Below are 112,488 nucleotides of genomic sequence, written 5' to 3'. Positions count from 1 at the left end.
CGCCTCGCGGGTTTCGCGCAGGAACAGCAGCAGCGCCAGCATCAGCAATCCAATCGCGAGCATGAATGTTATCGCGGCCGCCGCGTTCAGCCCGGCATGGGCGAAGCCCTCGATGAACAGCAGCGCGACCGTCAGGCCAATCGAAAGCGCCGAAGATACCAGCAAGCGCATGGCCCGGCCGATGATGAGGATGCGGTTGTTGCTCATGCGAATCTCGCGGACCACCAGATCGTGCGCCTCACCCTCGGTCTCGGTAAACAGGCCTTGCAGGACGCGTGCGCGATCGACCACCCGCCCCAGCCGGGTCGACAGAATGTTCATGATATTGCCGATGGCGACCAGCACGAACACCGGCGCCAGCGCCAGCTGGATCGTCTGGACGATCATCGCATCGCTCTCCACCGTAGGCATCGTTGACCCTTTCCGATCCGGGCGCCTTACTGGTTGGCAGCCCCGCTAAGTTTGCCGACCTTTTGCGCTCCAGCCATGGTGGTAACGAGCACCTCGTCGCCGTCAACGACAATGGCTACGTCCTCCAGTCCGATGGCGCTGACACGCGGCCCGTCGGTGTCAACCAGCACCCGTTTGCAATCGACCAGCTCGGCCTGACCGCGCACGCAGTTGCCTTGGTCATCGCCCGCGCGGGCGTCGCGCAGGGCCTGCCAGTTGCCGATGTCGGACCAGCCCATCGAGACGGGCACCATAGCGGCGCGCAGGGTGTTCTCCATCACGGCATAGTCGATCGAGTCGCCCTCGATCGCGGCGAACGGCTCGGCCGCCGGATAGAACTCATCGCCGCGCGTCTCACCCGCCTCTACTGCAGCGCGCACGGCCTCGGCCATCTCCGGACGATGGGCCGCCAGCTCGGCCAGGAAGGCGTCGGCACGGAAGGCGAAAATGCCGCCGTTCCAGCTGTAGTTGCCATCGGCGAGGAACGAGATGGCCGTTTCCAGGTCAGGCTTCTCGACGAACCGCTCGACCTTGTAGCCTCTTTCGAGCGCAGCGCCCTTACGAATATAGCCGAAGCCGGTTTCGGGAGCGGTGGCGGCGATGCCGAAGGCGACCATATGTCCTTGCTCGGCCAGCGCGGCGGCATCTTTCACAGCACGGTGGAAGGCGGCAACATCGGCAATGTAATGATCGCTCGGGCAAACGAGCATTACTGCGTCAGGGCGCGGCATCGACTGCGCTGCGAGCGCAATGGCCGGGGCCGTGTTCTTCGCCGCAGGCTCGACAATCGTCATGCCGGTGCAAATCGGGGCGAGCTGCGCGCGCACATGGGCAAGGTGCGCTTCGCCTGTCACCACGGTTGGACTGGCAAAAACCGCCGGATCGATCGTGCGGCGAAGGGTAGCCTCGAACAGCGTCTGTTCGCCGACCAGGGGCACAAACGGCTTGGGTAGCGGCTTTCGGCTGCGCGGCCACAGGCGGGTGCCGCTGCCTCCGCACAGGATAACGGGGTAAATCAGGCTCAGCTCCATTCGTTATGCACTCGCAACAGGCCCCGCCTTTACAGCAATCGACTAACGGCGAAAGAAGTCCTGTCGCCAGCCATAGCGGGCAGGCACAGGATTGCCATTCGCATCGGTAGCCGGATTGAAGCGTATCCGCTCAATCACCAGCGAACAGACCAGCGCGTTGGTAGCAGGATCGGGGCCAGGCGCGACAACCGAGCAGTTACTGGCCCGGCCATCGACCCCAACGGTGAAGGCGACGGTCACCGAAGTGCCATCGCGCACATTGCGGCCACCTTCGGGGACGGGAAAGTCGCGCGCCGAGTTGATCGCGCCTGACTTATAGCTTGGGCCGGTGACGACGCCGCCACCCTGCCCGCGTCCCGATCCGCCTGCGCCGGTGCCTTCGCCTTCACCACCCGCACCAGTTCCGGCGCCCTGATCGCGCGCTCCCGAGCTGTCGGCATTTCCGGTCGAGGCGGCGCGAGGCGCGGGATCGGGTCGCGGCAGCGGCGCGCTCGGCGCCACGACTTCGCGCGGCGTTGCCCTCTCGCCCTCTTCGCCTGCAGCCCCTGCGTCTGGTTCCGGCGTAGCGACCTCAGGCGGGGGCGTAGGTTCGGGCTCCTCGTAGGTCGAGACGGTCACGGTCACCAGCGAGGTGGCCCGCTGCACCACTGCGGCCGTGAAGTTGGGCGCGAACAGCTGGGCAAGACCGATCAGCGCCAGCACATGAGCCACGGTCAACACCGCTATCAGCTTCCAGTTCAGCCGTTTCGCCGGACGGGGCTCGCTGCCGATCAAAGCCCGTCTCTCCATCCTTGCGCAATTGCCTTCGCGCAGCCGTGCCCCACGCGCGACCAGCCGAGGAACGACTTCCGTCCCGCCCCGTTAATTTTATATAACTGAATGAAATCGAAAGGATTATTCATGTTTGAGAAGCTGCGCATCAAGGAACATATGGAAGTTGCTGACGCCAAGGGCCAGCACATCGGCACGGTCGACGAGGTCGAGGACGAGCGCATCAAGATGACGCGGACTGACAGCGAAGACAACATGCATCACTATCTTCCGCTCGACGCGGTGGACAAGATCGATGACAACCGCGTCTATCTCAAGGAAGGCACGCGCATTCCGGTTGGGCTCGACGCCTAACGAACGGCGCGCAGTGCGCCTGCATCACAAAAAGGCCCGGCAGACCAAGCGTCTACCGGGCCTTTTGCGTTTTCATAGACAGAACAGTCAGTCGTTCCAGTTGTAGCGGTCGGGTACGTGCTCGGCGTCCATCCCGTAGCTGCGGGCCTTGGGATCGAACAGCATGTCTTCGTTCCAGGCCGCGTGCATGGCCTTCAACTCGGCGAAGACATCGGGCAGACGGTGCTTGAGATTGCCGCGCTCGCGCGGATCTTCGATCACGTCGAACAAGAACTCGTTGGGGCCGATCTTCAGATACTTGTAGTCGCCGAGCCGAACGGCCTTCTGGTCCTTGCTCCAATAGCGCCAATAAAGCGGACGATCAGGCGGCACCGCCCCCATGAGCGCAGGGGTCAGGTCCATGCCGTCGAACGGACGGTTGGGCGCAGGCGCCCCGCCCGCAGCGGCGAGGAAGGTCGGCAGCACGTCCATCGACATCACCGGCACGTCCGAGGTCGAGCCGGGGGCAGCAAGGCCCGGCCAGCGCACGATGAACGGCACGCGGATGCCGCCTTCGAGCAGCTCTGTCTTCATGCCCGAGAACGGCCAGGTGTCGCTGAAGCGCTCGCCGCCGTTGTCGCTGGTAAAGACCACCACCGTGTTGTCATCCATGCCCAGCTCATAAAGCCGCGCCATGATGCGGCCGATGTTGGCATCCATGCTGGTGACCATGTCGGCATAGGTCTCCATGGTGCCGCCATCGTAGTGCATGATGTTGAGGTTGTCGCCGCCATCGGGGCCCTTGGCGTCGAGCCGAGCGCTTTCAGCTCGGCCGGCGGCGTTGTCGCCTTCCCACGGCCAGTGCGGCGCGGTGAAGTGGAGGCTTAGCAGCCACGGCTTATCGTCCTGCGCGCGCGCTTCGAGGTACTCGATCGAGCGGTCGGCCAGTAGGTCGGTGTAATAGCCGTGCTCCTCGATGCGAACATCGCCATCCCATAGGTCTTCCTGCCCTGCGACCTTGTGCGTGAAATAGTCGACCCCGCCGCCCCGGTTGCCCCAGAACTCGTCGTAACCGCTTTGCAGCGGGCCATATTTCGGCAACAGCCCCATGTGCCACTTGCCCACCAGCGCAGTGTGATAGCCCTGCTGCCTGAGCAGCGACGGCAAGGTCGGCTCGCTCGGTTCGAGGCCGAGTTCGGGGTTCGACAGCGGTTCTTCCAGCCCCACCGGCAGGCGATACTGATACCGCCCGGTAATCAGGCCGACGCGGGTCGATGAGCAAACCGCCGAATTGGCATAGCCGTGCATGAACTGCATGCCTTGCGCGGCAAGGCTGTCTATCGCCGTAGTCTCGTATTCACGCCGTCCGTAGCACGAGGCATCGGCCCAGCCGAAATCGTCGGCCATGATGAACAGGAAGTTGGGCTTGCGCCCGGTGCCAAGGCCAAGCGCAGGAGAGGCCGCCGCCAGCATTCCGGTGCCCGCGGCCCCGGCGAGCGCCTGTCGCCTTGTGAAGTTTCCGATTGTCTTGCTGCCAGTCATCGAATTGTACCTCTTCTTGCCGTCCTGTCGTGTGGCCGGACCCCGCGCCCGGGGTAGGATGCGCGGAGCCCGGCCTGTATATGCCTGACTTTGCAGGCAGCTGTTTACATCCGCAACTTCACGCCCACCGTATAGCGCCGGCCGAGCAGATCGTAGACGGCGGCGTTATGCTGCGTGGCATAGCCGGTGAAGGCACTGAACGAGGGCGTGATCGGCGGCCCGGCATCGCCGAGGTTGGTAATGTTTCCGAACACCTCCATCTCGGCGCCGCCGAGAGCGAACTCGTAACCCAGCCTGAGGTCGAGATAGGTCACCGGGCTCACCCGGTTGTTCTCGATGGTGACGCCCTCGGTCTGCGTCACGTCCTGAATGCCGCTGCCGATATGGCGCGCCTGAAACAGCGCCGAGAGCCCGCCGTTGCGGTAGGTGAGCGAAGCGGTGGCGCGGAAATCGGCATAGGGGAAGTAGACCTGATCCCCCTGCCGCGCGCCGGTCTGCCCGGCGCGGTCGATATAGTTGCCGTTGGCGTCCGTTTCCGACCGTTCGAGCAGCCAGGAACTGAACAGGCGCACGCCGATATCCTCGTCCCCCCCGAACAGGGTCAACGGCGCCCGGTAGTTGCCCTCGAAATCGAGCCCGCGCACTGCGGCCTCGGCCACGTTCACGAATACATCGCCCACCAGTGCGATCGTGTTGTCAGTCGGGTCCAGCGTGATGAGGTCGCAGAACTGCTGCACGTTGTTCACGAAGCAGTTGTCGACCACCTGCTGGTTGCCGACCTGCCCGATCGCGCCCGAAATCGAAACATCGTAGTAATCGACCGAAAGTGCTAGGCCGGGCACGAAGTCCGGCGTGAACACGGCGCCCACGGTGAAGGTGTCGGCCTCTTCGGGACGCACGGCCGGATTGCCGCCCGAGAACCGCGTTACGGTGCAAATCTCCGGCCCGTCGGTTGCGGGTACGTCAGCCCCGGCCTGATCGCAGTTCTGGGTGAAACCGGCGCGCGGATCGGTGATGGTGGCCGTGCCGCCGGTCTTGTCGAAACGCTCCGACAGGTTGCCTGCACGCACGTCGCGCGAATAGGTGCCGCGCAGGCGCAGGGTGTCGAAGAAGCCCAGTTCGATGCCGCCCTTGTAGGCCCAGACGCTGCCCGACCCCGAATAGTTGGCCCAGCGGCCCGCGACATTGGCATTGGCGGTGAACCCATCGCTATCCACCAACGGCATCAGCAGTTCGCCAAAGGCCTCCCACACCCGCGACGAGCCCTTGATGTTGGAGACCTTCGAATATTGCACGCCCACGGTATTGCCGCAGTCCGGCGCGCTGACCCCGCGCAGGCCCGGAGCCTCTCCATTGCAGAGCACAGGATGGCCGGTTTCGTGGTTGGACGAGGGATTGGTCACATCCTGCACCAGTTGCAGCACCGATTCCTCGCGGAACGAGCCGCCGAAGGCCCCCGCGAGCGGCCCGGCCCACAGGTCCACAATGTCGCCCGAGGCCGAAATCTCGGCATAGTGCTGCTCGAAGGTGGTCGTGTTCACCTTCGCATCGTCGGTGGTGTAGCTGTAGGTCCGGCCGCTGGCGAAACCGTCGTCGGCGAAGAACAGATCGGTGGTGATCTGCTGGCCCGGCTCGAAGCTGGTGACATAGTCGACCGCCGCAGCGCTGGCATTGCCGCGCCCGAACAGGTTGATCGGCTCGCAACCGGGAAAGGCATCGCCGAACAGCGAGGTGCGACACACGATATTGCCGCTCCCGTCATCCACCGCATCGACTGCCGCGAAGATCCGGTCCACCCGCAAGCCTCGCTGCTTCCAGCGCCGCTCGGAATGGCCATACTGGTAGAAGGTGCCGACATCCCAGCCGTCGAACAGGCCACCGGTTGCAAGCTCCATGTCGAGGCCAATGGTGGCGATATGCTGTGTGATGCGATCGTTCAGCGAGGAATTGCCGATATCCTCGAGGCTGCCCATCCGGCGCAGAGTGAAGCTCTGGATATCGTTATCGATCATCGTCTGGCGCAGGTCGTCGGGCAGGAAGGCGTTATCCTGAAAGATCGTCAGCGCGGTGGGCGTGCCGCCGAAGCTGCCGCGCGGGGTGTTGTATTGCTGCACCTCGGTTCGCCCGTGGATGTACTGGGCAAACACCTTGATTCTGTCGGTCAGCTCGTAATCGCCATAGGCGAAGACCGAATAGCGTTCGAGATCGGGATAGAGGCTGATCACTTCGCCGGCGAGATCGTCGAGCGCCGGATTGCCCGCAGTGCGCGCAGGGGGAATGCCATAGCCCGCCTGGCTAACGGTGCCCGGCTCGAAGGGGGCGACATTGCCATTCCGGTCAAAGGCCAGACCGTTGATCGCGGTGCCAGGCGCGAAGATGCGCCCGTCGAAGCTGGCGTTGGCCGAAACCGTCCCCGGCACGAAGCGATAGGGCGCCGCCTCCGATCCGGCTCCGAATGTGCCATAGCCCTGATACCAGTCGCGCCCTTCGTAGCTGAACACGCCCTCCTGATTGAAATACTCGCCGCTGACCTGAAAGTGGCCGCGTCCGCCCGAAAAGTCGGTGCCGTAGGCGCCCGACAGCTGATAGTTCTCGCCGTCGCTGCGGTCGGTCATGCCGCCCGTTATTTCCATCTTGATGCCGGTGAAGTCGGTATCGAGGATGAAGTTGACCACGCCTGCCACCGCGTCCGAGCCATAGGCCGCCGAAGCGCCGCCGGTAACGGTCTCGACCGACTGGATCATGGACTCAGGGAACAGATTGATGTCGACCCCGCCAAAAGCGCTGGCCGCGGGCATCCGACGCCCGTCGAGCAGCGTCAGCGTGCGGTTCACGCCCAGCCCGCGCAGGTTCAGCGCGCCATAGCCCGAGCGGGTGAAGAAGTTGCCCGAATTGGGCGTTTCGCTGCCCGCAAACTGGGGAAGCTGCGTCACACCAGTCACCAGCGGACCGGGCGACAAGGCCTCGATCGCATCGGCCTGCACCACGGTGACGGGCACCGGGGCCTGCATCCCGTCGCTGGCAATGCGCGAGCCGGTCACCACGATGCGGTCGTCCGGCGCCTCGCCGCTTTCGCCGTCCTGTGCCAAGGCCCCGCCCTGCGGCATCAGCAAAGCGAGCGCGCTCACGCCGGTGGCCCACAAGGTGCTGCGATGCACCGGCGACTGCTTGCGCAAATATCCCATGTACTCTCTCCCATTGTATTTTTTTGAGGACGTAAGGCGCAGCGCAGCGGTCGGGCAACGCATCGCAAAGTGATCATGGGATATTGCCTTCAGGTTATGTCCAGGGCACAATTTGATAATGCCTGCCCTGCCTTTCACGCTGCGCCAGCTCGAAGTTTTCGCACATCTCGCCGCGAGCGGCAGCTTCCGTGCGACGGCAGATGGGCTGGGTATTTCGCAGGCATCGGTGAGCAACCAGATCAAGACGCTGGAGGAGCAACTCGGCCGCCGGTTGCTCGATCGCAAACCCGGCCAGCGCCCGATTCTCACCGCCGATGGGCAGGCTTTCCACGACGACCTGAAAGCCTTCGACGCTGCTGCGCTAGCCCTTGCCACCCATCGCCGCAGCGGCACGCCCGAGGCCGAGCCGGTGCGGTATCGTCTGCTCGTCGGCCAAGGCAATTTCGACAATTATGTGCGCCCCAAGCTCGACGGATTCCTCGCCGAGCATCCGATGATCGACCTTGAATTCGACACCCAGCCACCCTCCCCGGGTGTGGCCGGAACTATCCAGAACGGACACTACGACTTCGCGCTGATCAACCGCCGTTGCGACCTGCCGCAAGAGCCCCACCTTGAAAAGGTGGCGCGCGTTCGCGGCGGCATCTTCGGCCATAGGAAGCTGGTCGAAAACGAGGCGCTGCCCCTCGATCCGGCTCGCATCAGCGCCCTGCCATTTCTGCTGCCGCCAGCCGGCGGCAAGTACGAGCGCGAGGTGCTCGTGACGCTGGCCGAACACGGCGTGCGCCCCAGCCGGATCGTGGGCCACACGCAATATTACGACGTGATGGCCGCTATGCTCGAACGCGGCGTGGCAGTGGCATCGCTGACCGATGCGATCATGCCTCCCGCCACGCGAGAGAATGTCATCCTGCTGCTTCCGTTGATCGACTGGGATCTGGAATTCTATCGCAGGTCAGGCCTCGGCAATCCCTCGGCGGACCTGGTGGAGGCATTTCTCAAATCCTGCATGCTCGACAATCCCGATTATCCGGCGCTGCGCATCTATGGCCGTGGCGCGAACCAACAAAGATCATGAGCGATTGAGGAAGACTACATTCGGTGATACCGGCAGACCATGAGCTACTGTGATACATGCCTGGTACGAAACAGCGCCATTTGTGCGGCGCTCGATTCGAACGAAATCGAGGCGCTCAACTCGATTGGCCGGCGTCGCCATCTCGAGCCGGGCGAATCGCTGGTCTGGGAAGGCGACCAGTCGGTACTGGTAGCCAATGTCATCGAGGGCATGCTCAAACTGACCACCGGCACGGAAGACGGTCGCGAACAGATCGTCGGCGTTGTCTATCCTGCGGACTTCATCGGGCGGCCCTTCGGTGCCACCACCAGCCATTCGATCACCGCGCTAACCTCGGCACACGTCTGCGTTTTCGGGCGCGCCGATTTCGATCGCTTCGCCGCCGAACATCCGGCGCTTGAACACAAGTTGCTGACCCGCACTCTTGAAGAGCTGGACCGCACCCGCAAGTGGATGCTGCTGCTTTCGCGCAAGACGGCGGAAGAAAAGGTTGCCACTTTCCTGCTCGAAATGGCGGAACGTCTTGCAAATACTGCTTGCGAGCATAGCGACGGCAAGAACTCGGCGGGGCATTTTGAACTGCCCTTCACGCGGCAGCAGATCGGGGACATCCTCGGCCTCACCATCGAAACGGTAAGCCGCCAGATGACCCAGTTGCGCCGTGACGGGATCATCGACCTGCCGACCCGGCGAGAGGTGACAATCCGCGACCACGGCGCGCTTGAGGCAATTGCGGGTTAGAAAAGCCTGTCCGGCCTCCCAACCCGCAATTGCATTCCGTTAGAAACGGAAGCCCACACCGGCACTGAGCACCCAGGGATCGAGCTTGTGCTGGGTCTGCAGCAATTCGGTGCCCGAGGCATCGTAAAAGTGCGCATTCGGCTTAACGAAGTAGCGCTTGGCGTCGAGCGACAGCAGGAAGCTCTCGGTTAGCGGAACGTCGATGCCTGCCTGCAAAGCCAGGCCGAACGTATCGTCGAGGTTTGCGTCGGTCGCGCCCAGCGCCGAGATGGCTCCGGCGCCCACTTCGTCCTTGATGAACAGGAAGTAGGTCGGGCCAGCACCGACATAGGGGCGAATGCCGCCGGCCGCGCCGAGGTGATACTTGAGGGTGAAGGTGGCCGGGATGATGTGGATCTTGTCGACGAGGTTACCCCCGGCAAGCGCGGCGGGCGCAGTGGCGTCGACGTGGTGCGCGGTGACGCAGCAGATCGTCTCCACCGAGATGTTGGGCGAGAAGAAATACTCGACAGCCACGGTGGGCACGAAATTGTCGTTCGCCTCGGTCTGCACGCCGAGCCCGTCGACGGTCGTTGCCAGCGTGCCCCCTTCGATCGAATCGATCTCGCCATTGGGCAGAACCGCCGTGCCGAGAACCTTGACCTCGATCGTGCCAGCGTCCTGAGCGGCAGCCGGAGTAGCGAGAGCTGCGGCGAATGCGGCGATCGCAGCCGCGCCGAGATAGGCAGTTTTTTTCATCGGTCTTTCTTTCCGTTGCTGCGCCGCGGCGATCACCCTGTGTGATCGGGAACGAACCGCGGTACGAGGGGCCAGATGCCCGGCAACCGGTGCCCCATCCTTGCCCACGGTCAAATTTGCGCTGGATCAACGCGCAAAGAGCAAAAACCGCCCAATTCCAAGCTCGCATACCCCCAAATAATCAGAGGTTTGAGCGCGCTACGGTGACTTTCAACGAGGCTTTCGAGCGGTTTTCCGAGCAATACCTGCCCGCCGGTGCCCCTGCGGCGCTGATGCATCAACTGCGCACCCTCGCCAGCCTCCACAGCCTGCCGCGACGCCACATGACCACACTCGATGTCGCGCGCGACCACCTCGTCTTCATCGTCAGCGGACCGACCAAGCTGGTCGCGCTCGATGCTGGCGGAAATGATCAGATCATTGCCTTCCAGTTCGGCGGCGATTGCCTCACCCTGCCGCGCAAAGGGCTGCACACCTTTCGGCTGGTGGCGATACGCGCGGCCAGCCTGCTGGTGTTCGAGGCTGAGGCACTGCGCGCGCTGGAACAGCGCGCGCCGGTGCTGAACGCAATTCTCGCGCGGTGTTCGCTGGCCGCGCTCCAGCGCACCCGCGCCAACCTCGTCGCCATGGGGCGCCGCAGCGCAACCGAGCGAGTCGCCAGCTTCCTTCTCTCCATGCGCGAAATCGAGCAGGTGGCGCAGGGGGACGGCCGCACATTGACGCTTGAAATGACACGCAAGGAAATCGCCGATAGCCTCGGTCTCACCGTTGAAACAGTGAGTCGGCAATTCTCCAAGTTGCGCGAGCTCGGCCTCATCGCCACCCCCTCGCGCACGCAGGTACGCCTCAGCGATCCGGCCCGGCTCGCAGCTCAGGCAGGGGCTTTCGCACCAGCCGCCTGATCAATTTTCGTTTCTTGCGTTCGATCAAAGTAACACCGTAGACCCCCTCCTACGGCGCTAACAGTTCCAACACGGAGAAGACTATGCACGCGGAAGCAGCACTGGGCCGGTCGCTAGCCGGTTTCGGCCTGATCGTCCTCGCCCTCGTCGTCGCCGCCTTTGCCAAGGACGCGGGTTTTGCCGCGCACGCGGTAATTGTCGGCATCGCAGGGTTGGCAATTGCCATCAGCGGAGCGACGAGCTTCGACCCCGTCGGGGCGGCGCGCAAGGCGCTCAGGATGCCCGAGCTTTCGTCACACTATGACGATGACCCGGTGCGCTGGGGTGTCATCGCAACGATGTTCTGGGGCATGGCAGGGTTCGCCGCAGGCCTGTTCATCGCGCTGCAACTCGCCTTCCCCGTGCTCAATCTCGAGCCTTACCTCAACTTCGGACGGTTGCGCCCGCTGCACACCAGCGCAGTGATCTTTGCGTTCGGGGGCAATGCGCTGATCGCAACGAGCTTCTATGTCGTCCAGCGCACCTGCCGTGCGCGACTCGCGCTGCCCGGCGTCGCGCGCTTCGTGTTCTGGGGCTACCAGCTGTTCATCGTGCTTGCCGCCACCGGCTATCTGCTGGGTGTCACGCAGAGCCGCGAATATGCCGAACCCGAATGGTACGTCGACCTGTGGCTGACCATCGTGTGGGTCGCCTATGCCGCCGTGTTCATCGGCACGATCCTGAAGCGTAACGAGCCACACATCTACGTTGCCAACTGGTTCTACCTCGCCTTCATCATCACCATTGCGATGCTGCACATCGTCAACAACCTGGCGATGCCGGTCAGCCTGCTCGGCGCCAAGAGCTACAGCGCCTTTGCCGGCGTCCAGGATGCGCTGACGCAGTGGTGGTACGGCCACAACGCCGTGGGCTTCTTCCTCACCGCGGGCTTCCTCGCGATGATGTACTACTTCGTGCCCAAGCAGGCCGAACGCCCGGTCTACAGCTATCGCCTGTCGATCATCCACTTCTGGTCGCTGATCTTCCTCTACATCTGGGCCGGCCCGCACCACCTGCACTACACCGCGCTGCCCGACTGGGCGCAGACGCTCGGCATGGTGTTCTCGGTGATGCTGTGGATGCCCAGCTGGGGCGGCATGATCAACGGCCTGATGACGCTGAACGGCGCCTGGGACAAGATCCGCACCGATCCGATCATCCGCATGATGGTGATGGCGCTGGCCTTCTACGGCATGAGCACCTTCGAAGGCCCGATGCTGTCGATCAAGGCGGTCAACTCGCTCAGCCACTACACCGACTGGACCATCGGCCACGTGCACTCGGGTGCGCTCGGCTGGAACGGCATGATCACCTTTGCCTGCATGTACTACCTCGTCCCGCGCCTGTGGAAGCGTGAGCGGATGTATTCGCTGCGCCTCATCAACACGCACTTCTGGCTCTCCACCATCGGCATCGTGTTCTACGCGGCCTCGATGTGGGTGGCCGGCGTGATGCAGGGCCTGATGTGGCGCGAATATGGTGCCGACGGCTACCTCGTCTGGGCCTTTGCCGACACGGTGGACGCGATGTTCCCGATGTACGTGGCCCGTGCCTTCGGCGGCCTGCTCTACATCTCGGGCGCAGTCATCATGACCTACAACGTCTGGATGACGATTGCGGGCAAGCTGCGCGACGAGAAGCCGATGACCGACGCGGCCTACGATCCCGAGGCTGATCGTCCGATCGCCAACTCCCCCTCCACCGTTCCGGCTGAATAGGAGCGAGCCCAATGTCTCTCGCAGAGCGTCACAAGAAACTCGAGCGCAACATCACCCTTTTGGGCGTGGGTGTGCTCGTCACCGTCGCCATCGGCGGCCTGGTCGAGATCGCCCCGCTGTTCTGGATCGATAACACGATCGAGGAAGTGGAGGGGATGCGTCCTTACACCCCGCTCGAACAGGCCGGGCGCGACATCTACATCCGTGAAGGATGCTATGTCTGCCACAGCCAGATGATCCGCCCCTTCCGCGACGAGGTGGAGCGCTATGGCCACTACAGCCTGGCGGCGGAATCGATGTACGACCATCCGTTCCAGTGGGGCTCCAAGCGCACCGGGCCGGATCTCGCCCGGGTGGGCGGCCGCTATTCAGATGAATGGCACGTCCAGCACCTTACCAACCCGCAGGCGGTGGTGCCCGAAAGCGTGATGCCGCAATATGGCTTCCTCGCGACGACCGATCTCGCGATCGGCGATCCCGAGGCCACGCTGAAGGCGCTCACCCGTGTCGGCGTGCCCTATTCGGAAGACGACATCGCCAAGGCGAGCCAGGATATCCTCGCGCAGGGCAACCCGAACCTCGATCCGGGCGACCTCGCAGAGCGCTATCCCAAGGCGCAGATTCGCGACTTCGACGGCAACCCGAACCGGCTGACCGAGATGGATGCGCTGGTTGCCTATCTGCAGATGCTCGGCACGCTGGTCGATGTGAACAGTGCCGCCGCACAGGAAGAGCTGGCCGAGGAGAAGGGGCGATGACCTTCTACGAACAGCTGCGCCACTTTGCCGACAGCTACTTCCTCGTCTTCATGTTCCTCGTGTTCCTGGTCTTATGCCTGTGGCCGTTCCGGCCCGGCGCCAGCAAACATGTAGAGGACGCCCGCAACTCCATTTTCAAGGAAGATCACGATGGCTGATAAGCGTATCGACGAGCCCACGGGCACCGAATTCGTCGGCCACGAATGGGACGGCATCGAAGAGCTCGACACGCCCATGCCGCGCTGGTGGGTCTATACCTTCTATGCCACCATCGTCTGGGCGATCGGCTTTGTTATCGCCTACCCGGCGATCCCCGGCCTCAAGCAGGCCAGCGAAGGCCTGCTTGGCTGGTCCAGCCGCGGGCAGCTGGCCGAGGAAATGGAGGCTGCCGATCAGGCCCGCCTGTCGGTGCGTGAAGCGCTGGCGGTGATGCCGATCGAGCGCCTGCCCGCCGATCCTGATCTGATGTCGCAGGCCGTCTCCGGCGGCTCGGCAGCGTTCAAGGTCAATTGCGTGCAGTGCCACGGTTCGGGCGCGGCAGGCAGCCAGACGCTCGGCTATGCCAACCTCAACGACGACGACTGGCTGTGGGGCGGCGACCTCAAGGCGATCGAATACACGATCACCAACGGCATCCGCCAGCCCGACCACCCCGGCAGCCGCGTCGGCGCCATGCCCGCCTTTGCCGGGGCATTCAGCAGCGAACAGCTCAATGATCTGACGAACCATGTCCTGTCGCTGAGCGGCAAGGCCGAGAGCAATGCAGCCGGAGCGCAGATTTTCTCCGAGAACTGCGCGCTGTGCCATGGCCCTACCGGCGAAGGGAACCGCACGCTCGGCGCGCCGCGCCTGAACGACGCGATCTGGCTGCGCGGCGGCACCCGTGAGGATATCATCGCGCAGGTCACCAACCCCAAGCTCGGCGCCATGCCCGCATGGGACGAGCGGCTTGATCCGGTGACGATCAAGATGCTGGCGGCATACGTCCACTCGCTGGGCGGTGGCGAGGACACCCCCTCGCCCACCGCTCCCGATGAAACGGAAACCGCCCCCCCTGAACAGGAAGCACAAACCCCGGCCCAATAGAGGGCCGGAAAAAGGCAAGGTCGATGAATAGCCCAGCCCCCGTCCAGAGCCGCCCGCCGCAACCGGCAAAGCAGCTCTACGAGCAGACCAAGACGGTCCACAACAAGCGGGTCGACGGACCTTTCCGCCGGTTCAAGTGGGCTATCATGGTCATCACCCTCGGGATCTATTACATCACCCCGTGGATCCGCTGGGACCGCGGCCCCTATGCGCCCGATCAGGCAGTGCTGATCGACCTTGCCCACCGCCGCTTCTACATGTTCGGCATCGAGATCTGGCCCCACGAATTCTACTTCGTGGCCGGGCTCCTCATCATGGCGGGGATCGGGCTGTTCCTTGTTACCAGCGCGGTGGGCCGGGCCTGGTGTGGCTATTCGTGCCCGCAGACAGTCTGGACCGACCTGTTCCAGCATATCGACCGCTTCATCGACGGCGACCGCAACGCGCGCATGCGGCTCGACAAGGCGCCGTGGGGGGCCAAGAAGATCGCCCGCCGCGTGCTCAAGTGGGCGATCTATCTGGTGATCGCGTTCTGGACCGGCGGTGCATGGATCATGTACTTCGCCGACGCGCCCACGCTGGTGCGCGAGTTCTGGGCGGGCGAGGCAGCGCCTGCCGCCTATATCACCGTGGCCGTACTCACGCTCACTACCTTCGTGCTCGGCGGGTTCATGCGCGAGCAGGTGTGCATCTACATGTGCCCCTGGCCGCGCATCCAGACCGCGCTGATGGATGAGAAGAGCCTGCTGGTCACCTACAAGGACTGGCGCGGCGAAAAGCGCGGCAGCCTCAAGAAGGCCGAAAAGAACCCGGAAGTTTATGGCGATTGCATCGATTGTAACCTCTGTGTGGCCGTCTGTCCGACCGGATGGGACATCCGCAAGGGGGCGGATATCTCGTGCATCACTTGCGGGCTGTGCATCGATGCTTGCGACAAGGTGATGAAGGATGTGGGTCGTCCGCGCGGCCTGATCGACTATGCAACGCTCGAAGACTGCGAGGCCGAGCGGGCAGGCGCACCGGCCCGCTCGCCGATGCAGGCCATCCTGCGCCTGCGCACGCTGATTTACTTCGGCATCTGGGCTTCGATCGGGTTTGCCCTGCTGTTCGCGCTGGGCACGCGCAGCCACACCGACCTCTCCGTCTCGCCCGACCGCAACCCGCCCTTCATGCTGCTGAGCGATGGTTCGATCCGCAATGCCTACACCTTGCGGCTGCGCAACATGGAAAGCCGCCCGCGCGAGATGCGCGTCGCCATCGACGACCTGCCCGGCGCGGTCATGTGGAGCGACACCATCGCCGCAGAAAATGCCGCCCCGGCGCAGACCTTCACCGTGCCCGCCGACCAGACGCTGACCGTGCGTGCCTATGTCTCCGCCCCGGCGGACACCCTGCCGGGCGACTTCGCCTTCACCCTTACCTCGCTTGACGAACAGGGCGAAAGCGACCGTACCGAAACCAGCTTCAACGCCCCAGGAGCCGAATGATGACGCAACGAGCGACCCGCAAGTTCACCGGCTGGCACATGACCGGCATCCTCGTGGCCTTCTTCGGCACGGTGATGGCAGTGAACTTCACCATGGCCGGTTTTGCCCTCTCCACCTTCGGCGGCATTCAGGTTGAAAACTCCTATGTCGCGAGCCAGAACTTCAACGATTGGCTCGATGCGGCGGCAGAACAGGAAAAGCTCGGCTGGGACGTGACGCTGGAGCAGGCCAGCGGCGGCAAGCTGCGCGTGGTGGCCGAAGGCCCCGGCGAAGACCTCAGCATCGTGGCCCACGCGCGCCATCCGGTCGGCCGCAAGCCTGACAGCAGCCTTACCTTCACCCGTCAGGCTGATGGCAGCTTCCTTTCCGATCAGTCGCTCGAAAGCGCGCGCTGGATCGTTCGGCTCGAACTGGCCGACGGCGACAAGGTCTGGAAACGCGAGGACCGTTTGTGAGCACATTGCGCCAGCAAGCCCCCACGCCAGAGGAGCGCGACACCGTGCTCGCGGTGCCGGGCATGCATTGTGCTGGCTGCATGAGCAAGGTCGAGCGAAAGCTGGGCGCCCTGCCCGGCGTCGAGACAGCGCGCGTGAACCTGTCGGCGCGGATGGTAACGGTCCGCCACGAACAAGGCCTGACCGTGCGCTCGCTGGTCGAGGCGCTGGAAGACATCGGCTTCGAGGCGCAGGACCGCACCGACAAGGCGTTCGAGCGCGTCTCCGCCGTGCGCCCGCTGCTGGCCCCGCTGGCGGTGGCGGGCTTTGCGGCGATGAACGTGATGCTGCTCTCGGTCAGTGTCTGGTCTGGCGCCGAGGGCACCACGCGCGAGATGTTTCACTGGCTCTCGGCGTTGATCGCGGTGCCCGCCATTGCCTTTGCCGGGCGGCCCTTCTTCGCTTCGGCATGGAAGGCGCTGCGCAAGTGGCAAACCAACATGGACGTGCCGATCAGCCTCGGCGTGCTCATTGCCACCGGCCTCAGCCTCTACGAGACCGCGACCCACGGCGAACACGCCTGGTTCGACGGCGCGCTGATGCTGCTGACCTTCCTGCTCGCCGGGCGCGTGCTCGATGCGATGATGCGCGACCGTGCGCGGGCCGGGGTCGATGCCCTGCTCAGCCAGGCGGCGCAGGGCGCGCTGGTGGTGGCCGACAACGGAACGACGCATTGGCACGCTGCGGGCGATCTTTCCCCCGGCATGACCATGCGCGTGGCGAGCGGCGAACGCCTCGCCGCCGATGGCACGATTCTCAAAGGGAACAGCCAGTTCGACCAGTCACTGCTGACCGGCGAAAGCGAGCCCTTCGCGCATGGCGAGGGCGACAAGGTGCTGGCGGGCACCCTCAACCTCGGCTCTCCGGTGGACGTGCGCGTGTCGCAGGTCGGGCACGACACTACGCTCGCCGAAATCGCGCGGCTGATGGAAGCGAGCACGCAGAACCGCAGCCGCTATGTCCGTATCGCCGACCGCGCCGCACGGCTCTATGCCCCGGCGGTGCACTCGCTGGCGGCGCTGACCGTGATCGGCTGGCTGATCGCAGGCGCGAGCGTTTATCAGGCGCTGGTGATTGGCGTGGCCGTGCTGATCATCACCTGCCCCTGTGCGCTCGGCCTCGCAGTGCCGGTGGCGCAGGTGGTCGCCTCGGGAGCGCTGATGCGCGCCGGGATCATGGTCAAGGACGGCAGCGCGCTTGAACGGCTCGCCGGGATCGACCGCGCGCTGCTCGACAAGACGGGCACGCTCACGCTGGGGCGCCCGGTGCCCGAAGCCGTCTCGCTCGATGCGCTGAGCGATGACGATGCTTCGGTGGCTCTCGCGCTCGCCTCGCACAGCCGTCACCCGATGTCGCGCGCCTTGCAGGGCGCATTAAGCCAGCGCGGGATTGTCCCCGCCCCCCTCGAAACGGTTACCGAGCGCGCGGGTGAAGGTGTGTTTGCCAAGTGTCGCGGGGTCGACGTAGCCTTGCGGCGGCCCGAAAGCGCTGGCACCAGCGCGGTGGCGCTCGTGATCGGCGATGCGCCGGTGCGCCTCCTGCCCTTCTCCGACCAGCTCCGCCCCGAGACCAGCGAAGCGCTCGCCCGGCTTGCGGCGAGCGGCGTCACCGCTTCGATCCTGTCGGGTGACCGGGTCGAAGCCGTGGGCGAAGTGGCCCGCAGCACCGGCCTCACCGGCATTGGCGGCGCCCTGCCCGCCGGCAAGCAGGAGATGGTCGCCCGCCTGCGCGATGCCGGGCACAAAGTGCTGATGGTGGGCGACGGCCTCAACGACGGGCCCGCCCTGGCCGCAGCCGATGCCTCGATGGCGCCCGGTTCGGCCAGCGACGTCGGCCTTCAGGCGGCCGACTTCGTGTTCGTTCAGGATTCGTTGCTCGCCCTGCCCCGTGCTCTCGCCACCGCGCGCAAGACGATGGCCGTGGTGCGGCAGAACTTCACCTTGGCCATCGTCTACAACGTGATCGCCGTGCCGCTTGCCATTGCCGGGCTGGTAACGCCGCTGATCGCCGCGCTGGCGATGTCGGGCAGTTCGCTGTTGGTGGTCGCCAACTCGCTGCGCCTCGCAAGGGCGGCGAAATGACCGGACTCTTGTTCCTCATTCCTGTAGCGTTGTTGCTGGGCCTGTTGGGGCTGGCGGCCTTCTTCTGGGCGCTCAGGAACGGCCAGTTCTCCGATCCGGAAGGCGATGCGGCGCGCATTCTGTCCGACGATGACGACGAACCTCTGGAGGATCGCAAGTGAGCCATCTTGCCGAAGCTTTCGCGATGATCGCCATGCTCCCGGCGCTGGCCAATGCGCCCGTGCCGCGTAGCGGAGAGTCAGGCCCGATCGTGCTGTCGCTGTGCCAGGGCGGACAGTTCGCCATCGACACCGGCAAGGGTGCGCCCTTGCCGCAAGGCGTGTCGCCGTGCTGCGCCAAAGGCTGCCGTTCCGAAAAGCGCCGCGGGAAACTTGATCGGACGCAATGAAACGGTGCCGCAGCGACGGCATTACGCTTCGCATGTGGCCCTATCATCCCCAACTGCTCGCTACGCCGGTGCCCCGTTACACCAGCTTCCCCACCGCTGCCGAATTCACAGAATCGGTCGGCACGCAGGACTATCTCGACGCGCTGCGCGGCGCGACCGGCGATGTATCGCTCTACGTACACATTCCGTTTTGCGAGAAGATCTGCTGGTACTGCGGTTGCAACACTGCCGCAGCCAACCGCGCCTCGCGGCTTGATAGCTATCTCGATGCACTGCACCGCGAGATCGAACTGGTCGCAGCCCAACTGCCCGCCTCGGCGCGCATTCGCCGGATCGCCTTTGGCGGCGGTAGCCCCAATGCGCTCGCTCCGGTCGACTTCTTGCGCCTGTTCGACCAGCTGACTTTGAGCTTCCCCCTGCACGATCCGCTGGTGTCGATAGAGCTCGACCCGCGCACCTTCGATGCCACTTGGGCGCAGGTGCTCAGCGGCGTGGGCGCGCACCATGCCAGCCTCGGCGTACAGACCTTCTCCGACCACCTGCAGGAAGCCATCGGCCGCATCCAGCCGCTGGAATTGATCGACAAGGCGGTGAAGCTGCTGCGCGATGCGGGTGTCACCTCGCTCAACATGGATCTGATGTACGGCCTGCCCGGTCAGACCGAGGACGATCTGACTAGCTCGCTCGACCTCGCGATCGAGCATGGTGCCGATCGCATCGCGCTGTTCGGCTATGCCCACGTGCCGCACCTGATCGCGCGCCAGAAGCGCATCGACGGCTCGAAACTGCCCGATCAGGAAGCGCGTTTCCGCATGGCTGCGCTGGGGTATGACCGGCTGATTGCGGCGGGCTACCAGCAGGTCGGCTTCGATCACTTTGCGCTGCCGGGCGATCCGCTGGCGCAGGCGGCGACGCGCCTGCAACTTCACCGCAACTTCCAGGGCTATACGGAGGACAATGCGCCGATCCTGGTCGGGCTGGGAGCCTCGGCCATCAGCAGCTTTCCGAGCCTGCTGGTGCAGAACGAGAAGAACTCGGGCCGCTATCGCATGGCACTGTCGCAAGGGCACCTGACTGCCGAGCGCGGCATCGTGCGCAGCGTGGAAGACCGGCGGCGCGGGGCGATTATCTCCGAGCTACTGTGCCATGGCCGCGCCCGCTGCGACCGCACGGCGCTCGACGATGCCTACCCCCGGCTGAAGCCGTTCCTCGAAGCAGGCCTTGCCACGATCGAGAATTCGATGCTGGTGATCGGCAGCCACGCCCTGCCGTACTCGCGCAGCATTGCCGCAGCCTTCGATCCCTATCGGCAGGAAAGTGCAAGGCGGTTCAGTTCGGCGGTTTAGCGCCGTCCCGCCCCTCCCCTCAACGTCGCCCCGGACTTGATCCGGGGTGACGAATTGAGCTTGGGTCGCACAAAAATGGGGCGGCGTATCAATGGCGCGCCGCCCCAGTTTGGGAGAGTTCGTTGGTCCGCCCGATCAGGCGGCAAGCTTGCCCGCGTCGGCCCAGTTTCCGTGCAGGCCCTGGCGCAACCGGATCGGCAGTTTGGCGCGCGCAATCGGCCCCTTGGCCACGTCGCAGGCATCGAACACGCACAGGTCCGAATAGTTGCGGACATGGTCGTCGACCAAGGCCACCAGCCAGCCATCGCCTTCGGGCGCATCGGCCGAGCGCGGCACGAAGCACGGCTCCTGCAACGAGCCGTCCGGCCCGCACCACCAGCTTTCTTCCTCACCGGTCTTGGTGTTGAAATGGGTGAGCGTGTTGATCACCCCGGCGAACGGTCCGGGAGGGCCGTTGTAGGGCTTTTCGAGATCGTAGGTGATCATCCAGCCATGGGTGTAGTCCTTGCCCGCCATACGATCATCGATGCGCGGGAATTCACCCGGCGCCTTGCCCAGCGGCGTGATGCTTTCGACCACATCCTCGTTGCTGCCGAGATCGACGGTGATGCGCACCAGCTCGGTCATGGCCAGCTCGGGGTCGAACGGCGCGCCGTCCTTGTCGGGGAAGAACGGCAGGCTGCCGATCTTCGAGGCCGGCGTGTCGAGGTGAACCTTGGTCCCTTCGGCAAAGGCGTTCATCACGTGGCACGAGCACAGCCCCGCCTCATGCTTGAACCAGCGCATGTCCGAGCCATCGCTGTCGCGCCGCATCACGCCGAGCCAGGTCGGCAGCGAGCGGTCATAGTAAAAGTGCGGACGATCCTGCTCGAGCACGCTCGGATCCGAGCTGTAGGGCGAGACGGGGATCACGATGTAGTCGCCCGCAATCGCGAAGTCGTGCAGCATCGTGTAGTAAGGCACTTCGAACTCGGCGCGGGTGACGACGTTGCCCTCCTCGTCGATCTCGTAATAGTGCGCATCGCGCTGGAGATCGCCGTGCGACGCGTAGGAGATGTTGCAGAGGTTGCCCGTCTCCGGGTCGATCTTGGGATGAGCGCCGAAGGTGCGCAGCTTGAGCTGGCCATCCCAGTCGGTGTAGCCGTCGGTTTCGAGGCTCGCCTTGTCCATCACCAGACAGGGGCTGTCTTCCTTCATCGCCAGCAGTTCCTTGCCGTGGATAAGGACATTGGTGTTGGCGGTGCCGCGGTGCTGGCCGATTACGCTCGGATCGTCAGTGCGCGGGTTGCGGTAAGACCCGAACAGCGCCTTGCCCGCCGCATTTTCGAGCTTCCACTTATCGGTCTTGGCATAGCGCTGCTTCATCGAGACGCGGCCATCGTGGAAGCGGAACATGGTCACCATGCCATCGCCGTTGAAGAACTGGTCGCCGCCGCCGGCCTTGGGCGCGAACTGCGGATCGGGATGGACGCGGTAGAACGCGCCTTCCATCTCGGCGGGAATTTCGCCCTCGATCTCGATATCGGCAATGTCGCCTTCCATGCGCACGAGGCGCAGAACGTCCTGATACAAGCCTTCTTGTGGGAAATGAACCATCGCGCCTCTCCTTGGCCGTTTGCTTTTAATAACGTTCGTTACAATAGGCAGACAATCCAGGCCCGCCTTGACTTCGATCAAACCGCCGCAATTCGCACGGCCTTGAACGCGAGAGGCCGGACAAGATCCCTGTCTTGTCCGGCCTCCATGTGCGGTTCAGCCTTTTGTGGGGGGAGGGTTAGGCGTGAACCTTGTCGCTGTTCTCCAGCAGGACGGTCGCGGCAGCCGTGTTGCTGATCGGAATGTGATAGTTGCTGGCCAGCTCGCGCACCGAGCCGCACATGGCCCCGCGCGCCGCGATCCAGTTGAGGATCTCCACGCCCTGGCTGCCCGCCAGTTCGACGATATCGAGCGTGTCGTGCTGCAACAGCGCTTCAGGATCGGGTGCGAGGTTGCGCAGGCAGAACTTGTCGTAGTCGACGTTGATATGCCCGGCGCGGCCACCCTCGAGCTGGTGCGACAAGCCGCCCGTGCCGAAGATCACCACCTTCTCGTCGCCCTCCCAGCTTTCGATTGCGCGGCCCACGGCCTGACCGAGGTTATAGCAACGCCTGGGGCTCGGCAGCGGGTGCTGCACGGTGTTGATCGCAATCGGGATCAGCTTGAGCGGGAAGGCTTCCTTGCCCGGCCAGCACAGCTCGAAGGGCACGGCCACGGCATGGTCGACCAGCATCGACTGGCAGGTCACGGGATCGAACTCGCTCGCCACCACCTGCTCGATGATGTGCCACGACAAATCCTGATGCCCTTCGAAAGGCCGCTGGAACGCGATGCCCCAGCCTTCGTCTTCGTGACGATATTCTGCCGCCGCGCCGATGGCGAAGGTCGGCATCTTGTCGAGGAAGAAGTTCAGCCCGTGGTCGTTGTAGAACACCACCGCGACATCGGGCTTTTCCTCGGCCAGCCACTGGTGGACCGGATCGAAACCGTCGAAGAAGGGTTTCCAGTAAGGGTCCTGCTGAAGGCCCTTGGCGATCGCGCCGCCAATGCCGGGGACGTGGCTGGTGAAAATGCCACCTGCGATCCTGCTCATGCTGCTTTCTCCGTGAGGAAGTTGCGGGTTTCGGTCAGCCCATGGGCGAGGAGGGCCGCCTTGAAGTCCTCAAGCTCCATGCCTGTCTGCAGTGCGCCGAGATCCTGCACGTTAAGGCCCAGGATACCGGCCAGCTTCGCGAGGTAATAAACGTTTCCACCAGCTTCGAGCATGGCGAGGATATCACGCTTGCGCACGGCCTCGCGCTGTTCTTCGGTAAGGTTGAAGCGCTCCATCACGCCCTCTTCATCCCTTACGAATTCGTCGCGCATTTCGGCGCTGTTGAAGGCATAGCACATGGCGTTGAGCGCATAGCCCGAGCGCGCCTGTTCGCCATCGAACACGGGCGTGCCGGGAATCGTGCGCTTGCCCTGAGTGGTCTTGCTGGTGGGAAGCATGGTTGATCTCTCCGCAGTGGGTCGTGGCAGCGTAACTGCACCCATCGCAGACGACCTTCCTTGTCCTGCATCAAACATACGAAATCATCGCATATGTGAAATTTTCAGAGCATTGAGAGTTTCGACTGACCTCGCCGCATGGCAATTTGGCGCACCGCGCCGCGTATGGCGTGCAACCGACACGATCACCACAAGTTTTCGTTTTGAGATGGTGAGCCCTGCTGGGTTCGAACCAGCGACCTACTGATTAAAAGTCAGTTGCTCTACCGACTGAGCTAAGGGCCCGTCACCGGGCGAGGCGCGAATGGCCTGCGGCGCGTCACCTAGGCAGCGGGCGGCGGCGGGTCAAGCGTCCATGCAACTGTCTGAGTGTCAATCCGGTCACAGGGTCGCGCCAGTCGCCTGCAATCTCGGCCGCCGGGCCGAGCACGAAGTCACGTTCGCGAAACAACGGATGCGGTATTGCCAGATCGGGCCGGGCAAAAATTCCGCCTGACCACAGCACGATATCGAGATCGAGCGGGCGCGCGCGCCAGCGCTGCCCGCGCCGCACCCGGCCGAACTTGCGCTCGATCTTTTGCAGCTTGCGCAGCAGCTTGGCCGGTTTCATCGCGCAGGCCAACACCAGCGCCCCGTTCACATAGCGCCGCTGCGACGGGCCGACCGGCGCGGTCTCGATCAGGCGCGAGCGAACCACGACCTTGCCAATCTTGTCGTCGATCCGCGCAATCGCGCGCTCCACCACCTGCCGCGGCGCGCCGAAACGATGGTGGCGCTGGTTCGAACCAAGCGCGACGAGATAGAGATGCCTGCTCAAATGTCCTGCGCCATCCGCCCGTAAAGCTCGGGGCGACGGTCGCGGAAGAAGCCCCAGCTCGCGCGGTGTTCGCGCCCCTGCTCCAGGTCGAACGTGGCGACCAGCACACCAGTTTCCTCACGGCCGAATTCGCTCACATAGTCGCCCCATTCGTCGCAGATGAAGCTGTGCCCGTAAAAAGCATTGCCGCTTTCCTGCGAGCCTTCGTGGCCGATACGGTTGGCGGCGATCACGGGCATGCAGTTGCTCACCGCATGACCGATCATCGCGCGGCGCCACATGCGGCTGGTGTCCATCTCGGCGTCCTTGGGTTCGGAGCCGATTGCGGTGGGATAGAACAATGCCTCGGCCCCCAGCAGCGCCAGGCAGCGGGCGGTCTCGGGATACCACTGGTCCCAGCACACGCCGATCCCGATTCGCGCCGTGCCGCCGGTGCAGGGCACGTCCCATACCTTGAAGCCGTCGTTGCCGGGGCGGAAATAGAACTTTTCCTCATAGCCCGGCCCGTCGGGAATGTGGCTCTTGCGGTAGGTGCCCACGATCTCGCCATCGGGGCCGATCATGGCGAGCGTGTTGTAATAGTGGTGCCCGTCGCGCTCGAAGAAACTGGTGGGGATGGCGACGCCCAGTTGCTTGGCAAGCTTACGCATCGCCACCACGCTCGGGTGCTCGGCAGTGGGGCGAGCAAGCGCGAAGAACGCGTCCTTTTCCTCCCGGCAGAAGTAGGCCCCGGAAAACAGCTCGGGCGGCAGGATCACCTGCGCGCCCTTGCCTGCGGCCTGTTCGACCAGATCCGAAACGGCAGCGATATTGGCGGCTTCGTCAGCCAGCCCGAGTTCAAGCTGGAGCGCAGCGACAGTGAGCTTTCTCATGGCTGGCGCGAATACTGGGCCTCGCGCGCGAAGTCCACGAAAACGGCCTCAAGGACGCTTGCGGAAGAGCAAGGTCATGCGGTCGCTTTCCCCGATCGCGGCGCGGCGGGCGCGCTCCTCGCTGCCTTCGGGTGCGCCGCCGAATGAGGGCGGCAGGCTCCAGACACCGCCTTCCCAGTCTGCCGGATCGGCGGGGTTGGCGTTGGCCTCGCTCTTGCCCACGAGCTCGAAACCGTAGGCGGAAAACAGCGCGATCACGTCCTCCTCGCGCTGATAGCCGTTGTCGCCCAGAACGTAGCTCGACGGCGCATCGGCGCTGGCACGGTGCTGGACCACCCCGAGCATCCCATCGTCCTTGAGCAAGGTGCGGGATGCCACCGCGAGGTCGTGAAACCAGCCGAAGCGGCGGATATTATGCATCTCGCGGAAGATCAGCACCCGGTCGACCGTGCCCGCCATCGCGTCGATGGCCTCATCGCCAACATTCGCGCCGAGCACCCTCGCCCCGCTATCGCCTACCCAGCCCTGGGCCTGAGTAGGGAAGCGATTCGCTGTGTCGCGCATTCTGTCAAAGAAACCAGGCCCTCCCTCGGTCCCGACATCGGGATTGAGGCCGATATAGGTGCCCTCCTCACCAAGATAGGGAATCAGCACGCGCGAATACCAACCACCCGAGGGCATGAAATCGACCACACGCATACCCGGCTCGACCTCGAAGAAGGCGAGTGTCTCTGCCGGGTGGCGATACTGATCACGGGCGCGGTCATCAGCGCGAATGTCAGCGGCAAGGACGGCTTCGATGCCGGGGGTGGCGGAAGTCTGGGCCAGCGCGGGGGCGGCGCAGGAAAGGGCAATGGCAGTGGCAAGGAGGGCAGCAGGGCGCATCGTCGTGTCTCCCGAGGAAATGGTCGGGCAAGTCTAGAGCAGGGCCGGAGGATGACAAGAGCGCCTGCGCTTCCCATGTCTGATTGAAAGGAGATTTACGACAATGACCATGCAGGCGATTATCGCAGGCGGCTGTTTCTGGTGCACCGAGGCGGTGTTCAACGATGTGATCGGCGTCAGCCAGGTTGAGAGCGGCTATATCGGAGGGGATGTAGAAGCCCCGACCTACAAGCAGGTCTGCTCAGGGACCACCGGCCATGCCGAAGCCATCCGCGTGACCTTCGACCCTGATGTGGTGACCTTGGCCGAGATCTACGACATGTTCCTGGGCACGCATGACCCGACCCAGCTTAACCGGCAGGGCAACGATGTTGGCACGCAGTACCGCAGCGCGATCTTTCCGCTCGACGACGAACAGCGTGTGGAGGCCGAGGCCGCGGTCGGGCGCTGGAACGCGGCGAACGGCGCAATGGCAGTGACGACCATAGAAGGCCCGGCCACCTGGTATCCGGCGGAGGACTATCATCAGGAATACTGGCAGGGCGAAGGCCAGCGCAATCCCTATTGCCTCGCGGTGATCCCGCCCAAGCTGATGAAGCTGCGCAAAAGCTTTGCGAAATACGTGAAGGACTGACGCCCTCGCTCAGGCAGTAAAGCGGGCGATGAAGAAGCCGTCGAGCCCGCCCTTGTCTGCCAGCATCCCCGGATCGGTGCGCACCCAGCCTTCGGGCGTGGGGGCAAGCCCCACAGGCAGTTCTTCAGCGCGGACGGGATCGGGCGTAAGCTGGCAAGCGGCGGCGATGTCCTCGCCCTCGGCGCGTTCGAGCGAGCAGGTCGCGTAAACCAGCTTCCCATTCGGCACGAGCCAGTTGCCCGCGCGGTCGAGCAACTGGCGCTGCAAGTCGGCCATGGCTTCGATCTGGCGTTCGCCGATGCGGTGGAGCACGTCGGGGTTGCGGCGGCAGGTTCCGGTCGCGGTGCAGGGCGCGTCGAGCAGGATCGCATCGTATTGCGCCTCGGGGTGCCAGCCCATCGCATCGGCCTCGATCACCTCGGCGGCAAGGCCGGTGCGCTCGCAGTTCTGGCGCAGACGCTCCAACCGGCGCGACGAATTGTCGAGCGCCGTGACCCGCCAGCCCATGCTCGCCAGTTGCAACGTCTTGCCACCGGGCGCAGCGCAGAGGTCGAGCACGCGGCGGCCCTCGCCCTTGGCGAGCAGACGCGCGGGGAGCGAAGCCGCAAAATCCTGCACCCACCATGCGCCTTCGGCAAAGCCGGGTAGCTGTTCGACCGAGGTGCCGCGCGGCAACCGCATATGCCGCGGCGCGAGGCTTTCGCCGTCCAGCCCCTCACCCGCGTCGTCGGCACGCAGAGTCAGGTCGAGCGGAGGCGGGACGGCGAGTCCGGCGGCAATAGCCTCGGCCCGCTCGCCCCAGCGCGCTGCGACAGCAGCGGGCAGACTCGGCACGGACGGCAAGGCCGCCTCACCGCGGGTGAGCGTGGCGAACACGCCGTGCGCCAGCCGCTTCGGTCCGCCGTCGAGCAGCGGCAGGCAGGTCGCCACAACCGCATGCGGCGGAGTGTCGAGCCGCAGCCACTGCGCCAGCATCATCCGCAACACCGCGCGCGCCTTGGCATCCTCGGGCAGCGGCTTCTTCGTGGCGCTGTCGATCAGCGCGTCGAGATCGACCAGCCAGCGCAGGCTCTCCGCCGCAATGGCGCGGGCTAGCGCGCGGTCGGCGAAATCAGGGAGGCCGTTGGCCGCGCCGCCCGCCTGCTCCATGGTCTCGCCGCGCCGCAGCACCGCGTCGAGCATCTTCAGCGCCGCCTTGCGCGCGCCATGTCCGGGAATTGTCGCCATTCCCGCGCCCTAGCGGCGCTTGCGCCGCAGCGCCAGTAGGGCCATATCGACAAGCGTTATGGAACGAGCCACCAAACGCCCCAACACCTTCACCAAGCCCGCGCACTGGACCAACGATCCGCTGCCCGCGCCGCAGAAGAGCGCCGACAAGGAAGAGCTGAGCCCGACCCGCTATGGCGACTGGGTGAAAGACGGCATCGCGATAGACTTCTAGTCGCGCGGTTGCTCCGGCGGCTTCTCGTCCGGCTTGCCGAGCCAGCGCGCCCAGTCGATCTTCGTCATCGCCACCAGCCCCGCCAGCAGCACTAGCTGAACCGCAATCGACAGCGGACTGGTGAGCGTTTCCTGAAAGGTCTCGCCGAAGCTGGTATGCTCGGCCACCAGTTGCGCCGATCCGGCATAGAAGCTGTAGGACACCAGCCGCCCAAGGAAAAACGCCCCCACGAACGGAGCGATCCGCACACCGGCGAGCCCAATCGCGCCGAACATCTGCGCCGAGGGCAGCGGCGACACCGCGAAGAACACCAGTGCCAACAGGCCGCTGTGGCGCTTGCCCTCAAAGGCAGCGCGGGCGGCCGCGAGGTTGGCCTTCGTTTTCTCCGACAGGCGCGAGGCGAACAGGCGAAACAGGTGCGCCAGCACATATCGCCCGCTCGATGATGCAAGCGCGGCGGTGAGCACCAAGGCCGGCAGCGGCAATTGCGAGCGCAGCCCGAACAGCAGGATCACCGACCAGGTCGGCGGCCCGAACGCTGGCAGCAGATTGACGGCGAACACCACCAGGAACAGCAGGGCATACTCGTTCACGAAGGCGGCCCAGACCGGCTCAGAGCCATCCCGCCAGTTCGCGGCGCATCAGCGCTTCAAGCATGGCCATGCCCGCCTCGCCCGCGTTGAGGCAACTGAGCGCGGCAAACTGTTCGCCGCCCGCCTCGGTGAATTGCTCGCGCCCGCGGATCGCCAGTTCTTCCAGCGTTTCGAGGCAATCGGCCGAAAACCCCGGCGCGGCGATGGCGAGGCGCTTGGTGCCCTTCTTCGCCTCGTCTTCGAGAACAGTGTCGGTCGCCGGTTCGAGCCACTTGGCTCGGCCGAAGCGGCTCTGGAAGGTCGTGACCATGCGCAGCGAGGGCCGCGCCAGCTTCGCCTCGAGCAGGCGCGCGGTCTTCATGCAGTGGCAGTGATAGGGATCGCCCAGTTCCAGCGTGCGCGCAGGCATGCCGTGGAAGCTCAGCAGCAACACTTCGGGCTGGAAGGCTAGCGCATCGAGCTGCGCGCCCAGATCTTGCGCCAAGGCGGCGATATAGGTCGGGTCGTCGTGGTAGGGCGGCAGCGTACGCAATGAGGGTTGCCAACGCTTTTCCCGCAGCCAGTCCCCAGCCTTGTCCACAACCGTTGCGGTGGTTGCGGCGCAATACTGCGGATAGAGCGGCGCCAGCAGAATACGCTCGCATCCGGCCTGCATCAGCTTTTCAAGCTGGTCGGGAATCGACGGCGCGCCGTAGCGCATCGCCCAATCGACCATCACGCCCTCTCCCAGCCGCTGCTGAAGCCCGCGCGCCTGCTGCGCGGTGATCGCGGCGAGCGGCGAGCCTTCGTCGGTCCAGACCTGGCTGTAGGCATGGGCGCTTTTCTTCGGGCGCGTGTTGAGGATGATTCCGCGCAGGATCGGCTGCCATACCAGCGCAGGGATCTCGATCACCCGGCTGTCGGACAGGAACTCGGCCAGATAGCGCTTTACCGAAGGCGCGTCGGGCGCTTCGGGTGTGCCGAGGTTGACCACCAGAACCCCCACCTTGCCGCTGGTAACGGGGGGATGATCGGCGGGAAGGTTCTGCGGTGTCCAGGTCATGCGAGCGCGGATATAAGCGGAAGTCTGCGCAAACGCAGCCCGGTCGCGGCAAAAAAGGCGTTGGCAACGGCAGGGGCCACGGCCGCGACCCCGATTTCGCCCGGATCGAAGGGCGGCAGGTCGCTGCTGACGAACTCGACCGCGATCTCGGGGCAATCGGCCAGCGTCGGCAGGCCGAGCGCGGCCAAGCGCCCGTGGGTGGGCAGGCCATCGGCATATTCCGTGGCCGAGCCGAGCGCGAGGCTGAGGCCGAAGATCAACCCGCCCTCGATCTGCTGCAAGGCCAGGTCTCGGTTGACCACGCGGCCGATGTCGACGCAGGCGGCGAGGCGGCTTACGCGCACCCCGCCAGCACCGGCGCTGGCCGTGGCGATCACAGCTATCCGTCCGCTGGCAGGGGACGCTTCGCCCAGCCCTGTCACCTCGTCACGCATGACATGGCAGGCGAGCCCCTGCCCGGTGCCCGGCGCGCCGCCGTCCCACTCGGCCATGCGCGCCACCTGCTGCAGGCAGGCCACCAGCCGCGCGTCACGACCTAGCATCGATATGCGGTAGGATAGCGGCTCGCGCTCGTACTTGTGGGCGATCTCATCGATGAAGCTTTCGCGCATGAAGCAGGTGATCGCATCGGCGCGCCCGCGCATCGGGGCGGTGGGCAGCGCAATCGATACCGGCACGTGCTCGACCGCCAAATCGGGAATCGCATAGGGCGGGTCCAGACCTTCGACCGCGAAGGGATCGGCCTCGCCCGAAACCTCATCAATCGCGGCCCAGCTGGTCTTGTTGTCAAACAGGCGGCGGCTAAACTCGCGCATCGTCGGCGGGCTGGCGAGCCGCGCGCGCAAGGTCGCAATGGTGCCGTCGGCGGTTACCTGCGCGCCGAGAATCCCAGTGGCGGGCATGCGCGGATGGCTTGCGACGTGTTCCTGCCAGCGCGACCATGTCAGCTGCACCGGACGCCCCGCCTCGCGCGCCAGCAACGCCACCTCGATGGCGATGGCATCGTCCAGCCGCCGATCGAAACTGCCACCCGCCGCCACCGGATAGAGCACGACATCGCTGGTGGAGATGCCGAGCGCGCGGGCCGCCGCCAAACGGGCCGCTTCGGGCGCCTGCGTCGGCAGCCAGAGCTCAAGTGTGCCGTCGAGCAACCGCGCGGTCGCACAGCTTGTTTCGATGGTGGCATGGACCGCCGGAGCCACCTCGTAGCGCCGCGCCTCGTTCGATTGCAGGTCTTCCGCACCGTTGCCACGCTTGGCGAACACCGCCGAATCCCCGCGCAGCACCGCCTCATCGAGCTGATCGGCAATCGTCTCGCTGCGCACCGTGCGGACATAGGAGAACTGCGGCGCGATTTTCTTCAGCGCCTCTTCCGCCGCCCACCATGTTTCGCCGAGCGCCGCCAGCCAGTCCTTGCCGCGCACCAGCTGGATCAGGCCGCGTTGCCCGCTTGCCAACGTGGGGTCGAAGTCGACTAGCGTAGCCTTGTCGAGCGGGGCATGACGGATCGCGGCATAGACCATATCGGGCAGGCGCACGTCGGCGGCGAAAACGAGGCTGCCGTCGACCTTGCTTGGCAGGTCAAGCCGGGGAAAAGCCGTTCGCTCTTCGTCGCCAAGGCCGCTTTGCCCCACCGTTTCGGCAGGCGGCTGCGCGCGCAACGGAGGCACTTCGGGGGCCTCGTACCGCGCCGCGTCGAGCGCCAGTTCAGCGAAACTCGCCGCGTTCTCTCCATGGCGGATAAAGCCACCCTCCGCCTCGCATTCTTCCCAGGCGACGTCCCACTTCTCCGCCGCGGCCATGGCCAGCATCGCGCGCGCCGAAGCGCCTGCCTCGCGGCAGGCCATCTCGTAGGCAGCCAGCGTTGTGCCTTGCGCGGTAACGGTGAAGTTGTTGCCTTGCGCAAACCGTTCGGCGAGGAAGTCACCGGGCTCGCTGGCCAGATCGGGCAACATGGGCATCCACAGGGGCGCCCAGCGCGCCGCAAGAGGCAGGTTGGCGTAGGCCCCGCTGACCGGCGCGGGCTCAACCGCCACCTGCCGCCAGTCCGCCCCCAGCTCCATCGCCACGATCTGCGGCAGCAGCGTCGTAACGCCCTGCCCCATTTCGAGCTGCGGCATAGCCACGGTAACAACGCCGTCAGCCGCGATCTTGACCCATGCGTCGAAAGCCACCTCGTTGTCCGACGGCGAAAGGGGGCTGTCGAACTGGCGCGGCAACAGCGTCCAGGCGACGAGCAAACCGCCACCGAGCGCAGCCCCTGCCAGTATTCCTCGCCGTGTCAGCTGCACCGCAAACGGTCTCCTAGGCCGATGTCACGCCACTGTGCCCGGCTCAGGCGGAGCGGTCCAGCCACGCGGAAAGCTGCTCGGCAATCGCGGCGAAGGGCTGGCCTTGCGGCAGGTCGTTCGCGGCGGGCGGCTGGCCGGTGTCGCTCGCCACCCTAATCGCCATGTCGAGCGGCACGCGCCCGAGGAACGGCACGCCGAGACCCTGCGCCGCACTCTCGGTGCCGCCGTGACCGAACGGATTGCTCGTCTCGCCGCAATGGGGACAGATATAGCCCGACATATTCTCGACCAGCCCGATGATCGGCACCTCGCCCTGCCGGAACAGGTCCATCGCACGGGTAGCGTCGATCAGCGCCAGATCCTGCGGGGTGGAAACGATCAGCGCGCCCGCCGGCTTGAACTTCTGCAACATGGTGAGCTGTACGTCACCGGTGCCCGGCGGGAGGTCGACCAGCAGCGTGTCAACATCGCCCCAGTCGGCCTCGATCAGCTGGCCGAGCGCCTGGCCCACCATCGGCCCGCGCCAGGCAATCGCCCGGCCCGGCTCGATCAGCTGGCCCATCGAGAGCAGCTTCACGCCGAATTCGGTCTCCGTGGGGATCAGCGTCTGGCCCTCGGCGCGGTGTTTCTCGTTCTGCGTGCCAAACAGCAGCGGCTGCGAGGGGCCATAGACGTCGGCATCGACCACGCCGACCTTGCGGCCTGCATTGGCGAGCGCAACGGCAAGGTTCGTGGTCAGCGTCGACTTGCCAACCCCGCCCTTGCCCGATCCGACCGCGATGATGCGCCGCTCGACCTTGTCGGCCATCAGGGCCACACGCACCTCGCTTACTTCGGGCACGGCGCCTACGGCCTGCTCCAGCTCGCTCTGGAGCTGCGCGGCGGCACTGCGGCCCAGCCCGGAGGCATCGGCAATGATAGTGGCGATTCCATCGGCGAATTTTGCGCTTCGAACCATGCCCGAAAGCTCTGCGGGAATGGCGGCGCGAACTGTGTCATCCATACTCATGGGCCTGCCCCTAGCCGGTTTGGCATGCGCCGCGCACCGAAAACTTGTGCCTCGCCCCTGTTTTTCGTGACAAGCCGCCCTATACAGTAAGGCTATGGAACGACTGGGCGGGATGATCGAAAGGATCGCACTGGCAATGGCCGGCAAAGGTAGCCCCTGGGGCAAGCCCTCGGGCAACAATGGCGATAACTCTGGCGGCAACGGGGATGGCGGCAAAGGGGATGGCTCGCCCACTCCCACGCCTTCGGGCGAGGATGGCCCGCGCAACCCCTGGCTGCCCGGCGGCAAGGATGGCTCGCGCGGTTCGGCCAGCATCGAAGACCTGTTCAAGAACCGCGGCCCCGAAGGCCCGCGCCGCACCGGCGGTGGCCCACGCGGCCCGAACTTCCGCCTGCCCGAACGACCCGGCGGCAAGAGCTGGTGGCCAATCGCCATCGGCGCCCTCGCGCTGGTGTGGATAGGGACCACCTCGGTCCACTTCGTGCAGCCGCGCGAGGCGGGCATCAAGACATGGTTCGGCGGCCAGTATGCCGGCCCCATGCAGCCCGGCACCAACTGGTCCTGGCCCTGGCCGATCCAGATGGTCGAGGTCGAGAACGTCAGCCAGATCCGCCTCGAAACAATCGGCGGCGGCGATGAAAACCTGATCCTCACCGGCGATCAGAACCTGGTCGATCTGTCCTATATCATCCGCTGGAACATCAAGGATCTGTCCCAGTTCAAGTTCCAGCTCGCCGAGCCGGCCGAAACTGTGCGCGAAGTGGCCGAAGCCGCGATGCGCGCATCGGTGGCCGAAACCGATCTCGACACGGTGCTGTCGGGCTCGGGCCGCGAGCAGGTGGAATTCCGCGTGCGCACCCGCATGCAGACGATACTCGATGGCTATGGCGCGGGCGTCGCCATCCAGGGCATCGAAATCGACAAGACCGAGGCTCCGCAACAGGTGATCGAGGCCTTTAACGACGTGCTCGCCGCAAGGCAGGACGCCGAGCGTAATCTCAACGAAGCGCGCCGCTACGAGCAGCAGCTGCTCGCGCAGGCGCAGGGCGGCGCGGCCGAGTTCAACGAGATCTACGCGCAGTATCGCCTCGCCCCGCAGGTGACCCGCCAGCGCCTCTATTACGAGACCATGGAAAGCGTGCTGGCTGAAACCGACAAGACCATCATCGAGGATGGCGCAGGCGTGACGCCCTACCTGCCGCTGCCCGAAGTGCGCCGCCGTTCGCAGGAGGCGCAGGGCAACAACGTGACAATCACACCCTCGCAATCGCAGCAGGAGGGTCAGTAAGATGGAAGCGATCTGGCAAAAGTATAAGATCGCCATCGTAGCGCTGATCGCAGTGCTCGTTGTCGTTGGCAGCTCGTTGGTGATTGTGCCCGAAACCGAGCAGGCCGTGGTGATTCGCACCGGTGAGCCGGTGCGCAAGATCAACGCGTTCAATCCGAACCAGCCCTATGGCAAGACCGGGGCCGGTATCGTTCCGCGCATTCCGATCATCGAACGGGTGCAGATGGTCGACCGCCGCGTGCTCGATCTCGATATGGAGCGCGAAACCGTGCTCTCGCAAGATCAGCAACGGCTCGAGGTCGATGCCTATGCCCGCTTCCGCATCATCGACCCCGTGCTGATGGTGCAAAGCGCGGGGACCGAGGAAAACCTGCGCAACCAGCTTTCGCCGATCCTGATATCGGTGCTGCGGCAGGAGCTGGGACGCCGGACCTTCGCCAGCCTGCTCACTGCCGAGCGCGGCAATGCCATGACCCGTATCCGCGAAGTGCTCGATGCCCAGGCGCGGCGCTATGGCGCGCAGATTCTCGACGTGCGCATCAAGCGTGCCGACCTGCCGCAGGGCACGCCGCTGCAGGCCGCTTTCACCCGGATGCAGTCCGACCGTCAGGAAGAGGCGGAAACGATTCGCGCCGGTGGCCGCCGCGACGCGCAGATCATCCGCGCCGAGGCCGAGGCCGAAGCCGCCAAGATCTATTCCGACGCCTTCAACAAGGATCCCGAGTTCTACGATTTCTGGCGCGCGATGCAGTCCTATCGCCGGACTTTCGAGACCGGCAATGGCGAAAGCTCGATCATCATGGACGGCAATAACGAATACCTGCGCCAGTTCCGCGGCCGTTGACCCAGCCAGGCGGCAGGGTGACGATGCTATCGACTACATTTGTCGTTAAAGCCGCATTCAGCCGCCATGCGCTGGAAAAGGGCCGGGACAAACCCAATCTACCGGCAGGACACAGCTCCTGCATGTTGCAGTTAGAGAGGAACATAAGGACGTGAAGCCCGTGCGCTATTCCTATGGCATTACCGCCGCCCTGCTGACCAGCGGCGCGGTCGTATCGCTCGTTACCGGCCAGCCAGCCGGGGCCCAGGTCGCCCAGAACGACCGTGTGCAGATGGAGAACGTGGTTCCGCGCGCCGGTGCCCCGTCGAGCTTTGCCGACCTCACCGCCGCGCTTCAGCCCGCGGTCGTGAATATCTCGACCCGCCAGCGAATCACTGTCGAAAACCAAAACCCCTTTGCGGGTACGCCCTTTGCCGACCTGTTCGGCAATCGCGGCGGACGCGGCCCGACGACGCGGGAGGCCCAGTCGCTCGGCTCGGGCTTTATCGTTTCGGCCGATGGTTATGTGGTGACCAACAATCACGTGGTCAGCCCCCCCGATAACCGCGCCCAGCTTGAGGAAGTGACCGTCACGCTGGCCGACGGCACCGAGTATCCGGCCGAACTGGTCGGCACCGACCCGCAGAGCGACCTGGCCGTGCTCAAGATCCAGCGTTCGGAAGCCTTCCCCTTTGTGCACTTCGGCGGTTCGACCGAGGCGCGTGTGGGCGATTGGGTGATCGCGATCGGCAACCCGTTCGGCCTCGGCGGCACGGTGACCAGCGGGATCGTGTCCTCGGTGCTGCGCAACACCGGCAGCGGCGCCTATGATCGCTACATCCAGACCGACGCCGCCATCAATCGCGGCAACTCTGGCGGCCCGCTGTTCGACATGCAGGGCAACGTGATCGGCATTAACAATGCCATCTATTCGCCCACCGGCGGCAGCGTAGGCATCGGCTTTGCCATTCCTGCCGATATCGCGCAGCCGATCGTGGAAAGGCTGATCGACGGCGAGGAAATCCTGCGCGGCTATCTCGGCGTGCGTATCCAACCGGTTGACGACGATATGGCCGAAGCGCTCGGCATCGAACGCAATCGTGGCGAGTTCATCCAGATGGTCAGCCCCGGCGAGCCGGCGGAAGCGGCGGGCCTCAAGGCTGGCGACGTGGTGCTCAAGGTCAATGGCGAGGATGTCACCCGCGATAACTCGCTATCCTACATCGTGGCCAACCTCGCACCGGGCACAACCGTGCCAATCCGTATTCTGCGCGATGGTCGCGAGCAGACGGTGCGCGCCACCATCGGCCGCCGACCGAGCGAGGAGGAACTGCGCCAGCAGCAGATGTTCAGCGGCAACGACGACGAGGGCGCCTCGCCCATGGCGCCCAACCAGGGCGGCGGGCCGCTGGCCGAGCTGCTCGGGATCCAGGCGGTGCCCGTCACCCCGACAATCGCGCGGCAGCTTGGCGTTCCAAACGATACCACGGGCCTTGCCATCACGGTTGTCGCGCCCAATTCGGACGCGGCGCGCAAGGGCCTGTCGCGCGGGGTCATCATCCTCTCGGCCAACGGCACCCCGGTCGCCCAGGTGGCGGACCTCGAAGCCATCCTCGAAGAAGCACGCGACAGCGGTCGCAACGCGGTCCTGCTGCGGGCACAGGCGCGTGGTGGCCAGCCGCAGTCGGTCGCCGTGCGGCTGCTCGACGAATAGGTCCGCAGCAAAAGAAGCAACGCACAAGAGAAAGCCCCGCCCGGCCTGTGCCGGGCGGGGCTTTTTCATGCCCGATGTTCAGTTGACCGGTTGCTGGTAGCGCCGGTCCGCAGGCGGCGACGCGGGCGCCGCTGGCTGATCAGGCGCTTCAGGCCGGTCACGATCGGGGCCCAGGCCGTTGATCGCGCGATCGAGGAAGCTGTCGTTGGCGGCAGGTGGCGGGTCACGGTCCATTCCGGCGGGGTCAAGCTCGTCGTACGACGGGACCTGCTGACGGCCCCCGGGGCGGTCCGGCTCGACCAGATTTCCGTTCTCGTCGATATAATAATAGTAATCGGCATCCTCGCCGTAGTAATATTCATCGTCGGGCTCGAGCTGCCATTCAGGCAGTTGCAGGTCGGTGTCGAACTGCTCGACCGGGCGATCTTTCACTGCATAGCGCATATAGGCGGCAAAGGCAGAGGCAGGCGCACGCCCTCCTGAGAGGCCCGGCACCCGCTTGGCATCGTCGCGGCCCATCCATACGCCGGTGGTGATCCCTGAGGAAAAGCCGATGAACCAACCATCCTTGTTGCTCGACGTGGTGCCGGTCTTGCCTGCCACCGGTCGGCCAATCTGCGCCGCACGGCCCGTGCCGGTGGCGACCGCCGTCTGCAACAGGTCGGTGATCCCGGCAGCGACATAGTCGGGGACGAGCTGGTATCTGCGCGGCTCATCGTGACGATACAATTCGCGACCATCGGCCCCGGTAACGCGGATAATGCCGTAGGGCTCGATCGACTGCCCCTTGGCCGCGACCGAGGCAAAGGCGCGCGTGAGGTCGATCACGCGCACTTCACTGGCGCCCAACACCATGGCCGGAAGGGTGGAGATGGGCGTGGTGATGCCGAACCGGCGCGCCATCGAGGCAACGTTCGAAAAACCGAATTCGTAGCCAAGTGAGGCCGCGACCGTATTCTTCGAATAGGCGAAAGCGCTGCGCACATCGATGGATCCGGCATAGGTGCCGCCCGAGTTGCGCGGGCTCCACCCATCGATGGTGACCGGCTGGTCGTGAACAGTGTCATCGGGGCGATAGCCGCCTTCCAGCGCGGTGAGATAGACGAACAGCTTCCAGGCCGAGCCGGGCTGGCGCAGCGCTTCGGTGGCGCGGTTGTAGTTGCTGGTCACGTAGTCGGTGCCGCCGACCATCGCGAGAATCGCCCCGTCACGATCAAGGCTGACGAGCGCGCCTTGCGCACCATCGGGCGCGTTGGACTTAACGGCAGCCGTGGCGGCCTGCTGCATGCCAACGTCGATCGTGGTCCAGACGTCGATCGGCTCGTTCGACCCGTTCGGCAGCAGCAGGTCGAGCTGTGGCAATGCCCAGTCGGTGAAATAGCGGATCGAGTTCTGCCCCGCCTCTTCGCGCACATGAACGATAGAGGTATCAAACTCGGGCACACGGGCCGGATCGAGATCGCCATAGGCCACCATCTGCCCGATCACCACGCGTGCGCGATCGACTGCGGCCTGCGCATCGGCGGTGGGAGAATAGCGGCTGGGCGCCTTGACCAGCCCGGCGATGATCGCAGCCTCTTCGAGGTTCAGCTCGCGCGCCGAGTGACTGAAGAACTTACGGCTGGCGCTGTCGATCCCATAGGCGCCGCCACCGAAATAGACCTTGTTGAGGTACAGCTCGAGGATCTGCTCCTTGGAGAAATTCCATTCGAGCGCGAGCGCCAACACCGCCTCGCGCGCCTTGCGGTCGAGCGTGCGGTTGGAATTGAGGAACACGTTGCGTGCCAGCTGCTGGGTGATGGTCGAGGTGGCGGAGACCCCCCGATCCTGCTGCACCGCGTTATAGATCGCGCGCGCGAGCCCCATCGGGTCGATCCCGAGGTGCGAATAGAACCGGTGGTCTTCCACCGACACCATCGCGTGCTTCATCACCTCCGGGATTTCGTCTGCATCGAGCCACTCACCGTAGGACGGGCCAAGTTCGACGATCTCAGTCCCGTCGCGCGCACGCACGACGATAGTCTGGCCGTTCTGGCTCGATTTGAGCTGGTCGAAACCGGGCATTTCCTGCGCCGCGAAATAGACCGCCGTGAACAGCGCCACGGCTCCGAGCGCGGCCGCGACAAATCCGACCACGAGCAGCCGCTTGGTCCAGCGCCAAAAGGCACCGGACTGCTTTGCACCGCCGCGCTTACTCACTTTCCTGGAGCGTGAACCCCGCCCGCTGGCCATCTGCCGTTCTATCCTGCGTCACTTGTTCACCATGCATAGGGCAAAGCTAATGCAGGGTGAACGGCCAAGCTGCCGCCAGCGTTCAGTTTTCCTCGGGATTGAAGTCAAGCGAGGCGGAATTGATGCAATAGCGCAGACCATCGGGGCCGGGCCCGTCGGGAAAGACATGGCCGAGATGGCCGGAGCAGCGCGCACAGGTCACCTCGGTGCGGACCATGCCGTGCGACATATCGCGGTGTTCTTCCACCGCATCGGCGCTGGCGGGCGCGGTGAAGCTGGGCCAGCCCGAGCCGCTGTCATACTTGTCGTCGCTCTCGAACAGCGGCAGGCCGCATGCGGCGCAGACATATTCGCCCGCCATCTTGTTCTTCTCGTATTGCCCGGTGAATGCCCGCTCGGTGCCGCCTTCGCGCAGCACGTGATACTGCTCGGGCGACAGACGCTCGCGCCATTCGGCTTCGGTGAGATTGAGCTTATCGGGCATGGGTCAGGCCTCCTTCTGTCGCGATATGGGAGGCTGGTGGCGGGGCCGCAAGTTCGGCACCAGCTTCACCGTGCCTAGTCCTCCGTTTGGACCAGCCACCGGGAATAGCCCTCCCAGTCTTTATCAAGCGCCGCTCGGTCAACACATTCTTCCACCAGATTCAGCAAACCCTCTGGATCGGCCTTCATCGCTTCGATCACTGCTGCGCTCTCGTTCAACCGTTCTTCCGGGAGCTTTGAATAGTACCACGAGCGTAAGACATAGAGGGCCTGACGCTGAGGCTTGGTGGAAATTCCATCCGTATTCATCTCAAGCGTGTGAGCAGCCAATGCACAATGAAGATCGTCCCGGCTATCGAGGACATCAGCGGATGTCTGAGCACATCCGGCGAGCACAAGGCATAAGGCTAACGTTCTTGCCGCCAAGACCATAATGCCATTCGAAACCGCCCTAGGCATTCACATCCGCATAGTGGCTAGCGGGCGGGATGCCCTCCATCTTGTCGGTGAGCAGGCTGCGGAAGCTCGGGCGGCTCTTGATCACGCGATACCAGCCGTGCGCCGTATCGTGCCCGGTCCAGTCGATCCCGCCGAGGTAATCGGCCACCGAAATCTGCGCGGCAGCGGCGAAATCGGCCAAGCTCATCTGCGCGCCCGCCAGCCAGCGGTGGTTGTCGATCAGCCAGTCGATATAATCGAGATGCTCGTGCGCAAGCCGCATCGCCGAGCGCAGTACGCCGCTATCGGGCGCCGCGCGCAGCACGATCCGCTTCTTCATCTTCTCGTGCATCAGCGGGCCGGTGACGTCATAAAAGAAGCTCTCGTCGAACAGCGCCACCAGCCGCCGGATTTCCGCCCGCGCCAGAGCAGAGCCAAGGATCAGCGGGGTCTTGTCGACCGTCTCTTCAAGATATTCGCAGATCGCCTGGCTATCGACCAGCGTGCGGTTGCGCTCGGAATCGTGCAGCACCGGGGTGCGCCCGGCGGGGTTGAGCGTGTAGAAGTTGTCACTCGCATCCCACGGATTTTCGCGCTTCAGCTCGTAGGCGACGCCCTTCTCGCTCAGCGCCAGGCGCACCTTGCGGCTGAAGGGACAGAGCGGGAAATGAAAGAGGTGCCACATGGTAATAGATCTCAATGCCCGAGCCGCGCATTTGGGTCCAGCATACCCGCGCTGCAAGTGCGGATAATTCAGCGGTGGCCTGCGCTGTCCGGCTCGCCGAGTTGCGGCAGGCAGACCTGCATGATCGGTTCGATGCTATCATGATCGACGAGATCACGCGCTTCGGCGGCCAGGGCCGCGCGGATGCCTTCTTCATCGAGCCCGGCCTCGTCCATAACCCTGGCGGCGGCGCGCACGAAGTATTCGCGCGCCTCGCCGCCAAGCGGCGGATAGGCGAGCGCTGCGGCAGCGCCCGTCTCCTGCCCGTGGGCGACCAGCGCGAAGGCAGCCGAGCAACGCAGGGCCATCCGATGTTCAAGACTGAGCGGAGCGGCCTGCTGAGCATGCAGCGATGCTGAAGCAGCAAGCAGGGCGAGGACAGGAACGATGCGGATCATGCCTCACGCCTTTGCCCGGCCTGCCTTAATGCAGCGTGTCTCACCGCTTACGAGTGCGCATCCATTGCCAGCACCGGGTTTACCTTCCCCGAATCGCGTCCGGCGAGAAACTCGTTCTTGATGTTGCGGTATTTGAACTTCCACTCGCCATCGACGCGCACCAGCTCGTCCTCGTAGATACCAAAGGTGCCAAGCGTCGGGGTAAGGCGGTCGCTACCGGGCAAGCGCGGGCCGTCGTTGGCGGTTTCGAACCAGAAGCCGGTATGCCAGGCCTTGTCGCCCTCCACCCGGATCACCGACTGGCACAGGACGTGGCGCAGGATCGCGGGATTTCCGTCGACATCCTGATAAAGCGAACCAACCGCTTCCTTGAATGCCTTGGCCGAAGCGCGGATGTTCTCGCGCCCCGTCACCGCGCCGCGTGCATATTCGAGCGTGCCGTCCTCGGTGAAGGTCTCGGCGTAGGTATCGAAATCGTTGTAATCCATGGCAAACAGATAGCGCGCCATCAGATCCTCGATCTCGGCGCGATCCTGCGCATAGGTGGCGGAATATTTCGTCATCGACCTTCTCTCCCGTGGTTCTGCGACAAATTGCGACACGGCCTTGACCTGCGTCATGGCGTCGAAACTGCTTGATGGGCACTTTGGAAAAGGTCAACAGGACCGCGAGAGAGGAACATCAATGGCCATTAGTCCTGGCGCGCCGGTCAATTCTGAAGCTGCGGCTGCCGACGAGATCGACAGCGCCGCGCAGATGCCATGGCCGAGCGAGGGCAAGGGCTGGTTCGCGCTGTTCGTGATCGTGCTCACGATGTTCATCACCTTTTTCGATTCCACCGTATTCGCGATGCTGGCCGAGAAAATGAAAGGCAGCTTCGGCCTGTCCGACACGGCGCTGGGCTTCCTGCTCGGCCCCGCCAGCGTGGTGGCCTTCGTGTTTGTGGGCATTCCGCTGTCACGACTGGTGGATATCTATCCGCGCAAGCTGGTGCTGGCGGGCGGGATTGCCGTGGTCGGCGTGATAACGGCGCTGGGCGGACTGGCGCAGAGCTTCTCGCAGCTCGTCGGCACACGGCTGTTCGTCGGCGCGGGTGGCGCGGCGCACGGGCCGGGCTCCTACTCGCTGCTGGCCGATGCCTTCCGCCCGATTCGTCTCCCGCTGGTTTTCGCGCTGGTGCAGGTAGGCTTCGTGTTCGGTTCATCGCTCGGCACCTGGGGCGGCGGCCAGTTGATCGCCTGGACTAACACCATGCCAGAGCGGATCGCCTTTCTCGGGCTCGAAATCTTCTCCTGGCAGCTGATCCTGCTGATCATCGGCGCGCCGGGCCTCGTCGCCGGAATCCTGTTCCTGATGGTACGCGAACCACCACGCCGCCTGCCCCCGGGCGCAAACCGGCTGGTGCCGCCCGATGCTTCGCTGGGCCGCAAGCTGCTCGCTTTCACCGGCCTCGACGCGCTGAAGGCAATCAACGCGCGCGGGGCGGTCTACTGGCCGCTGTTCTTCGCGCTGGCGATGTCGGCGATCGAGAGCCAGGGGCTGCCCGCCTGGCGCGTTCCGTTCATCACCCGCACCTATGGCTGGACCGCCGACGAGATCGGCAACCTGCTCGGCCCGTTGATCTTCATCGCCTCGATCTGCGGCATTCTGGCGGGCGGCGTGTTCGTGAGCTGGATGAACCGCAAATATATCGACGGCAATATCCGCGCCTGCGCAATCATCTTCACCTGCACCACGATCTTCGCCATTTCGGCCCCGCTGATGCCCAATGGCGAACTGGCTCTCACCTGCATGGCGCTGACCTCGTTCTGCGGCCTGGCGGGCGCGCCTGCGCAAAATGCCGCAATCCAGCGGATCGCGCCCAACGAGATGCGCGGGCAGGTGACTGCATTCTATCTGTTCATGTTCACCTTCTTCGGCGCTATGGGCAGCTTCGTGATCGGCACGGTGAGCGACCTGATCGTGGGCGATCCGCAGAAGCTGTGGGAGGCGCTGCTGATCGTGGCGGGCGTGTTCATGCCGTTGGCGACGTTCTTCATGTGGCGCGCGATCAAGCCCTATGGTGAAGAAGTCGCTCGGTTGCAGGAGCGCGGGCTGTAATCGTCACGATGCGGTCCGTTTCGTTGCCGAGGCGCTATTCCCGTTGACTTGATAAGCTGGCTCCCACAATCGTATGCACAACATACGAATTGGGAGACTCGTGATGTCCGAAGTCCGCATCGCCGCGCTGGAGGCGAAGCTCGCCGATATGGAGCAGCGCCTCGCCCGCCGCGAGGACGAGTTGGATGTGCGCTCGCTGCAGTATCTTTACGGGTATCTGATCGACAAATGCATGTACGATCAGGTGGTGGACCTGTTCTCCGACGATGGCGAGGTGCGCTTCTTCGGCGGGGTGTGGAAGGGCAAGGAGGGCGTGCGCCGCCTCTATGTCGACCGCTTCCGCAAGCGCTTCACGCACGACACCAACGGCCCGGTCAACGGCTTCCTGCTTGACCACCCGCAAATCCAGACCATCATCACCGTCTCAAACGACGGCCAGATGGCGTGGCTTCGCGGGCGGAGCACGATGCAGGCCGGGCGCCACCGCGATTTCACGCACCCCGAGCTGGGCCTGAACGAGCGCCAGTGGTGGGAAGGCGGGCTCTACGAGAACATTTACAAGAAAGGCACCGACGGCAAGTGGCGCATCCATGTGCTCAACTACTTCCCGCACTGGCACGCCGATTTCGACAAGGGCTGGAGCAAGACCGACGCCGAATACGTGCCCTTCCCCAAGGTGCTTTATCCCGAAGACCAGTCCGGCCCCGATGCGCTGATCGACGATCACTGGTTGTGGCCCACGCACAAGCTGCTGCCGTTCCACATGAAGCACCCGATCACCGGTGAGGAAATGCTCGCCGAACGCTGGGAAGGCGACCGTGAACACGACGAGGCGCTGGCGGCGAAAGACTGAACCGAACACCACAGCCCGCTCGCCCTGAGCTTGTCAAAGAGCTCTCTTGCTTGCGAGCTGGCACGAAACCAAAGCGAAAGAACGGCCCTTCGCCAAGCTCGGGACGAGCGATCGAGAGGCCTGATTGGAGACCTGATAAATGACCGACTACCCCTCCCTCCACATGATCATCAACGGCGAACAGGTGTCCGGCGGTGGCCGCCGCACCTTCGACGTGGTGAACCCAGTCACCGGCGAGACGCTGGCCGAACTGCCGCTGGCCGACAAGGCCGACCTCGACCGCGCGCTTGAAGTGGCAGACGAAGGCTTCAAGCTCTGGCGCAAGTCCACCCCGCAGGAACGCGCCGCCGTGCTCGAAGGCGCGGCCCGCCTGATGGTCGAGCGCGCCGACGACCTCGCCCGGATCGCGACGATGGAAGAGGGCAAGCCCGTCGCCGAGGCCAAGATCGAAGTCATGATGAACGTCGGGCTGTTCAAGTTCTACGCCGGCGAGTGCTTCCGTCTCTATGGCCGCGAACTGGTGCGCCCGGTGGGCCAGCGCTCGGTCGTCCGGCACGAGCCGATCGGCCCGGTCGCCGCCTTCGCGCCGTGGAACTTCCCGCTCGGCAATCCGGGCCGCAAGCTGGGCGCGCCGATTGCGGCGGGCTGTTCGGTGATCCTCAAGAGCGCCGAAGAGGCCCCCGCCTCCGCGCTCGGCGTGCTCCAGTGCCTGCTTGATGCCGGTCTGCCCAAGCAGGTCGCGCAGGCCGTATTCGGCGTGCCCGACGAAGTTTCGAGCCACCTGCTCGCTTCGCCGATCATCCGCAAGCTCTCGTTCACCGGCTCGACCGTGGTGGGCAAGCACCTCGTGAGGCTTGCTGCCGACAACATGATCCGCACCACTATGGAGCTGGGCGGCCACGGCCCGGTGCTGATCTTCGACGATGCCGATGTCGAGGCAGCGCTCGCCACCGCCGCGCCGGGCAAGACGCGCAACGCAGGGCAGGTCTGCGTCAGCCCCACGCGCTTCATCGTGCAGGAAAACGTGTTCGAGAAGTTCCGCGACGGCATGGCCGAGCGCCTCGCCGCGACCAAGGTCGGCAACGGGCTTGAAGACGGCGTGCAGATGGGGCCGATGGCGAACCCTCGCCGCCCTGAGGCAATGGAGAAGTTCATCGCCAATGCCGTCGACAAGGGCGCACGGCTCAACACCGGCGGCGAGCGGATCGGCAATCAGGGCTTTTTCTTCCAGCCAACCGTGCTCAGCGAGATTCCGCTCGATGCCGACGTGATGAACGAAGAGCCGTTCGGCCCGCTGGCGCTGATCAACCCCTACCGCACCGAGGAGGAGATGATCGCCGAGGCCAACCGCCTGCCCTACGGCCTTGCGGCCTACAACTGGACCCGCGACGCCGCGCGCCAGCGCCGCCTCGGCGATGCGATCGAGGCCGGGATGGTCGGCATCAACACCCACATGATCGGCGGAGCCGATGCGCCGTTCGGCGGGGTGCAGTGGTCGGGCCACGGCAGCGAGGACGGCCCCGAGGGCGTACTCGCCTGCATGGTCACCAAGACCGTACACGAAGCTTGAGAGGAACCGACATGACCGAACCACTGCTGACCGGTGGCCAAAAAGGCTACCTGCGCATCGCCACCGAAGAGGCCTTCGCCACGCAGGAGCAACTCGACGCGATCATGCGTCTGGTGAAGGAAGGCCGCGCCGACAAGGGCACGATGAACCTGTGGGGCTTCTATGGAACGTCGCCTTCGGAGCGCACCACTTTCATCCGCGAGCGACTGCTCGATCTGGGTGAGCTGCGCATCAAGGCGATGGACGATGCCGGGATCGACAAGGCCGTGCTGGCACTCACCAGCCCCGGCGTGCAATCGCTGTTCGACCTCGACGAGGCGCGCGGCATTGCGAGCCGCGCCAACGATCACCTCAAGGCTGCCTGCGAACGCTATCCCGATCGCTTCATCGGCATGGCGGCAGTCTGCCCGCAGGACGCCGAATGGTCGGCCACCGAGCTGAAGCGCGCCAAGGAGGAACTGGGCTTCGTCGGCGTGCAGATCAACTCGCACACCCACGGCCACTATCTCGACGAGCCGCAGTTCGATCCGATCCTGCGTGCCTGCGCCGAGCTGGACATGCCGCTCTACATCCACCCGCAAGGCCCGCCCGACGACATGATCGGCACCATGGCCGAGGTCGGCCTCGAAGGCGCGGTGTTCGGCTTCGCGGTGGAGACGAGCTTTCACGCGCTGCGCCTGCTCACCTCGGGCGCGTTCGACCGCTACCCGTCGCTGAAGCTGGTGCTCGGCCACGGCTGCGAGGGCCTGCCGTTCTGGATCGACCGCCTCAACTTTATGCATCAGGCGGGCATCCGCTCCGGCCGCTACGAACGGATGAAGCCGCAGAACCACGAACTGCACTACTATCTGCGCAACAACGTGTGGGGCACCAACTCGGGCTTGCCGAGCCCGGCCTCGATCACGCTGATGATGGAGGTCATGGGCGAGGACCGCGTGATGTACGCGATGGACTATCCCTACCAGTATGTGCCCGATGAGGTCCGTATGCTCGACGCGATGGACCTGCCGCGCGAGACGATGAAGAAGTTCTACCAGACCAATGCGGAGGCGCTGTTCGGCATCTGAGCCGACGCTGCGCCGGGAGCGGGCTGCTGCGGCCCGCTCCGGCAAGGCCACCAGGAAGATACCCTGAACCACCGCGTGTGGGGACGAGGAAGAGGAATTTTTACGACCATGACCAACGTACGCGAAGCGGCCTACAAGGTGTTCGAGCACTTCGGGGTGGACCGATTGTTCGGCAACCCCGGCAGCACCGAGTTGCCGATGCTCAAGGGCATGCCCTTCCCCTATGTCATGGGCCTCAACGAAGCGGTGGTGATGGGTATGGCAGATGGCTTTGCGCGCGCCAGCGGCAAGCCCGCGCTGGTCAACCTGCACTCCTCCGCAGGCACGGGCCACTCGCTCGGCAACCTGTTCACCGCCTGGAAGAACAACGCCCCGATCGTGGTGACGGCAGGCCAGCAGGCGCGCTCGATCCTGCCGTTCGACCCCTTCCTCGGGGCCGAACGCCCGACTGAATTTCCGCGACCTTACGTCAAGTTCGCCATCGAGCCCGCGCGCGCCGAAGACGTGCCGCTGGCACTGGCGCGCGCCTTCGCCGTGGCGCTGACCCCGCCGATGGGCCCGGTCTTCGTCTCGATCCCGGTCGACGACTGGGAGCGCGAATGCGAGATGCCTGCCCTGCCCGATCTCACCCTGCGGACCTTCCCCGATCCCGCCGGCATCGCCAAGATCGCCGCTATGCTCGATGGCGCTAAGAACCCGGCCCTGGTGCTCGGCACCGGGGTCGCCAATGCGGGCGGATGGGACGCGGCTATTGCGCTGGCCGAAAAGACCGGCGTGAGCGTCTGGGCCGCGCCCTATGCCGCGCGCGAAGTGTTCCCCGAAACGCATCCCCAGTTTGCGGGCTTCCTCAACGCCTGGCGCGACCAGATCCGCGACTCGCTTGCCCCGCACGATGCGATCCTCGTGGTCGGCGCGCCGGTGTTCACCTATCACGTCGAAGGCTCCGGCCCGCACTGGCCCGAAGGCGCGGAGCTGATGGCGTTGAGCGACGATCCGAACCATCTTTCGAACCTGCCCGGCGGGGCCGGCGTGCTGGGCGATCCGAAAGCGGCGCTCACCATGCTGGCCGATAGCGTCAAGGCTGGCACCTTCTCCGGCACGAGCCACCAGCTGATCGACCCCGACCCCGACATGACCGCGCCCTACGTGCTCAAGCGCATCGCGGCGCTGCGCCCGGACAACGCCGTGATCGTGGAAGAGGCCCCCACCGCGCGCGGGCCGGAGCATGTCACCCTGCCGATCACCCGCGAGGGCGGCTTTTTCACCTGTGCCAGCGGCGGCCTCGGCCACTCGCTGCCCGCCGCCGTGGGGGTGGCCTTGGGCCAGCAGGACAAGGTCGTGGCCGTACTCGGCGATGGCTCCGCGATGTACACCATCCAGGGCCTGTTCACCGCCTTTCAGGAAAAGGCGAATGTCAGCTTCGTGGTGCTCAACAATTCGGCCTATGCCGCGCTGACCGGGTTTTCGAGCGAATTCGGGATGAACCACGTGCCCGGCTGCGACCTTGCCGGGCTCGATTTTGCCAAGCTTTCCGAAGGGCTTGGTGTGCCTTCGCGGCGGGTCGACAGCGTCGATTCGCTTGATGCAGCGCTGGGCTGGTCGATGGCGGAAAGCGGGCCGACTTTGCTCGACGTGCGGATCAAATAGGCCGGGTTAATAATTTCGCACTGAGCGAAACGGCAATTTGCGTGTAGGGCGCGCGGCGTGAGCGGCTGCGCGCGCCGATGATTCGCGCGCCTCGATGCCGCAACCTGCCACGATCCGCTGGCCTCCTAGAACGAAAGTCTCCCTGTTTGTCCTTTCCTGACCTGCCGTCCGTCATTGCCTCCGCGCTCGAAGAAAAGGGCTATACCGAACTCACGCCCGTCCAGTCGCAGGTGCTCGTTCCCGAAGCCGAGGGACGCGACCTGCTGGTCTCCGCCCAGACCGGCTCGGGCAAGACCGTCGCCTTTGGCCTTGCCTTCTCCAGCGATCTGCTCGGGCCCGACGGGCGGGTGCCGCGCGATGGCAAGCCGCTGGCGCTGGTGATCGCGCCCACCCGCGAACTGGCGTTGCAGGTCAGCCGCGAACTCGCCTGGCTCTATCGCAACGCGGGCGCACACATCGCCACCTGCGTGGGCGGGATGGACCCGAGCAAGGAACGCCGCAACCTTGCGGGCGGGGCGCAGATCGTGGTTGGCACGCCGGGCCGCCTGCGCGATCATCTCGAACGCGGAGCGCTCGACCTTTCCGCCTTGCGCGCCGTGGTGCTCGACGAAGCCGACGAAATGCTCGATATGGGCTTTCGCGAGGAACTGGAAGAAATCCTCGACGCCACGCCCGAAGGCCGCCGTTCGTTGCTGTTCTCGGCCACCTTGCCGCGCACGATCGTCAACCTCGCGACCCGTTACCAGCGCAATGCCCTGCGCATCTCGACCGTTGGGGAAACACGCGGACACGGCGATATCGCCTACCAGGCGATCACCGTGGCCCCGCCCGAGGTGGAGAATGCGGTGGTCAACCTGCTGCGCTTCCACGAGGCCGAGACCGCGATCCTGTTCTGCGCCACCCGCGAAAAGGTGCGCCACCTCACCGCGATTTTGCAGGAGCGCGGCTTTGCCGTTGTAGCCCTCTCAGGCGAACACACCCAGTCCGAGCGCAACCAGGCGATGCAGGCGCTGCGCGACCGCCGCGCCCGCGTCTGCGTGGCGACCGACGTAGCCGCGCGCGGGATCGACCTGCCCGGCGTCTCGCTGGTGATCCACGTCGAGATTCCGCGCGATGCCGAGGCTCTGCAGCACCGTTCGGGCCGCACCGGACGCGCGGGCAAGAAGGGCATCGCCGCACTGCTCGTGCCATGGCCGCGCCGTCGCCGTGTGGAGAGCATGTTGCGCGGTGCAAAGATCGAAGCCGAATGGATCGATCCGCCGAGCGCGCAGATGATCCGCCAGCAGGATCACGCAAGGCTCCTGGAGAAGCTGCTCGCCCCCGTCGAAATCGAGGAGGACGACCGCGCCCTCGCCCGTGAACTGCTTGACCGCCGCAGCCCCGACGAGCTGGCCGCCATGCTGGTGCAGGCACACCGCGCGCGCCAGCCGCAGCCAGAAGAGCTGACCGCCAACACCCCCGAGGCGCGCGAAAATGCCCGCGCGCAGCGTCACCGTCCGGGTTTCGAGGATACCGTGTGGTTCAAGCTCGATGTCGGGCGCAGCAACGGGGCTGACCCGAAGTGGATCCTGCCCGTTGTGTGCCGCCGCGGGCACATCTCGAAGAACGAAATCGGGGCGATCCGCATCGGTCCGCAGGAAACCTTCGTAGAGATTCCGCGTGCTGTGGCCGACAAGTTCGCCGACGCCGCGCGACGGACCGGCGAAACCGAGCGCGAAGCAGGCGAGGAATCGATCGGGATCGAACTGTCCGATCATGCCCCGCGGGACATGGCGCGTCAGAACCGGCGCATGGGTCGCGGCGATCGCGATGGCGGCTCGGCCCCGGTCAAGCCGAGGCCCTTCCGCTCGGGTGGGTTCAAGCCCGGCAAGGGCGGCGGCCCCGGCAAGGCGCAGGGCGCCAAGCCGGGGAAACGCTTCGGCAAGCCCGGCGGGAAGCCGGGCAAGCCATTCAACAAGAAACCACGCGACTAGGCCGCGCGGCTGGCATCAGCCTGCGGTGAAAACGCCGCAGGCGATGCGATCACCGCTGTCGCCTGAAGGATCGGTGGTCTGATCGTCCTCGCCAGCGTGGACGATGAAGGCCGAGCCATCTTCATCCATCAGGCCGTCGAAGGTCGCCGACATGGCGAGCATGTAAGTAAGCGAACCGGTGCCATCGGCGCCGATTTCGAGGTTGGGCATGTCGCCCGCGTGCTGACCATCATCGCCTTCAAGGCCGTGCATCGATTCGTCGGGGTTCCAGTGCCCGCCCGCTGCGGCAAAGCCATCGTCGCACGAGCCGACGGTGTGGACGTGCACGCCGTGCAGGCCCTCAGGCATGTTCATCGCCGAAACGTCGATGGTGATCCCGCCGGCAGAGCCAGTGGCAGTGACGGTGCCGACTTCCTCGCCATCGGCAGTAAGCAGCGTGGCCGTGGCGGATTCGCCGGCCCCACTGGCAGCGCCACCTTCCATCGCCATGCCGTCGGCAGCGGGTTCTTCGGCAGCGTCATTGCCGCCGCAGGCAGCGAGCGAGGCAGCGCCGAGGGCGAGCAGGGGTAGAGCGAATTTACGCATGGAGGACTCCTTTTTGTCGGTTGCACCTGATTAAACAAGCAGGCGGGTACAGGTTCCGAACCTAGGGCAATGAGGCCAGATGTCACCCCCGCTGTGAAAACCTTTCGAGCACTTCGCCGCCCCAGGCCATGATCTGTTTGGAGGCAAGGAGATACCGGTTGCCCTGCTTCACCACCACGTCGCGCACATGGCCGCTCCAATGCATCATCGTGCCCTCGCCGGGGCGGGTGATCGTGCTCATGGCATAGGCGAGCACGACCCAGCAGTCGGCACGGCCCTCGGGGTCGGGCTCGTAGATGAGGTTGCCGAAATGGTGCTGGTGGCCGGGAAAATCGGGCCGCTCGTGGAAGCGCAGCACCAGCTTGCGGATTTCTTCGCGGCCTTCGCGAATCTCGATGCCATTGGCCCCTTCCTCGTAGGCGCGGGCGTCGGCGGTGTAGCAATCGAGATAGCCCTCGGTGTCCCCCACATCGAGCGCACGATAATACCGCGCGAAGAGCTGGCGGATGGCGAGATCGTCTTCGGGCGTGGGCAAGGTCATACAGGTCTCCGATCAGGCAGGGGATAGGGCGGAACGGCGGGCAAGCACGTGAGGCGCAGTCTCACGCAGCGCCAGCGCGACGAGCGTGCCGCCAAGCGCCAGCGACACCAGCAGCCAGCACACCGCTTGCAAGCCGTAAGCGTCGGACAGCGAGCCAGCGATGGTTGGCGCCAGCACACCGCCCAGCACCTCGCCCACGCCCATCACGATACCCATGGCAGTCGCGGCGCGGGCCGGGTCGACGCTTTCGGCGGGCACGGTCGCCATGAACATCGGGAAGATGCCGTTGAAGGCCCAGCCGGCAAAGAAGATCGCCGCCATGGCCACGAAGGCCCCGTCGAACAGCAGCGCGCCAAGCGGCAGGATCACGCCCGAGAGGGTAAAGCCAACCATCACCGGTCGCCGCCCCAACCGGTCGGACAGGGCGGGCACCAGAAACCCGCAAACCGCGCTCGCGATGCCGAGCACCGCCATCAGCCATGCTGCATCGCCCTCGGAATATCCGCGCAGCTGCACCATCACCAGCGGCATGAAGGCCCAGGTGACGACAAGATAGGCCACCAGCAAGATCGCCAGCAGCGCGCAGACGACCACGTTACGCTCGCTCGCCACTTCGAGCAGTGGCGGCCTTGCGCCGGGCGCAGGCACCGGCCTCGGCGGCAACTGGCGCTCGATCACGAACAACCAGATCAGCAGCGCCGAGATCACCCCCGGTATGGCGGCGATGAAGAATGCATTTCGCCAGCCGTAGGCAAGCGCAATCGGCACCAACACCAGCGGAGCGACCGAAGAGCCGAGGATGCTGGAACCGAGGTTCTGGGTGACGCCCATGGCCAGCCCTCGGTGCTTCGGCTCAACCTCGTGGACCACCATCGCATGGCTGATCGGCATCACCCCGCCCTCGCTCAGCCCCATCAAGAGCCTCGCGCCGAGCAGCATCAGGAAGCCGGTCGCGAGGCCCGAAACGACCGAGCAGACCGAGAAGATCAACGTCGAAACGAGGATCAGGATCTTGCGTTTTCCGGTCTTGTCGGAAAGCCAACCGACGAAAATTGCCGCCAGCGCCCATGTCAGCGAGAGCGCCGAGCCAAGCAGCCCAACCTCGGTGTAGCTCAGCCCCAGCTCGGGCTGGATGAAGGGCATCAGAAAATTGAGCGCGTTGCGATCAAAGAACAGGATGCCGAAGTTCAGGCACAACAGGCTCACCAGCAGGATCTGATACCTGCGGCTGGCCGATCCGGCGGCGTCTTGTGCGCCCATGCCCTCTCCCCACAGGTATCGGTCAGGTCACGCGCCAGACCCACAGCTTGATCGACGAAGCAAAACGCGCGCCCGAGCAGATGAAGATCGAGCGGTTCATCCACTCGTAGGGGCCAGCCGGCGCAATGAATTCGGGAATAGTGCGGAAATAGTATTCGCTCGGATCGACCTCATCGCCGCGGCGCAGGCGGTCCATCACCTCGGGCGGGCCGTGGCGCAGGCCCTTGTTGCGGATCTGGATGATCGCGCCATCGTCGGTCTCGATGGCGTAAATGGCGTCGGCCACGGTTACGCCATCGGGGCGGGTAAGCTGCCAGTCGGCCGAATTGCCCATCAGCTTGCCGCTTATCTTCGGGCCTTTGACATAGCCGCCATCGCAGATCGGAATGATCCGGCGCGTGCCGTCGACCACCGGGCCGATCTCCCGCGGGGGCTCCAGCGCGCCTCCGGCCTCATAAACGAATTCAAGGCCGGGTTTGTATTTCTCGAAGTCGGGTTCACTCATTGCATGGGCTTTCTGGCAATTGCGGCAAAGTAGGAAAGGACGTCGGCGTCCACGCCCTCAGGCGGGACGGGTGGATAGTAGCTGAGCTTGACGATCACGGTGCGAGTCTCGGGGTGGACATAGACCAACTGCCCGGCCAGCCCGACTGCGGCATAGGCGCCCGGCTCGTTGTCGACCTGCCAGGTCTGCAAGCCATAGCCGGGAAAGCCCGCGTCCGCTGGCATGCCGGTGGGCTTCATCGTGCTCATCTGCGCGGTCCAGCCAACGGGCAGGACCTGATCGGCGCCCACCTTGCCTTCGTCGAGCAGCATCTGCCCGAGCCGCCCCCAGTCGCGCAGGACGGCGTTGAAGCCCATGCCGTTGAGTGCGCGGCCCGTGCCGACAGGGCCGTCGGCGAGGAAATGCGCGCCCGCCTCGGCCCCGAGCGGCTGCCAGAGCCGCTCTTCCATCAGGTCTTCGATCCTGCGGCCCGTCGCCTCTTCGAGCACCCAGCCGAGGACGGCGGTGTCGAGCGTGGCATAGTTGAACTGCGCGCCCGGTTCGCTGCGCTGGTCGATGCCGACGGCGAAATCAGCGAAGCGCGCTTCGTTGCGGATGATCGCCGTTTCGTGGATGCGCCCGGCAAGGCTCGGGTTCTCGCCGAAGTCGTAGCGCTCCTCGATCGCCGCGCCGCTGCGCATTTCGAGCACATTGCGGATCGTGGCCGCGCCGTAGGCCCCGTCAGCCAGCGCCGGGACATAGCGGCTGACCGGATCATCAAGGCTGGCGATCTCGCCGCGATCCAGCGCCTGCCCGATCAGCATGGCGGTGATCGTCTTGGTCATCGAGAAGCCGATGTGCGGCGTCGCGGCGTCCATCCGGTTGCGATAGTCTTCGAAGACAATCTTGCCGTCTCGCAGCACCAGCAGGGCATTGGTGAAGGTGCCCTCGGCCCATGCGTCATAGCTGACCGGCTGACCCGCAAGCATGGCTTGCGGCAGCACCAGGTCGCCGCCGTGGGGCAGCGGGCGCGCGTCTTCGGGCGCGGCCACCGTGCGGAAGGCCAGAACCTCCTGCGTGTTGCGGAAGGTGAAAGCGTTGACCTCGGGATTGAGCAATTGCCACCGCATAGCGATGGTGGCGGGCGACGGCGGCAAACTGCCGACGACTTCAGCCTCGGTCACGGTTTCATCTGGCTGCGCCAGCGCAGGCGCACCCGCTATCAGTATAGCTGCCCCGGCGACCCGCAACAGCATAGGCGTCAATTTGGTCATTGTGTTCTCTCCCTCGGCAGGGTGTGCCGGGGAGAGAACCAAAGATCAAGCGGGCTCGGGCTGCTTCGCCTTCAACCCGATGTCCTCGCTGAGGGCAAAGTTGCCGTGCAGGCCGAACCGCAACCGGATCGGTACGTGGACTGTTGCCACCGGTCCCTTCTCGATGTCGAGCGCATCGAAGATCAGCAGGTCGGAATTGTGATCGGCCAGCCGGTTGCAGATCATCACGATCCAGCCGTCGCCTTCGGGAGCGTCTTTCGAACGCGGGATGAAACACGGCTCTTGCATCGAGGAGACCGGGCCGCACCACCAGTGCTGCTCGGCGCCGGTTTCCAGATCCTTCAGGAACAGGCAGTTCATCAGGAACCCGCCGGCGCTGCCGCCCTTCAGCTCGTTGGGGCGGCTCATGTCCATCTCCAGGCCCCAGGTGTAGCGGTTCTTCACGCCAGTGAAGCGATCGTCGATGCGCGGGAACTCGCTGGCGGTGTCGGTCAACTGCTCGATCTCGGCGAAGTCCTCGCCGTTCGAGGCCATGTCGACGGTCCAGCGGGTCAGCTTGCTCATCGCCTCGGCCCCGTTGAAGGGGGCGCCATGAATGTCGGGGAAGAACGGGAACATGTTGTTCTTCGCCTCGGGGATCACGAAGTGAACCTTCGAACCTTCCTGCCAGGCGTTGACCACGTGGCTGGCGAAGCAGTTGTCGCGCTTGAACCAGCGGATGTCTTCATCCTTCAGATCGTCGCGGCGCGGGATGATGCCGAGATAAACCGGCATGGTGGTGTCGAAGGCGAAATGCTCGCGCTTCTGCTCCAGGTATTCCCAGCTGCTGGTCGATGGCACGATGTGCAGCACGAGGTAATCCTCGGTGATGCCGAAGTCGTGCATCATGCAGTAGTAGGGCACCTTGAACCATTTTTCGCGGACCAGCGATCCGTCGGGCGCGACTTCCATGTAGGAGACGTCCTCGGTGCACAGGCCGCTAGCGGCATAGCCGATGGCGACCATGTTGCCGGTCGCCGGGTCGATCTTCGGGTGCGCGGTGAAGGTCTGCGACTTCATCGCCCCTTCCCAGGTCTCGAAGGCGTCGGTCTCCATCGTCGCCGGGTCCATGATCAGCGCCGGGCTGTCTTCCTTCATCGCCCACAGCTTGCCGGCGTAGATCCAGGCATTGGTGTTGGCGGTGCTCCGGATCATGCCCTTCACGCTGGGATCGTCGGTGACGGGGTTGCGATACTTGCCGAACAACCCGCGGCCCGCCTTGCGCTCGGCGTGCCACTTGTCGGTTTTGGCCCAGCGCTGTTTGAAATCGACCTGGCCATCGTGGATGTGGAAGCGGGTGATCATCCCGTCGCCGTTGAAGGCGATATCGTCGCCGAGCAGCGGCGGGAACTGCGGATCGGGCTGCACGCGGAAAAACGCGCCGTCGATTTCGGGCGGGATCGTGCCATCAACATCGAGATCCTCGATATCGGCTTCGACCCGGCTGGGGGTGTTGAACCCCGTAAAACTCGGTGTGTCTGGAAACTGCGCCATCGTCTTTCGACTCCTCTTCCTTGCGCTCGATTGTATGCTTCACTAACAAATAGGCAAGATCGACGGGATAGGAACATTGGCACAGCCTGCATTGATCGAGAGCAAGGACGGAGCGGGCGATGGGCCGGCTTCGCTCGATAGCGTGCTGGGCTTTCACATCCGCCTGGCCCACGGCGCTGTCTATCGCCATTTCAGCGAGACTTTCGCTTCGCTTGAACTGACGCAAAAGCAGGTCAGCACCTTGTGGTTGGTGGCCGAATCGCCCGGTATCGCTCAGAGTGAACTGGGCAACCGCCTGCGGATGGACCGAGCGACTGCGATGTCCATCGTCAGCCGGATGCAGGAGCGCGACTATCTTTGGCGCGAGCGCTGTCCAGCAGACGGACGCAAGCAATTGCTCCACCTGACCGGTGCTGGCAAGAAGGCGCTGGAGGAGGCGAAAGCCTGCATTAAGGAGCACGAACGCTGGCTGAAGAGCCGCTTCACTCCGGACGAAGTCAAGAAATTGGTGGAAATGCTCGCGCGAATCCACGATTAGTCCGCGCGAACTGAGGAGAGGTAAGCAAACCATGGCTGCACCGGGCGGGGGCACGAACCCCATCACTGTTATCAACGACACGCCGATGGGGGTGCGCCAATGGATCGTCGTTGTCCTGATGGTGATGCTGAACGCGCTTGACGGGTTCGACGTGTTATCGAGCGCCTTTGCCGCGCCGGGCATTTCGGCCGAATGGGGCATCGAACGTGCGGCGCTGGGCGTGGTGCTCTCGGCCGAGCTGGTCGGCATGGGCTTCGGCTCGGTGCTGCTGGGCGGCGCAGCCGACAAATATGGCCGCAAGAACACCATGCTGGTGTGCCTGCTGTTCATGGCAGCAGGCATGTGGGCCGCAGGGCACGCCAATGCGGTGACACCGCTCGTGATCTTCCGCTTCATCACCGGCATCGGCATCGGCGGCATGCTCGCCGCGACCAATGCGGTGACCGCCGAAAGCACCAACAGCAAGTGGCGCAAGGCGGCCATCGCGGTCTATGTGGCAGGCTATCCGTTGGGCGCGATCGTCGGCGGCATCGCCGCGTCGGAATGGCTGCTCGACACCTATGGGTGGCGCGGTGTGTTCGACTTCGGCGCCATCGTCACCGCAGCTCTCATCCCTGTCATCTATGCTCTGGTGCCGGAAACGGCAGCCTACAACGCCGGCAAGGGCAATGCCGAAGGCGTCAACAAGACGCTCGCGGCCTTCGGCAAGCCGCCGATTCACGACCTGCCGGCGCTCGACCTTTCCGCAAGTCGGCCCAAGGTCACCGACATCCTGTCGAACCCGCAGCTGCGCCCCGTCACACTGCTGCTGGCCTTCGGCTACATGTTCCACACCATCACCTTCTATTACATCCTCAAGTTCGCGGTGCAGATCGTGGCTGACTATCCGCCGGAATATGCCCCTTCGGAAGCTGCCACCGTTCTCACCTATGCCAATGTCGGCGGGTTCTTCGGTTCGGCGCTGTTCGGCTTCGTGATGGCACGCCTCGGCATCCGCTGGCCGACTGCGCTCATGCTGCTGCTCGGCTCGGTCGCCGTGGCCAGCTTCGGCCTGGGCCGCGATTCGCTCGATGCCTGGCAGTGGGCGACGATCATCACCGGCTTCTTCACCAATGCCGCGATCTCGGGCTACTATGCCGCCTTCGCGCGCGGCTTCCCCGCCTATGCCCGTGCCACCGGCACCGGCTTCGTGCTCGGGATCGGCCGTCTGGGTGCGGCAGGCAGCCCGCTGCTCGCGGGCACGCTGTTCACGGTGCTGGGCAATTCGGAACTTCTCACCGTCTCGATCATCATGGCCATGGGCTCGGTGATCTCGCTGGTGCTGTTCCTGATGCTGCCCGAGCGGGACGGCGACGAAACGGTCGGTGCCGCCGACCTTCCCTCCGGCACCCCGCTCGACTGAAAATCCTAGGAGACTATCCCCCATGAAAACCCGCGCAGCAGTCGCCTTCGAGGCGAAGAAGCCGCTCGAAATCGTCGAGCTCGACCTCGAAGGCCCGAAGGCTGGCGAGGTGCTGATCGAGATCATGGCGACCGGCATCTGCCACACCGACGCCTATACGCTCGACGGGCACGACAGCGAGGGGATCTTCCCCTCGGTGCTTGGCCATGAGGGCGCGGGCGTGGTGCGCGAAGTGGGCGCGGGTGTCACCTCGGTAAAGCCGGGAGACCACGTGATCCCGCTTTACACGCCCGAATGCCGCCAGTGTAAGTCGTGCCTCAGCGGCAAGACAAACCTGTGCACCGCGATCCGCGCCACGCAGGGCAAGGGCCTGATGCCCGATGGCACCACGCGCTTTTCGTACAAGGGGCAGCCGATTTATCACTACATGGGCTGCTCGACCTTCTCGAACTTCACCGTGCTGCCTGAGATCGCCGTCGCCAAGATCCGCGAAGACGCACCGTTCCAGTCGGCCTGCTATGTCGGCTGCGGCGTGACGACCGGTGTTGGCGCCGTCACCAACACCGCCAAGGTCCAGGTGGGCGACAATGTGGTAGTGTTCGGCCTTGGAGGGATCGGCCTCAACGTGATCCAGGGCGCGCGGCTGGCGGGCGCCAACATGATCGTCGGCGTCGACATCAATCCGGACCGCGAGGAATGGGGCCGCAAGTTCGGCATGACCCACTTCCTTAACACCAAGGGCATGAGCCGCGAGGACACCGTCGCCAAGATTGTCGAAATGACCGATGGCGGCGCGGACTTCACCTTCGATGCCACCGGCAACACCGACGTGATGCGCACCGCGCTCGAAGCGTGCCATCGCGGCTGGGGCACCTCGATCATCATCGGCGTGGCCGAAGCGGGCAAGGAAATCGCCACCCGCCCGTTCCAGCTGGTGACGGGGCGCAACTGGCGCGGTACGGCGTTCGGCGGGGCCAAGGGTCGCACCGACGTGCCCAAGATCGTCGACATGTACATGCAGGGCAAGATCGAGATCGACCCGATGATCACCCACGTGATGGGCCTCGAAGAGATCAACACCGCCTTCGACCTCATGCACGAAGGCAAGTCGATCCGCTCGGTCGTGGTGTTCTGAGCAAGATCGCCCGATGACCGGCTTGTTTCGTCATATGGTGCTAGGGGCAGACGATCCCGGAGCGGCGCGCGTCTTTTATGATGCGACCTTTGCCGCCATCGGGGTCGGCCCCGCCTCGCCCGACACGAAAGGCCGGTTCGTCTACCGCCACGAAGGTCAGCTGTTCATCATCGGACGGCCGATCGACGGCGAGAAGGCGACCCACGCCAATGGCGGCACGCTCGGCTTCTTTGCGCCCACCGCCGAGGCGGTCCATGCCTGGCATGCCGCCGGGCTCGCCAATGGCGGCTCGGCTTGCGAGGGCACTCCGAAAGAACGCGTGTCGCCCGCCACGGGCCAGCCGGTCACGGTCGCCTATCTGCGCGATCCGACCGGCAACAAGCTCTGCGTGGTTTACGAGCAGGAGCAGGCATAACGAAACGCAGGCCCTGCTGCGGCGCGTTGCCCCAATCTGCCCGGTCACGCATTCATTCTTTCACAAGGCCGAAAACTTCGGCTATGCGATAAACCGAGTCACGCGCGCCCTTCACGGGCAGCCTGAGAGGAGAACCCAAGCCATGTTCAACCACGTCTTCGTCGGCACAAACGATGTCGATGCTGCCCGCAAGTTCTACAACGCCACCATGAGCGTGCTGGGCCATGCCGGGCACGACATGCCGATCGGCACCGCCTACCCCAGCGAGAACGGCACCTTCATCGTCGCCACGCCCGCCAACGGCGAGGAAGCGACCTGCATGAACGGCTTCACCTTCGGCTTTCGCGCCGCCGACTACGATCAGGTTGAGGCATGGCACGCTGCCGGCCTCGCCAATGGCGGCACCGATGCGGGCGCACCGGGTTTCCGTGAAAACTCGCCGGGCAACATGTATGGTGCCTACCTGCGCGATCCCGATGGCCATAAGCTATGCGCCTTCGCGCCCAACACAGGTCCGCGCTGAGCGAAGGAGTAATTCCGAATGTACAGCCATATGATGGTCGGCTCGAACGACCTCGAAAAATCCAAGACCTTTTATGATGCCGTGTTCACCGCCATCGGTGGAGAACCAGGCAGCTACGATCCCAAGGGAAGGCTGATGTACGTCCACAAGGGCAGTGCCTTCCTCGTGACCAAGCCGATCAACGGTGAACCGGCAACCCCCTCCAACGGTAGCACCATCGGCTTTGCCATGGACAATCCCGAGCAGGCCGATGCCTGGCACGCCGCCGGCGCCGCTGCTGGCGGCACCGAGATCGAAGACGCACCGGGCATGCGCGATATGCACGGCACGAAGCTCTACCTCGCCTATCTGCGCGATCCCGATGGCCACAAGCTGTGCGCCCTCTATCGGATGGATTGAGGAGTATCTCGTGAGCCTCGAAACAATCAGCACCAACCGCGCCTTTGGCGGCACGCAGGGCGTCTACAAGCACGCCAGCAGCGCCACCGGCACCGAGATGACCTTCGCGGTCTATGTGCCTGAGCACGCCGAGGGCGCCAAGCTGCCGGTGCTGTTCTACCTTTCCGGGCTCACCTGCACCCATGCCAATGTCATGGAAAAGGGCGAATACCGCGCCGCCTGTGCCGAGCACGGCATCATCTTCGTCTGCCCCGACACCTCGCCCCGAGGTGACGATGTGCCCGACGACGAAGGCTACGACTTCGGCAAGGGCGCTGGCTTCTACGTCAACGCCACGCAAGACCCGTGGGCCACGCATTTCCACATGCGCGACTATGTCGAGAACGAGCTGCCCGCGCTGATCGCGGAGAACTTTCCCGTCGACATGGAGCGGCAGGGCATCACCGGCCACTCTATGGGCGGGCACGGCGCGCTCACCATCAGCTTGCGCAATCCGGGCCGCTACAAGTCCACCTCGGCTTTTGCGCCGATCGTTTCGCCGCTCAACTGCCCCTGGGGCGAGAAGGCGCTGACCGGCTATATCGGCGGCGACAAGGCGGCCTGGCGCGAATACGATGCCTGCGCGCTGATCGAAGACGGCGCGCGCCTGCCCGATCTGCTGGTCGATCAGGGAACCGGCGACAATTTCCTCGAAGAGCAGCTGAAGACGCGCCTGCTCGAAGAGGCCGTGGCTGCGGCAGGAATGCCCGCGACGATCCGGATGCAGGAGGGCTACGACCACTCCTATTACTTCATCTCCACCTTCATGGCCGACCATGTTGCGTGGCATGCCGAGAGGTTGAAAGCATGAGTGACAAAAGCCAGCGCATTGGCGAGATCATCGCCGCGCACGCGCACCGGGAGGGGCCGCTACTGCCGATCCTCCACGATATCCAGCACGAGTTCGGCTGCGTCGACGCCGATACCGAGGTGCTGCTGGCCAAGGGCCTCAACCTCACCCGTGCCGACATCCACGGCGTGGTGAGCTTCTACCACGACTACACTGCCGATGCCGATCCGCGCCCCGTGGTTCAGATCTGCCGCGCCGAAGCCTGCAAGGCCAATGGGGTCGAGCGGCTGATCGGTGCAGCCGAGACCGCCGCAGGCAAGCGCGTGAAGATTTCGACGGTCTACTGCCTCGGCCTGTGCAGCGCCGGGCCTGCCGCGCGCACCGGCGATGACCTCCACATCCGGCTCGACGAGAAGGCGATCACCAAGCTGATCGAAAACGCATGACCCTAGTTAAGATTTCCGATGACGCGCTCGCTCGCGCTGGTGGTGCCGACAAGCTGGCCGCCGCTTTCGAAGCCAAGGGCTGCGAAGTACACCGCACGTCGAGCTGGGGCATGCACTGGCTCGAACCCATGGTCGAGATCGACGGCAAAGGCTTTGGCCCTGCCACGCTCGACGATGTCGATGCGATCCTCGACGGGTCGAGCGACAAGGGCATCGGCGTGATCGAGGAATTCGCCTGGATCGCCAATCAAACCCGCCTCACCTTCGCGCGCGCCGGCAAGACCCGCCCGCTCAGCCTTGAGGACTATGCGGCCAACGGCGGCTGGAAGGGCCTCGAACGCGCCCGCTCGCTCGATGGCGAGCAGGTGTGCAAGGAAGTGCTCGATTCCGGTCTTCGCGGACGCGGCGGCGCAGGCTTTCCCACCGGCATCAAGTGGGAGACCGTGCGTAAGGCGGCCGGGCCGAAGAAGTACATCGTCTGCAACGCCGACGAAGGTGATAGCGGCACGTTTGCCGACCGCATGGCGATGGAAGGCGATCCGTTCCAGCTGATCGAAGGCATGGCGATTGCCGGAGCCGCCGTGGGCGCGGATCAGGGCTACATCTACGTCCGCAGCGAATACCCGGACGCGATCCGAAAGCTCAATGCCGCGCTGGACCTGTGCGGCGACACAATCGCGCCGTTCAAGTGCGAAGTGCGCGTGGGCGCAGGCGCCTATGTCTGCGGCGAGGAAACCTCGCTGCTCAATTCGCTCGAAGGCAAGCGCGGCGAAGTGCGCGCCAAGCCGCCGCTCCCCGCGCTCGAAGGCTTCATGGGCAAGCCGACCGTGGTCAACAACGTGCTCACGCTGATGGCTGTCCCGCATATCCTGCAGGAAGGCGGCGCGGCTGACTATGCGGCAAAAGGCATCGGCCGTTCGAAGGGCACCATGCCGATCCAGCTTGCCGGCAACATCAAGTATGGCGGGCTTTACGAAGCACCCTTTGGCCTGACGCTGGGCGAGCTGGTCAACGAGATCGGCGGCGGCACCTTCACCGGCAAGCCGGTCAAGGCGGTGCAGGTGGGCGGGCCATTGGGCGCCTATATCCACCCCGACCAGTTCGACCTCGCCTTCGGCTACGAAGAGTTCGCGGGCGAGGATGCGCTGATCGGCCATGCCGGGGTCACCGTGTTCGACGACAGCGCCGACATGGGCGAGATGGCCCGTTTCGCGATGGAGTTCTGCGCGGCGGAAAGCTGCGGCAAGTGCACGCCGTGCCGGATCGGCGCGGTGCGCGGGGTCGAAGTGATCGACCGTATCCGCACCGGCGGCCGCCAGCGCGACGTGCTCGAATTGCGTCCGCAGATGCACAACACCACCAAGGACAAGGGCCGCGAGGCTGCCGAGGAAGTCGGCCTGCTGACCGACCTGTGCGAAACGATGAAGTTCGGCTCGCTCTGCGCCTTGGGCGGCTTCACGCCTTACCCGGTGATGAGCGCCTTGAAGCACTGGCCGCAGGACTTCTTCGGCGAAGACGAAGTTCCAGCAGAAATGGCGGAGTAATGATCCTCGGCGCGGTCCTAGCAGGCGGCATGTCCACCCGGTTCGGCAGCGACAAGGCGCTCGCCGTGCTGGAGGGCCGTACCTTGCTGGAACGCGCGGTCGAGGTTCTGGCGCAAATGTGCGCCAAGGTCGTGATCGTGGGCCGCGCCGAAGGCCCGGCTGAATGCGTGCCCGACGCCCCGCGACCGGGCATGGGGCCGCTTGGCGGAGTGTCTGGCGCGCTCAATCATGCGCGAGATCAACAATTCGCTTCGGTGCTCACTACGTCGGTCGACAGTGTCGGCCTGCCGCAGAACCTTTTGGAACTTCTGTCGCCAGCCAGCGCCTATCTTGAAAAACAGCCCGTTATAGGGCATTGGAATATAGACGCCGCATCGATTGCTGAGCGCATCCTCCAGAGTGAAGGACGCCACTCGATGATCGCCTTTGCCAAAGCCGCCAATGCGCGCGGTGTGCAAAGTGCCTCGACGCCTGCGAACATCAATACGCCCGCGGACCTCGCGGCATTGGAGCAATAGCATGGGTTACGAACCGCAACAGGATTTCGGTACGCCGGAAGTGCAGTCCGAAGAGCAGGTCACGCTGACCATCGATGGCCGCGCCGTCACCGTGCCCGCAGGCACCAGCGTGATGCGCGCTGCCTCCGTCGCCGGTGGCCATATCCCCAAGCTCTGCGCCACCGACAACGTGAAGGCCTTTGGCTCGTGCCGCCTGTGCCTGGTCGAGATCGAGGGCGCGCGCGGCACGCCAGCCTCGTGCACCACGCCTGCCGCCGATGGCATGGTCGTGAAGACGCAGACCCCGCGCCTCGAGAAGCTGCGCAAGGGCGTGATGGAGCTGTACATCTCCGATCACCCGCTCGACTGCCTTACGTGTAGCGCCAACAACGACTGCGAGCTGCAGGACGAAGCCGCCGCCGTGGGCCTGCGCGATGTGCGCTATGGCTATGAGGGCAAGAACCACCTCGGTACCACGCCCGACAAGTCGAACCCCTATTTCTCCTTCGCTGCCGACAAGTGCATTGTCTGCTCGCGCTGCGTGCGCGCCTGCGGCGAGGTGCAGGGCACCTTCGCGCTCACCGTCGATGGGCGCGGCTTTGCCTCCGTCATCTCGGCGGGCCAGAGCGAGGACAACTTCCTCAGCTCCGAATGCGTCTCCTGCGGTGCCTGCGTGCAGGCCTGCCCGACCTCGGCGCTGATGGAGAAGAGCGTCACCGTGATCGGCAAGCCCGAGCGCGCCGTGGTCACCACCTGCGCCTATTGCGGCGTGGGCTGTGCGTTCCGTGCGGAGATGAAGGGCGAGCAGCTCGTGCGCATGGTCCCCTGGAAGGACGGCAAGGCCAACCACGGCCACTCCTGCGTGAAGGGCCGCTTCGCCTGGGGCTATGCCAACCATAAGGACCGCATCACCAAGCCGATGGTGCGCGAGAAGATCACCGATCCCTGGCGCGAAGTGAGCTGGGACGAAGCCATCGGTTTCGCCGCTGACAAGATCAAGACAATCAAAGCCGAGCATGGCGCGCGCGCACTGGGCGGCATCACCTCCAGCCGCTGCACCAACGAGGAGACCTTCCTCGTCCAGAAGCTGATCCGCGCCGGTTTCGGCTCGAACAACACCGACACCTGCGCCCGCGTCTGCCACTCGCCGACCGGCTTCGGCCTTTCGACCACCTTCGGCACCAGCGCCGGCACGCAGAACTTCGATTCGGCTGAAAAGACCGACGTCTTCCTGCTGATCGGTGCCAACCCGACCGACGCGCACCCCGTGTTCGGCAGCCGCATGAAGAAGCGCCTGCGCGAAGGCGGCAAGATCATCGTGGTCGACCCGCGCCGGATCGACCTCGTGAAGTCGCCGCACATCGAAGCTGCGCATCACCTGCCCTTGCAGCCCGGCACCAATGTCGCCGTGCTGACCAGCATCGCCCACGTGATCGTGACCGAGGGCCTGGCCGCCGAGGACTTCATCCGCGAGCGCTGCGACTGGGATGAGTATCAGGACTGGGCGCGGTTCGTTTCGCAGGAGAAGAACAGCCCCGAGTTCCTCGAAGCCGTCACCCGCGTTCCGGCGGAAACCGTGCGCGAAGCCGCGCGCCTGTTCGCCACCGGCGGCAACGGTGCGATCTACTACGGCCTCGGCGTGACCGAACACTCGCAGGGTTCCTCCACCGTGATGGCGATTGCCAACCTCGCGATGGCGACCGGCAACATCGGGCGCGAAGGCGTGGGCGTGAACCCGCTGCGCGGCCAGAACAACGTGCAGGGCGCCTGCGACATGGGCAGCTTCCCGCACGAACTGCCCGGCTATCGCCACATCTCGCAGCCCGACGTGCGCGAGCTGTTCGAGAACGACTGGGGCGTGAAGCTTGACCCGGAACCGGGTCTGCGCATCCCCAACATGCTCGATGCCGCTGTAGATGGCAGCTTCAAGGCGATCTACATCCAGGGCGAGGACATCCTCCAGTCCGATCCCGATACCAAGCACGTCTCCGCCGGCCTGGCCGCGATGGACTGCGTGATCGTGCACGATCTCTTCCTGAACGAGACCGCGCACTATGCCCACGTGTTCCTGCCGGGCAGCACCTTCCTTGAGAAGAACGGCACCTTCACCAATGCCGAACGCCGCGTGCAGGCCGTGCGCAAGGTGATGGAGCCGGCCAACGGCTATGAGGACTGGGAAGTAACCCAGCTGCTCGCCAATGCCATCGGCTGCGAGTGGAGCTACACGCATCCCGGCCAGATTCTCGATGAAATCGCACGGCTCACGCCGGGCTTCGCCGGTCTCAACTGGGACCGCGTCGATGCCAACGAGCAGCTGCAATGGCCGGTCAACGACAAGGCACCGCAGGGCTCGCCGATCATGCACGTCGATGGCTTCGTGCGCGGCAAGGGCAAGTTCGTCGTCACCGAATATGTGCCGACCGACGAGAAGACCGGCCCACGCTTCCCCCTGCTGCTGACCACCGGCCGTATCCTCAGCCAGTACAACGTCGGCGCGCAGACCCGGCGCACCGGCAACAACGTCTGGCACGAGGAGGACATCCTCGAAATGCACCCGACCGATGCCGAAAACCGCATGGTGAGCACCGGCGACTTCGTGAAGCTGGCCAGCCGTTCGGGCGAGACGACACTGCGTGTGCTTGTCACTGATCGCGTGGCGCCGGGCGTGGTTTACACCACCTTCCACCACCCCAACACGCAGGCCAACGTCGTCACCACCGACAATTCGGACTGGGCCACCAACTGCCCCGAGTACAAGGTGACGGCGGTGCAGGTCACGCCCAGCAACGGGCCGACCGAGTGGCAGGAAGACTATGCCGACCTCGCCGCCATGGCGCGCCGGATCGAAACCGTGGAGCCTGCCGAATAATGAGCACCGACAAGCTGCGCCGGATGGCCGACCAGATCGCCCGCAACTTCGAGGCGATCGGGCACGACAACGCCGTGCTGGCCACCGCCGACCACATCAACAAGTTCTGGGATCCTCGCATGAAGGCGGGGATCTTCGGTGACGACTGGTCGCAACTTTCGCCGATCGCCGCCGCCGCGATCGAGAAGCTGGCCAAGGGCGCCAACCCCGCCCCGCAGACCGGCGCGACCGAGTTCAACAAGGTCGACGAAGTCGGGCACAGCGACGCGGGCTGAGGGGGCCCACCCGAACTCCCAAAACCACCCGCTCGCCCTGAGCTTGTCGAAGGGCTGTCCTTACTTCTGGTGCCACACTCGAAGAAAAGCAGTCCTTCGACAAGCTAAGGACGAGCGGGAATTTGGCGGGTAATTGGTCTGATATGACAGCAAGACAGGTCACACAATTCGGCCTCTCGGGCGGCACTATCCTGCTGCAACGCGACTTCGTGCCCGAAGTGCCGGTGGCGCTCGAGTTCAACGGGCTCGCCTATGCCGTGATGATGGCGACGCCGTCCGACCTTGAAGACTTCGCGCGCGGCTTTGCCCTGACCGAAGGGCTGGCGCAGTCGGTCGAAGATATTGCCGATCTGGCCGTGGTCGAAGTCGAGAAAGGCTGGATCGCGCGCGCTCAGTTGACTGGCCTCGGGATCGACAAGCTGACCGAGCGTGTGCGCACGCGGGTGGCGGAAAGCTCGTGCGGATTGTGCGGGATCGAGAACCTCGAAGCGGTCGCCCAACCCTTGCCGCCAGTGGCCAAACATGCACCGCTCGAAAGCGCAGCGATCTTCCGGGCGCTGGGAAAACTGCGCGATCATCAACCGCTCACGAAAGCTACCGGCGCGGCCCATGCCGCCGCCTTCTGCGCTCCTGATGGAACGATCCTGCACGCCCGTGAGGACGTGGGCCGCCACAATGCGATGGACAAGCTGGTCGGCGCGCTTGCGGTTGCTGAGCAAAGCCCGGCGGAAGGGTTTATCCTGTCCTCGGCGCGCTGCTCCTACGAGATCGTCGAGAAGGCGGTGCGCGCGGGCGCGACCAGCCTCGTAACCATCTCGCTGCCGACCTCGATGGCGGTCGCCCGCGCCGAAGCGGCAGGGCTCAGCCTCTGGTGCCTCGCCCGCGACGATTCGGTGTTGAAAGTCGCCTGAGCCTCAGCTCGGCGGCGCGAACATCGCGAAGACCTCGACCCCGGTCAGGTTGTTGGTGGTCTGTGCCAGGTCGTAAGTGTCCGGCTTCTCGTCGATGAAGATCTGCGTTGTCAGCGCGAACTCGAGCGCACGGTCGAGCGTCGGGACCGCGAGAGCCGAATGGCTGCCATCCTTGCCCCGCCACATCAGCGTGGTCCCGCAGGTCTTGCAGAAGCACCGCTCGCCCCAGTCCGAAGACGCATAGACGCCCACCTGAGCCTCGTCCTCAAAGGCGATCTTCTCGGCCTCGGCGGCGAAGAACATCCCGCCAGACCACTTGCGGCACATCGAGCAGTGGCAAACCGCCATCTCGCGCTCGGCGATCTGCGCAGTGAATTTCACCGCGCCGCAAAGGCACGATCCGGCAAAGTTCTCGGCATCTGACATGTCCTTGGCTCCCTTGTTACCGGCTCAGTTGGAATACCGCGTGTTCGGCGCGCCAGTTGGCATTCCCGTCGCCGATCTCGCGCCCGGCGGCGAAGAACCAGCTACCTTCCACGCGGATACCGCGTTCGCCGACCAGCTCCAGAAAATCGAAAATCGTGGTGTGGTGGATGTTCTGCGTCTCGTACCAATTGGCCGGAAGATGGCGCGAATTGGGCATCTTGCCGGTCCACAATAGACTCAACCGCATCCGCCAATAGGCGAAGTTGGGAAAGCTGACGAAGGCCACCTTGCCCACCCGCAGCAGTTGGTCGAGCAGCCAGTCGGGCCGCTCGGCGGTTTGCAAGGTCTGGCTGAGGATCGCGACATCGAAGGCCTGGTCGGGGTAGTCGGCAAGGTCGCGGTTGGCATCGCCCTGCACCACGCTTAGCCCGCGCGCCACGGCCCGCTCGACTTCGGCAGCGTCGATCTCCATTCCGCGCGCGTCGACCCCCTTGGCGTCGCGCAGTTCGGCCATCAGTTCGCCGTCGCCGCAGCCCACGTCAAGCACGCGCACGCCTGCCGGAACCAGCTCGGCGATCTTGGCGAGGTCGGCGCGCAAGGTCATGCTTGCACCACCGGAGGAGCATGGGCACCCGCCGCCATCCGTTCCATCAGCCGTTCGGGATAGGCGGGCGTATCCCAGCCAAAGCCGCGATACAGCTCGTGCGCATCGAGCGTGTTCAACGCCCAGCGGCGCAGGCCTTGCAACTCCGGGTGCGCCAGCAAGGCCGCAACCATGGCTTTGCATAGGCCTTTCCCGCGATGGTCTTCAAGGACATGGACATCGGCCAGCCAGGCGAAGGTCGCCTTATCGGTCACCACGCGGCCAAAGCCCACCTGCTCGCCGCCATGAAACACCGCCACGCACAGGCTGTTTGCGATCGCGCGCTCGACCAGCTCCAGCGCCACGCCCGGCGACCAGTACGAGCGCGCCAGATAGGCATGGGCTGCTTCCACGTCGATCCGGCTCTGATCGGTGGTCAGCTCATAGCCTTCGGGCAGCGCAGTCACTCCAAGAACCCCTTCATCACCCGGTCAAGAGCGGGCACGTCAAGCAGGAAGCTGTCGTGCCCGAACGGTGCGGACAGCTCGACGAAACTCACCGGCGCTGCCACCGCGTTCAGCGCATGGACCACCTCGCGCATGTCGGCGGTGGTGTAGAGCCAGTCGGTATCGAAGCTGATGAGGCAGAAGCGCGCATCGCTCTTGCGGAAGGCGTCGGCAAGCATCCCGCCGTGCTCTTCGGCGAGGTCGAAATAGTCCATCGCGCGGGTGATGTAGAGGTAGGAGTTGGCGTCGAACCGGTTGGAGAAGCTCAGCCCCTGATAGCGCAAATAGCTTTCGATCTGGAAGTCGGCATCGAACCCGAACGTCTTGCTATCGCGATCCTGCAACCGGCGGCCGAATTTCTCGGTCAGCCCCGCTTCGGACAGATAGGTGATATGCGCGGCCATCCGCGCCACCGACAGGCCCTTCTCCGGCCCCTTGCCGCCATCGTAGTAAGCCCCGCCCTGCCATTCTGGATCGGCCATGATGGCCTGCCGCCCGACCTCGTGGAAGGCGATGTTCTGCGCCGAGTGGCGCGCGGTGGTGGCAATCGCCAGCACGCGCCCGGTGCGATCGGGATAGTTGGCCGCGAAGCTTAGCGCCTGCATCCCGCCCATCGACCCGCCGACCACCGCGTGCAGCCGCCCGATCCCGAGCTGGTCAAGCATGGCCACCTGCGCGCGGACCATGTCGCGAATGGTTATGACCGGGAATTCCATGCCCCAGGGCTTGCCTTCGGGGCCGAGGCTCGAAGGACCGGTCGAACCCATGCAGCCGCCAATCACATTGGCGCAGATCACGAAGAAACGGTCGGTGTCGATCACCTTGCCCGGCCCGACCGAAGCATGCCACCAGCCCGGCTTTCCTGTCAGCGGGTTTTCGCTCGCCACGAACTGATCCATCGTCAGCGCGTGAAACAGCAGGATCGCGTTGCTCTTGTCAGCCTTCAGCTCGCCATAGGTTTCGTAGGCGAGTTCCACACCCGGCAGGTCGCGTCCGCTGTCGAGCGGAAGCGGGGCGGACAGCGCCAGCCGGTTGAGCGTGAGGTCAGACAGTGTGGCCATCGTGCGCCGATCCCTGTCGAAGCGTCCCGCCGCTGTCAATCATCGGCTGTCATTCGCGCCGCGCTGACGCTATGCGCCATGGCGTGACTCAGGAAGCTACCCCCGATCGGCCGCAGATGAAGCCGAACATTGCCGCCATTCACGCCTACATCCCCGGCAAGTCCGGCGGGGCGGATGGCAAGCCGCTCATCAAGCTCTCGGCCAACGAGAACCCGCTCGGCACCAGCCCGGCGGCGCTCGCCGCGCGCGCCGAGGCGCAGGTTCCTTCGCTTTACCCCGACCCCGACAGCACCGCGCTGCGCACCAAGCTGGGCGAACTGCACGGAATCGACGCAGGCCGCATAATCTGCGGCACCGGCTCGGGCGAGCTGCTCACCATTGCCGCCAGCGCCTTTGCCGGGCCGGGCGACGAGGTGCTTTACGTGCGCTACGGGTTCTCGCTTTATGAAATCGCGGCAAGGCGCTGCGGAGCCGAACCGGTCGAAGCGCCCGACGCCGACTATGGCACCGACATCGAGGCGCTGCTCGGCGCGGTCACGCCGCGCACGAAGGTGGTGTTCCTCGCCAACCCCAACAATCCGACCGGCACCTACCTCAGCCGCAAGGAACTGGCGCGCCTCCACGCTGGCCTTCCGCCGCACGTGCTGCTGGTGCTCGATCAGGCCTATGCCGAATATGTCGCGCCGGAAAACGACGATGGCGGCATCGATCTGGCCACCCGCGCCAGCAACGTGCTGGTCACGCGCACCTTTGCCAAGGCCTATGGCCTCGCGGGCGAGCGGGTCGGCTGGGGCTATGGCGCGAGCGAGATCATCGGCGCGCTCAACCGCATTCGCGGGCCGTTCAACGTCAATTCCGGCGCGCAGGCGGTTGCACTGGCGGCGCTCGACGATCAGGCCTTCATCGTCGCTGCGCGCGAGCATAACGCAGCCGTGCGTGCGGCTTTCTGCGATGAGCTGGCCGCGCTCGGCAACGCTGGCCTGCGCGTGGTGCCGAGCGAGGCCAACTTCGTGCTGGTGCTGTTCGAAGGCGCGCTGAGCGCTGCCCAGGCCATGGCCGCCATCGCCGAGGCGGGCTTTGCCGTGCGCCACCTGCCGGGCCAGGGCCTGCCGCAGGCACTGCGCATCACCATCGGCACCGCCGATCAGATGCAGACCATCGCCACCGCGCTGCGGCAGGCCGCGGAGGGCGCGACATGATTATCGAACGCGTTGCCATCATCGGCCTCGGCCTGCTCGGCGGCTCGATCGGGCTGGCGGTGCAGGAGCACCTGCCGAACATCGCCACCAGCGGCTACGACGCCGACCCCGAGGTGCGGGCAAGGGCCCGCGAGCGGGGCCTTGTCGCCGTGGTTGCCGAAGATCCGCAGGAGGCTGTCGCCGGGGCCGATCTGGTGATTCTGTGCGTGCCCGTGGGCGCGATGGGCGAGGCCGCGCGCGCCATCGCACCGGCCTTGGGCGACGAAACCATCGTCAGCGACGTCGGCTCATCGAAACAGTCGATCCTCGGGGCGCTGAGCGAAGCCTTGCCACACCATACCGTGATCCCCGCGCACCCGGTGGCTGGCACCGAGGAATCTGGGCCGGACGCGGGCTTTGCCTCGCTGTTTCACCGCCGCTGGTGCATCGTGACCCCGCCGGAAGATGCCGACCCGGCCAAGGTCGCCGCGCTGGTCACGTTCTGGGAGGATCTGGGCGCGCTGGTCGAAACCATGGACCCGGACCATCACGACCGCGTGCTGGCCGTCACCAGCCACATCCCGCACCTCATCGCCTACACCATCGTCGGCACCGCGAGCGACCTTGAGCAGGTCACGCGCAGCGAGGTGATCAAGTTCTCCGCCGGTGGTTTCCGCGATTTCACCCGCATCGCCGCCTCCGACCCGACCATGTGGCGCGACGTGTTCCTCAACAACCGCGAGGCGGTGCTGGAAATGCTCGACCGCTTCCTGACCGATCTGGCGCTGATGCGCGAGGCGATCCGCGCGGAAGACGGCGAGACCATGTTCGACTGGTTCACCCGCACCCGTGCGATCCGGCGCGGGATCGTCGCCATCGGGCAGGACGATGCGCGGCCCGACTTCGGGCGCAAGGATCACGATTAGAGCGGGATGATACAGCGCTGACTCGCAAAGCCCTTCCCCTTGGGGAAGGGCTTTGCGGAGGGTAAAACAGACTTTCGCCTATTCGGCGGCCTCGGCTTCCTTGGCTGCATATTCGAGCGTAGCGAGGAACCGCTCGGCATCGAGCGCGGCCATGCAGCCGGTGCCTGCCGCCGTCACTGCCTGACGATAGGTGTGATCCATCACGTCGCCTGCCGCGAACACGCCGGGGATCGCGGTCTTGGGCGTGCCCGGTTCCGTGACGAGATAGCCCCCATCGTCCATTTCCAGCTTGCCCTTGAACAGCTCGGTCGAGGGCGCATGGCCGATGGCGACGAAGGCCCCGTCGACCTCCAGCGTGGATTTCTCGCCGGTCACGGTGTCGACGAGGTTGAGGTGATGCAGCTTGCCATCCTCGCCCGCCTCGAAGCTCTCAACCGCCTTGTTCCACAGCGGCGTGATCTTGTCGGAGGCGTGCAGGCGGTCCTGCAGTATCTTCTCGCTGCGCAGTTCGTCGCGGCGGTGGATCAGCGTCACATCGTCGGAGTGGTTGGTGAGATACAGCGCCTCTTCGACCGCGGTGTTGCCGCCGCCGATCACGGCCACCTTCTTGCCGCGATAGAAGAACCCGTCGCAGGTGGCACAGGCCGAAACGCCCTTGCCGCCCAGCTCCTGCTCGCCCGGAACGCCCAGCCACTTGGCCTGCGCACCGGTGGCGATCACCAGCACGTCGCCAACATATTCGTCGCCGCTGTCGCCCACGGCCCGGAACGGGGAGCCGTTCTCAAGGTCGACCTCGACGATGGTGTCCCACATCATGCGGGTGCCGACATGCTCGGCTTGGCTTTGCATCTGCTCCATCAGCCAGGGGCCCTGGATCACGTCGGCAAAGCCGGGATAGTTCTCGACATCGGTGGTGATGGTGAGCTGCCCGCCGGGCTGAAGCCCCTGCACCACGATCGGCTGCATCCCTGCGCGCGCGCCGTAGATTGCGGCGGAATAGCCGGCCGGGCCGGAACCGATGATGAGCATGCGGGTGGTGTGGGTGGCCATGTCTGTTCGAATCCCTTTTCCTGCTGCCCGACCTAGGTCCAGCCCGCAGGCAATTCAAGCAAGCCGCATGGCCCCTTCCCCCAAGCAATTCTGCTGGCAGGGCTAGCCGGGCTTGCGCCGCGCAAGCCCGGCGCGCCACTGACCAGGCGAGACTCCGCACAGGCGGCGGAAGAAGCGCGAGAAATAGGCCGGGTCGGCGAGGCCGATGCTGGCGCCGATCTCGGCCACGCTCACCGCCGAGAAGGCAAGCAACCGCTGCGCCTCGAGCATCGCGCGCTCGTCGCGGATCTGGGTGGGTGAGAGGCCCTGCGCTGCGCAGGCATCGCGCAAGGCCGTCTCGCTGACGCCGAGCGCTCGGGCATAGGCGGCGACCGGCTCGCGCGCACGATAGCGCTCCTCGACCAGCTGGCGGAACCGCGCCACCAGCCGCACCTGCTTGCCCGATCCGGCAGCGTCAGCGCCAATGCGCTCCGCGCAGCGTGCGGCCCGGACCAGCAGCAGTTGCAGCAGGGCTTGAAGGGCGGCATTTTGTCCAAGTGCCCGCCAGGTGCTTTCCCGTTCGATCTGGGCAATGTCACTGGCAAGGTCGGCGCTTTCGGCCACCTCCAGCGCGATGGCGCGCGGGGCGGCGAACAGCGGCGCGCCTTCGGGCCAGAGGCTCACCACCTGTTCGAGCTGCACCGTCGCGATGGTGAGCACCCGCCCTTGCGTTCCCCTGTCCCACGAAAAGCCATGCACCGTGCTGGCGGGAACCACCAGCAGGCTCGGTGCAGCGAAGGCCTCCTCCTGCCCCTCGTAGAACGTTGCACCGCCGCCCTCGGTGATCAGGATCAGGTGGTTGAGATCGGCATGGCGATGGGTGGCGATGCGCCAGCCGTTCGGCCGCGAGCGCACCGCGAGATCCTCGACATGCAGAAAATCGGGGTCCGCCGTGCGCGGCGGCTCGCCATAGAGGAAGAAAGGAGGCGGCAGTTGCGCGTTCACGTGAGCCACCCTGCGCCAGTTTCGGCGAAAAGTCCAAGTTGTTTGGCGGATCAGGTCTTGGCTCCTCAGCTCGCCTGCCTAGTCAGATCGTCAGGAACGCAAAAAGGATGCCCTCGATCATGAAAACGCAAGTCTGCATCATCGGTGCCGGTCCCGCCGGCCTGCTGCTCGGCCACCTGCTGCGCGCCGAGGGCGTCGATTGCGTGGTACTCGAGCGCCAGACGCCCGACTATGTGCTCGGCCGCATCCGCGCGGGCGTGCTGGAGACGATCACGGTCGACCTGATGGAGCGGCTCGGGCTCGACACGAGGATGAAGGCCGAAGGCCTGTGGCACGACGGCGTCAACCTTGCCGACGGCGAGCGGCTGATCCACATCGACATGGCCGAACTCGTGGGTAAGCGTGTGATGGTCTACGGCCAGACCGAGCTGACCCGGGACCTGATGGACGCCGCCCCCGAACGCGGGCTCGAGGTGATCTACGAGGCATCCGATGCGGCCCTGCATGAGCTTGAAGGCGATGCACCCTATGTCACCTACACCAAGGACGGCGCAGAGCACCGCGTCGATGCACGCTTCATCGTCGGGTGCGACGGCTTCCACGGACCCAGCCGCCAGGCCATCCCGGCCAGCGTGGGCAAGGAATTCGAGCGCGTCTATCCGTTCGGCTGGCTCGGCATTCTGGCCGATGTGCCGCCGTGCAATCACGAGCTTATCTACGCCAACCACGAACGTGGCTTCGCGCTTGCCTCGATGCGCTCGAACACGCGCAGCCGCTACTATGTCGACGTGCCGCTGACCGACAAGGTCGAGGAATGGAGCGACGACCGGTTGTGGGACGAGCTGGCGATCCGGCTTGGCCCCGATGCCGCCGCCCACATCACCCGCGGCCCGGCGCTGGAGAAGAGTATCGCGCCGCTGCGCTCCTACGTCTTCGCGCCAATGCGTCACGGCTCCCTGCTACTTTGCGGTGACAGCGCGCATATCGTGCCGCCGACCGGGGCCAAGGGCCTGAACCTCGCCGCCAGCGACGTGCACTATGCCGCTGCCGCGCTGAGCACCTTCTTCACCAAGTCCAGCAATGAGGGCATCGTGGCCTATTCGGATACGGCGCTGGCGCGGGTGTGGAAGTCCGAACGGTTTAGCTGGACACTGACCAAGCTGATGCACCGCTTCCCAGAGGATGGTCCGTTCGAACGCGCGATGCAGGTGGCAGAGCTGGACTATATCGCCTCCAGCCGCGCGGCACAGACCAGCATTGCCGAAAACTACGTCGGCCTGCCGGTCTAGGGTGTGATGACATAGCATTGACCCGCAAAGCCCCTCCCCAAGGGGAGGGGAGCAAGGTGGATCAGACTAATGTCATCAGACTCTAGCCGTCGGCGCGCTCGGCTTCGAGCGCGGTCAGCCGCTTCTCCTCGGCCAGCATCGCCTCCGCCCGAACGATCATCTCTTCGACAAGCTCGCGCAGCACTTCGAGCGATTCGGCAGCGAACCCCTCGGTCAGCTCGCTATCGCGTTCGATGGCGAGTTCGATCATGTCGCGGTGGATTCGCTGCCCTTCGGGTGCCAGACCGATTTCGATTTCGGGGCCGCCGGGCTTGCGCTCGCGCTTGAGCAGGCCTCGCTGGACAAGGCTCTTCACCGCGCGGCTTAGCTGCCCGCGATCCTGCCCCAGCCGTTCGGCAAGACCATTGAGCGAGAGCGGCGCATGTTCGCCAACCTGGGCAACAATCCACCAGTCGGTCTCGTTCATCCCGAATTGGCGCCGTCGCGCGAGCGTGCCCGAACGCCGCAGCAGGCTGTAAAGCTTGATCATGCGCATCGAGGTCAACTCGCGCATGATGGCGGAGCGACCGCCTCGCTCGTGGTCGCCCACGTCGACGGAAGGCTCGGTCGGACCGGAAACGTTGACGGATTGGGAAGTCACTTCGTTCATCGAATAACAGCTAGATGAGCGAATGCTGCAGCGCAACGCCCAGAACCCCGGCACACGCGCCGTTTACAGATAAAGCGTGTTACCATTCTCATCGACCGGATTACGGTCGTTTTCGGAGCATTGGAACTCGATCAGCGTCCCGTTGCGATCACGCCGGTAACTGACCGTGACCTCAAAAGGCTCTGCAAAGGCCAGCGGGTCTTCCATGCGCATTTCGTTGATTAGGAGATCGGGACTGTCGGGGGAGAGATAGATCCGCTCGGTAAGATGGAACTTGTCCGAATGGCGGCCGCCGTCACCCACTTCGAGCCGGTCGGAAATGCCGATGGTGTCGACCACCAGTGCGCCATCCTCCCAATGGCCGATCGAATGGCCGTGGTAGGTGGGATCGGGGTCTTCGGGATGCTCGCGCCCGTCGGTCCAGATTGTGCGCGTCTGCATCCAGGCTTCCTGGTTGATAGTGACGCGGCCCGGCGTGAACAGGAATTCATAGGGATACTGCGGCAGCTGCATGATTCGCGGCAGCCCCGGCGGCGAGCAGTTCGAACGGTCGAGCCGCTCCACCCCGTTGTTGGCAGCCACTTCGGCCCGCCAGGCTTCGCGCGCCTCGTCATACTCGCCCTTGAGCACCGGCTGCGGCGGCGGCCCGCTGCCGGGCGCGCGGCGCTGGAGAAACCAGATCCCGCCCCAGTCGGGCAGCTCGTCAAGCGCGGCATAGTTGCCCTTGGGATAGGGCGCTCCCTCGCCCTCGCTCAATCCTTCGGGAACGGGCGATCCGGGCATAACGCCCAGCTGAGCCGATGCGGGTTGGACCAGAATGAGGGCGATGCAGGCTGCCAGCGCAGCGCGGCGAATATTCATGGGTATGTCCCTCCCGCAGGCTGCGGCCATGTGGCCATCAGCCGACCTCTCCCAGCGTGCTGCCATCGGGCAGGCGCACGCCGACATAGCTCGCCCCGCGCGCGCCCGAGCGCAGCGGGTGGACCCACAGACGGATCTTGTCGCCGGTGCGAAGCGAGGTGCGACGCCAGCCGCTCTGCACCAGATTGTTGGGGCTGGTCATTTCGATAGACCAACGCTGCGGCGTGCCGTTTTCCTCCACCTCGATGGCGATGAAGGCATGGGGGTTCTGCCAGCGGAACTGGGTGACCGTGGCATCGAGCACGATGGTCTTCTGCATGTCGAACATCGAATAGGAGTGGTGCGCGCTGGCCGGGATCGCCGCGGGCGCAAGCGCGCCGAGCGCCAGCAGCGGGGCGGCAAGCGGTAGAAGCATTGCATACTTTTTCATGACCGGTTTCCCTTGGATCAGAGCTGCGGCACGTTCACGGCCGAGCCGTTCTTCGGCAGGCCGGAATCGAGCACGGTGCCATCAGACTTTGTGAGATCGAGAAACAGCCCGCCGGGGCTGCCGTTGCGCAGCGGTGCCATGCGCAGGCTGATCGTTTCACCCGGACGCAGCGATGTGCGCCGCCAGCCCTGCCGGGTGAGGTTGTTCGGACTGTTCAACTCGATCGAGTAGCGAATTGGGCGGCCCTGCGCGTTGCGCGTGTCCAGCTCGATGAAGGCATGCGGGTTGGTCCACTGGAATTCGTGGACCGTGCCCTCCAGCGTCATCACCTTGCGCTGATCGAACATGGCGAAGCTGTGGTGCGCCAGTGCCGCCGGTGGGGCGGACACGCCAATCGCCACCGCGGCCAGGGCCGCACTGGCGCAAGCGGCCAGCGTGAGCTTGTCAGTCATTAGCTGTTCCTTCGATTTCGCTTTGGCCCCGCTCCTCCGCGACCTCGCTACCGAGTTCGGTGCCGGGCAGGTTCTCGTTGTAGGCGAGGATGCAGTTGCTTTCGTTGATGTCGGTGTAGTCCTGCCGCTTGAAGCGCTTGCTGGAGGTCCACTCGCCTTCCCACATCAGCGGGTCGATCAGCGTGTACTCGACCTCCATCACCGTGCCGCCATCGATCAGGCGGATGCGCTCGATGATCTCGAACTGGTCGGAAATCGGAATGCCGCGATCGATGTAATGGTTGGAGGGTTCGAGATACTTGGTGTGAACCACCAGGGTATCGCCCTCGAAGTGGCCGATGCTTTCGCCGTTGTAGCCGGGCACGACGAAATCGGGATCGGAGAACTCGCGCCCGTCGAGGAAGATCGTGCGGACCGAATTGTTGAAGCCGGAAATCATGTAAATCGCGGTGGGCAGCTGGATGAAGGCATGCGGCCACACGCGCGTCATGATCATCGGCATGCCCGGCGGGTAACACTGGCCGATTGCATCGCGATAGGTTTCGTTGCGCGCCTGCGCTTTGGGCGCTTCGATCAGCGCCTCGATCCCTTCGGGCCCGAACCGCGGATAGGGCGGGCCAAACAGGAAATGCGAGAAGCCTTCGGACAGGTCGATGAACCAGGTGCCGGTGAGGTCGAACGGCGGGGCCGGACGCTCCTTGGCAAGGTTTTCCGGGGCCAGCGCGCCGAGATAACCGGGATGCTTGGGTACCATGGCATCGAGCCGCTCGGGCGAGAGCGGAACATATTCCACCGTCACCTCGGGCTGAACGGGAGTGGCTTCGTCCTGCGCCAGCGCAGACGAGGCCACGCCGACGGCCAGCGCAGTCGCAAGCAGGCGGACAGCGAGGGGCTGATTGCGGATCAAAGGTCTCTCCCGTGACATTGTTGGCATCCTTGTAAGACACCTTTTTGATAAAGTCAATAAACTGTGCTTTGCCGGAGGCGCCAAGTCATGGCCGCGCCCCCGGCAGCGCTGGATCAGAAGTCGTACTGCAGAGTCAGGCCAACCTCGCGCGGCTTTCCGCGCACCACGAACAGCGCCGAGCGCTCGGGGGCGGAAAGGGGGATTTGGATCCTCGTCGGCCCGCCGCGATCCCAGTAGCCGCCTCCGAAGCGGGTAGCGTAGGTTGCGTAGGTGTTGTCGAACAGGTTGTTCGCAAACACACTGATCGAAACCGGCACATCATGCGGCTGGAAGCGAATGCGCGCGTTAACCAGTTCGATCGCCGGCAGCCGATAGGCCGAATCGCCGGTTTCCGACGGGTGGGTCGCCTGATCGGAGGTGTAGGCATAGCTGGCGTTCAGCGTCAGCTGGCCCGGCCCGATATCGGCCGAATAGTTCGCCCCGATATTGTAGGTAAACTCCGGCGGCTCGGGATAGAGGTTCGGCCCACCGTTGGCAGATTCGTTCAACAGATCATAACCGGTGTAGCCGAACGATCCGTCAAACCAGAAGTCCTCGGTAAGATAGGCCTGGGCATCCAGCTCGACACCGAAGATGTCGATGTCGCCGGTGTTGGACACCTCGACCCGGAACCCCGGCGGAACGGGGCAATTCGGCTCGCCGCTGCACTGCACCTGGCGTGCTGCCTGACGGTTCGTCCACTGCATGTAAAACGCGGTCGGATTGAAGCGCAGGCGGCCACCGAAGGCTTCGATGCGCATTCCGGTCTCGTAACTGACCACGCGTTCTGGATCGATCGGTTGGAGGAAATCGCCGCTCTGGAGCTCTCCTTCCACGCCGGAAGCGATGCCGACCCCGCTATAGGAGCCCGCCTTGTAAGCCTTCGAGACGGTGGCGTACCACATCCACCGATTGGTCAGATGATAATCGATCGATGCTCGCCAGTCGATCTCGTCCCAACTATGGTCGCTCCAAACCGTAGTGGAACCGGTCCCCGGGACGGGCGTGAAGTCGGCCGAAGGATACTCGGTTTCTTCGTAGTCCTTGTAATCGTGAGCATAGCGCAACCCGCCGGTGAAGTTCAGCCGGTCGGTGATATGCCAAGTCGCGCTGGCGAAGATGCCGATCGAATCCGACTTCTGGGTGGTTTCGATATCATCGCGGTGGAACAGGCCTGCATCAGCGTTCCCGTTGGGGCGCAGTTGATTGGCAAAGGGCCCGCCGCGCGGCACATCGCTGGTGCCGCGCCGGGTGTTGACCTCGCCATCGCTGAACGACTTCTCGTGGAAGTAGCTGCCCCCGAACACCAAATCGACCGCGCCCCTGAACAGCTCGGCATTAAGCTGAAGCTCCTGATAGAACACCGACGATTCGATCGCCACGTCGCGCTGCTCGGTGCCGAGGAACTGCCAGTCGACCCGGCTCTCGTTCTCCAATCGCGAAACGCCTGTGGTGCTGGTGATCGAAGCCGTCGCAGACAGGTCGTAAACGATGTTCGCGCTGCCCTGATAATAGGTCGTGTTGGTGTACTGCTCGCAAGCCTCGTCCCAGTCGGGATCAAAATCGTCCATCAGGCAGATGTTCGGCGCGGTGAAATCGCCCGCCACCAGGCGAGGATCGTTATAGGCCGCCAGCCGCTCCTGACCGTCGGCGATAAGTGCATCGCCGACCCAGTCGGCATAGTTGCCTTCCCAGAAGCCCTCGCCAATGCCCGGCCGCATGTCGAATTCCTCGAACACCTGCGGCGAGCTTGTCCCCTCGGAATCCGAATAGATGAAGCCGAGGTCGATCATCAGATCGGAGCTGGGCTGGACCCGCAGGTCGACCCTGCCGATATAGTCTTCGCTGCGCCCGAGGTCTTGCGTCCCGCGCTGGACCCAGCCGCCCTGAACCAGCCGCGCGCCCTGAACCCGCATCGCGGCATCGTCGCCAAGCGGTAGGTTAAGTGCACCCACGACCTCGGCCCGGTCCATATTGGCCACGGTCGTACGGACATAGCCGCTGGTCATGCCGAATTCGGGCCGCTTGGTGAAATAGCGGATCGCGCCGCCGGTCGAGTTACGACCGAACAGCGTGCCCTGCGGGCCGCGCAGCACCTCTACCCGGTCGATATCGAGCACGCGCAGGACCGAACCGTTGGTGCGCGGGATATAGATACCGTCGAGATAGAGCCCGACTCCGCGCTCGCCAGCCGCGCCGCCGCCGCCGGAAACACCGCGGATCGAGAACTGCGGGTTCGAGTTGCTCGAACCGCGCCCGCCGGTAATGTTGAGATTGGGCGTGAAGGTCGCGAGATCCTGCAGGTTCTCTATGCCCTTGGCTTCGATCGATTCTTCGGTCACCGCGACGATCGACAGCGGTGTGTCCTGCAGGTTGGTCGCGCGCCGCTCGGCGGTCACGACGATGGCTGTGCCGAAGGTCGGTTGCTCGCTCGATGCTCCGTCCGATGTTGCCTGGCCAAGCGCCGGCGCTGACAGACCTGCGACTGCACATGTGGCAAGCAGGCACGCGCCACGCCACGCAGAATTGCGATACGCCATGGATTCTCCCCCATTTATCCGGCCCTGATTTGGTTGTTATCGGGTTGCCCCTACGCTGCCGGGCCTTGGTCAGCGCGAGTCGCAGCATACATTTGACAAAATCAAAATAAAGCCTTTTTGACTCTATCAATAATTTGGCGGATTTCAGCCATTCCAGCCGGTCCGGGCATAGGCAACAGGCACGGTGCAAAGGGTTGAAAAGGCTGCGGAGAAATTCTATACCGAGTGATATGGAAAAAGTTGCAACTCGAGGCCGCCCGCGCGAATTCGATACCGAGGTGGCGCTTGCCGCTGCGCTGCGCGTGTTCTGGACCAAGGGTTACGAGAGCGCCTCGCTGACCGATCTGACCGAAGCCATGGGGATCACCCGGCCAAGCCTCTACGCCGCGTTCGGCAACAAGGAAAACCTCTTCAAGAGCGCGCTGGATCTCTACGAACGCGAAAAGCTCGCCTACATCGGCGAGGCACTTTCCGCGCCCACCGCGCGCGAAGTGGCGGCCAACCTCCTGGCAGGCGCAATCGCGACGATCTCTGAAGGCGAGTGTCGCGGCTGCATGGGGGTGATCGCCACGATAACCTGCGGCACCGAAGACCAATCGATCCGCAATCATCTCGATCGCATCGGTCGCGATAGCCGCAAAGCACTGGTCGCCCGGATGCAGAGCGGGATTGATGCCGGAGAATTTCCCGCCGGCACCGATGCCGAAGTGACAACCCAGTATCTCATGACCGTGCTGCGGGGCCTTTCGGTCCAGGCACAAGCAGGTCTTTCGCTCGACGAACTGCGACAAGTGGCCGACGCCACAATGGCGATGTGGCCGTCACGGTAACGGTCCGATTGCTGCATCGCGCAAAAAAATACCGGGCGATACAGAAATAGTTCTTGACCTGAACGCGAGATTACATACTTAGCGGTATAGAAAGCTGACAGGCTCTCCTTCGGGTGTCGTCTGCCAGTGCATTGGGGTCATGCGCCTCGGTGTGCCGCCCTCGGCCGTAGATTCGATCACCTCATCCTGGACGCACCGCGCTTCCGGCAACAACGACTTGCGCCCTCGACCGGGTGCGAAGGGGAAAAGTCATGTTCGATACGCCCTTTGATGCCCGCGACGACCAACGCGAGCACGACGCCTATTCATCACGGGACGAAGCCTCACCCGCCGACCTTCCCTCCGTCGACCAGCTGCAGGATGAGCCGACCAAAGTCGCTTCGCCACGCTCGTCGCGCCGCCTGTGGGCGCTCGCTGGGGTACCGGTGATCGCGCTGGCGGGATGGTGGTTGCTTGCAGGGTCCGAAACCCCCGCTGCGGCTCCCGCATTACCGGTGGTCGAGGTCGCTTCGCCATTACAGCGGGAGGTTACCGAGTGGGACGAGTTCATCGGCCGCTTCGAGGCCAGCCGCAGCGTCGAAGTACGCCCGCAAGTCTCCGGGCAGGTGACCGCAATCCACTTCACCGATGGCCAGTACGTCCGCAAGGGCGCGCCGCTCTTCACGATCGATCCGCGTTCCTATCGCGCTGCTCTGGCCGAGGCTCAGGCCAGTGTAGCCAGCGCCTCTACCGCGCTCGCATTGTCGCGAAGCAACCTGGCCCGCGCTCAGCGGCTGGTTGAGATCGACGGCGTGGCCGCCACCGAGATCGACCGGCTCGTAGCGGAAGTTCGCGCCAATGAGGCCGCGCTGGCCGCAGCTCAGGCCCAGGTGCGCTCACGCAGCCTCGATGTCGAGTTCACCACCGTACGCGCACCGATCTCCGGCCGCCTATCCGATCGCCGCGTCGATGCGGGCAATCTCGTCGCTGCCGGCGCTGGCGGTGCGGCCACGCTGCTTACAACGATCAACGCGGTCGATCCGATCTACTTCAGCTTCGAAGGCTCGGAAGCCATTTTCCTCAAAGCTCGCCGCGAGGGACTGGCAGGCGGAACGCCGGTAGAAATCCGCCTCGCCGACGAGAGCGACTATCGCTGGCACGGCACGCTCGACTTTACCGACAATGCCATCGACCAGAACTCAGGCACGATCCGGGCCCGCGCAATTGTAAGAAATGGCGAGGATTTCCTCACCCCCGGCCTCTTCGGCAACATGCGCATGGCCACCGGCGGGACAGAGCAGGCCTTGCTGGTGCCCGATACTGCCGTGACCACCGACCAGACGCGCAAGCTGCTGCTGGTGGTTGACGGTGAGGGCACTGTTGCGGCCAAGGAAGTCGATCTCGGCCCGCTCGTCGATGGCCTGCGGGTGATCCATTCGGGCATTGCGCCGGGCGACAAGGTCGTCATCAGCGGAGTGCAGATGGCCATGCCGGGCAGCAAGGTGCGCGCGCAACGAACGCGCATCGAGCCGCCCAAGGCGCCGCCAGCCTCCGAGGCTCCTACCATCCCCGCCGGGTCTGCCACCATCGCGCGCTAGCCGGCTGCTTCGCGCCCTTCCATCGCCGACACCCGAACACCTTCATCCGACGGAGGCCTCCATGCGCCTGTCCCGCTTCTTCATCGACCGCCCCATCTTTGCCGCCGTGATCGCCGTGATCATCACGCTGGTGGGCGCGATCTCCTACTTCTTCCTGCCTGTCAGCCAGTACCCGGAGGTCGTGCCGCCCACGGTGACGGTCAACGCAGTCTATCCCGGTGCCTCGGCGGAAACGGTGGCTGACACCGTCGCCAATCCGATCGAGCAGGAGATCAACGGGGTCGACGGGATGCTTTACCTGTCGAGCCAGTCGACCGGCGACGGGCGGGTGACGATCACCGTCACTTTCGAGCCGGGCACCGACCTCGACGAGGCCCAGGTGCTGGTGCAGAACCGCGTGGCCATCGCCGAACCCCGGCTGCCGGAAGAGGTGCAGCGGCTTGGTGTGGTGACCAAGAAGACCACGCCTGACTTCCTGCTGATCGTCAACCTGATCTCGCCCGATGGGTCGCTCAGCCGCGAATACATGTCAAACTATGCACAGACCCGCATCCGCGACCGCCTGCAGCGGATCGAGGGTGTGGGCGACGTCCAGCTGTTCGGGCAGCGCGAACTTGCGATGCGCGTGTGGATCGACCCCGGCCGCGCCGCCGCGCTGAACCTCACAGCGGGCGATATCGTACAGGCGCTGCGCAACCAGAACGTGCAGGTCGCGGCGGGCACACTCGGCCAGCAGCCCAGCCCCGGCAGCGCCTTCCAGCTCAACGTCGAGACGCAGGGTCGCTTCACCGATCCGACGCAGTTCGAAAACGTCGTAATCCGCACCGACGATCAGGGCAGGCAGGTGCGCGTGCGCGACGTTGCCCGCGTCGAGATCGGCGCGCAGGACTATGCGACCTCGGCCTATCTCGGCCAGAAAAACTCGGTCATTATCCCGGTCCTCCAGCAACCCGGCTCGAATGCGCTTGCCTCAGCCGAGGCGATCAAGGCCGAGATGGAAACGCTTGCGGCCGATTTTCCGCAAGGGCTCGAATACCGCATCGTCTACAACCCCACCGAGTTCATCGCCGAGAGCATCGACGCCGTGGTCGACACGCTGTTCGAGGCCGTGATCCTCGTGGTGCTGGTGATCGTCGCTTTCCTGCAGAAGGCGCGCGCATCGCTGATCCCGGTGCTCGCCATCCCGGTTTCGCTGGTGGGCACCTTCGCGGTGCTCGCGATGCTCGGCTATTCGCTCAACAACCTCTCGCTGTTCGGACTGGTGCTCGCCATCGGCATCGTGGTTGATGACGCCATCGTGGTGGTCGAGAACGTCGAGCGCAATCTGGAGGAAGGCCTAGCCCCCCTCGCCGCCGCGCGAAAGTCGATGGACGAGGTCGGCGGCGCGCTGATCGCCATCGTGCTGGTGCTCTGCGCGGTGTTCGTACCCACGCTGTTCATCGGTGGGCTCTCGGGCGCATTTTACCAGCAGTTCGCGGTGACGATCTCGGCCGCGACCGTGATTTCACTGGTGGTGTCGCTAACGCTCAGCCCCGCGCTGTCGGCGGTCCTGCTGCGACGCCACGAACACCTGCCCGAAAGTGCGCCGCGCTGGCGCCGAGGCATCGAGCGCGCGGGCGAAAAGTTCAACGAAGCCTTCGAGCGCTTCAGCGACCGCTATGCGGGCTGGACCGCCAAGCTGGTGCGCATGCCGCGCCGGATGATGGCGATCTACGGCGTCCTGATCGCGCTCACCGCAGGCGCACTGGTGTGGACGCCAACCGGCTTCGTGCCGCAGCAGGATCAGGGCTACTTCTTCACCGTGATCCAGCTTCCCCCGGGCAGCGCCACCACCCGCACCGACGAGGTGATGCAGCAGGTCGCCGAGCGGGTGCTGCCGATAGACGGAATCAGCAACTCGGTCATGCTGTCGGGCTTCGACGGCACCTCCGAAACGCAAAGCGCCAGCGCGGCCGCCGCCTACTGGGTGCTCGACGACTTCAAGGAGCGCGCCGCCAAGGGCCAGACCATCGACGCGCTGATGGCCGAGGCCCAGGCCGCCACCGCCGACATCACCGGCGCAAGGCTGATGATCGTGAAACCGCCGGTGATCCGAGGGATCGGTTCGGCAGGCGGCTTCCGGATGATGATCCAGGACCGCAACGGCCAGGGCTACAAGGCCCTGCAAGAGGCGTCCTATGCCGTGATCGGTCAGGCCAACACGAAGGAAGGCCTCGCCGGGGTCTATACCTTCTTCGACACCGGCACGCCGCGCGTGAAGGCCGATATCGACCGCGACAAGGCGCAGGTGCTCGGCGTTGCCCCCTCCAGCATCTTCGAGACGCTGCAGGTCTACCTCGGCAGCGCCTTCATCAACGAGTTCAACCTGCTCGGGCGGACCTATCGCGTCACCGCTCAGGCCGACGCTCCGTTCCGCGATCAGGCAAGCGATATCGCCGGGCTCTACACGCGCTCGTCGAACGGCTCGATGGTGCCGCTGGGCTCACTCGCCACCTTCAGCGACACCACCGGCCCCTATCGCGTGACGCGCTACAACCTCGCCCCCGCCGTGGCGGTGGATGGCGACACTGCCCCCGGCTTCTCCACGGGGCAATCGCTGGTGACGATGGAAGAAGTGGCATCTGCCAACCTTCCCGCCGGGTTCGACACCGAATGGACCGGTATCGCTTACCAGCAGGATACAGCGGGCAACACTGCGATCTACGTTTTCGCGCTTGCCGTGTTGCTCGTGTTCCTCGTGCTCGCCGCGCAATACGAAAGCCTGGTGATGCCGCTGGCGATCATCCTGATCGTGCCGATGTGCATCCTTGCCGCCATGGTGGGCATCAACCTTCGGGGCATGGACAACAACGTGCTCACGCAGATCGGCCTGATCGTGCTGATCGCACTGGCGGCCAAGAACGCGATTCTGATCGTCGAGTTTGCGCGCCAGGGCGAGGAGCGCGACGGCCTCTCCCCGATCGAGGCCGCAGTCCAGGCCGCACGCACCCGCTTGCGCCCGATCCTGATGACGAGCTTCGCCTTCATCCTCGGGGCGGTGCCGCTGGTGATCGCCACCGGAGCGGGCGCCGAACTGCGGCAGGCGCTGGGCACGGCGGTGTGCTTCGGAATGCTCGGCGTGACCGGCTTCGGGCTCGTCTTCACCCCCACTTTCTATGTCGTGTGCCGCGCGCTGGGTGATCGGCTCTCCGCCCTGCGCCCTGCGCGCAAGGTGGTCGCCGATGCCACGCAAGATCCGCGCACTCCCTCTGCTGAATAGGAGCCACCAATCATGCGCATCCGTTCTTTCGCTCTTGCTTCGCTATCCGCACTGGCCCTCTCGGCCTGTGCGGTGGGGCCGGATCCCGTCGCTCACGTCCCTAGTCCCCGAGCGGCGACCGGCCCCTTCCTTTCCGCCGAGGCGGGGGTCGTCACCCCCACCCCCCTGCCCGCCGATTGGTGGAGGCTCTATGACGATCCTGTGCTCGACACGCTGGTCGCCGATGCCATCGCCGCCAACACCGACCTGCGCCAGGCGAGCGGCCGGATCGCCCGGGCGCGCGCCGCATTGCGTGGCGCCCGGGCCGGGCGGTTGCCACAAACCAGCCTTGGTGCAGGCGGTAACTACAGCCGGGTAAGCGAGGCGCAAGCGCCGGGCCTTTCCGACCGCGAGGGCTGGATGTTCGATGGCGGGCTCGACATTGCCTACGAGGTCGATCTGTTCGGCCGTGTCGGGCGCGGGATCGCAGCCGCGCGCGAGGATGTCGCGGCAGCACAGGCCGATGCCGACGCGGTGCAGGTCATGGTGGTGGCCGACACCACCCGCGCCTATGCCGAGGCGGCCAGCCTGGCGGCGCGGATCGCCGTGGCAAACCGGATCGTTGGCCTGCTCGACGACAGCCTTACTCTCACGCGCGGACGCCATGAGGCGGGTATGGAAAGCGGGCTCGCCGTGGCCCGGATCGAGACTTTGCGTGAACAGCGCGCCGCCGAAATACCCACGCTCGAGGCGCAACGCCGCGCCGCCCTGTTCGCGCTTGCCACCCTCACCGGGCGCGCGCCTGCCGACCTGCCCGAGATCGCCGGACAGCGAAGCATCGCGCTCGAGATCGACAGCCCCCTACCCGTCGGTGACGGCGCCGCACTGCTCGCCCGTCGGCCCGACATTCGTGCCGCCGAGCGCCGGGTCATGGCGGGCAAGGATCGTATCGGAGTGGCTCAGGCCGATCTCTACCCGCGCATCACGCTGGGCGGCTCGATCGGCGCTACCGCGCCAAGCGTGGGCGATCTGTTCACCGGCGGCGCACTCAATTTCCTCGTCGGCCCGCTGATCAACTGGGCATTTCCCAACCGCGAGCCGGGCCTCGCCCGCGTAGATGCAGCCGAGGCCGAGGCGCAAATCGCGCTTGCCGCTTTCGACGGCACCTTGCTTTCCGCATTGCAGGAAACCGAAACCGCCCTCAGCAACTATGCCCGCGCGCTCGATCGCCGGGCCCGGCTCGAGGCCGCAGTTGTGGCGGCAGAACGCGCGGCAACCATCACGCGCGGGCGCCAGCGCGAGGGGATCATAGATTCGCTCGAACTGATCGATGCCGAACGCACGCTGGCCGAAGCGAGTGCGGCTCTAGCGCAGCAGGACGGGGCGGTTTCGACCGCACAGATCGACCTTTTCCGCGCTCTCGGCGGAGGCTGGGGCGAGGCAGCAGATATTGCCAAAGGCGGCTAAGCAAGCGCTCTCCCGCCTGTTCGCCTCTATCACCTTGGTTTCCTGCGGGGGACGAGGATGGGCAAAAATGCCTTGGGTAATTTCAAATCGAGATGCCTGAATTGCGTCCGCCTTGCCCCTCGATATCGGACATAAACCTCTGATATGGCTTCTCGAAAGGCAACCTTTCCTTAAGTTGAGGGCTCCATCCGGTAAGTGGCCTATGGACAAAGCGCCATCTTCTCAGCCATCTGAGCTTGCGCGGCCGCCGCATCTCCGACAGCAGCAGGCCAGCGTATTTCTTCTTCCAGTTGAAGTAGGTCGCCTGGCTGATCCCCGCCCTACGGCAGATCTCAGCGACCGGCGTTCCCTCCTCGCCCAGCCAAGGATATCTATGGCGGAACACTCTACCCAAAAAATGGTCCAAAATCCAGGTTGCAGAGCAGGGCGAGTTGGCTGACCGGCCACTTTGCCAAGTCCGGAAATTCAGCAACTCGGCCGTTTGCAGAACGTCCGGTCTTGGCGGGAAAGCGAGGTAAGCGGTCGTTTACGTTCTCATGGCACCTATGGGGTATGTCTCGGTACCATTTTGATCGGCACGCTAAGCCACATCGGCAACGACGTCCAAAGCCGACTGAGACGACTTTTGAGACTGCAAAGCGATACGGGGTGATTGCCGTGGCATCAGGCCTCGGCCTCGCCTTCGGCGCGAACGCCTAGGATAACGCGCAAAAACGTCAGGCTGTCCTCGAGGCATTGCCTCCGGGTTACACATATTCTGGTTGCAACGAAGTCCGCGCTGCAGGTGTCGCGCCGATCTATAGCTCCGAGCCCGGCTTTTCCGATCGCCTAGACGGCGACGGCGATGGAATTGGTTGTGAACCATATCCGGGACAGTAACTCGGGCGATTGCGGACCGTCTACCATTAATCTGAGTGATACAGCACGCGGCCATTTAGGCGACGATGGGCACATCGACTCGGCTGGTCAATCGGGCTTAGAGCCCTCACCTTGTCGCAGCGATGTCATCCTCTTAAATTCGATCATCTCCAATTTGATGCGCTCGGCCTATTGATCTAATCGGTCATGGTAGTCCCATTCGAACTGAGGCTTGTGCTGCCCATGCACATCCCGCAGCCTCTCAGCAATCGACGCAGCACCGACACCAAGGCCAACAGCTTGATCATCGCGGATCACCCACGCTGTCGCAGGCGATCCAAAATAAAACTCGTTACTCACATATCCAGAGGCATGCTCGATAGCTTGGCGAAAGCCCAAGATTTCTGCTGCAAGCGGACGATTAAGCGTTTCCCAGCCCGGATCATCGTCGAACAGCTGTGGAGAGTCGGGGAGCGATGTAATCTGCCGATCAGGATTATTTGACTCCTGCCAGCTATCCCGGTTCCTACAAATGCTTGACATGCACACCTCTGCGAACCGCTCAAATTCGTTGGATAATCGCAGCGCAAGATGGTTCGATTGGCGCCACGCCTTTCGCAAATCGAAAAAATAAATTAGCCCTTGGGTCGAAATGGCGGAGACCACCCCAGCAATCAAAGGTAAAAGAAACTGTCCCATCGACGGACCACCTCAATTGAAGTAAAACTAACACACCTAAACGCCGCATAATCGAACGACACTCCGAGTATGATTAACAAGAACTGGTATGGAAACGGGCAATCGTCTTACTACGGGGAGAATGCCGAAACCGCATTTCTCGATCAATGGACTTAGAGATTTTGGCCTGTGAGGTGCGTCCAAGCCCGCTGCACAATTGCATTCAAGGTAGCGGACTCTTTTCCGTTATCTCTAGCAAGTGAGAGAGTTTGAAACATCACTTCTGGGATCTTTTGAGTTTCTCCGTTCGCAGGCAGTTCAAGTGGCTCGCATGCTGCTTGGAGATGCTGCTGGAGATCCGCCTCGCCTATTTCGCCTTTTAGAGTGCGCTCCAAGGAGTCTTGGAAGTGAGCATAGCTCGCATTGACGGCGGTCTCGACGGGAGCTTCTTCAATGTTGCCCGACGGATCGCAAAGTCGCACAAGCGCTGAATGACTGACCGGCTGACGCCGGTAGGATCATACGGAGGGGCTGAAGCCATCCTTTTGGGTATGTCGGTCGAGATAGCGCATGATGATGTCATCGGTGATGTTGCCGGAAGTGGTCGAGAAGTAGCCGCGCTGCCAGACGCGTTGGCCCCAGTAGCGTTTGCGGATGTGCTCGAACTCCTGCTGGATTTTGCGCGACGAGCGACCCTTGGCCCGGCGAACGAAATCGCTCACCGAGACGTGCGGCGGAATTTCGACAAACATGTGAACGTGATCCTTCGACAACGCGCCGTTGATGATCGTCACGCCCATTTCGGCGCAGACCTGTCGGATGATCTCGCGAACCCTGAGCCGCACATCGCCGATCAGCACCTTGTACCGGTACTTCGGCGCCCAGACGAGATGATAGCGATGATGGAATGTCGTGTGACAACCGGACCGATACGCCATAGCCTGTAACCTCGGAAAAATCGGAAGCTTCATGCCTTTCGGCGGCTTCCGATTTTTCCGAGGTTACAGGCCACCACACGAGTCTGGGGCTGAAGCCAGTATCCGGGAGGGGTTCCTCCTCGAAGCAGGACTCTAAACCGCGAGGGATACCGCACCAAGGCCCAGCGTCGAACGAGCGGGCCGCACCGTGGTGGGTGCATCTACCGCCGGGGCACCCTCTATCACCTGCTGTCGAACTGCATCTCTCGCGGGATGATCGTGCACAAGGGCAAAACCTATCCCGGAGAGCACCAGCCTATCGTCGAGGAACACCTTTGGAATGAGGTGCAGGCGAAGCTCGCCGACAATGCCTGCGGCTCCTCACATCGCCGACGACACCAGAACCCGAGACTGCTGATCGGCAAGGTGTTCGACGGCGAAGGTCGGGTGATGACACCCAGCCATGCGCAACGAGGCAAGAAGCGCTATCGCTAGGCCAGAGGAGGTCGACTGCACGCCGGCGTGGCGGGTAAACGCCTATGATCTCGAACAACTGGCATCCGAGCAGGTAGCAGCGCGGCTCGAGGATCAGCGATTCGTGACCGGACTATCTGGTCACAGTACACTCGACGCCGCAGCACTCGAGCATTCGAGCAAAGGACCTCGCGCGACGGATCGGGCATTCGAAGCAGGCAAAGCGGGCGGAGTTGTTCACGCACATCATCAATCGGATTGAACTTGCGACCGACCGCATCATCGTGCGGCTCGAGCGAGGCGGCATCCAAGTGGCCCTCGAGATCGAGCAGCGGGTTGAGAGCACAGAGCACCTGAACGTGACCATCCCGGCCATAAAAGTCCGCCGGGGACATCAGCTACGCCTCATCATACCTGGCAACGACGACCCTTCGCGTCAGCCGGTGCGGCGCGATGAAAAGCTAATCGCCCTCGTGGCCGAGGCTTTCGCGGCAAGAAAGCTCATCGAGGATCGTCCCGACATGAGCATGGCATCGATTGCCTCCGCACATGGCAGGTGCAGGACGCGACTTGGACGGCTGCTGAAGCTCGCCTGCCTCGCTCCCGATATCGTTACCGCGATAGTCGAGGGTCGACAGCCCCCCGCACTCGACGCGAAGTCGCTCTTGCAGAGCGCCCCGCCACTCGCGTGGCAGGCGCAGCGGCTGGCTCTGGGACTGACCTAAAGCCGCACTTCATTTGCAGTCAGTATTTGCGCGCCTGAGACTGGCAGCGAAACTCCGCGATATTTTGCCGCTCAGAGAGTGGTCTCTGACTGCAAAGCGTCCAACCCAGCTCCGTGAGTGGCGCGGAACTGCGCGCTTTCCGGCCGCAGCCATGGTGCAACCCGCTTCGAAGCGAGAACCTATGGACTGTCTGGTGCGGTCGAGAAGACTCGAACTTCCACGGCCTTTCGGCCACAACGACCTCAACGTTGCGCGTCTACCAGTTCCGCCACGACCGCACATCAGGAAGAAAGGGCCGCAGCCCCATCGGGTAGGAGCGCGCCCCTAGCAAAGCCCGATATGCGCTGCAAGCACCTATTCGCAATGCACCGCTTATTCCGGCTTCCAGCCGATTTCCGCCACGCGCGCCGAACGCGGCACGTCGGTCACCGCCTCGTTCACAGTCAGACTCTCACCAGGTGCCAGTTCGCGCTTGGGCGGAGGAACTTCCCACGAATAAACGATCCGGTCGCGCGCATCGCGCAGCACGATCAGCAGCGTGGGAACGGCCTGCTGTTCGGTGCCGATATTGGTGATCGTGCCCGATGCGCCGAAGAACTCGGTGCCGTTGGGCAGCTCGCGCCGCTCCTGTTGCTCAGGCGGGAAGTCGATCTGGAGGTCCGGCGGCGACATCGCGAAAGTAGGCCGGTTGACCGGCACCCACTCGGGCAGGCCGTAATAACTCACCGCCAAGATCAGCCCGGCGGCCACCAGCGCGAAGATCCCGGCAGCCCAGCTCCACATCCGCAAAGGGTTGCGGCGACGACGAAAAGGCGGTTCGCGATCATATTGCGAGGCCTCGCCCTCGCCGTAGGAGGAAGGGACCACCGGCGGAACGGCAGCGCGCGAAGCGGGCTTTTCGACGAAGCCCGGCTCATCTTCGTAGACAGCGGTGGGAGCACGCGCGGGCGCAGGTTCAGGCTGCGACTCGGTTTTTTCAGTCGGCTCCTTCGCCGGAGCGGGTTCGGGCGCAGGCTCCTGCGGCGCAGGCGATGCCGACGACAGGGCATCGTCGACCAGCCGCTCCGGCCCGTCCTGGAACCAGCTCTGCCGGCACTTCGCACACCGTACGGTGCGCCCGTCGATGCCGATGGCATCGTCCGGCACCGCATAGCGCGTTGAGCAGGCAGGGCATTGGATAATCATTGAAGCAGTATATCTCGCGGCGAATTTTTCTCCATACACCGCATTGGCTTGATGACGCCAGTGCGCAAGGGCACGATGCCCTGCGACGCCCTTTTTCCACAAGCACCGGTCGAAAATCTCCAGCCGCTCGCGCCGATCGCCCTTCCCGTTTGCGCCCCCTTGCCCTAGCTAGCGGGCATGGGCACGGGCGCGGGATCGATCGTCGAATTCGACAACGTCGGGCTACGCTATGGCACCGACCGCGAAGTGCTGTCCGATGTCTCGTTCACGCTCTATCCCGGCAGCTTCTACTTCCTGACCGGCGCCAGCGGCGCGGGGAAGACCTCGATGCTCAAGCTGCTCTATTGCGCGCAGCGGCCCTCACGCGGGGTGGTGCGCATGTTCGGCAACGACATGATCACCCTGCCGCGCAGGCGCCTGCCCGATGTGCGCCGCCGGATTGGAGTGGTATTCCAGGACTTCCGCCTCGTCCCCCATCTCAACGCGTTCGACAACATTGCCCTGCCCCTGCGCATCGCCGGCATGAGCGAGCGCGAAATCACCAAACCGGTGGCCGACATGCTCGAATGGGTCGGGCTCGACCACCGCTCCGATGCGCACCCAGCCACACTTTCGGGCGGAGAGCAGCAACGCGTCGCCATCGCCCGCGCGGTGATCGCGCGGCCCGAAATGCTGGTGGCCGACGAACCGACGGGTAACGTCGACCCGGAAATGGCGGTGAAACTGCTGCGGCTGTTCGAGGCGCTGAACCGGCTTGGCACCACGGTAGTGGTGGCCACCCACGATGTTCACCTGCTGCGCAAGGTGCCCGATTCGCTGATCATGCGGCTCGACAAGGGCCGCCTGTCCGATCCCACCGGCGCGCTGCGCTATCCGCCGCGACGCGAACGGGAGCCGAACTGATGCTGGCGCGGCTGTTCCACGGCGCGGCCCGACTGGTGCCAGGCGAAGCCGCGCGGCTTCTGCCGCAGGCGCGAATCGGCGGGCCGATGCCCTGGGTGATCGCGATCATGGTCGCGCTGACCGTGATCTCGGCCGCCGCCGCGCTGGCGCTCGACAATGTGGCCGAGAATGCCCGCGCGGAAATCGCCGGCGGCATCACCGTGCAGGTGGTCGAAGGCGCTCCGGGCGAACGCACACGGCAGACGCAGGCGGCGCTCGCCTATCTCGCAAGCAACCCACGTGTGACCGAGGTACGCGAAGTGCCGCAGGAGGAGCTGTCGCAATTGCTCGAACCGTGGCTGGGCGCGGCCACTCTCGACGACGAGGCTCTGGCAACGCCGAGTCTGATCGACGCGCAGCTAGATAGCGAGGTCACCGTGGAAGTGCTGCGCGGGCTGCGGACAGAACTTGAACAGATCGCTCCGGCAGCTCAGGTCGATGCCCAGGCGAACTGGCTCGGGCCGGTGTTCGATGCGATGCGCAGCCTCAAGCTGCTGGCGCTGGGGTTGGTGGCGCTGCTGGCCGTCACCGCTACGGCGGCGGTGTGGCTGGCTGCGCGCACGGCGCTGGGCAGCAACAGCGACACAATTGAAGTGATCCACCATCTCGGCGGCACCGATGGACAGATCGCCGCCATCTTTCAACGCTCTGTCGGGATCGATGCGGCCATCGGCGGGATCGCCGGGCTGCTGCTCGGGCTGGCGGCGGTGTTGCTGCTCGGAGCGCAATTCGCCGCGCTTGGCTCGGGACTGGTGGCGGGCGGCGGGCTTTCACTCGGCGACTGGGGCTTGCTGCTAACCGTGCCGCTGATGGCGCTGGTATTGGCGATGATAACCGCCCGCACCACGGTGCTGGCGGCCTTGCGGCGCAAGTTATGAGGCGGGCGCGATGATCCGCCGGTTGATTGCCTTTGTGGTGCTCGTCTGGCTCGGCGGCTTCGTCTGGTTTGCAGGCGTGCTTCCACAGCCCGATAGCGCTGCGCGCGGCGACGCCGTGGTGGTGCCCACCGGCAGCGGTGGACGCATTTCGCGCGGGCTTGAGCTGCTGCGTGCAGGGGTGGTCGACCAGATGCTCGTCACCGGAGTCGATGCGGCGGTGAAAGAGAACGAGTTCGAGGCTGAGTTCGGAGTCGATCACCCGTTGATGGAGTGCTGCATAACGCTGGGGTACATCGCGGTGGATACGCGCGGCAATGCGCTCGAAACCGCCGACTGGGTGGCGACGCACGAGCATGGCTCGCTGGTGCTGGTGACGGCTGACTGGCACATGCGCCGCGCCGCGCTCGAACTGGCCGCGCAGCTGCCGCCCGATATCGTAATCGTGCCCGACGCAGTCCGCTCCGAGGCGAGCCTGTGGACCTTCTTCCTCGAATACAACAAGTTCCTGGTTGCCTTCGTTGTGACCCCCTTCCGATGATCTACCTGCGCAACATCGCCTTTTATGCCGCCTTTTACGGGGGATCGGCGCTCTATGTGATCGCGGCCGTACTGGTGAGCTATCTCAATCGCCCCAGGCCCTTACGCGCCATCTGCGATAGCTGGGGGCGCTGGCACCGCCGCTGCCTCGCGCTGCTGGACATTCGGGTCGTGGAGACCGGCCAGCGGCCCGAGGGGCTGGCCTTCTACGCCATCAAGCACGAGGCCTTTGCCGAGGCCATCGAGATGCCGGTGATTTTCGATTACCCGGCGGGCCTCGCCAAGGCCGAGCTGTTTTCGATCCCCGGCTGGGGCCACGCGGCGCGGATCTATGGCATTATCGAGGTGCGCCGCGATGCCGGAGCCAGCGCCTTGCGCAGCATGATGAGGGAAACCAAGGCGGCGCTGGCGCAGGGTCGCCCGATCGTGATCTTCCCGGAGGGCACCCGCGTTCCCCATGGCGTGCGCGCACCGCTGCAATCAGGCTTTGCCGCGCTTTACAAGATGTTGAAGTTGCCGGTGGTGCCGGTGGCGGTCGATTCTGGACCGCTGTACCAGCGCACCTGGAAGCGACCGGGCACAATCACCGTCCACTTCGGAGAGCCTATCGCACCGGGGCTGCCGCGCGAGGAGATCGAAGCGCGGGTGCTCGACGCGATCAATTGCCTCAACAGCGACTAATCGGTGATTTCGGCCACAATGGCCGCGATCCAGCGAAGGGCATCTTCGCGCGCACCCACATCGGTGACGAATTCCTGCCCCCGCGAGACGCTTTTGAGCCGCCCCGGCGTGGTCCAGCGGGCCGGATTGTCATGATAGGAGAGGCCCACCTCGGCCAGCCATTCGGGCACGTGCCAGTTGGTCGGCGAGGCCCCCTCCTCGGTCAGCCGTAGCCGGCTGCTCGCCCGCGATGCCTGCCGCCCGCGCCCGCGATAGAGTGTATCGTTCCCATTGCTCGCGTGGAGCCCCAACGCGTGAGGGAAGCCCAGCGCGGCCAGCTCGGCTTTGCGAGCCGGGTCGATCGTCGCCAAAGGCAGGACCTGATCCACATGCAGGTAGCCGAACAGCCGGTGGTGCGGCTTGCCACCCTCTTCACGGAACAGGCCGAAGAACAGGAACACATCGCCCGCGCCTACGCCATGGTTGGCAAGGTGCGTCTGCGCCGCGCCGCATTGGCCGAGCAGCGCCTGACCATCGTCGCGAAACATCGGATCGTGATGGCACAGGCTCTCGGCCCCGAGGCGGCCCCGGCTCGCCTTTACCGCATGGTCCCCCAGCCCCAGCACGCCATAGGTCGTCTGTGAAAGGCCCTCGCCCGCCGGGATCGGCAACGTCACCGGCCTCCCTGCGACAATCGGCGATGGCCCGCCGCCCGAGGCGCTGTCAAAACCCTTGCGGCTGAACACGATACGCATGGCAATGCCCTAGCGCCGCTCGCCACCACACGATAGCTTCGCGGACAAAATGGGAGAGTGACCAATGAAGCCAATCGAACTTGGCCGGATGCGGGTGCACAAGGTCCACGAGATGGACAGCCCCACGCCGCTGCTGATGAACCTGCCAGGCGTAACCGCCGAGGACATCGCCCGGATGCGCCACTGGTACGATGCGGCGGACGAAATTCACCCCGATCCCGAACAGTGCCTGATGACCTTCGCCGTCCATTCGTGGGTGATCGAGCTGGACGGAAAACGCATCCTCGTCGACGCCTGCGACGGCAACCACAAGAACCGCTCGGTCGAGGCCGTCCACCAGCTCAACACCGATTACCTCGGCAATCTCGCGCGGGCGGGGTTTCAGCCGGAGGACATCGACATGGTCATGTGCACGCACCTGCACTTCGATCACATCGGCTGGAACACGCGGCTCGAAAACGGCCACTGGGTGCCGACCTTCCGCAATGCGCGCTATGTCTTCGGGCAGAAGGACTACGACTATTTCAAGGACAACCCCGAAGGCGAGGCGGTCCACTTCGAGGCCTTTCAGGATTCTATCCTGCCGGTGATGGAGGCCGGGCAAGGCGAACTGGTCGCGGCCGACTTCTGCGCCCACCGCGAGATCGGCAACGGGGTCTGGCTCGAACCTGCCTTCGGCCATTCGCCCGGCAATGTGATCGTCAACGCGCAGGCGGGCGGGGCTCCGGCGATATTCTGGGGCGACGTGATCCACCACCCGATCCAGATGATCCGCTTCGACCTGCCCTTCGCCTTCGACGCCGATCCCGCTGCCGCCAGCCGCGTGCGGCAGGAGGTGATGGCCCGCGCCGCCGACGAACAGGTGATGTGCTTTCCGGCCCACTTCCGCGGCACCAGCGCCGGGCATGTTCAGCGCGATGGTGACCTTTTCCGCTATCAATGGATCGAGGAATGAGGGGATAAACCGAGCCCGCCCTTGCCTGCCCCGGCGCAAACGGGAATCCCTCGCCCATGGCAATTCTTTCGGACAAATGGATTCGCGACAAGGCGATGAACGAAGGCATGATCGAGCCTTTCGTCGAAGCCCAGCGGCGCGATGGCTGCATCTCCTACGGGCTGAGCTCGTTCGGCTATGACGCGCGCGTCGCGCCCGAGTTCAAGATCTTCACCAACGTCAACTCGGCGGTGGTCGATCCCAAAAATTTCGACGCCGACAGCCTCGTCGATCGCGAGACGGAAGTCTGCATAATCCCGCCCAACTCGTTCGCGCTGGCGCGGACGGTGGAATATTTCCGCATTCCCGAAGACGTGCTGGTGATCTGCCTCGGCAAGAGCACCTATGCCCGCTGCGGGATCATCGTGAACGTGACCCCGCTCGAACCGGGCTGGGAAGGCCACGTCACGCTCGAATTCTCGAACACCACCCCGCTGCCGGCGAAAATCTACGCCAACGAGGGGGCCTGCCAGTTCCTGTTCCTGCAGGGTAACGAGCGCCCAGAAGTGACCTATGCCGACCGGGCGGGCAAATATATGGGCCAGCGCGGAGTGACGCTGCCCCGGCTGTAATCAGGAGAGACACCATGGCAAACCAGCCAAGCCTCGGCGAGATGCTGGAGCGGATCGAAGCGCTCGAAGCGCGCGTCCAGGAAGGCGACGACTACCGCGCGCTGATCAATCTGCAATGCGCCTATGGCTACTATGTCGACAAGGGAATGTGGGACAAGGCCGCAGACCTCTTCGCCAAGGATGGCACGCTGGAGATTGCCGGGCGCGGAATCTATGTCGGGCAGGACCGGGTGCGCGCCTATCTCCACCAGCTGCCTGCCTATGAAGACGGCGCAGTGTTCAACCACATGCAGCTCCAGCCGGTGCTCCATATCGACAGCGCTGCGGGCACGGCCAAGGCGCGCTGGCGCACCTTCATCATGATCGGCTGGATCGGACGCGAGGGCCGCTGGGGCGAGGCCACCTACGAGAACGAATATGTCCGCGAGGGCAGCAAGTGGCGGATCGCCAAGCTGCACGGCGTGATCAACCTCTATGCCGAATACGAGAAGGGCTGGCACAAGGGCGGCGTGCCGCTGCTGCGCTCGATAGATGGGCTTGAGCCGGACCTCCCGCCGAGTTTCGAATACGAGGCACACCCCAAGGCCGTGATCGCGCCCTTCCATTACGACGAGGTGTAACGGGGCGGGAAACCGAAGTCTGCGTTCCGCGTTCATCCCTCCAATCAAGGAGTAATAGCATGAGCGAAGAACGCACCACGATCACCACCGACGAGGCAGGCAATACCCACAGCCACACGACCACCTACTTGCGTGAGGACGCTCCCCGGTCGTCGGGCGGCGGTGTCTGGGCCATTGCGCTGATGCTGTTGGTTGCCCTGCTGATCGGTGGCTACTTCGTCACCCAGATGAGCGGTGCCGAAGTGACCAAGGATAATGCCGTGGCCAACGCCGCCGACTCAGTGAGCGGTGCCGCCGATCAGGTCGGCGACACCGTCAAACAGGTGGGCGATTCGGTCACCGAATGAAAAGCCTCTAGAAGCTCACCCGGGCGCTCAGCTTGACGTTGCGCCCGGAGAGCGGGGTATATTCCTTCGTGAAGCTCGTGTGGCGACGGCCTTCGACATCAAAGATGTTGTCGACCTGCGCAAGCACGGTGATGTTCTGCCGCCCCTCAATCGGGTGCCAGCCGACCGAGGCATTGACGAAGGTGAAGCCATCGGTCGGGTTCTCGTGTTCGGACACGCGGTCCTGCTTGGCATAGGCTTCGACTTCGCCGCGAATGTCGAAGTGGCCGACCTGCGCTTCGAGCGCTGCCAGCGCGCTGAGCGGCGGAATGCGTGGCACGGGGCTGCCGTCGTCAAGCGTCGCACGAACATAGTCGCCACGCAGATCGGCGAGCAATTGGAAATCATCGTTATCGACGAGCGGCACCCGGACCTGCCCCTCGACGCCGAATTGCTTGGCATCCTGCTGGAGGAACTCAAACACTTCGAGCCCGTCGATCGGAGCGACATCGGCCTCGTCAAGATAGATGAAGCCATCGAACCAGGTGTGATAGACCGATGCGCTCACCAGCGCCCGCCCGATTGATCCGCGGACATACCCTTCGAGGCCCCAGGCCTTTTCGGTTGTCAGCGTCGAATCGCCGATTTCGTAGGCTTGCGTTGCGATATGCGGGCCATCGGCGACCAGCTCCTGCGCCACCGGCGCGCGTTCGGCGCGCGAACCGTTGATGCCGATCCGCAGGTCATCCTCAAGCCCTTCGAGCAGAGCATAGGAGACACCTGCCGAAGCCGAGAAAGCATCGAAGTCGCGCGAGAGGCTGGTGCCATCGGCGAAGTCTACATCGACACCCGAATGCTCGTAGCGAGCGCCAGCCTGCAGGCCCAAGGCACCGATATCGTACTGCTGCACCGCGAACAGCGCCCAGTTCTCGGTGGTGTTGGGCGCGACGAAGGCCTCTTCGCCATCGGCCGCGAAGTCGACATTCGAATACTGCATGCCGAGCGAACCGCCCCACCCGTCGCGGTTGTTCTGGACCAGTTCCACCCGGCCCTCGACGCCCTCGACATCGAACTTGGTGCCTGTCTCGGTGCCTTCGAACTCGGTATGCGTATAGTCGGAATAGCCAAGCTTGGCCTGCACGAGATCAAAGAAGCCTTCGCCAAGATCGACGGCGGCGCGCGCATCGACGCGATAGCGATGCATGCCGATGGTGACAGGGCCTTCCTCCTCGTGCGGCTCTTCTGGCTCGGCAGCGCCGCCTGCGCCGCCCTCGTCCTCATGCACGTGGCCCACACCCGGCAGGCCGGGAATGCCGTAGTTCGTGTCGTAATAGTCGGCTGAGACACCGAACATGTTCTGCCCGGAATGCCAGGCGAAGCCAGCGCCCAGAGTATAGGTCTCGGTCGCACTGTTGGGCAGTTCGCCCGAGGCATTAGCGCCCTCGCGAAACTCCTCCGCCTCGTCGAGATGGCCTTCTTCCTCCTCTTCGTCAGCCTGTTCGAGCAACTGCGCGCGCAAGGCAGGCGTGGCGACATAGCCAGGAATCTCGAGGTCCCCCGTATTGCGATAGGACCCATCGACATGGAAGGCGAACTCGCTACCCAGTGCGAAATCGACCGAGGCGCCGCCTTCGACCCGGTCGCTGGCGTCATCCATGGCGACCAGACCATCGAAATGCACCGGCTCATCGGGCACGGACGGCGGGATGCGCTTGGTGATGACGTTGACCGCGCCGCCAATCGCCTGGCTGCCATACAGAAGGGCGGCCGGGCCGCGCAGCACTTCGATCGAGCTGGCGATCAACGGATCGACCGTGCCCGAATGGTCGTCAGACACCGCCGAGGCATCGATAGCCCCCACGCCGTCAGTCAGCACACGAACGCGCTCGCCCGAAAGGCCGCGCAGGATCGGGCGCGATGCACCGGGAGCGAAACCCGAAGTGGAAACACCCGGCAACTTCGCAATGGTGTCGCCGATCTGGCTTTCGAGATCGCGCTGCAGCGCTTGGCCCTCCAGCACGGAGGTTCCGGCAAGCACATCGAGGCGTTCCAGCCCGGCCGCACTTACAACGATAGTGTCACGGCCAATTTCGCGATTGTGAAAGTCATCGCGCGCGGCATCTTCGGCAGTGTCGGTATCTTGTGCCACAGCGGGCGCGGCAAGGCTGGCAACGGAGAGAAAGAGGGCAAGCCGGAATGACGTCATGAGATCTCGCTTCGCGTATATGTAATGCTATAACATCCCTCACATAGCCCATACATTCCTTGTTGCAACCCACTTTTCGTTGCGCTTGCGAACTAGCCTGGTGATTTTGCTGCGACTGCGAGGCGCTCGCGGGCGGCCTCTTCGCCGATCAGCGGCAGCAGCGCGGCCATTTCCGGCCCATGCGCGCGGCCGGTAAGTGCTTGCCGCAACGGGAGAAACAGCGCCTTGCCCTTGCGTCCCGTCTCGGCCTTGAGCGCGGCGGTGAGGTCGGCCCAGGGGGTCTCGCTCCATCTCAGCAGCTCGGCGGCGCGGGCAAGGAAAGCGCGGTCCTCGCCGCTCAGCTCGCCGGGTTCGACCGGGCCGGTCACCACGTTCCACCAGTCCGCAGCCTCGGCCACGGTTTCCACGTTCGGGCGAACCGCCAACCACCCGGCCTCGCCCATTCCCTCGGGCAAGCGCTCGCGCACATCGGCATAGGAGAGCTGGTGGACGATGCCGTGGTTGATCCGGGCCAGCTCCGCCTCCTCAAACCGCGCGGGGGCGCGCCCGAAGGTGGCGAGATCGAAGGTGGCCAACAACTCGGCCCGGTCCGCTAGCGGCTCGACCGGCAGGCTGGTGCCCAGCCGCGCCAGCAGCGCCACCAGCGCGGCAGGCTCGATCCCCTGCTCACGGAAGGCATCGCAGCCGAGCGACCCCAGCCGCTTCGACAGCTTGCCCTCGCTGCCGACAAGCAAGGCCTCATGCGCGAAGGCGGGCGGCGCGGCTCCCAGCGCGGTAAACATTTGAATTTGCGTGGCGGTGTTGGAAACGTGGTCTTCGCCGCGCAGCACCTGCGTCACGCCCATTTCGATATCGTCGATGCAGCTCGGCAACATGTATAGCCACGAGCCATCGGCGCGGCGGATCACCGGGTCGGACAGCAGCGCCGGATCGAATTTCTGCGGCCCGCGTACGCCATCGCCCCAGGCGATCGGCTCCTCGTGGTCGAGCTTGAAGCGCCAGTGCGGGGCAATCCCGTCGGCCTCTTTCGCGGCGCGCTCGTCCTCGCTCAGCGCGAGCGCGGCGCGGTCATAAATCGGGGGCAGCCCGCGACCGAGCTGGATCTTGCGGCGGACTTCAAGCTCCTGCGCGGTTTCGTAGCAAGGGTAGACCCGGCCCGCCGCACGCAGCCGCTCGAAGGCCTCATCGTAGATCGCCAGCCGCACGCTCTGGCGCTCCTCGCCATCGGGCACCAGGCCGAGCCAGGCGAGATCGGCCCGGATCGCCTCGACATAGTCCTCCTTCGAGCGGGCCTGATCGGTATCGTCGATCCGCAGGAGGAACTTGCCGCCATCGCGTTTGGCGAGCATCCAGTTGTGGAGCGCGGTGCGGATATTGCCGACGTGAAGGTTGCCGGTGGGCGAAGGAGCGAAGCGGGTGGTGGTCATGCGGTGTTGCGCTAGCGTCAAATCCTATGCAGTCTACCCTTCTTGGAGGCGCTCGCGATGAATTTGTACCGACTTGCCATTCCGTTCGCGCTCGTGCCGCTTACCTCGGCGCCAGTCAGCGCCACCACTCTTTTTCCGCAGAACTTCACGTGCCCGGTCGGTGGCGAGGAGTTCGAGGACTATGTGATTGGCAGCACCTCTTCTTGGGGACAACGCCCGGACGGGAAGGCAATCGGCGGCGTTTCGCCGTGGCCCGTAATCGAATGTCCCACCAACGGTTTCCCGATTTACCAAGAAGAGTTCAACGACGAAGAAGTCGCCCAACTTGCGGACCTGATCGCAACACCGGAATTCATGGCGATGCGTGAGAGCGATACAAGCTATCGCCGCATTTGGTGGCTGCGCAAGCAGATGGGTGCGGATGCCTATTCACAAGCGTGGTACCTTCTTGCCGCAAGCTGGCAGGCCGATGACTCGCCCGAACTGAAATCCCGCTATCAGCGCGATTTCGCTATTGCCGCTGATGCACTTTCTCGTGAAGCCGGAATGGCGGATGACTGGCTCTGGTACACGCTGCGAGCCGCCAATGCCTATCGCGAACTGGGTCAGTTCGACGACGCGCAGCGACTGCTGGCCGAAGTTGATCAGCCCGCACTCCTGCCTGAAGACGAAGACGAACGCGCAGGTGCGCGTAGGCTGATCGACGGGCTGGCTGCGCTTGTTTCTGAGAAGAACACCTACTTCGAACCAACCAACCTCGTTGGCGCGCGTAACTCGGCAGAGCGCTGCGAGGGGCCTCGCGAAGACCTGACAGCAGTTGAAGTCCACGCGTGCGAAAGCCAACCACATAGCGCGGACATCCGCGAGTTGGACGAATACCGAGATGACAGCATGCCAGCCGAAGCGGCCATGGCCGACGCGAACGGCGATTGGGAAGCGGTGGAAGCTGCCCTAGAAGCGGTGGACACTGCGGCAGAAGCGGCGGCGACTGCGCCATTCAGCGATTACGTCCTAGCTATCCCTCAAGACGACTGATGTCTTGCCCGTCCGCGTCAAAGAAACTCACGCCAGATGCGCGACCATCACCGTGGTGCGGTCGTACAGCTCCTCGTGGCGATCGGTCCGCACAAACCCATCGAGTACGGCGCTGAATTCGTCGCGGCGGCCGCTCGCGGCGCAGTCGGCCATCATTGCCAGTGTCATCTCGTCAGGACTGAGAACGCAGCAGCACGGGCGCATAACCTGCACGTCCTCCGGCCAGTAAGCGCCGACGAGGTTGGCGAAGTGGACGAACACGCGCGCCGTCGTCACGTCGCCGAGCCGCCGGGTCAGCTCCACCAACGGATCGCGCCCGGCTCGCGCGCAGACCGCTATCAGGCGCGTGGCGGATATGGTGCGCAATGCAGTCCACGACAGGCTCGCAAGCGGAACCGGCTGACCAAGGCGTGCGACACGTTCGACAGTGGCGGCGCTGGCGGAGGATGGGGTGTTCGGCATAGCGGTCTCCTGCGAATGATTCGCAGCGATACTATCGAACCTGACTCGCGATGCAATGCGAATGATTTGCATTAGTTGTTGAGAGCCGGAAAGTTCCCTGCCCCGGCGCAGAGAAAAAGCCCCGCCGGATCGCTCCAGCGGGGCTTTTCGATGGTTCGATGGTGCCGACGACTTATTTGTCGTCAGCAGCTTCCGGGTTCAGGTAGTCGCCCGCGTCGGCATCGGTGCCATGGGTCTCGCCCTCGACCGAAGCCAGCACGTCGTCGCCCAGATCGTCAGCCGGGTCGCGCGCGAGTTCCGCCGCGTGCTCCTCGGCTGCCGTATTGGCGGCAACCAGCGCTTCCTGCATCTTCTTGTACTGCGCACGGATCGCAGCGTCGCGGCTGGAGGCCGCTACGCGGACGCGGTTCATGCCCGCACCCGTGCCCGCCGGGATCAGGCGGCCCACGATGACGTTCTCCTTGAGACCGATCAGCGAGTCCTTCTTGCCCTCGACCGAAGCCTGGGTGAGCACACGCGTCGTCTCCTGGAACGAAGCCGCGGAGATGAACGAGCGGGTCTGCAGCGAAGCCTTGGTGATGCCGAGCAGGATCGGAACGCCCTGCGCCCACTCCTTACCCTTGCCGAGCTTGGCATTGGCCTCGTCCATTTCGTCGCGGTCGACCTGTTCGCCCGGCAACAGCACGGTGTCGCCACCGTTGGTGATCTCGACCTTCTGCAGCATCTGGCGAACGATCACCTCGATGTGCTTGTCGTTGATCTTCACGCCCTGCAGTCGGTAGACTTCCTGGATCTCGTTCACGAGATACTCGGCCAGCGCTTCCACGCCCATCACATCGAGAATGTCGTGCGGGTTGGGCGAGCCCGAGATCAGGGTATCGCCCTTCTTCACGAAGTCGCCTTCCTGGACGTCGATCACCTTGGTCTTCGGCACCAGGTACTCGACCGGATCGCCCTCTTCCGGAACGATGGCGATCTTGCGCTTGGCCTTGTAGTCGCGGATGAATTCCATCCGGCCAGAGATCTTGGCAATCACGGCCGCGTCCTTCGGGATGCGGGCTTCGAACAGCTCGGCAACACGCGGCAGACCGCCGGTGATGTCACGCGTCTTCGAAGCTTCGCGCGAGGCACGCGCCAGAATGTCACCGGCGACCACTTCCTGACCGTCTTCGACCGAGAGCGTCGTGCCCGGAGCCAGCATGTACCGTGCCGCCTCGGATTCGTCGCCAGCCTCGTTGAACAGGGTCAGACGCGGACGCAGGTCTTCCTTCTTGGAGCGACCGGCGGCGCGATACTCGATGACCACGCGCTGGGCTATGCCGGTGGCGTCGTCCATGCGCTCTTCGAGCGTCTTGCCTTCGAGCAGATCCTGATAGCGAACCACACCCGCCGTTTCGGTGATGATCGGCAGGGAGAACGGATCCCACTCGGCCAGACGATCGCCTTCCTTGACCTCGGCCCCGTCCTCGAACTTGAGTTCGGTACCGTAAGGCACACGGTGGATGGCGCGCTCGCGGCCTTCCGGATCGACCACGACCATCTCGCCGTTGCGGGCGAGCGAGAGGCGACGACCGCGCTTGTCGGTGATGGTCGGCATGTCGCGATAGACGACCTTACCGTCCGAGATCGATTCGAGGTGCGAGGTCTCGTTGACCTGCGCCGCGCCACCAATGTGGAACGTACGCATGGTCAGCTGGGTGCCCGGCTCACCGATCGACTGCGCCGCGATCACGCCAACGGCCTCACCGATGTTAACCGGTGTACCGCGGGCAAGGTCACGTCCGTAGCAGGTCGCGCAGACGCCCTGGTCGGCCTCGCAGATCAGGGGCGAGCGGATCTTCGCAACCTGCACTTCGGCTGCCTCGATCTCGGCCACCATCGGCTCGTCGAGCAGGGTGCCTGCCTTGACGATCACTTCGCCGGTCGCCGCGTTCACGAGATCCTCGGCCAGCGTACGGCCCAGGATGCGCTCGCCCAGCGAGGCGATGACGCTGCCGCCCTGAACGATCGCACGCATGTCGAGCGCGTTATCGGTCTTGCAGTCCTCGACGACGATCGTGCAATCCTGCGACACGTCGACCAGACGGCGGGTCAGATAACCCGAGTTCGCCGTCTTCAGTGCGGTGTCGGCCAGACCCTTACGGGCGCCGTGGGTCGAGTTGAAGTATTCAAGAACGGTCAGACCTTCCTTGAAGTTCGAGATGATCGGCGTTTCGATGATCTCGCCCGACGGCTTGGCCATGAGGCCACGCATACCGGCCAGCTGCTTCATCTGCGCGGGCGAACCACGCGCACCGGAGTGGCTCATCATGTAGATCGAGTTGATCTGCGCCTCGCGGCCGTTCTCGTCCTTCGGCGTGGCCTTGATCTCTTCCATCATGGCCGCCGCAACCTGGTCGCCGCAACGGCTCCAGGCGTCGATCACCTTGTTGTACTTTTCCTGCTGGGTAATGAAGCCGTCCTGATACTGCTGCTCGTAATCGGCCACCAGCGTCTTGGTTTCCTCGATCATCCCTTCCTTGCTGTCGGGAATGATCATGTCGTCCTTGCCGAACGAGATGCCGGCCTTGAACGCGTGGCGGAAGCCCAGCGTCATGATGGCGTCGGCGAACAGCACCGTGTCCTTCTGGCCGGTGTGGCGATAGACTTGGTCGATTACCTCGCCGATGTCCTTCTTCGTCAGCAGCTTGTTGACGAAGTCGAACGGCACCTTGTGGCTCTTGGGCAGGCACTCGGCGATCAGCATGCGGCCCGGCGTGGTTTCCACGCGCGCCATGTACTGCTTGCCCTTCTCGTCGGTCTGCGGGACGCGGGTGGTGATCTTCGAGTGATAGGTCACCGCACCGACGTGCAGCGCCTGATGCACCTCGTCGATATCGGCCAGCACCTTGCCCTCGCCCGGCTCGCCTTCGCGGTCCATCGAGAGATAATACAGGCCCAGCACCATGTCCTGCGACGGCACGATGATCGGCTTGCCGTTGGCGGGCGAAAGGATGTTGTTGGTCGACATCATCAGCACGCGCGCTTCGAGCTGGGCTTCCAGCGAAAGCGGAACGTGGACGGCCATCTGGTCACCATCGAAGTCGGCGTTGAAGGCCGAGCAAACGAGCGGGTGCAGCTGGATCGCCTTGCCCTCGATCAGCACGGGCTCGAACGCCTGAATGCCGAGACGGTGAAGCGTCGGTGCGCGGTTGAGCATCACCGGGTGTTCGCGGATCACTTCATCGAGGATGTCCCAGACTTCCTTGCGCTCCTTCTCGACCCACTTCTTGGCCTGCTTCAGGGTCATCGAGAGACCCTTGGCATCGAGGCGGGCGTAGATGAACGGCTTGAACAGCTCGAGCGCCATCTTCTTCGGCAGGCCGCACTGGTGCAGCTTCAGCTCCGGCCCGGTCACGATGACCGAACGGCCCGAATAGTCGACGCGCTTGCCGAGCAGGTTCTGACGGAAGCGGCCCTGCTTGCCCTTGAGCATGTCGGAGAGCGACTTGAGCGGACGCTTGTTGGCACCCGTGATCACGCGGCCACGGCGGCCGTTGTCAAACAGCGCGTCGACCGATTCCTGCAGCATGCGCTTTTCGTTGCGCACGATGATGTCGGGCGCGCGCAGCTCCATCAGGCGCTTCAGGCGGTTGTTACGGTTGATCACCCGGCGATAGAGGTCGTTGAGGTCCGAGGTCGCGAAGCGGCCCCCGTCGAGCGGCACCAGCGGGCGCAGTTCCGGCGGAATGACCGGCACGACTTCGAGGATCATCCACTCGGGGCGGTTGCCCGAATCGATGAAGCTTTCGACGACCTTCAGCCGCTTGATGATCTTCTTCGGCTTGAGCGTCGACTTGGTGGTCTCCAGCTCTTCCATCAGCGCATCGCGCTCGGCTTCGAGGTCGAGGTCCATCAGCATGATGCGCACGGCTTCGGCACCGATCCCGGCCGAGAAGGCATCTTCGCCATACTCGTCCTGCGCGTCGAGCAGTTCATCCTCGGTGAGGAGCTGGAACTTTTCGAGCGGGGTCAGGCCCGGCTCGATCACGATGTAGCTCTCGAAGTAAAGCACGCGCTCGAGCTGCTTGAGCTGCATGTCGAGCAGCAGGCCGATGCGCGAAGGCAGCGACTTGAGGAACCAGATGTGCGCGACCGGCGCGGCCAGTTCGATGTGGCCCATGCGTTCGCGACGGACCTTGGTCACGGTGACTTCGACGCCGCACTTTTCGCACACGACGCCCTTGTACTTCATGCGCTTGTACTTGCCGCACAGGCACTCGTAGTCCTTCACCGGGCCGAAGATGCGCGCGCAGAACAGGCCATCGCGTTCGGGCTTGAACGTACGGTAGTTGATCGTCTCGGGCTTCTTGATCTCGCCGAACGACCACGAGCGGATGCGTTCCGGCGAAGCGATGCCGATCTGGATCTGGTCGAAGGTTTCAGGCTTGGCCAGCTGGTTGGTGAATTTGGTAAGTTCGTTCATGTCTCGGTTTCCCTGTTTGGGAGCCTAAATTCCTGGTCCGTTCGCCCTGAGGAGCCGAAGCCTTTGGCTGACGCGTCTCGAAGGGTCCTTCGAGATGGATCGCTCAGCCTTCGGCTTCGTGATCCTCCTCAGGACGAACGGGCAATAAGCATCACTCCGCCGCGATCGCCGTCGTGCCGTCTTCGCCTTCCTCGCCATCGGTCAGCGAGGAGAGTTCGATGTTCAGGCCCAGCGAGCGCATTTCCTTGACGAGCACGTTGAAGCTCTCAGGGATGCCGGCCTCGAAGGTGTCGTCACCCTTGACGATCGCTTCGTAGACCTTGGTGCGGCCGACCACGTCGTCGGACTTCACCGTCAGCATTTCCTGCAAGGTATAGGCAGCGCCATATGCCTGCAGCGCCCAGACCTCCATTTCGCCGAAGCGCTGGCCGCCGAACTGCGCCTTACCGCCCAGCGGCTGCTGGGTGACGAGCGAGTAGGGGCCGATCGAACGGGCGTGGATCTTGTCGTCGACCAGGTGGTGGAGCTTCAGCATGTAGATGATGCCCACGGTCACCTTGCGGTCGAACGCCTCGCCGGTGCGGCCGTCATACAGTGTCGACTGGCCCGACGAATCGTAGCCTGCCTTCAGCAGCGTGTCGGTCACGTCCTGCTCGCGGGCGCCGTCGAACACCGGGGTGCCCATCGGAACGCCGCGACGCACATTCGAAGCGAGTTCGTAGATCTCGTCCGATGTCCGGCTCTCGATATCCTCGACGTAGTTCTCGCCGTAAGCGTCCTTCAGCTTGTCGACGAGCGCCGCAGGAGGCGGGCCGGCCTTCGGATCGGGGTTGTTGAGGCGCCAGTCGTCCAGCATCTCGCCGATCTGCATACCGAGGCCGCGCGCGGCAAAACCGAGGTGGGTCTCGAAGATTTGCCCGACGTTCATGCGTGAAGGCACACCCAGCGGGTTCAGCACGAGATCGACCGGGGTGCCGTCCTCAAGGAAAGGCATGTCTTCCTGCGGCAGGATGCGCGAAATCACACCCTTGTTGCCGTGGCGGCCGGCCATCTTGTCGCCCGGCTGCAGCTTGCGCTTCACCGCCACGAAGACCTTGACCATCTTGAGCACGCCCGGCGCCAGTTCGTCACCGCGTTCGAGCTTCTCCTTACGGTCCTCGTACTTGTCCTTGATGGCCTTGATCGCCTCGTCATACTGGCTCTTCACCGCTTCGAGCTGGGCCTGCATGTTGTCGTCGGCGACGGCGAACTTGAACCACTCGATCCGGTCCAGCTCGTCAAGCGTGGCCTCGTCGATCACCGCGCCCTTCTTCGCACCCTTCGGAGCAGCCGAAGCGGTCTGGCCGATCAGCATGTCCTTCAGGCGGTTGTAGGTCGCGCGGTTGAGGATGTTGCGCTCGTCCTCGCTGTCCTTCTTGAGGCGTTCGATTTCCTCATGCTGGATCGCGCGGGTACGGTCGTCGATCTCGATGCCGTGGCGGTTGAACACACGCACTTCGACCACGGTGCCGCTGGTGCCCGGGGGCAGACGCAGCGAGGTATCGCGCACGTCGGAGGCCTTCTCGCCGAAGATGGCGCGCAGGAGCTTTTCTTCCGGCGTCATCGGGCTTTCGCCCTTCGGCGTGATCTTGCCCGCGAGGATATCGCCCGGGTGCACTTCGGCACCGATGTAGACGATGCCCGCCTCGTCGAGGTTGCGCAGGGCTTCCTCGCCGACGTTCGGGATGTCGCGGGTGATGTCTTCCGGCCCGAGCTTGGTGTCACGCGCCATGACTTCGAATTCCTCGATGTGGATCGAGGTGAAGACGTCGTCCTTCACGATACGCTCGGAGATGAGGATCGAGTCCTCGTAGTTGTAGCCGTTCCACGGCATGAAAGCGACGAGACTGTTCTTGCCCAGCGCCAGTTCGCCCAGATCGGTCGAGGGGCCGTCGGCGATGATGTCGCCGGCTTCGACCACTTCGCCCACCTTCACCAGCGGGCGCTGGTTGATGCAGGTCGACTGGTTCGAACGCTGGAACTTCTGCAGCGTGTAGATGTCCACGCCGGGGTTGCCGGCATCGACTTCGCCCGAAGCGCGGATCACGATACGGGTGGCGTCAACCTGGTCGATTACGCCACCGCGTACGGCAGCGATCGCCGCGCCTGAATCGCGCGCCACGGTCTCTTCCATGCCGGTGCCGACCCAGGGCGCTTCCGCCTTCACGAGCGGCACGGCCTGACGCTGCATGTTCGAGCCCATCAGCGCGCGGTTCGCGTCATCGTTTTCCAGGAACGGAATGAGCGATGCGGCGACCGAAACGAGCTGCTTGGGCGACACGTCCATCAGCGTGACGTTTTCCGAGGGGCTCATCACGAATTCGCCGTTCTGGCGGGCCGAGATGAGGTCTTCGGTAAACTTGCCCTCGCCGTCGAGCTCGGCCGAGGCCTGAGCGACGGTGTTCTTCTGTTCTTCCATGGCGGAGAGATACTGGACCTCGCCGGTCACCTTGCCTTCGATCACCTTGCGGTAAGGCGTCTCGATGAAGCCGTACTTGTTGACGCGGGCGAAGGTCGACAGCGAGTTGATGAGGCCGATGTTCGGGCCTTCCGGCGTCTCAATCGGGCAGATACGGCCGTAGTGCGTCGGGTGAACGTCGCGCACTTCAAAGCCGGCGCGCTCACGGGTCAGGCCACCCGGCCCAAGCGCCGAAACGCGGCGCTTGTGGGTGACTTCCGACAGCGGATTGGTCTGGTCCATGAACTGCGAGAGCTGCGAGGAACCGAAGAACTCGCGCACGGCAGCCACGGCGGGCTTGGCGTTGATGAGGTCGTTCGGCATCACGGTCGACACGTCGACGCTCGACATGCGCTCCTTCACCGCGCGTTCCATGCGCAGCAAGCCGACGCGGTACTGGTTTTCCAGCAGCTCACCGACAGAACGCACACGGCGGTTGCCGAGGTTGTCGATGTCGTCGACGTCGCCTTTGCCGTCCTTCAGGTCGACCAGTTCCTTGACCACCGCGAGGATATCTTCCTTGCGCAGCGTGGTCACGGTGTCCTCGGCGTCGAGGCCAAGGCGCATGTTGAGCTTCACGCGGCCCACTGCCGAAAGGTCATAACGGTCGGCATCGAAGAACAGGCCTTCGAACAGCGCTTCGGCGGTTTCCTTGGTCGGCGGCTCGCCGGGACGCATCACCTTGTAGATGGCCTCAAGGCCTTCTTCGCGGTTCTCGGCCTTGTCGGCATCG

The 112,488-nt window shown here is 64.4% G+C and carries 106 protein-coding genes, 2 tRNA genes and 2 pseudogenes (2 of these 110 running past the window's edge); 57 read left to right on the top strand and 53 right to left on the bottom strand.

Annotation, left to right across the window (positions count from 1 at the left end; all coding sequences use genetic code 11):
- The 3 genes in view from ABDJ38_RS11230 to ABDJ38_RS11220 are tightly spaced (at most 48 nt apart) and all read right to left on the bottom strand, a layout consistent with a single transcriptional unit that may run on beyond the window.
- On the bottom strand, positions 1 to 411 hold the 5' portion of the coding sequence (locus ABDJ38_RS11230; RefSeq protein WP_346785183.1) for a DUF2721 domain-containing protein. It extends 54 nt beyond the left edge of the window; 411 of the gene's 465 nt are visible here — the first part of the coding sequence; its start codon is at positions 409 to 411; the stop codon falls past the left edge of the window.
- Positions 412 to 437: 26 nt separating this feature from the next.
- Positions 438 to 1,475, bottom strand: a complete 1,038-nt coding sequence (locus ABDJ38_RS11225; protein WP_346785332.1) for a mannose-1-phosphate guanylyltransferase — start codon at positions 1,473 to 1,475, stop codon at positions 438 to 440.
- A 48-nt stretch (positions 1,476 to 1,523) separates the two neighbouring features.
- Positions 1,524 to 2,255, bottom strand: a complete 732-nt coding sequence (locus tag ABDJ38_RS11220) for an energy transducer TonB (RefSeq protein ID WP_346785182.1) — start codon at positions 2,253 to 2,255, stop codon at positions 1,524 to 1,526.
- Positions 2,256 to 2,381: 126 nt separating this feature from the next.
- Here ABDJ38_RS11220 and ABDJ38_RS11215 point away from each other — a divergent pair, with 126 nt between their 5' ends.
- A complete protein-coding gene (locus ABDJ38_RS11215) occupies positions 2,382 to 2,606 on the top strand; it encodes a DUF2171 domain-containing protein (RefSeq protein ID WP_346785181.1) in 225 nt (74 codons plus the stop codon).
- An 87-nt stretch (positions 2,607 to 2,693) separates the two neighbouring features.
- Here the strand turns inward: ABDJ38_RS11215 and ABDJ38_RS11210 are convergent, their stop codons facing one another.
- Complete coding sequence (locus ABDJ38_RS11210; protein WP_346785180.1) at positions 2,694 to 4,127, bottom strand: sulfatase-like hydrolase/transferase; 1,434 nt, start codon at positions 4,125 to 4,127, stop codon at positions 2,694 to 2,696.
- 104 nt (positions 4,128 to 4,231) lie between these two features.
- Entirely contained in the window at positions 4,232 to 7,312 is a 3,081-nt protein-coding gene (locus tag ABDJ38_RS11205; protein ID WP_346785179.1) for a TonB-dependent receptor domain-containing protein, read from the bottom strand.
- Between the two features lie 118 nt (positions 7,313 to 7,430).
- Between ABDJ38_RS11205 and ABDJ38_RS11200 the strand changes: the two genes are divergently transcribed.
- Together ABDJ38_RS11200 and ABDJ38_RS11195 are read left to right on the top strand one after the other, a co-directional pair.
- A complete protein-coding gene (locus ABDJ38_RS11200) occupies positions 7,431 to 8,390 on the top strand; it encodes a LysR family transcriptional regulator (RefSeq protein ID WP_346785178.1) in 960 nt (319 codons plus the stop codon).
- 39 nt (positions 8,391 to 8,429) lie between these two features.
- The gene (locus tag ABDJ38_RS11195; protein WP_346785177.1) at positions 8,430 to 9,131 is read left to right on the top strand and encodes a Crp/Fnr family transcriptional regulator; all 702 of its coding nucleotides are present in this window, start codon (positions 8,430 to 8,432) and stop codon (positions 9,129 to 9,131) included.
- A gap of 39 nt (positions 9,132 to 9,170) precedes the next feature.
- Here ABDJ38_RS11195 and ABDJ38_RS11190 read toward each other — a convergent pair whose 3' ends face one another.
- Positions 9,171 to 9,869, bottom strand: coding sequence for an OmpW/AlkL family protein (locus ABDJ38_RS11190; protein ID WP_346785176.1), 699 nt, complete (start codon positions 9,867 to 9,869; stop codon positions 9,171 to 9,173).
- 203 nt (positions 9,870 to 10,072) lie between these two features.
- Between ABDJ38_RS11190 and ABDJ38_RS11185 the strand changes: the two genes are divergently transcribed.
- The 11 genes from ABDJ38_RS11185 to hemN all read left to right on the top strand — a co-directional run bounded on the left by ABDJ38_RS11185 (position 10,073) and on the right by hemN (position 20,168).
- Complete coding sequence (locus tag ABDJ38_RS11185) at positions 10,073 to 10,771, top strand: Crp/Fnr family transcriptional regulator (RefSeq protein WP_346785175.1); 699 nt, start codon at positions 10,073 to 10,075, stop codon at positions 10,769 to 10,771.
- Between the two features lie 83 nt (positions 10,772 to 10,854).
- Entirely contained in the window at positions 10,855 to 12,528 is a 1,674-nt protein-coding gene (gene ccoN / locus ABDJ38_RS11180) for a cytochrome-c oxidase, cbb3-type subunit I (RefSeq protein ID WP_346785174.1), read from the top strand.
- Positions 12,529 to 12,539: 11 nt separating this feature from the next.
- On the top strand, positions 12,540 to 13,286 hold the full coding sequence (gene ccoO, locus ABDJ38_RS11175; RefSeq protein ID WP_346785173.1) for a cytochrome-c oxidase, cbb3-type subunit II: 747 nt from the start codon (positions 12,540 to 12,542) through the stop codon (positions 13,284 to 13,286).
- Positions 13,283 to 13,444, top strand: a complete 162-nt coding sequence (locus tag ABDJ38_RS11170; RefSeq protein ID WP_346785172.1) for a cbb3-type cytochrome c oxidase subunit 3 — start codon at positions 13,283 to 13,285, stop codon at positions 13,442 to 13,444. Before ccoO ends, ABDJ38_RS11170 begins: the two co-directional genes overlap by 4 nt.
- Positions 13,437 to 14,372 carry a cytochrome-c oxidase, cbb3-type subunit III gene (ccoP, locus tag ABDJ38_RS11165; RefSeq protein ID WP_346785171.1) on the top strand — a complete coding sequence of 312 codons (936 nt, stop codon included), beginning with the start codon at positions 13,437 to 13,439 and terminating at the stop codon, positions 14,370 to 14,372. The genes ABDJ38_RS11170 and ccoP overlap by 8 nt, the downstream gene beginning before the upstream one ends.
- 23 nt (positions 14,373 to 14,395) lie before the next feature.
- A complete protein-coding gene (gene ccoG, locus ABDJ38_RS11160; protein ID WP_346785170.1) occupies positions 14,396 to 15,859 on the top strand; it encodes a cytochrome c oxidase accessory protein CcoG in 1,464 nt (487 codons plus the stop codon).
- Entirely contained in the window at positions 15,856 to 16,314 is a 459-nt protein-coding gene (locus ABDJ38_RS11155) for a FixH family protein (protein WP_346785169.1), read from the top strand. Before ccoG ends, ABDJ38_RS11155 begins: the two co-directional genes overlap by 4 nt.
- On the top strand, positions 16,311 to 18,434 hold the full coding sequence (locus ABDJ38_RS11150) for a heavy metal translocating P-type ATPase (protein WP_346785168.1): 2,124 nt from the start codon (positions 16,311 to 16,313) through the stop codon (positions 18,432 to 18,434). The genes ABDJ38_RS11155 and ABDJ38_RS11150 overlap by 4 nt, the downstream gene beginning before the upstream one ends.
- Positions 18,431 to 18,595, top strand: a complete 165-nt coding sequence (gene ccoS, locus ABDJ38_RS11145; RefSeq protein WP_346785167.1) for a cbb3-type cytochrome oxidase assembly protein CcoS — start codon at positions 18,431 to 18,433, stop codon at positions 18,593 to 18,595. Before ABDJ38_RS11150 ends, ccoS begins: the two co-directional genes overlap by 4 nt.
- Complete coding sequence (locus ABDJ38_RS11140; RefSeq protein ID WP_346785166.1) at positions 18,592 to 18,822, top strand: hypothetical protein; 231 nt, start codon at positions 18,592 to 18,594, stop codon at positions 18,820 to 18,822. The genes ccoS and ABDJ38_RS11140 overlap by 4 nt, the downstream gene beginning before the upstream one ends.
- Before the next feature lie 32 nt (positions 18,823 to 18,854).
- The gene (gene hemN, locus ABDJ38_RS11135) at positions 18,855 to 20,168 is read left to right on the top strand and encodes an oxygen-independent coproporphyrinogen III oxidase (RefSeq protein WP_346785331.1); all 1,314 of its coding nucleotides are present in this window, start codon (positions 18,855 to 18,857) and stop codon (positions 20,166 to 20,168) included.
- A gap of 135 nt (positions 20,169 to 20,303) precedes the next feature.
- On the opposite strand, the gene ABDJ38_RS11130 is transcribed toward hemN, so the two are convergent.
- From ABDJ38_RS11130 to ABDJ38_RS11100, 7 genes are all read right to left on the bottom strand, one after another.
- Positions 20,304 to 21,764 carry a lignostilbene-alpha,beta-dioxygenase gene (locus ABDJ38_RS11130; protein WP_346785165.1) on the bottom strand — a complete coding sequence of 487 codons (1,461 nt, stop codon included), beginning with the start codon at positions 21,762 to 21,764 and terminating at the stop codon, positions 20,304 to 20,306.
- 178 nt (positions 21,765 to 21,942) lie between these two features.
- Complete coding sequence (locus tag ABDJ38_RS11125) at positions 21,943 to 22,797, bottom strand: class III extradiol dioxygenase family protein (RefSeq protein WP_346785164.1); 855 nt, start codon at positions 22,795 to 22,797, stop codon at positions 21,943 to 21,945.
- Positions 22,794 to 23,195: a protocatechuate 4,5-dioxygenase subunit alpha gene (locus tag ABDJ38_RS11120; RefSeq protein WP_346785163.1), complete on the bottom strand. Its 402-nt coding sequence runs from the start codon at positions 23,193 to 23,195 to the stop codon at positions 22,794 to 22,796. Before ABDJ38_RS11120 ends, ABDJ38_RS11125 begins: the two co-directional genes overlap by 4 nt.
- A 209-nt stretch (positions 23,196 to 23,404) precedes the next feature.
- Positions 23,405 to 23,480 (bottom strand) — tRNA-Lys (locus tag ABDJ38_RS11115).
- Between the two features lie 34 nt (positions 23,481 to 23,514).
- Positions 23,515 to 24,012 (bottom strand): 2-amino-4-hydroxy-6-hydroxymethyldihydropteridine diphosphokinase, encoded by a 498-nt coding sequence (gene folK, locus ABDJ38_RS11110; protein ID WP_346785162.1) that lies wholly within the window; start codon positions 24,010 to 24,012, stop codon positions 23,515 to 23,517.
- Positions 24,009 to 24,884, bottom strand: a complete 876-nt coding sequence (gene aguB, locus ABDJ38_RS11105) for an N-carbamoylputrescine amidase (protein ID WP_346785161.1) — start codon at positions 24,882 to 24,884, stop codon at positions 24,009 to 24,011. The genes folK and aguB overlap by 4 nt, the downstream gene beginning before the upstream one ends.
- A 48-nt stretch (positions 24,885 to 24,932) precedes the next feature.
- On the bottom strand, positions 24,933 to 25,769 hold the full coding sequence (locus tag ABDJ38_RS11100) for a class I SAM-dependent methyltransferase (RefSeq protein ID WP_346785160.1): 837 nt from the start codon (positions 25,767 to 25,769) through the stop codon (positions 24,933 to 24,935).
- Between the two features lie 103 nt (positions 25,770 to 25,872).
- On the opposite strand from ABDJ38_RS11100, the gene msrA reads away from it, so the two are divergent.
- Positions 25,873 to 26,403, top strand: a complete 531-nt coding sequence (msrA, locus tag ABDJ38_RS11095) for a peptide-methionine (S)-S-oxide reductase MsrA (protein ID WP_346785159.1) — start codon at positions 25,873 to 25,875, stop codon at positions 26,401 to 26,403.
- A gap of 9 nt (positions 26,404 to 26,412) precedes the next feature.
- Here the strand turns inward: msrA and ABDJ38_RS11090 are convergent, their stop codons facing one another.
- Entirely contained in the window at positions 26,413 to 27,630 is a 1,218-nt protein-coding gene (locus ABDJ38_RS11090; RefSeq protein WP_346785158.1) for an RsmB/NOP family class I SAM-dependent RNA methyltransferase, read from the bottom strand.
- A gap of 58 nt (positions 27,631 to 27,688) precedes the next feature.
- Here ABDJ38_RS11090 and ABDJ38_RS11085 point away from each other — a divergent pair, with 58 nt between their 5' ends.
- On the top strand, positions 27,689 to 27,844 hold the full coding sequence (locus ABDJ38_RS11085; protein WP_346785157.1) for a DUF1674 domain-containing protein: 156 nt from the start codon (positions 27,689 to 27,691) through the stop codon (positions 27,842 to 27,844).
- Here ABDJ38_RS11085 and ABDJ38_RS11080 read toward each other — a convergent pair.
- From ABDJ38_RS11080 to ABDJ38_RS11065, 4 genes are read right to left on the bottom strand one after another with little or no spacing between them, the layout of a single operon-like run.
- Positions 27,841 to 28,437, bottom strand: coding sequence for a hypothetical protein (locus tag ABDJ38_RS11080; RefSeq protein WP_346785156.1), 597 nt, complete (start codon positions 28,435 to 28,437; stop codon positions 27,841 to 27,843). The genes ABDJ38_RS11085 and ABDJ38_RS11080 overlap by 4 nt on opposite strands.
- A gap of 19 nt (positions 28,438 to 28,456) precedes the next feature.
- Positions 28,457 to 29,479: a ferrochelatase gene (gene hemH / locus ABDJ38_RS11075; RefSeq protein ID WP_346785155.1), complete on the bottom strand. Its 1,023-nt coding sequence runs from the start codon at positions 29,477 to 29,479 to the stop codon at positions 28,457 to 28,459.
- The gene (locus ABDJ38_RS11070; protein ID WP_346785154.1) at positions 29,476 to 31,770 is read right to left on the bottom strand and encodes a molybdopterin cofactor-binding domain-containing protein; all 2,295 of its coding nucleotides are present in this window, start codon (positions 31,768 to 31,770) and stop codon (positions 29,476 to 29,478) included. The genes hemH and ABDJ38_RS11070 overlap by 4 nt, the downstream gene beginning before the upstream one ends.
- 43 nt (positions 31,771 to 31,813) lie before the next feature.
- A complete protein-coding gene (locus ABDJ38_RS11065; RefSeq protein WP_346785153.1) occupies positions 31,814 to 32,779 on the bottom strand; it encodes an Mrp/NBP35 family ATP-binding protein in 966 nt (321 codons plus the stop codon).
- Positions 32,780 to 32,891: 112 nt separating this feature from the next.
- Between ABDJ38_RS11065 and hflK the strand changes: the two genes are divergently transcribed.
- The 3 genes from hflK (at position 32,892) to ABDJ38_RS11050 (ending at position 36,604) form a co-directional block, all read left to right on the top strand.
- Entirely contained in the window at positions 32,892 to 34,067 is a 1,176-nt protein-coding gene (gene hflK, locus ABDJ38_RS11060) for a protease modulator HflK (protein ID WP_346785152.1), read from the top strand.
- 1 nt (position 34,068) lies between these two features.
- Positions 34,069 to 34,911, top strand: a complete 843-nt coding sequence (hflC, locus tag ABDJ38_RS11055) for a protease modulator HflC (protein WP_346785151.1) — start codon at positions 34,069 to 34,071, stop codon at positions 34,909 to 34,911.
- 151 nt (positions 34,912 to 35,062) lie between these two features.
- On the top strand, positions 35,063 to 36,604 hold the full coding sequence (locus ABDJ38_RS11050) for a Do family serine endopeptidase (protein WP_429771109.1): 1,542 nt from the start codon (positions 35,063 to 35,065) through the stop codon (positions 36,602 to 36,604).
- Between the two features lie 78 nt (positions 36,605 to 36,682).
- On the opposite strand, the gene ABDJ38_RS11045 is transcribed toward ABDJ38_RS11050, so the two are convergent.
- The 6 genes from ABDJ38_RS11045 to ABDJ38_RS11020 form a co-directional block, all read right to left on the bottom strand.
- Entirely contained in the window at positions 36,683 to 38,836 is a 2,154-nt protein-coding gene (locus tag ABDJ38_RS11045; RefSeq protein ID WP_429771108.1) for a transglycosylase domain-containing protein, read from the bottom strand.
- 82 nt (positions 38,837 to 38,918) lie between these two features.
- Positions 38,919 to 39,320, bottom strand: coding sequence for a peptide-methionine (R)-S-oxide reductase MsrB (gene msrB / locus ABDJ38_RS11040; RefSeq protein ID WP_346785149.1), 402 nt, complete (start codon positions 39,318 to 39,320; stop codon positions 38,919 to 38,921).
- A gap of 74 nt (positions 39,321 to 39,394) precedes the next feature.
- Positions 39,395 to 39,745 (bottom strand): hypothetical protein, encoded by a 351-nt coding sequence (locus ABDJ38_RS11035; protein WP_346785148.1) that lies wholly within the window; start codon positions 39,743 to 39,745, stop codon positions 39,395 to 39,397.
- Positions 39,746 to 39,770: 25 nt separating this feature from the next.
- Positions 39,771 to 40,442, bottom strand: coding sequence for a glutathione S-transferase family protein (locus ABDJ38_RS11030; RefSeq protein WP_346785147.1), 672 nt, complete (start codon positions 40,440 to 40,442; stop codon positions 39,771 to 39,773).
- 68 nt (positions 40,443 to 40,510) lie between these two features.
- Positions 40,511 to 40,879 carry a hypothetical protein gene (locus ABDJ38_RS11025; protein ID WP_346785146.1) on the bottom strand — a complete coding sequence of 123 codons (369 nt, stop codon included), beginning with the start codon at positions 40,877 to 40,879 and terminating at the stop codon, positions 40,511 to 40,513.
- 47 nt (positions 40,880 to 40,926) lie between these two features.
- Positions 40,927 to 41,442, bottom strand: a complete 516-nt coding sequence (locus ABDJ38_RS11020) for a nuclear transport factor 2 family protein (protein ID WP_346785145.1) — start codon at positions 41,440 to 41,442, stop codon at positions 40,927 to 40,929.
- Positions 41,443 to 41,563: 121 nt separating this feature from the next.
- On the opposite strand from ABDJ38_RS11020, the gene ABDJ38_RS11015 reads away from it, so the two are divergent.
- From ABDJ38_RS11015 to ABDJ38_RS10990, 6 genes are all read left to right on the top strand, one after another.
- Positions 41,564 to 42,979 carry an MFS transporter gene (locus tag ABDJ38_RS11015; RefSeq protein ID WP_346785144.1) on the top strand — a complete coding sequence of 472 codons (1,416 nt, stop codon included), beginning with the start codon at positions 41,564 to 41,566 and terminating at the stop codon, positions 42,977 to 42,979.
- Between the two features lie 103 nt (positions 42,980 to 43,082).
- Positions 43,083 to 43,832, top strand: a complete 750-nt coding sequence (locus ABDJ38_RS11010) for a nuclear transport factor 2 family protein (RefSeq protein WP_346785143.1) — start codon at positions 43,083 to 43,085, stop codon at positions 43,830 to 43,832.
- A gap of 139 nt (positions 43,833 to 43,971) precedes the next feature.
- Positions 43,972 to 45,402 carry an NAD-dependent succinate-semialdehyde dehydrogenase gene (locus ABDJ38_RS11005; protein WP_346785142.1) on the top strand — a complete coding sequence of 477 codons (1,431 nt, stop codon included), beginning with the start codon at positions 43,972 to 43,974 and terminating at the stop codon, positions 45,400 to 45,402.
- 11 nt (positions 45,403 to 45,413) lie between these two features.
- Positions 45,414 to 46,469 (top strand): amidohydrolase family protein, encoded by a 1,056-nt coding sequence (locus ABDJ38_RS11000; protein WP_346785141.1) that lies wholly within the window; start codon positions 45,414 to 45,416, stop codon positions 46,467 to 46,469.
- Between the two features lie 108 nt (positions 46,470 to 46,577).
- A complete protein-coding gene (mdlC, locus tag ABDJ38_RS10995) occupies positions 46,578 to 48,116 on the top strand; it encodes a benzoylformate decarboxylase (protein ID WP_346785140.1) in 1,539 nt (512 codons plus the stop codon).
- Positions 48,117 to 48,262: 146 nt separating this feature from the next.
- Positions 48,263 to 50,089 carry a DEAD/DEAH box helicase gene (locus ABDJ38_RS10990; protein WP_346785139.1) on the top strand — a complete coding sequence of 609 codons (1,827 nt, stop codon included), beginning with the start codon at positions 48,263 to 48,265 and terminating at the stop codon, positions 50,087 to 50,089.
- A gap of 15 nt (positions 50,090 to 50,104) precedes the next feature.
- Here the strand turns inward: ABDJ38_RS10990 and ABDJ38_RS10985 are convergent, their stop codons facing one another.
- From ABDJ38_RS10985 to ABDJ38_RS10960, 6 genes are all read right to left on the bottom strand, one after another.
- Positions 50,105 to 50,674, bottom strand: a complete 570-nt coding sequence (locus ABDJ38_RS10985; protein WP_346785138.1) for a superoxide dismutase family protein — start codon at positions 50,672 to 50,674, stop codon at positions 50,105 to 50,107.
- An 82-nt stretch (positions 50,675 to 50,756) separates the two neighbouring features.
- Positions 50,757 to 51,215, bottom strand: coding sequence for a nuclear transport factor 2 family protein (locus ABDJ38_RS10980; protein ID WP_346785137.1), 459 nt, complete (start codon positions 51,213 to 51,215; stop codon positions 50,757 to 50,759).
- Between the two features lie 12 nt (positions 51,216 to 51,227).
- Positions 51,228 to 52,475 carry an MFS transporter gene (locus ABDJ38_RS10975; RefSeq protein WP_346785136.1) on the bottom strand — a complete coding sequence of 416 codons (1,248 nt, stop codon included), beginning with the start codon at positions 52,473 to 52,475 and terminating at the stop codon, positions 51,228 to 51,230.
- A 22-nt stretch (positions 52,476 to 52,497) separates the two neighbouring features.
- Complete coding sequence (locus tag ABDJ38_RS10970) at positions 52,498 to 52,980, bottom strand: DUF3237 domain-containing protein (protein WP_346785135.1); 483 nt, start codon at positions 52,978 to 52,980, stop codon at positions 52,498 to 52,500.
- Positions 52,977 to 53,948, bottom strand: a complete 972-nt coding sequence (locus tag ABDJ38_RS10965; RefSeq protein ID WP_429771110.1) for a serine hydrolase domain-containing protein — start codon at positions 53,946 to 53,948, stop codon at positions 52,977 to 52,979. Before ABDJ38_RS10965 ends, ABDJ38_RS10970 begins: the two co-directional genes overlap by 4 nt.
- 330 nt (positions 53,949 to 54,278) lie before the next feature.
- A complete protein-coding gene (locus tag ABDJ38_RS10960; RefSeq protein WP_346785133.1) occupies positions 54,279 to 55,766 on the bottom strand; it encodes a lignostilbene-alpha,beta-dioxygenase in 1,488 nt (495 codons plus the stop codon).
- A gap of 76 nt (positions 55,767 to 55,842) precedes the next feature.
- Here ABDJ38_RS10960 and ABDJ38_RS10955 point away from each other — a divergent pair, with 76 nt between their 5' ends.
- The 13 genes from ABDJ38_RS10955 to fdhD all read left to right on the top strand — a co-directional run bounded on the left by ABDJ38_RS10955 (position 55,843) and on the right by fdhD (position 67,549).
- Positions 55,843 to 56,304: a Saro_0803 family transcriptional regulator gene (locus tag ABDJ38_RS10955; protein WP_346785132.1), complete on the top strand. Its 462-nt coding sequence runs from the start codon at positions 55,843 to 55,845 to the stop codon at positions 56,302 to 56,304.
- A gap of 31 nt (positions 56,305 to 56,335) precedes the next feature.
- The gene (locus tag ABDJ38_RS10950; RefSeq protein WP_346785131.1) at positions 56,336 to 57,706 is read left to right on the top strand and encodes an MFS transporter; all 1,371 of its coding nucleotides are present in this window, start codon (positions 56,336 to 56,338) and stop codon (positions 57,704 to 57,706) included.
- 22 nt (positions 57,707 to 57,728) lie between these two features.
- A complete protein-coding gene (locus ABDJ38_RS10945; protein WP_346785130.1) occupies positions 57,729 to 58,841 on the top strand; it encodes an S-(hydroxymethyl)glutathione dehydrogenase/class III alcohol dehydrogenase in 1,113 nt (370 codons plus the stop codon).
- Positions 58,842 to 58,863: 22 nt separating this feature from the next.
- Entirely contained in the window at positions 58,864 to 59,256 is a 393-nt protein-coding gene (locus ABDJ38_RS10940; RefSeq protein ID WP_346785329.1) for a VOC family protein, read from the top strand.
- Between the two features lie 142 nt (positions 59,257 to 59,398).
- On the top strand, positions 59,399 to 59,779 hold the full coding sequence (locus tag ABDJ38_RS10935) for a VOC family protein (RefSeq protein WP_346785129.1): 381 nt from the start codon (positions 59,399 to 59,401) through the stop codon (positions 59,777 to 59,779).
- Positions 59,780 to 59,797: 18 nt separating this feature from the next.
- Positions 59,798 to 60,178, top strand: coding sequence for a VOC family protein (locus tag ABDJ38_RS10930; RefSeq protein ID WP_346785128.1), 381 nt, complete (start codon positions 59,798 to 59,800; stop codon positions 60,176 to 60,178).
- A gap of 10 nt (positions 60,179 to 60,188) precedes the next feature.
- Entirely contained in the window at positions 60,189 to 61,028 is an 840-nt protein-coding gene (gene fghA, locus ABDJ38_RS10925; RefSeq protein WP_346785127.1) for an S-formylglutathione hydrolase, read from the top strand.
- Complete coding sequence (locus ABDJ38_RS10920; protein WP_346785126.1) at positions 61,025 to 61,453, top strand: NAD(P)H-dependent oxidoreductase subunit E; 429 nt, start codon at positions 61,025 to 61,027, stop codon at positions 61,451 to 61,453. Before fghA ends, ABDJ38_RS10920 begins: the two co-directional genes overlap by 4 nt.
- The gene (locus ABDJ38_RS10915) at positions 61,450 to 62,997 is read left to right on the top strand and encodes an NADH-ubiquinone oxidoreductase-F iron-sulfur binding region domain-containing protein (protein WP_346785125.1); all 1,548 of its coding nucleotides are present in this window, start codon (positions 61,450 to 61,452) and stop codon (positions 62,995 to 62,997) included. The genes ABDJ38_RS10920 and ABDJ38_RS10915 overlap by 4 nt, the downstream gene beginning before the upstream one ends.
- A complete protein-coding gene (mobA, locus tag ABDJ38_RS10910; RefSeq protein WP_346785124.1) occupies positions 62,997 to 63,515 on the top strand; it encodes a molybdenum cofactor guanylyltransferase in 519 nt (172 codons plus the stop codon). Before ABDJ38_RS10915 ends, mobA begins: the two co-directional genes overlap by 1 nt.
- A 1-nt stretch (position 63,516) precedes the next feature.
- On the top strand, positions 63,517 to 66,363 hold the full coding sequence (gene fdhF / locus ABDJ38_RS10905) for a formate dehydrogenase subunit alpha (RefSeq protein ID WP_346785123.1): 2,847 nt from the start codon (positions 63,517 to 63,519) through the stop codon (positions 66,361 to 66,363).
- Positions 66,363 to 66,638, top strand: coding sequence for a formate dehydrogenase subunit delta (locus ABDJ38_RS10900; protein WP_346785122.1), 276 nt, complete (start codon positions 66,363 to 66,365; stop codon positions 66,636 to 66,638). Before fdhF ends, ABDJ38_RS10900 begins: the two co-directional genes overlap by 1 nt.
- Before the next feature lie 143 nt (positions 66,639 to 66,781).
- Positions 66,782 to 67,549: a formate dehydrogenase accessory sulfurtransferase FdhD gene (gene fdhD, locus ABDJ38_RS10895; protein ID WP_346785121.1), complete on the top strand. Its 768-nt coding sequence runs from the start codon at positions 66,782 to 66,784 to the stop codon at positions 67,547 to 67,549.
- Between the two features lie 3 nt (positions 67,550 to 67,552).
- On the opposite strand, the gene ABDJ38_RS10890 is transcribed toward fdhD, so the two are convergent.
- The 4 genes from ABDJ38_RS10890 to metX are packed head-to-tail and all read right to left on the bottom strand — an operon-like array spanning position 67,553 to position 70,125.
- A complete protein-coding gene (locus tag ABDJ38_RS10890) occupies positions 67,553 to 67,975 on the bottom strand; it encodes a GFA family protein (RefSeq protein ID WP_346785120.1) in 423 nt (140 codons plus the stop codon).
- A gap of 16 nt (positions 67,976 to 67,991) precedes the next feature.
- Complete coding sequence (gene metW / locus ABDJ38_RS10885; protein ID WP_346785119.1) at positions 67,992 to 68,579, bottom strand: methionine biosynthesis protein MetW; 588 nt, start codon at positions 68,577 to 68,579, stop codon at positions 67,992 to 67,994.
- Entirely contained in the window at positions 68,576 to 69,025 is a 450-nt protein-coding gene (locus ABDJ38_RS10880) for a GNAT family N-acetyltransferase (RefSeq protein WP_346785118.1), read from the bottom strand. The genes metW and ABDJ38_RS10880 overlap by 4 nt, the downstream gene beginning before the upstream one ends.
- Positions 69,022 to 70,125: a homoserine O-acetyltransferase MetX gene (metX, locus tag ABDJ38_RS10875; protein WP_346785117.1), complete on the bottom strand. Its 1,104-nt coding sequence runs from the start codon at positions 70,123 to 70,125 to the stop codon at positions 69,022 to 69,024. The genes ABDJ38_RS10880 and metX overlap by 4 nt, the downstream gene beginning before the upstream one ends.
- Positions 70,126 to 70,241: 116 nt before the next feature.
- On the opposite strand from metX, the gene hisC reads away from it, so the two are divergent.
- Both hisC and ABDJ38_RS10865 read left to right on the top strand, forming a co-directional pair.
- A complete protein-coding gene (gene hisC, locus ABDJ38_RS10870; protein WP_346785328.1) occupies positions 70,242 to 71,324 on the top strand; it encodes a histidinol-phosphate transaminase in 1,083 nt (360 codons plus the stop codon).
- A complete protein-coding gene (locus ABDJ38_RS10865; RefSeq protein WP_346785116.1) occupies positions 71,321 to 72,229 on the top strand; it encodes a prephenate/arogenate dehydrogenase family protein in 909 nt (302 codons plus the stop codon). The genes hisC and ABDJ38_RS10865 overlap by 4 nt, the downstream gene beginning before the upstream one ends.
- Before the next feature lie 78 nt (positions 72,230 to 72,307).
- On the opposite strand, the gene trxB is transcribed toward ABDJ38_RS10865, so the two are convergent.
- Positions 72,308 to 73,279, bottom strand: a complete 972-nt coding sequence (trxB, locus tag ABDJ38_RS10860) for a thioredoxin-disulfide reductase (RefSeq protein WP_346785115.1) — start codon at positions 73,277 to 73,279, stop codon at positions 72,308 to 72,310.
- 102 nt (positions 73,280 to 73,381) lie between these two features.
- Positions 73,382 to 74,263 (bottom strand): helix-turn-helix domain-containing protein, encoded by an 882-nt coding sequence (locus ABDJ38_RS10855; protein ID WP_346785114.1) that lies wholly within the window; start codon positions 74,261 to 74,263, stop codon positions 73,382 to 73,384.
- 119 nt (positions 74,264 to 74,382) lie between these two features.
- On the opposite strand from ABDJ38_RS10855, the gene pobA reads away from it, so the two are divergent.
- The gene (gene pobA / locus ABDJ38_RS10850; protein ID WP_346785113.1) at positions 74,383 to 75,552 is read left to right on the top strand and encodes a 4-hydroxybenzoate 3-monooxygenase; all 1,170 of its coding nucleotides are present in this window, start codon (positions 74,383 to 74,385) and stop codon (positions 75,550 to 75,552) included.
- An 82-nt stretch (positions 75,553 to 75,634) separates the two neighbouring features.
- On the opposite strand, the gene ABDJ38_RS10845 is transcribed toward pobA, so the two are convergent.
- The 6 genes from ABDJ38_RS10845 to ABDJ38_RS10820 all read right to left on the bottom strand — a co-directional run bounded on the left by ABDJ38_RS10845 (position 75,635) and on the right by ABDJ38_RS10820 (position 81,430).
- Positions 75,635 to 76,201 carry a MarR family winged helix-turn-helix transcriptional regulator gene (locus ABDJ38_RS10845; protein WP_346785112.1) on the bottom strand — a complete coding sequence of 189 codons (567 nt, stop codon included), beginning with the start codon at positions 76,199 to 76,201 and terminating at the stop codon, positions 75,635 to 75,637.
- A 63-nt stretch (positions 76,202 to 76,264) separates the two neighbouring features.
- The gene (locus ABDJ38_RS10840) at positions 76,265 to 77,062 is read right to left on the bottom strand and encodes a hypothetical protein (protein ID WP_346785111.1); all 798 of its coding nucleotides are present in this window, start codon (positions 77,060 to 77,062) and stop codon (positions 76,265 to 76,267) included.
- A gap of 37 nt (positions 77,063 to 77,099) precedes the next feature.
- The gene (locus tag ABDJ38_RS10835) at positions 77,100 to 77,492 is read right to left on the bottom strand and encodes a DUF6152 family protein (protein WP_346785110.1); all 393 of its coding nucleotides are present in this window, start codon (positions 77,490 to 77,492) and stop codon (positions 77,100 to 77,102) included.
- Between the two features lie 17 nt (positions 77,493 to 77,509).
- Positions 77,510 to 77,944, bottom strand: coding sequence for a DUF6152 family protein (locus ABDJ38_RS10830; protein ID WP_346785109.1), 435 nt, complete (start codon positions 77,942 to 77,944; stop codon positions 77,510 to 77,512).
- Positions 77,937 to 78,851, bottom strand: a complete 915-nt coding sequence (locus ABDJ38_RS10825; RefSeq protein WP_346785108.1) for a hypothetical protein — start codon at positions 78,849 to 78,851, stop codon at positions 77,937 to 77,939. The genes ABDJ38_RS10830 and ABDJ38_RS10825 overlap by 8 nt, the downstream gene beginning before the upstream one ends.
- A gap of 113 nt (positions 78,852 to 78,964) precedes the next feature.
- A complete protein-coding gene (locus ABDJ38_RS10820; protein WP_346785107.1) occupies positions 78,965 to 81,430 on the bottom strand; it encodes a TonB-dependent receptor in 2,466 nt (821 codons plus the stop codon).
- Between the two features lie 230 nt (positions 81,431 to 81,660).
- Between ABDJ38_RS10820 and ABDJ38_RS10815 the strand changes: the two genes are divergently transcribed.
- The 4 genes from ABDJ38_RS10815 (at position 81,661) to ABDJ38_RS10800 (ending at position 88,542) form a co-directional block, all read left to right on the top strand.
- Positions 81,661 to 82,260, top strand: a complete 600-nt coding sequence (locus tag ABDJ38_RS10815; RefSeq protein WP_346785106.1) for a TetR/AcrR family transcriptional regulator — start codon at positions 81,661 to 81,663, stop codon at positions 82,258 to 82,260.
- A 251-nt stretch (positions 82,261 to 82,511) separates the two neighbouring features.
- Positions 82,512 to 83,837, top strand: a complete 1,326-nt coding sequence (locus ABDJ38_RS10810) for an efflux RND transporter periplasmic adaptor subunit (protein ID WP_346785105.1) — start codon at positions 82,512 to 82,514, stop codon at positions 83,835 to 83,837.
- Positions 83,838 to 83,898: 61 nt separating this feature from the next.
- Positions 83,899 to 87,096: an efflux RND transporter permease subunit gene (locus ABDJ38_RS10805; protein ID WP_346785104.1), complete on the top strand. Its 3,198-nt coding sequence runs from the start codon at positions 83,899 to 83,901 to the stop codon at positions 87,094 to 87,096.
- Between the two features lie 12 nt (positions 87,097 to 87,108).
- Positions 87,109 to 88,542: an efflux transporter outer membrane subunit gene (locus ABDJ38_RS10800; protein ID WP_346785103.1), complete on the top strand. Its 1,434-nt coding sequence runs from the start codon at positions 87,109 to 87,111 to the stop codon at positions 88,540 to 88,542.
- 232 nt (positions 88,543 to 88,774) lie between these two features.
- On the opposite strand, the pseudogene ABDJ38_RS10795 reads toward ABDJ38_RS10800, so the two are convergent.
- A pseudogene (locus ABDJ38_RS10795) lies at positions 88,775 to 88,951 on the bottom strand (transposase); the annotation flags it as partial.
- A 326-nt stretch (positions 88,952 to 89,277) separates the two neighbouring features.
- Here ABDJ38_RS10795 and ABDJ38_RS10790 point away from each other — a divergent pair.
- Positions 89,278 to 89,421, top strand: coding sequence for an excalibur calcium-binding domain-containing protein (locus tag ABDJ38_RS10790; protein ID WP_346785102.1), 144 nt, complete (start codon positions 89,278 to 89,280; stop codon positions 89,419 to 89,421).
- A gap of 168 nt (positions 89,422 to 89,589) precedes the next feature.
- Here the strand turns inward: ABDJ38_RS10790 and ABDJ38_RS10785 are convergent, their stop codons facing one another.
- Together ABDJ38_RS10785 and tnpA are read right to left on the bottom strand one after the other, a co-directional pair.
- Positions 89,590 to 90,099, bottom strand: a complete 510-nt coding sequence (locus ABDJ38_RS10785; protein WP_346785101.1) for a hypothetical protein — start codon at positions 90,097 to 90,099, stop codon at positions 89,590 to 89,592.
- A 497-nt stretch (positions 90,100 to 90,596) separates the two neighbouring features.
- On the bottom strand, positions 90,597 to 91,016 hold the full coding sequence (gene tnpA / locus ABDJ38_RS10780) for an IS200/IS605 family transposase (protein WP_346785100.1): 420 nt from the start codon (positions 91,014 to 91,016) through the stop codon (positions 90,597 to 90,599).
- A gap of 138 nt (positions 91,017 to 91,154) precedes the next feature.
- Here tnpA and ABDJ38_RS10775 point away from each other — a divergent pair.
- Both ABDJ38_RS10775 and ABDJ38_RS10770 read left to right on the top strand, forming a co-directional pair.
- Positions 91,155 to 91,490, top strand: a pseudogene (locus tag ABDJ38_RS10775) (recombinase family protein); the annotation flags it as partial.
- Between the two features lie 212 nt (positions 91,491 to 91,702).
- Positions 91,703 to 92,194: a hypothetical protein gene (locus tag ABDJ38_RS10770; RefSeq protein ID WP_346785099.1), complete on the top strand. Its 492-nt coding sequence runs from the start codon at positions 91,703 to 91,705 to the stop codon at positions 92,192 to 92,194.
- 191 nt (positions 92,195 to 92,385) lie between these two features.
- Here ABDJ38_RS10770 and ABDJ38_RS10765 read toward each other — a convergent pair.
- Both ABDJ38_RS10765 and ABDJ38_RS10760 read right to left on the bottom strand, forming a co-directional pair.
- A tRNA-Leu gene (locus ABDJ38_RS10765) sits at positions 92,386 to 92,472 on the bottom strand.
- 94 nt (positions 92,473 to 92,566) lie between these two features.
- Entirely contained in the window at positions 92,567 to 93,379 is an 813-nt protein-coding gene (locus tag ABDJ38_RS10760; RefSeq protein ID WP_346785098.1) for an MJ0042-type zinc finger domain-containing protein, read from the bottom strand.
- Positions 93,380 to 93,556: 177 nt separating this feature from the next.
- Here ABDJ38_RS10760 and ftsE point away from each other — a divergent pair, with 177 nt between their 5' ends.
- From ftsE to ABDJ38_RS10740, 4 genes are read left to right on the top strand one after another with little or no spacing between them, the layout of a single operon-like run.
- Positions 93,557 to 94,282 carry a cell division ATP-binding protein FtsE gene (gene ftsE, locus ABDJ38_RS10755; RefSeq protein ID WP_346785097.1) on the top strand — a complete coding sequence of 242 codons (726 nt, stop codon included), beginning with the start codon at positions 93,557 to 93,559 and terminating at the stop codon, positions 94,280 to 94,282.
- Complete coding sequence (locus ABDJ38_RS10750; RefSeq protein WP_346785096.1) at positions 94,282 to 95,199, top strand: cell division protein FtsX; 918 nt, start codon at positions 94,282 to 94,284, stop codon at positions 95,197 to 95,199. Before ftsE ends, ABDJ38_RS10750 begins: the two co-directional genes overlap by 1 nt.
- A 10-nt stretch (positions 95,200 to 95,209) precedes the next feature.
- A complete protein-coding gene (locus ABDJ38_RS10745) occupies positions 95,210 to 95,737 on the top strand; it encodes a YdcF family protein (RefSeq protein ID WP_346785095.1) in 528 nt (175 codons plus the stop codon).
- A complete protein-coding gene (locus tag ABDJ38_RS10740) occupies positions 95,734 to 96,417 on the top strand; it encodes a lysophospholipid acyltransferase family protein (RefSeq protein ID WP_346785094.1) in 684 nt (227 codons plus the stop codon). Before ABDJ38_RS10745 ends, ABDJ38_RS10740 begins: the two co-directional genes overlap by 4 nt.
- On the opposite strand, the gene ABDJ38_RS10735 is transcribed toward ABDJ38_RS10740, so the two are convergent.
- Entirely contained in the window at positions 96,414 to 97,151 is a 738-nt protein-coding gene (locus ABDJ38_RS10735; protein WP_346785093.1) for an Nmad3 family putative nucleotide modification protein, read from the bottom strand. The two genes, ABDJ38_RS10740 and ABDJ38_RS10735, sit on opposite strands and share 4 nt — an antisense overlap.
- 64 nt (positions 97,152 to 97,215) lie before the next feature.
- Between ABDJ38_RS10735 and ABDJ38_RS10730 the strand changes: the two genes are divergently transcribed.
- The 4 genes from ABDJ38_RS10730 to ABDJ38_RS10715 are packed head-to-tail and all read left to right on the top strand — an operon-like array spanning position 97,216 to position 99,684.
- Positions 97,216 to 98,106, top strand: a complete 891-nt coding sequence (locus tag ABDJ38_RS10730) for an MBL fold metallo-hydrolase (RefSeq protein WP_346785092.1) — start codon at positions 97,216 to 97,218, stop codon at positions 98,104 to 98,106.
- A gap of 56 nt (positions 98,107 to 98,162) precedes the next feature.
- Positions 98,163 to 98,717, top strand: a complete 555-nt coding sequence (gene dcd / locus ABDJ38_RS10725; protein ID WP_346785091.1) for a dCTP deaminase — start codon at positions 98,163 to 98,165, stop codon at positions 98,715 to 98,717.
- Between the two features lie 14 nt (positions 98,718 to 98,731).
- The gene (locus tag ABDJ38_RS10720; RefSeq protein ID WP_346785090.1) at positions 98,732 to 99,337 is read left to right on the top strand and encodes a nuclear transport factor 2 family protein; all 606 of its coding nucleotides are present in this window, start codon (positions 98,732 to 98,734) and stop codon (positions 99,335 to 99,337) included.
- 59 nt (positions 99,338 to 99,396) lie between these two features.
- A complete protein-coding gene (locus tag ABDJ38_RS10715) occupies positions 99,397 to 99,684 on the top strand; it encodes a hypothetical protein (RefSeq protein WP_346785089.1) in 288 nt (95 codons plus the stop codon).
- A 7-nt stretch (positions 99,685 to 99,691) separates the two neighbouring features.
- Here the strand turns inward: ABDJ38_RS10715 and ABDJ38_RS10710 are convergent, their stop codons facing one another.
- Both ABDJ38_RS10710 and gltX read right to left on the bottom strand, forming a co-directional pair.
- Complete coding sequence (locus ABDJ38_RS10710; RefSeq protein ID WP_346785088.1) at positions 99,692 to 101,869, bottom strand: TonB-dependent receptor; 2,178 nt, start codon at positions 101,867 to 101,869, stop codon at positions 99,692 to 99,694.
- Between the two features lie 92 nt (positions 101,870 to 101,961).
- Positions 101,962 to 103,296: a glutamate--tRNA ligase gene (gltX, locus tag ABDJ38_RS10705; RefSeq protein ID WP_346785087.1), complete on the bottom strand. Its 1,335-nt coding sequence runs from the start codon at positions 103,294 to 103,296 to the stop codon at positions 101,962 to 101,964.
- A 57-nt stretch (positions 103,297 to 103,353) separates the two neighbouring features.
- Here gltX and ABDJ38_RS10700 point away from each other — a divergent pair, with 57 nt between their 5' ends.
- Positions 103,354 to 104,331, top strand: coding sequence for a hypothetical protein (locus ABDJ38_RS10700; protein ID WP_346785086.1), 978 nt, complete (start codon positions 103,354 to 103,356; stop codon positions 104,329 to 104,331).
- A 27-nt stretch (positions 104,332 to 104,358) separates the two neighbouring features.
- On the opposite strand, the gene ABDJ38_RS10695 is transcribed toward ABDJ38_RS10700, so the two are convergent.
- The 3 genes from ABDJ38_RS10695 to rpoB form a co-directional block, all read right to left on the bottom strand.
- Complete coding sequence (locus ABDJ38_RS10695; RefSeq protein WP_346785085.1) at positions 104,359 to 104,793, bottom strand: DNA-directed RNA polymerase subunit beta'; 435 nt, start codon at positions 104,791 to 104,793, stop codon at positions 104,359 to 104,361.
- A 172-nt stretch (positions 104,794 to 104,965) separates the two neighbouring features.
- Positions 104,966 to 109,258, bottom strand: coding sequence for a DNA-directed RNA polymerase subunit beta' (rpoC, locus tag ABDJ38_RS10690; protein WP_346785084.1), 4,293 nt, complete (start codon positions 109,256 to 109,258; stop codon positions 104,966 to 104,968).
- 151 nt (positions 109,259 to 109,409) lie between these two features.
- Positions 109,410 to 112,488: the 3' portion of a DNA-directed RNA polymerase subunit beta gene (gene rpoB / locus ABDJ38_RS10685; protein WP_346785083.1), read on the bottom strand. The gene runs 1,091 nt beyond the window's last position; the window shows 3,079 of its 4,170 coding nt (coding positions 1,092–4,170); the start codon falls outside the window, past its right edge — the gene reads right to left on this strand; it ends in the stop codon at positions 109,410 to 109,412.

The sequence above is a fragment of the Aurantiacibacter flavus genome (assembly GCF_039710615.1).
GTDB classification, from domain to species: Bacteria; Pseudomonadota; Alphaproteobacteria; order Sphingomonadales; family Sphingomonadaceae; genus Alteraurantiacibacter; species Alteraurantiacibacter flavus.
Note: the sequence above shows the minus strand (reverse complement) of the source record. Positions and strands in the feature narration are given on the sequence as shown.

Excerpts from the sequence above, each read along its gene's own strand:
- ABDJ38_RS11100 (WP_346785160.1), bottom strand. The coding sequence starts at position 25,769 with ATGCGCCCTGCTGCCCTCCTTGCCACTGCCATTGCCCTTTCCTGCGCC.
- ccoO (WP_346785173.1), top strand. The coding sequence starts at position 12,540 with ATGTCTCTCGCAGAGCGTCACAAGAAACTCGAGCGCAACATCACCCTT.
- ABDJ38_RS11190 (WP_346785176.1), bottom strand. The coding sequence starts at position 9,869 with ATGAAAAAAACTGCCTATCTCGGCGCGGCTGCGATCGCCGCATTCGCC.
- ccoG (WP_346785170.1), top strand. The coding sequence starts at position 14,396 with ATGAATAGCCCAGCCCCCGTCCAGAGCCGCCCGCCGCAACCGGCAAAG.
- ABDJ38_RS10740 (WP_346785094.1), top strand. The coding sequence starts at position 95,734 with ATGATCTACCTGCGCAACATCGCCTTTTATGCCGCCTTTTACGGGGGA.
- ABDJ38_RS10715 (WP_346785089.1), top strand. The coding sequence starts at position 99,397 with ATGAGCGAAGAACGCACCACGATCACCACCGACGAGGCAGGCAATACC.
- metW (WP_346785119.1), bottom strand. The coding sequence starts at position 68,579 with ATGACCTTGCGCGCCGACCTCGCCAAGATCGCCGAGCTGGTTCCGGCA.
- ABDJ38_RS10750 (WP_346785096.1), top strand. The coding sequence starts at position 94,282 with ATGCTGGCGCGGCTGTTCCACGGCGCGGCCCGACTGGTGCCAGGCGAA.
- hflC (WP_346785151.1), top strand. The coding sequence starts at position 34,069 with ATGGAAGCGATCTGGCAAAAGTATAAGATCGCCATCGTAGCGCTGATC.
- dcd (WP_346785091.1), top strand. The coding sequence starts at position 98,163 with ATGGCAATTCTTTCGGACAAATGGATTCGCGACAAGGCGATGAACGAA.
- ABDJ38_RS10730 (WP_346785092.1), top strand. The coding sequence starts at position 97,216 with ATGAAGCCAATCGAACTTGGCCGGATGCGGGTGCACAAGGTCCACGAG.
- ABDJ38_RS11030 (WP_346785147.1), bottom strand. The coding sequence starts at position 40,442 with ATGTGGCACCTCTTTCATTTCCCGCTCTGTCCCTTCAGCCGCAAGGTG.
- ABDJ38_RS10830 (WP_346785109.1), bottom strand. The coding sequence starts at position 77,944 with ATGACTGACAAGCTCACGCTGGCCGCTTGCGCCAGTGCGGCCCTGGCC.
- ABDJ38_RS11215 (WP_346785181.1), top strand. The coding sequence starts at position 2,382 with ATGTTTGAGAAGCTGCGCATCAAGGAACATATGGAAGTTGCTGACGCC.
- ABDJ38_RS11195 (WP_346785177.1), top strand. The coding sequence starts at position 8,430 with ATGAGCTACTGTGATACATGCCTGGTACGAAACAGCGCCATTTGTGCG.
- ABDJ38_RS10835 (WP_346785110.1), bottom strand. The coding sequence starts at position 77,492 with ATGAAAAAGTATGCAATGCTTCTACCGCTTGCCGCCCCGCTGCTGGCG.
- ABDJ38_RS11025 (WP_346785146.1), bottom strand. The coding sequence starts at position 40,879 with ATGATCCGCATCGTTCCTGTCCTCGCCCTGCTTGCTGCTTCAGCATCG.
- metX (WP_346785117.1), bottom strand. The coding sequence starts at position 70,125 with ATGGCCACACTGTCTGACCTCACGCTCAACCGGCTGGCGCTGTCCGCC.
- fdhD (WP_346785121.1), top strand. The coding sequence starts at position 66,782 with ATGACAGCAAGACAGGTCACACAATTCGGCCTCTCGGGCGGCACTATC.
- mobA (WP_346785124.1), top strand. The coding sequence starts at position 62,997 with ATGATCCTCGGCGCGGTCCTAGCAGGCGGCATGTCCACCCGGTTCGGC.
- ABDJ38_RS11125 (WP_346785164.1), bottom strand. The coding sequence starts at position 22,797 with ATGAGCAGGATCGCAGGTGGCATTTTCACCAGCCACGTCCCCGGCATT.
- ABDJ38_RS10950 (WP_346785131.1), top strand. The coding sequence starts at position 56,336 with ATGGCTGCACCGGGCGGGGGCACGAACCCCATCACTGTTATCAACGAC.
- ABDJ38_RS10745 (WP_346785095.1), top strand. The coding sequence starts at position 95,210 with ATGATCCGCCGGTTGATTGCCTTTGTGGTGCTCGTCTGGCTCGGCGGC.
- ABDJ38_RS10820 (WP_346785107.1), bottom strand. The coding sequence starts at position 81,430 with ATGGCGTATCGCAATTCTGCGTGGCGTGGCGCGTGCCTGCTTGCCACA.
- ABDJ38_RS10970 (WP_346785135.1), bottom strand. The coding sequence starts at position 52,980 with ATGAGTGAACCCGACTTCGAGAAATACAAACCCGGCCTTGAATTCGTT.
- ABDJ38_RS11010 (WP_346785143.1), top strand. The coding sequence starts at position 43,083 with ATGTCCGAAGTCCGCATCGCCGCGCTGGAGGCGAAGCTCGCCGATATG.
- ABDJ38_RS10710 (WP_346785088.1), bottom strand. The coding sequence starts at position 101,869 with ATGACGTCATTCCGGCTTGCCCTCTTTCTCTCCGTTGCCAGCCTTGCC.
- ABDJ38_RS10920 (WP_346785126.1), top strand. The coding sequence starts at position 61,025 with ATGAGTGACAAAAGCCAGCGCATTGGCGAGATCATCGCCGCGCACGCG.
- ccoN (WP_346785174.1), top strand. The coding sequence starts at position 10,855 with ATGCACGCGGAAGCAGCACTGGGCCGGTCGCTAGCCGGTTTCGGCCTG.
- pobA (WP_346785113.1), top strand. The coding sequence starts at position 74,383 with ATGAAAACGCAAGTCTGCATCATCGGTGCCGGTCCCGCCGGCCTGCTG.
- ABDJ38_RS11000 (WP_346785141.1), top strand. The coding sequence starts at position 45,414 with ATGACCGAACCACTGCTGACCGGTGGCCAAAAAGGCTACCTGCGCATC.
- ABDJ38_RS10815 (WP_346785106.1), top strand. The coding sequence starts at position 81,661 with ATGGAAAAAGTTGCAACTCGAGGCCGCCCGCGCGAATTCGATACCGAG.
- ABDJ38_RS10930 (WP_346785128.1), top strand. The coding sequence starts at position 59,798 with ATGTACAGCCATATGATGGTCGGCTCGAACGACCTCGAAAAATCCAAG.
- aguB (WP_346785161.1), bottom strand. The coding sequence starts at position 24,884 with ATGAGAAAGCTCACTGTCGCTGCGCTCCAGCTTGAACTCGGGCTGGCT.
- ABDJ38_RS10945 (WP_346785130.1), top strand. The coding sequence starts at position 57,729 with ATGAAAACCCGCGCAGCAGTCGCCTTCGAGGCGAAGAAGCCGCTCGAA.
- ABDJ38_RS10720 (WP_346785090.1), top strand. The coding sequence starts at position 98,732 with ATGGCAAACCAGCCAAGCCTCGGCGAGATGCTGGAGCGGATCGAAGCG.
- ABDJ38_RS10800 (WP_346785103.1), top strand. The coding sequence starts at position 87,109 with ATGCGCATCCGTTCTTTCGCTCTTGCTTCGCTATCCGCACTGGCCCTC.
- ABDJ38_RS11020 (WP_346785145.1), bottom strand. The coding sequence starts at position 41,442 with ATGACGAAATATTCCGCCACCTATGCGCAGGATCGCGCCGAGATCGAG.
- trxB (WP_346785115.1), bottom strand. The coding sequence starts at position 73,279 with ATGGCCACCCACACCACCCGCATGCTCATCATCGGTTCCGGCCCGGCC.
- hemN (WP_346785331.1), top strand. The coding sequence starts at position 18,855 with ATGTGGCCCTATCATCCCCAACTGCTCGCTACGCCGGTGCCCCGTTAC.
- ABDJ38_RS11210 (WP_346785180.1), bottom strand. The coding sequence starts at position 4,127 with ATGACTGGCAGCAAGACAATCGGAAACTTCACAAGGCGACAGGCGCTC.
- ABDJ38_RS10805 (WP_346785104.1), top strand. The coding sequence starts at position 83,899 with ATGCGCCTGTCCCGCTTCTTCATCGACCGCCCCATCTTTGCCGCCGTG.
- msrB (WP_346785149.1), bottom strand. The coding sequence starts at position 39,320 with ATGCCCGATAAGCTCAATCTCACCGAAGCCGAATGGCGCGAGCGTCTG.
- ABDJ38_RS11045 (WP_429771108.1), bottom strand. The coding sequence starts at position 38,836 with ATGGCCAGCGGGCGGGGTTCACGCTCCAGGAAAGTGAGTAAGCGCGGC.
- ABDJ38_RS11085 (WP_346785157.1), top strand. The coding sequence starts at position 27,689 with ATGGAACGAGCCACCAAACGCCCCAACACCTTCACCAAGCCCGCGCAC.
- rpoC (WP_346785084.1), bottom strand. The coding sequence starts at position 109,258 with ATGAACGAACTTACCAAATTCACCAACCAGCTGGCCAAGCCTGAAACC.
- ABDJ38_RS11205 (WP_346785179.1), bottom strand. The coding sequence starts at position 7,312 with ATGGGATATTTGCGCAAGCAGTCGCCGGTGCATCGCAGCACCTTGTGG.
- ABDJ38_RS10700 (WP_346785086.1), top strand. The coding sequence starts at position 103,354 with ATGAATTTGTACCGACTTGCCATTCCGTTCGCGCTCGTGCCGCTTACC.
- ABDJ38_RS10965 (WP_429771110.1), bottom strand. The coding sequence starts at position 53,948 with ATGCTTGCGGGTCAGCCGGTCAGCTATGACGCATGGGCCGAGGGCACC.
- ABDJ38_RS10845 (WP_346785112.1), bottom strand. The coding sequence starts at position 76,201 with ATGAACGAAGTGACTTCCCAATCCGTCAACGTTTCCGGTCCGACCGAG.
- ABDJ38_RS10695 (WP_346785085.1), bottom strand. The coding sequence starts at position 104,793 with ATGCCGAACACCCCATCCTCCGCCAGCGCCGCCACTGTCGAACGTGTC.
- ccoP (WP_346785171.1), top strand. The coding sequence starts at position 13,437 with ATGGCTGATAAGCGTATCGACGAGCCCACGGGCACCGAATTCGTCGGC.
- ABDJ38_RS10960 (WP_346785133.1), bottom strand. The coding sequence starts at position 55,766 with ATGGCGCAGTTTCCAGACACACCGAGTTTTACGGGGTTCAACACCCCC.
- hisC (WP_346785328.1), top strand. The coding sequence starts at position 70,242 with ATGAAGCCGAACATTGCCGCCATTCACGCCTACATCCCCGGCAAGTCC.
- ccoS (WP_346785167.1), top strand. The coding sequence starts at position 18,431 with ATGACCGGACTCTTGTTCCTCATTCCTGTAGCGTTGTTGCTGGGCCTG.
- ABDJ38_RS11130 (WP_346785165.1), bottom strand. The coding sequence starts at position 21,764 with ATGGTTCATTTCCCACAAGAAGGCTTGTATCAGGACGTTCTGCGCCTC.
- ABDJ38_RS11005 (WP_346785142.1), top strand. The coding sequence starts at position 43,972 with ATGACCGACTACCCCTCCCTCCACATGATCATCAACGGCGAACAGGTG.
- ABDJ38_RS10890 (WP_346785120.1), bottom strand. The coding sequence starts at position 67,975 with ATGTCAGATGCCGAGAACTTTGCCGGATCGTGCCTTTGCGGCGCGGTG.
- mdlC (WP_346785140.1), top strand. The coding sequence starts at position 46,578 with ATGACCAACGTACGCGAAGCGGCCTACAAGGTGTTCGAGCACTTCGGG.
- ABDJ38_RS11200 (WP_346785178.1), top strand. The coding sequence starts at position 7,431 with ATGCCTGCCCTGCCTTTCACGCTGCGCCAGCTCGAAGTTTTCGCACAT.
- ABDJ38_RS10785 (WP_346785101.1), bottom strand. The coding sequence starts at position 90,099 with ATGGGACAGTTTCTTTTACCTTTGATTGCTGGGGTGGTCTCCGCCATT.
- ABDJ38_RS10915 (WP_346785125.1), top strand. The coding sequence starts at position 61,450 with ATGACCCTAGTTAAGATTTCCGATGACGCGCTCGCTCGCGCTGGTGGT.
- ABDJ38_RS10810 (WP_346785105.1), top strand. The coding sequence starts at position 82,512 with ATGTTCGATACGCCCTTTGATGCCCGCGACGACCAACGCGAGCACGAC.
- msrA (WP_346785159.1), top strand. The coding sequence starts at position 25,873 with ATGACCATGCAGGCGATTATCGCAGGCGGCTGTTTCTGGTGCACCGAG.
- ABDJ38_RS10840 (WP_346785111.1), bottom strand. The coding sequence starts at position 77,062 with ATGAATATTCGCCGCGCTGCGCTGGCAGCCTGCATCGCCCTCATTCTG.
- ABDJ38_RS10735 (WP_346785093.1), bottom strand. The coding sequence starts at position 97,151 with ATGCGTATCGTGTTCAGCCGCAAGGGTTTTGACAGCGCCTCGGGCGGC.
- ABDJ38_RS11015 (WP_346785144.1), top strand. The coding sequence starts at position 41,564 with ATGGCCATTAGTCCTGGCGCGCCGGTCAATTCTGAAGCTGCGGCTGCC.
- ABDJ38_RS10935 (WP_346785129.1), top strand. The coding sequence starts at position 59,399 with ATGTTCAACCACGTCTTCGTCGGCACAAACGATGTCGATGCTGCCCGC.
- ABDJ38_RS10760 (WP_346785098.1), bottom strand. The coding sequence starts at position 93,379 with ATGATTATCCAATGCCCTGCCTGCTCAACGCGCTATGCGGTGCCGGAC.
- hflK (WP_346785152.1), top strand. The coding sequence starts at position 32,892 with ATGATCGAAAGGATCGCACTGGCAATGGCCGGCAAAGGTAGCCCCTGG.
- hemH (WP_346785155.1), bottom strand. The coding sequence starts at position 29,479 with ATGACCTGGACACCGCAGAACCTTCCCGCCGATCATCCCCCCGTTACC.
- ABDJ38_RS10980 (WP_346785137.1), bottom strand. The coding sequence starts at position 51,215 with ATGACCTTGCCCACGCCCGAAGACGATCTCGCCATCCGCCAGCTCTTC.
- gltX (WP_346785087.1), bottom strand. The coding sequence starts at position 103,296 with ATGACCACCACCCGCTTCGCTCCTTCGCCCACCGGCAACCTTCACGTC.
- fdhF (WP_346785123.1), top strand. The coding sequence starts at position 63,517 with ATGGGTTACGAACCGCAACAGGATTTCGGTACGCCGGAAGTGCAGTCC.
- ABDJ38_RS11170 (WP_346785172.1), top strand. The coding sequence starts at position 13,283 with ATGACCTTCTACGAACAGCTGCGCCACTTTGCCGACAGCTACTTCCTC.
- ABDJ38_RS11120 (WP_346785163.1), bottom strand. The coding sequence starts at position 23,195 with ATGCTTCCCACCAGCAAGACCACTCAGGGCAAGCGCACGATTCCCGGC.
- ABDJ38_RS11155 (WP_346785169.1), top strand. The coding sequence starts at position 15,856 with ATGATGACGCAACGAGCGACCCGCAAGTTCACCGGCTGGCACATGACC.
- ABDJ38_RS11090 (WP_346785158.1), bottom strand. The coding sequence starts at position 27,630 with ATGGCGACAATTCCCGGACATGGCGCGCGCAAGGCGGCGCTGAAGATG.
- ABDJ38_RS10900 (WP_346785122.1), top strand. The coding sequence starts at position 66,363 with ATGAGCACCGACAAGCTGCGCCGGATGGCCGACCAGATCGCCCGCAAC.
- tnpA (WP_346785100.1), bottom strand. The coding sequence starts at position 91,016 with ATGGCGTATCGGTCCGGTTGTCACACGACATTCCATCATCGCTATCAT.
- ABDJ38_RS10865 (WP_346785116.1), top strand. The coding sequence starts at position 71,321 with ATGATTATCGAACGCGTTGCCATCATCGGCCTCGGCCTGCTCGGCGGC.
- ABDJ38_RS10975 (WP_346785136.1), bottom strand. The coding sequence starts at position 52,475 with ATGGGCGCACAAGACGCCGCCGGATCGGCCAGCCGCAGGTATCAGATC.
- ABDJ38_RS11065 (WP_346785153.1), bottom strand. The coding sequence starts at position 32,779 with ATGAGTATGGATGACACAGTTCGCGCCGCCATTCCCGCAGAGCTTTCG.
- ABDJ38_RS10985 (WP_346785138.1), bottom strand. The coding sequence starts at position 50,674 with ATGCGTAAATTCGCTCTACCCCTGCTCGCCCTCGGCGCTGCCTCGCTC.
- ftsE (WP_346785097.1), top strand. The coding sequence starts at position 93,557 with ATGGGCACGGGCGCGGGATCGATCGTCGAATTCGACAACGTCGGGCTA.